The organism is Acinetobacter calcoaceticus, from assembly GCF_016508255.1.
Classification (GTDB): domain Bacteria; phylum Pseudomonadota; class Gammaproteobacteria; order Pseudomonadales; family Moraxellaceae; genus Acinetobacter; species Acinetobacter calcoaceticus_E.
The window spans coordinates 115,343-230,685 of record NZ_JADVKT010000005.1 but is presented as its reverse complement, the minus strand read 5'-3'; the positions used below and the strand labels follow the sequence as shown (position 1 = coordinate 230,685).

The following is a 115,343-nucleotide window of genomic DNA, read 5'->3' as shown; positions in this document are numbered from 1 at the left end:
CTAATAACATTTGTATTTCTCCCCAATTAAAAGCATCTCTAAATATTGTTATGCGTGAATTATTTTCTTAAATTCATCTGTCATATCAGATCTAAATTGAAAAAATGAAAATCAGATCTTTTTCGAAAAGCGTAAGCTGCGCAGACATTGTTCACGCCCAAATCATAATTTCGGGTAAACTAGCCCCATTAAAATTGTTTATCTGTACGGAGTAAAACCAAATGAGTGCTCAGTTATTTGTTGTAGCCACCCCAATCGGGCACTTAGATGATATGACTTTCCGCGCAATTGATATTTTAAAATCAGTTTCTATTGTTGCTGCCGAAGATACTCGCCAATCTGCCCAGCTGTTTAAACACTATAATATATCGACTCAACTTACTGCATGTCATGACCATAATGAAAGCAATAAAATTGAGCAATTAGTTCAAAAATTACTTGCTGGTGATAGCGTTGCTTTAATTAGTGATGCAGGTACACCGCTCATTAGTGATCCGGGGTTTAAATTAGTCCGTGCTGCTCAAGAACATGGCATTAAAGTCGTTCCTGTACCTGGTGCATGCGCTGCGATTGCTGCTTTAAGTGCTGTAGGTTTGCCGAGTGACCGTTTTAGCTTTGAAGGTTTTCTTCCATCTAGAGCTTCACAACGTATTTCTCAATTAGAAAAGCTTAAAAACGAAACCCAGACCTTAATTTTCTATGAAGCACCCCATCGTATTTTAGAGTCGGTTAAAGATATGGCTCAGGTATTTGGTGAAGATCGTCCTGTAGGGTTTGCACGTGAAATTACTAAAACTTTTGAAACCATCAAAAAAATGACGTTAAAAGATTTGATCAGCTTCATTGAAAATGACCACAACCAAGAGAAAGGTGAAATTGTAGTCGTTGTGGGAGGTGCGGCTGCAAAAACAGATCTGGAACAAGAAAAACTAGATGAACTTTTAAAGCGTTTACTTCAAGACTTATCTGTTAAAGCAGCGTCTCAACTTGCTGCCGATTTAACAGGAATTAAGAAAAAAGTAGCATATCAGCGTGCGCTTGAGTTAACACAAGCCTAATAACTGTTAGGAAAGCAAATGACTGCCAACAATTCAAGCAGTCATTTTGCATAATAAAATATAAGAATAAGAGTATTAATATGGCTGAACAAATTGGCAAACTTGGCCCCCATGAAGGGCAAGAACTAGAATTGCTACTTTCTGGCGAAAAACCTATCGCTTTATTTTATGATCTATTACCAGTCGAGTTTTTAAAGCATCTCGAACAAGGTACTTTATCTATGCTGAGTAAAGATATTCAAACCTCTTTACCTTTACCTTTTTCAATTATGCTGATCTACAAAGCTTCATCTTTAGAAAATTTAAATGAACTTATGATATGTATCGAAACTTTATTCACAGAAACTAATTTTGAAAAATGTATAGAACTTGAACGAAGAATTGGACAACTTTTAGGTTACTCGGCACAAGATATAGAGTTTTATATTCAGCATATTTCAAATCGTCATTTAAAAAGAAAGATGTAAAAACTATCTCAATATATGTTTTGCTGACTGAACAATTGTCTCTGTCAGTGCATCTAACTGTTTAGACTGCCTTTTCCAATGGTGCCAATATAACGGAATATCGAGCTCAGCTTCAGGTATCACGTCTACTAAAGTTCCATTGGTTAATAAAGATTGCACCTGAAGCTCGGGCACCATGCCATATCCCAAACCCAATTGGATTGCTTTCACAAAGGCGTCTGTAGCAGGGATAAAACTGTAAGGATAGCTCTGCAAAGGCAACCCATAATATTTCAGTAATACCTCTGAATGCATAAGGTCTTTATGGTTAAAAATTACAGCCGGTGCATTTCTTAAAGTCTCTCGGTTTACGCCCTGTTTAAACCAGTCAGCAGCAAATTCAGCAGAAGCTAACATTTTATAACGCATTTTTCCGAGTGGTTGAGCTAAACAGCCTGACATGACCTGCTCTTCTGCCGAGATACATGCGTTGACTTGTCCTGTTTCTAATAAAGTGTGCGTATGAGATTGATCATCAATTTTTAGTTCTAAGACTATTTTTTCTTTAAAAAACGTTTGCTGAATGGTAGGTAAAAGCCAAGTTGCTAAAGAATCTGCATTTGAAGCTAAAGCAATTTTATAAAAATCTGATTCAGATGACTTACCCATCAAACCCTGTAATAAGTTTTGCTCCATTAACCTTGTATGACGTAAATGTTGCAATAACGTTTGCCCAGCTTGCGTAAGTACAGATGGGCGTCCACGTATAATTAAAATTTGTCCTAAATACTTTTCTAAAGCCTGCACGCGTAAGGATACGGCCGAAGGAGTAATATATAAATGCTCCCCTGCTGCATCAAAACTACCTACTTCTGCGACGGCAAGAAAGGCTTCACATTGTTTGCTATCTAACATATCAAACCTAAATATTTTTTAGCCAAACCTAAATATTCTTAATTTTACTTATTTTTTAATAAAAAGTCAGATAATTCCCACATCTGATTTTTTCACCTTATTGTTATGTTCTCTCTTAGTATATTTTTAAAAGGTTTCGGTATTGGTAGCGGTCTTATTGTAGCGATTGGCGCTCAAAATGCTTTTGTTCTAAAGCAAGGACTTAAACAGCAATATGTGTTTTGGCTATGTTTAATTTGTGCGCTGTCAGACTCGATTTTAATTGCCTTTGGTGTGTTAGGTTTTGCTGAAATCATGACAGCATCGCCGATCTTAATTACTGTCGCTAAATATTTAGGGGCAACTTTCTTATTAGTCTACGGTGCGAAAGCATTTTATGCGGCATTTAAGATCACCCAAGGCATGGAGCTTGATAGCAGTCAAAAACAGACTTTAACCCAAGCCCTAGTGACCAGTCTTGCCTTTACTTGGCTTAATCCACATGTCTATTTAGATACCATTGTTTTGATTGGTTCAGTTGCAACCCAGCTAGAAGACAAAATTAGTTTTGCTTTGGGTAGCATTGTAGCCTCTTGGATTTTCTTTTTTAGTTTAGGTTATGGCGCAAGATTATTAAAACCATTATTTACCAATCCTAAAGCATGGAAAGTTTTAGACTTTATTATCGGTATTGTGATGTGGAGTATCGCCATATCACTACTCATCTAGTGCATTTAAACCGTAAAAAGTACCATGTTTGAATGGTACTTTTTATGCGCTCAAAATTATGCCTGAGAACTCAACACCAACCTTGACTGTTTTCTTTCTTGTAAGGATTGCTTAATCACAGCATAGCCAGAAGATACGCCTAAGTAAGCTATGACAAAAGCCACAAATAAATCGGGAAATACACTGCCTGTTCCAAACACCCCAACCGCCGCTAAAATTACAGCAATATTAGCAATAGAGTCGTTTCTGCTACACAACCAAACAGAGCGCATATTGGCATCGCCATCACGAAACGAATAAAGCATAAGCGCGACAGAAACATTCGCAATAAGAGCGATCACACCAATTGTTCCCATCACCATAGGCTCAGGTGCAACACCATGGAAAAATGTCCAAACAACTTTCGCAATAACAAAAACCCCAAAAGCAGCCATTGTAATTCCTTTCACTAATGCTGCCGTTGCGCGCCAGTATAAGCTCATCGAAAACACAACTAGCGATAAGGCATAATTCGCAGCATCTCCGGCAAAATCTAATGCATCCGCCCATAGTGAAACAGATTGAGCTTTGTAACCACCCAAAATTTCTACCACAAACATCAAAGCATTAATCACAAGTGCTATCCATAAGGCTTTTCTAAACCGTGGACTTACTTTCTTTGACGGAGAACATGTTGAAGCACAACCACATCCAGCCATTTTATTTCCTCGAAAATTCTTTTATAGTCATTAAAAACCCTTGAGTAGCTCCAGAGTCAAGCCTTATGAATCTTTCTATTGGTCAATTATCAAAAAAAGCGGATGTGCCAATTGATACGATCCGTTATTACGAAAAAGTAGGCGTACTTGATCATATCCAACGTTCTGAAAATAATTATCGTGTTTATACTGAGCAAACACTGGGTGACCTATTGTTCATTAAGCATTGCCGCGAATTAGATATTTCACTCAGTGATATTAAAACGTTAAAAGAAATGAAAGCTCAGCCTAAACAGGCATGTACAAAAATTGATAATTTAGTAGATAAATACTTAAATGAAGTATCTGAAAAGATTGAACGACTGTTGCTTTTAAAAGAATCTTTAATTGATTTAAAACAGCACTGCTCTACCAATCGAACAGTGGATGAATGTGGGATTTTAAAAGAACTACAAAGCTCGTCTTAAACATATTTTGATGAATTCATAGAAATAAAAAAGCACCACTCATGTGATGCTTTTTAAAATTAATGGTCGCTATGTTCATCTGGGGGAACTTCGGTAATTCTCCCACCCCGAGCTAAAAATGCAGCGATTTCATCTTCCAACGCTTGGCGCTGTTTCTGTTTAGCAGTTACAGTGAGCGTTTCTGCCTCAGCAAGATCAGTATCACTCATACTGCCTGCTTCTTCATCAGCTGCACCGCTTTCGGCTGCTTTCGCTTCATCTTCATCTACAGCAGAATCTTCTGCATCTTCATAATCATTGATATCTGACATTTCACACTCCCCACAATGATTTTTATTGCATCATCGCTATGGTTCCAAGACCTCAGAAATTTAGCAATCTCTTTGCATTTAGCAAAGAGCCAATTTGGTCAATTCCGTATCTTTTATGACCAAATTGGTAATGATATATAAATGATTGTTCAAAAAATATCTACTGGCATTTAATTCGCTCAATAGAGTATAGGTCCAGTAAATATTTTAATGCCTATAGCGGGTACTTTGTAAAGCCCCTAAACCATTTGCTTGTTGCATAAATCGCTCTTTTAAAACAGGAGTCTGTTCAACCTGCTTAAGCCCCATATTGCGCGCCCAAACTATTGGAAATAACTCACTACTTTCAAGCCAACCAATTGCCGACATGCTATGCATCATTGCATCATTCTGACCTTTACGGCGATGCTCATAACGCATTAAAGTTTGTTCATGAGCCCATGCACCACGGTTTAAATCGTGAAGCAGTACATCACACAGTACTGCTGCATCAAGACAACCAATATTAACCCCTTGACCAGCAAGTGGATGAATCACGTGAGCTGCATCACCGATTAAAGCCAAGCCTGCTTTTACATATTGTTTTGCAGCGCGTGCTTTCAGCGGAAATTGTGCTCTAGAGCGAACTTCTAACACTTCGCCTAACATATGCTGGCTTTCTCTTGTCAGAAGTTGAATAAACTCAGCATCACTTAAAGCAGAGTACTCATCAGCATAATCATCTGGTAGCGTCCAGACAATTGACTGCCAATATCCATTTTCAGTTTCTTCAAGACTTGCCATAGGTAAATATGCCAAAGGTCCTGTAGGTAAGAAAATTTGACGAGCAACATAATGATGGGGTTTTGCTGTTCTAATTGCACAGCTAATGGCTGCTTGTTTGTAATCAAGTACATCTAGGTCAATAAAGGCCTGTTCACGTACAAATGAATTTGCACCATCCGCACCAATAAGCAGTTTAGTTTTGAGCGTAGTACCATCTGCCAATTGAATATGCCAACATCCAACACCCTGCTCAATACGAGTAACACGCACTTGAGTACGGTAATCGGTAAGCTGCTGCAACATTTTTTGCTGAATAGCAACATTCAGTACACTTGGTTCCACCATAGAACCCAAGGCTTGCTCTGGCATCGGTCTTTGCTGCGACTCTTGGCCAAAATTAATTTCACCATAGCCATTCAGATTCCAGACCTGCATGCCTGTATAAGGCATTTGACGCGCAAGATCATCCCAAACATTTACCGTTTTAAGCAAATGAATCGTCGCTTGGCTGAGCGCTAAAACACGTGGATTCATTACACTTAATGTTTTCTCAACATCAAGTACAGGAGCCGCATCAAGCACTGTGGGTTGTACGCCACCTTGCGCAAGTAATAAAGCAGTTAAACCACCCACCAATCCACCACCAACAATGACGACATCCAACACTTCACTCATGCTTTTAACCCCATTGCATAGTTAGCCACCAATGGTTTTACACCCGGAATGACATCAAACGCAATTAATCCCGTATTACGAATTAATTTTAATAATGGATTTTGGTTACTAAAACCACGAACTACAGTGTCACAGAACTTAATTACGCGCTGCTGATCTGATAATCGAGCTTGTTCATAGGCAAGTAAGTTATTAGGGTTACCCAAATCATCAGAAGTAGTTAACTGGTTCACTAAATAGCGCACTAAAACATCCGCATCACGTAGACATAAATTAAAACCCTGTCCCGCAACCGGATGAATTGTATGCGCCGCATTACCCATTAAAATAACGCGGCCAACAGCTTGTTTATGTGCAAGCACTTGCGAAAGTGGATAGCTAAAACGTTTACCCGTTTTTTCAAATTTACCCGCTCGGTCACCGTAAGTTTGTTGCAAGGCACTTAAGAAATGCTGGTCATTTTCTTCGCCTAGCCATTCATTTTCGGTGCCTTTTTTCACAGGCCATACGACTGAACGGCGGTACTCACCCGGTAAAGGCAATAAAGCTAAAGGACCTAATGCACTGAAACGCTCAAAACCTACCTGTTCATGCGGTTTTGATGTCTGAACCGTAGTCACAATTGCAACCTGATCATAATCATGAACATCAACACCCACGCCAATTGCCTGACGACAAAAAGAATCGCGGCCATCAGCTGCAATTAATAACTTTGACTCAAGTTTTAAAGTTTCCTCACCACGCTGAGCTTCAATATGTACTTGTTCGGCATCTTGAGTTAAAGCAGTCACTTGTACGCCATCAATCAGCTCAATCAAAGGTTGCTGGCGCACTTGAGTTAACAAAACACGCCCAAGCCAAGCATTTTCAATTACCTGCCCAAAGCTTTCGACTTTTTCTTGTTCTGCAATTAAACGTGCTTTACCAAAACTGCCTTGCTCAGTAATGTGAACTTGTAAAATTGGAGTCGCATGTTGCTGTAATGCATCCCACAACCCTAACTTCTGATAAATCTGTACGCTACGACGTGATAAAGCCGTATTACGTGCATCAAAACTCGAATGATAAGGAGCAACATTTTGATCATCATAGTTTGGGTATTTCACAGCTTCTAATAGCTTTACCGCAATATTAGCCTTCGCCAGCATGAGTGAAAGGCTCAAACCAACCATCCCTCCACCTACAATAATCACTTGTTGTTGCATCGAGTTTTGCTCCTTTGGCGAATACGTTTAATTATGCTTTAGCTTGCGCCATTAAATGTTCAATATCTGCAATATCTTTAACCACATGAGCAGTTAAAACTCGTGGGCCTTTCGAGGTTGCGACCACATCATCTTCAATACGAATACCAATACCACGCCATTTTTTATCTACAGTCGCATCATCTGGCGCAATGTATAACCCTGGTTCCACTGTAACAACCATACCTTCTTCGTATTGACGCCAGTCTTCACCTTTTTTGTAAGACCCGACATCATGTACATCCATACCTAGCCAATGGCCTGTGCCATGCATATAAAACTGACGGTATGCTTCATTTTTGATGAGTTCGTCAACATTACCTTTGAGCAAACCTAAATTAACTAAGCCTTCAGTTAAAATTTTGACTGCAACTTCATGAGGTTCACGGTAAGAGTTACCAATACGAACTGCATCAATGGCAGCGTATTGGGAAGCCAATACAACTTCATATAATGCTTTTTGCTCAGTACTAAATTTACCATTCACCGGAAAGGTACGAGTAATATCCGAAGCATAGAATTCATATTCACATGCAGCATCAATTAAGACTAAATCACCATCTTTGAGTGGTTGGTTATTTTCAACATAGTGCAAAACACAAGCATTAGCTCCACCGCCTACAATACTGTTATAAGACGGAACACAGCCATTTTTACCAAAAATATAATTGAGTTCAGCTTCAAGAGCATATTCCATCATGTCTGGGTGTACCGTTTGCATCGCACGTGTATGGGCTTCGGCACTAATGTTTGCAGCAGTTTGCATCAGCTCAAGTTCTTGTGGTGACTTAACTAAACGCATTTCATCTACAATACGGTCAAGCTGCAAAAGTTGAGCTGGAGCGCTCTCATGTCGGTGCTCGTCATCTGCTTTTTTAATCCATTGGCTCACTCGTGCGTCAAACGCAGCATTGTGTCCAATCCGATAATAAAGACGCTCTTTATTTAATAACTTCTCAATAATTTCTTCATCAAGCAAATCAATTACATATGCTTCATCAGCATCATAGTCTTCAACTGCACCATCAACTCCGGCACGGAAACCATTCCATATTTCCATCTCGCGATTACGTTCACGGCAAAAAAGACTATAGCTATAATCATCGTCCTCGAAGGTTTCAATGACAGCAACTGCCTCAGGCTCACCAAAGCCCGTCAAATAGAAAAAACTACTATCGGCACGAAATTTATAATCCGCATCACGATTACGGTACATTTCCTCACGCGTTGCAATAATTGCAATGCTGTTTGGACCCATTTTTTCTGCCAAACGGTCTCTACGATGTCGAAAATCAGCTTGAGGCAATTTCATAATGATCTACTTGATTTAGAATTTTAAAGTCAAAAAATAAAATACAACCAATAACACATCGCCTCAATTAGCTTGGGCGATGTGGAGTAAACATTTCTACAATAGTTTGTTCTGTGTCTACAGCGGCAGATTTAATTTTTGCATGAAAGTTTTTCAATAAAGAACTGTCAGCTACAGTGATTTTTTTTCTACCAATAGACAAGCTTACAGGTATTAAGCGTACAAATTCATACAATTCTTCGTAACTGCTTTCACCTTCTTCATCATTATCAGAGTCTTCAAATTCGACCGCTGCAATATCTTGAAGGTTCTCAATCAACTCACGTTCATCATCACGAATATGACCCGATGCCAATCCAAAACCTAATACAACACCCGCACACCAATCTGATAATGCTTGTACACGCTCTTGAAGCGTATGTTCATCATCAGGAAGCATAGGTAAATAATCTAATTCATCATCAGATATAGCGTGAACGACATCTTCTGCTTCATCAGTTAAAAGTGCTAAAGCATCGTCACTTAACTCTGGCACATTAAGGGTTGTTAAAATTTGTGACCATTCTTCACGCGTTGGCGCTTCTGTCACACAAACAATACCTGTTAATAGACCATGTAACTCACTAGGGCTTGAAATTTCTTCAATTCCTTCAAAATTACCGTTCCAATCTGTCCAGCCTGAAATATCGTCTTGCATTCGTTTATCCAATCTCTATACTTTGTATATATTACCTTTGATTGCAATTCTGTGCGACCTCGTTATGTTAGAACAATTACAGCGGCTACAAGCGCATATTAGCGTATTAAAAACACGCTTACATCATTTAGAGAGTGAACATGCGACACTCTCAGAAGCTAAAGAACTGGCTGAAACAGAGCATCACGCACAAGTTGTGCAAAAAAATAGTATTATCACTAAAAAACAAGAGGAAATTGAGTCCGTAACTGAGCAATTATCTCAGTTAAAAGGTCAATTTCAACAATTGAATCAGGATGCTAACACACTTGCCGAACGTTATAGCCGATTAGAAAAAAGCACGACTGATTTAAAAAATCGTTTTCAAGAAATTCTTGCTGAACGAAATGAATTACGTGTTACAAAAGAAAAGTTACAGGCTCACCAGCGTCAAACCCAACAAGAGTTACATGATTTACAACAAGATCGTGATCGTTTGTTACAAAAAAATGAGCTTGCTAAATCAAAAGTTGAGGCCATTATTCAGCGTTTAGGAATTTTAGGTACAGCCCAAGATCAGCATGCCCAAGAAATTCAGCAGCTTGCCCATCCTAATGCTGAAACTGGCGAGGAGACCCAATCATGAGTGAACAAGTCATGGTAGAGCTTAGGCTGATTGAGCAGACCTTTAGACTCGCGACTACTTTAGATAAAAAAGATGAACTTGAACGAGCCGCAGACCTTCTCAATGAGAAATTTAATGAGATGCGTCGTAGTGCCCCACGTGTTGAGCACAATAAACTGGTCATTATGGTTGCTCTACAATTGACTCAAGAAGTACTGAGCCTTAATAAATCTTTGCAAGAATACACTCACTGTGAACGTTTACTGCAAACAATATTGGATGATGTTGAACAGATAGTTTAATAAACCATCGATACAAAAATGCCTTGCTCTATGAATAATAGATGCAAGGCATTTTTTATTAAGGCTATCTACTACGATTGAATATTATTTTATGCTTGCGAATGTACAAAGCTTCATCAAACGCAAACTAAGTTTACAGTTCCTGAGGTTTAGATGATTGCCAACAGGGTCAGATCGGTTATACTTAAACTGTCTCTGGGGTGTTCGCCAGCGGGTCTATTCCCCTGCCGATACTTAAACTTATGGATGTGTTCTGTATATTTAGAGTGTATGCCTATCTTCGTGTAGGAAACCCAGCAAGTATACGTCGCGTCCACCTTGAACTCATCGGGTTCAGGGTAACGACACATGCAGCGGCATCTTCGGAGCATTTAGTTTTAATACTTAAGAATAATTCAAAATATTTATTTTAATTTAGCTTTCATACAGACCTGTCAGTCTAAAATTTTCTTTTTAAAAAATTAAATTGTAGCTTACGTCATTAATTTATCTGCCCTTCTCTAATATTACTTTCCATTTCTATGAAGACACTCTTCATACCAACCTGTTTGAAAATCTTCTATTGCTTTTCTTTTAAAGAAACTAGTTCTAAAGACTTTGGCAGAGTAAGCCGAATCAATTAAATCTTGATACAGTTGTTTGGCTTTAGGATCTTCGAGGCCATCCGCTATTTGTTGCAAGTCTTGAGATGGAACTTTTTGTTGACGCGCCTCCATAACAGTATAAGCAACTTTTTTCACCACATTACAAATTTCGGGATCACTTACGTTTTCGTCAGCATGGCAACCTAAAGCCAAAAAACTAAGAAGAAATAATCTAGACTTCATGACTCTACCTTATTTTTATAGTTTAAAACTAATAACAGAATTCAATTATTAAAAAAAGAAATAGAGAGTTTATTACTATTTCTTTTAAAAGATCACACTGGATTAATCACGTAAAAATAAATAATAAGACTGCCTAAAACAGTTGAAGCAATCGTTAAGTATGTACCGACCGTATTAAAACTCTGTAAGAATTTCAAGATTTCCATATCTAGAACCCCCAAACTATCACCTATAAAGACAAAAAGGAATTTATCACAACCCAATAACACCAATCAATTCACACTTATCTGATTTTTTGAGAAAAAAAACAACATTAGCTTATTGATTACATCTAATCGCAAAAGCATCTTTGTAGTAATCAGTTGCACTCTTTAAATCTAACAATAATTTTTCTTCCGTATAAGGTTTGGGTGAAATTTTTATTAATGCAGGCATATATTGGGTCTTATAAACCTCAGGGTAATCATGGCACAAGATTTTGACTTTAACCTCTTGTGGGGTATTCGGATTATCCAATTGATCTAAAAACTCTCCAATTTTACGATCAGAATCTTCAAATTGAGCTTTATAGTCAACTTCAGCAGCTTTGGGTTCTGTTTGTTTTGTGCACCCAACAAGTAATAATAAGGCACTTATTGTGAGGGTTAAATTTTTTAACTTCATAGGCTTAACAATTTCACATTCATCTTTTTAATTATTCTTATCTCATTAAATGTAAATAAATACTGGTAATACGTAAAGAAATAGAAATTTTTATCGCTAGAGAAGATATCTTGCATCAAATAAGTTTAAAGTTATTTTCTAATTATTTTTCTATTTCCGTAAAGCTATAGAAAAATAGGTATAATTTTGCACGACTAATCTCAAATCTTTGTTAGATTTACACATGAATGAACTTAGTTTTATTAGAAAAGATTTAAGATCTAAAAGACGCTCTTTAACCACATTGGAGCAAAAACAAGCTCAGCTTAATGTTCTCCATCATCTTAATCGCCTTGCTATTTTTCATTCATCAAAAAAGATTGGTTTATATTTACATGCCTTTGGAGAAGTTCATACAGACCTTCTCATAAAGTTATGTTTTCAAAAAAATAAACAAGTTTACTTACCTATGATTTGTTCTATGAATCAACGACTAGTTTGGGTAAAAATATCTAGGAACCAATATTTAAATCGTCGTTTTTCTCATCATCCATTGGGAATGAAAGAACCTATGGCAACTCGAGGAAGACATGTGTCAGAGCTTGATTTACTGCTTATGCCACTTTTAGCTTGTGATCACTACGGGACACGTATTGGCATGGGGGGTGGTTATTATGATCGTACATTGGCAAGTGCTAAGCATAAGCCTTATCGTTTAGGATTAGCACATCAGTTTCAATTCATTAAAGATTCTTTAAAACGTCAAAGTTGGGATCAACCATTAGATGGCTTGCTGACACCACAAAACTTTTATTATTTTAAAAGATGATTTTTATATAAAAATTTAAACAACTGTTTGATTTGAAATTCATCTTACTTGCTTTTTTAACCTCCTAAAACGAAAAAAGTAACCACCCTAGGGATGATTACTTTTTCGTGACAGACCGCTTTACCAAGTTATATTAACACGTCTATTTGGTGCTAAACACTGAATAAGTTGTGAACTATTGTTACCGCTACACTGCTTATATAAATCGGTTTGGCTATTTGCCTCTATTTTTATACGATTTGCTTCAATGCCTTGTTGTACCAATAACTCAGCAACTGTATTGGCACGTTGTGAAGACAATTTCTGGTTATAGCTAAATTTACCTAACGGATCTGTAAAGCCTGAAACAATTACAGGAGTCGTTGTCTCGGTTTTCTTAATCTGCTCGGCAATTTTCGCAACGCTATCAATACCCTCTTGAATCGCGCTCGCATCAAACCGATCAAAGGCAAATAATACACTCGCTGTACGCTCTGCAATGACATTACTATGTACAGGTGGTGCCTGATTATTCTCACCCAAAGCAGCTAAGCCTTCACACTCCTCACCCTTCCAAGATAAACGTTTCGCCAAATATTTTCCATTAAAATCAATACGTAACTGGCAGCGTTTATATTGGTTTGTGTTAGGAATACGGACATCTAATACATAGTTCCAAACTTTTACTGCAAACACCCCTTCACTAAATTGAGGATTTCCTAATAAAGCTCGAATTTGGTCTTTATTCAGCCCTAAATCTAAGCGAGCAACATCTTGGTATTCATAACGTTTTACTTGTTTCAAATAACTTTTTTCAATAGCAGGAAAATGGATCTCCTGTTGCTGAGCAGGTTCATTCGCATAAGTTGTTACCACAAAACCAGCAAAAGCAGCTACGACTAAGCTTTGGATTGTTTTATTCATTTCTATAATCTCTTTAATCTGTCGAGCAAGGAGAGCATCGCTACTCTCCTAACCAGTTTCTTAGTTAATAACACCACTAATACCAATACGAACGCTTGGCTCACCTTGAGAAGCAGCTGCCACACCACCCGTAATTGACCAACGGCCATTGTCAGATGTTTTTCGTAAGGTCACACCGACAGCATTTTCACCACCATGATATGCAGCCCCAACAGCATAGGTGTATTTACCGGCAACAAATGGCGCATTTTCTAAAGCCATCGCAGCGGCAATACCGGCATTGGCCCTTTTCTCAACATCATCAATACGTTGGTTTGTCGCATAAAATGCTTGCTCAAGCTTGTTGTTTACATTATCAATTTTGGTATTTAATGTTTGATCAGCTTGATTCAATGCACCTATCGCATCACCAACATTGTTGTAGGACTTATCACCCACGTTATATGTAGGGTTTGAGAAGCTTTGGGTAATATTGTTATAACCAGCTCCACCACCTAGCGAGTTTACAAGCGCTTGGTTTGTAACATTAAGCTGAGAACCATTTACTGCATCTTTTGAAGTCGCAGTCACTGCGCCCTCTTTAACGCCAGTCACTGTACGCTCACCTGCTGTTCCAGCAACATTAACTTGTGTACCACCAGTGTCTTTACCAACAGTAATCGCAGCATTTTTATCCGCTTGCTGAACTAAACCAGTTTTACCATTATTAATGTTATTTTGAAGGTTCGAGATATCACCCGTATTTTTGTCAACCTGTTGTTGAACACTCCACAACTGGCCTCCATTCACTGCATCTTTAGAACCTGCTGCTACAGTACCATTTGCTACATTCTTAAGTGCTGTACCATTTGCACCACCAGCTAAAGTGACAGAATCTTTATTGACTGTACCGTCTGCATTTTTGTCATACTGAACTGCACTATTAGCCAAAGCACCAACATTGTTATTAATGTTCGTGATTGCACTATCAAGTTGTCCCTTGTTCACTGCATCTGTCGTGTTAACACCAGCAGCTACATTGGTAATGACCTTATTACCTGCACTGATTCCAGAAGTCGTAATACTCGGACCACCAACAATAGTTAAGCCTGTTGCTCCTAACTGAACGTTATCTCCAACTTTTACACCGGTCGTATCAATTACTGTAGTACCCGTTGTAACGCTATCAACCTTCAAGTTTTTGTTCAGCGCAACCTTAATGTTACCGTCATTATCCGTATTGCTCGTCTGAGCAACGGTTAAGTTATCGTCGCCTGTAAAGTTGACTTTGCCATTTGGCTTGATGTTTTTAGCAGTCGCTGTATCACCATTGGCTGAAACAGTCCAGCCTGCATTTGCTGCTGTGCCTGCATCAGTGACTGCTTTATCAAGTGCTGTTAAGGCATCGCCTACATTGTTTGCACTTGTACCTGCAACATTATAAGTCGGGTTAGAAATCGAACCATCTGGATTAGCTTTAGCACCACCACCAAAAATAGTAGCTGTAGAATCACCATTCTTAGTCACACGATTATCGAGGGTATTTAACTGGCTACCATTTACTGCATCTGTTGATGTCGAAGAAATAGTGCCTGCTGCGACATTGGTAATCTTCTGGTTAGCAGCATCAATGCCAGACTTGGTTACACTTGGGCCACCAGTAATGGTTAAACCATTGGTATCTAGCTTGCTGTCGCCTGTCGTTACACTGTCAATATTAAGATCACGGTTTAAACCATACTGGATCTTGTTACCAGTCTTGCTTACTTTCAGGTTCGCTTCACCTGCAACCGTACCAATATCAACGGTATCACCAGCTTTCACTGCACCTGCATTGGCACCATTGCTTTGTAGTGTCCAACCTTTGTCCAATGCAGTGATCGCAGCACCCACGTTATTTACGTTGTTGCCATTTACAGTATAAATTGGTGAACTAACTGCGCCTGTAACTGGATTATAAACTGCGCCACCACCTAAGTTGTTCGCTGTACTGGTACCTAAAGCATCTGTCTTGGTGTTGGCTGCTGTAGTTACTGCACCCAATTGGCTTACATTAACAGCATCAGTCGGATTGGTTCCTGCTGCAACATTGGTAATCTTCTGGTTGCCCGCATCAATACCAGACTTGGTTACACTTGGACCACCAGTAATGGTTAATCCGCTGTTATCAACCTTAGTATTGCCAACCGTTAAGCTACCCGCATTGGTTAAACCAATATTGTCATTCACATTGTATTTATAAGTATTGGTTGTCGGGTCATAGGTTGCAGTCGTATTGGCACCATCTGCAAAGTTAACCGCTTCACCCAACTTCACGTTCTTAGCCGTACCACCATTCACACTAAAGTTCAGGCCTTTATCTGCCGTCGCTTGGGCTGCTGCTGCATTGGTGACTGCCGTGTTTGCAGTATTTTGCGCAGTGGTTACATTCTGATTGGTCGCATTTAACTGGCTACCATTCACTGCATCTGTTGATGTAGCAGAAATAGTGCCTGCTGCAACGTTAGTAATCTTCTGGTTAGCCGCATCAATGCCTGACTTGGTTACACTTGGGCCACCAGTAATGGTTAATCCACTGTTATCAACCTTGGTGTTGCCAACCGTTAAGCTACCTGCATTGGTTAAACCAATATTGTCATTGACACTGTACTTATAAGTATTGGTTGTCGGGTCATACGTTGCAGTGGTATTGGTACCATCTGCAAAGTTAACTGTTTCACCTAACTTCACGTTGTCAGCTGTACCACCATTAACACTAAAGTTTAGGCCTTTGTCTGCTGTTGCTTGGGCTGCTGCTGCATTGGTCACTGCCGTGTTTGCAGTATTCTGAGCAGTGGTTACATTCTGATTGGTGGTATTTAACTGGCTACCATTCACTGCATCTGTTGATGTAGATGAAATGGTTCCTGCTGCAACGTTAGTCACTTTCTGGTTGCCTGCATTAATACCAGCAGACGTTACACTTGGGCCACCAGTAATGGTTAATCCACTGTTATCAACTTTAGTGTTGCCGACCGTTAAACTACCTGCATTGGTTAAACCAATGTTGTCATTCACATTATATTTATAAGTATTGGTTGTCGGGTCATACGTTGCATTCGTATTGGTACCATCTGCAAAGTTAACCTTTTCACCCAATTTCACGTTGTCTGCTGTGCCACCATTGACACTAAAGTTTAGTCCTTTGTCTGCCGTCGCTTGCGCAGCAGCGGCATTGGTCACTGCTGTGTTTGCAGTGTTCTGAGCAGTCGTTACATTCTGGTTGGTGGTATTTAACTGGCTACCATTTACTGCATCTGTTGATGTAGATGAAACGGTCCCTGCTGCGACATTGATGATTTTATTTCCACCATTATCTAGCCCAGTATTTGTTAATTTTACTGGACCATTCGCTCCACCATTAACTGTAATACCTGTACTATTCAGCACCGTATTACCAGTTGTTACGCTATTTAATGAAATATCATCAGCTAAATCAAAAGTAACATCCGTATTGCTATTTAATTCGTCCGCTACTTTGGCAACAGTATTTTTCCCATTGATAAAGCTAACTTTATCATTTGTATTATCGCCAATAGTCGCTTTATTGGTCGTTCCTTGACGTATCGCAAATGTATTCGCGTTTACAGTATAAGTCGTTATACCGTTACTATCTGTTCCCTGAGCAACTGTCGTACCTGTTCCAGCCAAAACTTTAGAAGTTGCTTTTTTTAACTGTGCGACATTGGTTGCATCTGTATCATTCGTTCCAGCCGCAACGCTAGTAATCTGACGAGTTCGTGTAGTTCCATTGCCAACTGAAACAGCGGCATCTGTTGCCTTCCAAGTACTATTGGTACTTGTCGTACTCGTTTCAGTTAAAGGATCATATCCGAGTGAACCAGAAGCTCTATCAGCAACCGAACCACTACCTAAAGCAACCGAGTTATTCTGTAACGTTGCCTGTGCTCCGGCACCAATTGCTACAGATGTTTGAGAAGAAGCTGCGCTATTTGAACCAATAGAAACACTTTGGTCTCCAGCCGTAGCAACTGAACCAACCGCTACTGCCAGATTGGATGCAGTTGATTGCATCCCCACAACCACAGCATTCGTGCCAGTCGCAGCAGTATTAGAGCCTATTGATATCGAATTTGCCCCAGATGCACTGGCACCTTTTTGAGTTGCTGTTGCGCCTGATTGTACATAAGCAGTATTTTTTAAGTCTTTTCCTGCACCAATGGCAATTGAATCGCCCCCTGTAGCAGCAGAATTAATACCTACAGCAACATCACCTGTTTTACCTGTATAAGCCAATGCACCAATAGATAAACTACCTTGCCCCTCTGCATCTGCTTTTGTACCTACTGCCACCGAAGCTAGTGCCCCAGCTGTCGCTACAGGACCTAAAGCTGTCCCCAAATCATTAGCAGTTGACTTTGACCCTACTGCAACCGCAGCTTCACCTGTTTGTACACTGGTATAACGATTTCCTACTGCAGATGCACCACCATTTGTTTGTTCAAAGTTGACTAAGTAATCACCTGTCAAATTTTTATATGCAGTTGCAGTAGCGGTATTATTATATAAAGCATTATCTCCGGCAGCTGGCGTATAGTTAAAAGCCGGAGCATTCGTACTAGCGACTTTATCCATATCGTCAGCGCCAATAGCGACAGACGAGTTACCTTTCGCTATCGTCTGACCACCTAATGCGACAGCTTGAGCTCCACTTGCCGTGGCTTGAGCACCAATCGCGATAGACTCATTATAAGTTCCTGTCGCATTTGCTGGATTTACTGTAGAAGCTTGGCTTCCTATTGCAATATCTCTATCTGAATCTGTTACAGCTCCACAACCCAGCGCTAATGAACGGTCTCCCCCAACATAAGCTTGGCCAGTAGTCGTTCCTGGTGTAGTTCCAGTACATGCTGACATTGCTGTTGAGTTAACAGTACCATTTGGCCCAAGAGCACCACCATTAACGCCAACTGCACCAAAAGTGATGGAAGGAACAAGTACGGTTAGTATCCCCCATGTAAGTGGTTTGATCCGAAAAAGGAGTGGTGCAGGGAGAGATGAGGGATCGATAATTAAATTATTGTTTGAAACTTCAGTCGAAGATACCAAAGCATCATCTGTTCTTTGGTTACGAGTTTTTGAATGGCCCTTTGCAATTTCAGAAACGGCAACCCAGATTCCTAATGAAGCATTCCAAATGACTTTGTATATCTGATTCATATGCTTACTCGCATTTTTACACAAAATAGACAATGCTTACCTTAAGTTACATAAAGTTTCAAAAAACAAAAGGTATAGCAATTTTCGCGGACTATATTAGAGAAAAAATGAGATGTTAATCACAAAAAATATACTTAATGCGATGAAATACAAAGAAAAACAAACAATATATAAACACATAAATAGAAAAAAAATATTATAAATTTCTTGTAAAAATAAAAGTTGCAAGCATTGAAAGGTTTTCTTATGTTAATTATTTAAATCACACATAACTGATAAATAAAATATATAGTTTAAAAGTATTAAATTTTTCCATGAAAATAAAAAAATTATTTATCGCATTAGTATTTTTTTTAATCGAAAATTTTTATACCGATATGGCCTTATTACACAGCATTCATATATTTATTGTTTCGTCATCGTTTAGAACATCAAAGTCGATGCTAAGCATTAGGCAGCTTAATAGCTTCACAGCACTTTCATTTTTTAAAAGATGATTTTTATATAAAAAATTAATAGCTTTAAATATATCCTTTTTATTTTCAGTCTCCTAAAACAAAAAAAGTAACCACCCTAGGGATGATTACTTTTCTTGCGCAGACCGTTTTACCAATTGATATTAACACGTCTATTTGGTGCTAAACATTGAATAATTTGTGAACTATTGTTACCACTACACTGCTTATATAAGTCAGTCTGGCTATTCGCCTGTATTTGTATTCGGTTTGCTTCAATACCTTGTTGTACCAATAGCTTGGCAACCGTATTAGCACGTTGAGAAGACAATTTCTGGTTATAGCTAAATTTACCTAAAGGATCTGTAAAGCCCGAAACTATAATAGGAGTTGTTGCCCCACTTTTCTTGATTTGTTCAGCAACTTTAGTAACGCTATCAGTTCCTTGTTCAATCGCTTTAGCATCAAACTGATCAAAAGCAAATAATACACTGGCCGTACGCTCACCTATTAAGTTGCTATGCGCTGGTACCTGATTATTTTCACCCCAAGCAACCAAACCCTCACACGCCTCACCCTTCCAAGATAAACGTTCTGCTAAATAGTGCTTATCAAAATCAACACGCAACTGGCAACGTTGATATTGGTTTGTGTTAGGAATACGGACATCTAATACATAGTTCCATAGTTTTACTGCAAAAAGTCCTTCACTAAATTGTGGGTTTCCCAACAAAGCTCGAATTTGATCTTTATTTAGTCCTGTATCTAAACGAGCAACATCTTGGTATTCATAACGTTTTACTTGTTTCAAATAACTTTTTTCAATAGCAGGAAAATGGATTTCCTGTTGCTGAGCAGGTTCATTCGCATAAGTTGTTACCACAAAACCAGCAAAAGCAGCTACGACTAAGCTTTGGATTGTTTTATTCATTTCTATAATCTCTTTAATCTGTCGAGCAAGGAGAGCATCGCTACTCTCCTAACTAGTTTCTTAGTTAATAACACCACTAATACCAATACGAACGCTTGGCTCACCTTGAGAAGCAGCTGCCACACCACCCGTAATTGACCAACGGCCATTGTCAGATGTTTTTCGTAAGGTCACACCGACAGCATTTTCACCACCATGATATGCAGCCCCAACAGCATAGGTGTATTTACCGGCAACAAATGGCGCATTTTCTAAAGCCATCGCAGCGGCAATACCTGCATTAGCTTTTTTCTCAACGTCATCAATACGCTTGTTGGTGTCATAGAACACTTGCTGTAACTGATCGCCCAGATTGGTAATTTTGTTGCCCAATTCTTGGTTCGACTGATTTAACGTACCAATGGCATCATTAATATTGTCTTTACCCGTTCCACCGATATCTTTAGTCGTGATTGAACCATCACTATTAATAGATGTATTTCCACCAATACTGTTTTTAATACTGTTTGAAATATTGTGAATCTGACCACCATTTACGGCTTGGTTCGAACCAGCTTTAATCTCACCATCTTTGACACCTTGAACAACACGGTCACCCTCTTTACCAGCCATATTTACGCTAGTACCGCCAGTATCTTTACCAACCGTGATTTCACCATTTGGTTTTTGCTGTTGAACTAAACCAGCTTTACCATTAGAAATGTTGTCAATGTTGTTCTGAATGTTCTTAATATCATTCGAGTTCTTATCGACTTGATTTTGAACATTCCATAATTGGCCACCATTTACGGCGTCTTTAGAGCCTTCAGCAACTTTACCATCAGCTACATTTTTCAGATTGGTACCTTTATCTCCACCACCTAAAGTGACTGAGTTCTTATCGACATTGCCATTTTTATCTTTGTCATACTGAACAGCATGATCAGAAAGTTTGCCAATATCTTTACCAATTTGATCTTTAACATCATTAATTTGCTTGTCTAACTGACCTTTATTCACCGCGTCTTTTGCATTTACACCATCAGCAACATTGGTAATTTGCTTACCGCCAGCATCAATACCATTAATTGTGACACTTGGGCCACCTTTAATGATTAGACCTTGCTGATTCAAGACATGACCACCAACGTTTACACTGTCGAACTTCACATCTTTTAGCATCTCAATTTTGACGCCATCTTCTGTAGTACGAGTAATGATGTTTTCACCACTGGTTTTATCTTCAGCAGTTTCTGGATTAGCACCGCCTACAATATTAATGGTGTCGCCAAGCTTACGGTGTACGGCTTTCCCCTGAGTTGCTTTTTGATCATTCGCACCAAAATTCAGTCCTTTTTGAGTCAAGTCATTTACACCATTGGTGACTTTGTCATCTACAGACTTGATTGCGTCATTAATGTTGTTTTTACCCGTTCCACCAATGTTATTTGTAGTCAAACTACCATCTGGGTTTACCACTGTATTTCCACCAATACTGTTTTTGATGCTCGTCGAGATGTTATGAACCTGACTGCCATTTACAGCATCTTTAGAATTTTGTGCAATCACGCCGTTCGCAACATCAGTAATTTTCTTACCGCCAGCATTAATGCCATCTTTAGTAATGCTTGGACCATCTTTAATAGTCAAACCATTATGGTTAAGTACGCTATCGCCCGCAGTTACACTGTCTAATGTCAAATCTTTTTTGGTCGATACTTCGTAGTTAGTACTGCCATCTTTATTAACAGTTTCTTTTACTACAATGTTGTCACCTTCAGTTACGGTAGTTTTTGCTTTAGTTGCAGTATTTTTTACTTCACTAATTGCATCATTGATGTTGTTTTTACCTGTTCCACCAATGTTATTGGTAGTTAGGCTACCGTCTGGGTTTACAACGGTATTTCCACCAATACTGTTTTTAATACTGTTCGAAATATTGTGAATCTGGCTGCCATTTACCGCTTCTTTTGAAGTCGATGAAATGTTCCCTGCTTTCACATTATCTAAAATCGTACCGTCTTTACCTTTTAAGGTAACTTTATCTTTAGTCTTGGCATCATCGTATTTCACTGCAGCATCATCAGTTGCATTCTGCTTGGCAGCAAGATCATCTAACTGACCCTTGTTTACTGCATCTTTGGCATTTACACCCTCTGCAACATTGGTAATTTGTTTGCCACCAGCGTTAATACCTTCTTTGGTAATGCTTGGACCTTCTTTAATAGTTAAACCATTATTGTTCAAAGTGGTATTGCCAGTTGTCACACTGTCAAACTTCGAGTCTTTTAACAGCTCAATCTGAATACCATCTTGAGTAGTACGGGTAATGACATTTTCACCACTTGTTTTTGAAGCTGGTGTCGAAACATCCGCACCACCTACAATGTTGAGCTTCTCGCCAAGCTTACGGTGTACATCTGCACCACTATTGCCAGCAAAGTTCAAACCTTTGTTTTCAAGCTCAGTCTTGGTGTTATCGATTTTGCTATTCAGTTCAGTTTTCGTATTACCAATCGTGTTGTTTAATTCAGTCTTGGTATCGTTAATCTGGGTCGTTAACTGATCTTTGGTCGTGTCTAACTTAGTGTTGGTATCAGTGATTTTGCCATTTAAGCTATCTTTGATTTTGGTTAGCTGATCAACATTCACTGCATCTTTAGCATTTACACCATCAGCCACATTGGTAATTTGTTTACCACCAGCATTAATACCTTCTTTAGTAATGCTTGGGCCTTCTTTAATAGTCAAACCATTACTGTTTAAAGTCGTGTTGCCAGTTGTCACACTGTCAAACTTCGAGTCTTTTAACAGTTCAATCTGAATACCATCTTGAGTAGTACGAGTAATGACATTTTCACCGCTTGTTTTTGCAGCTGGTGTCGAAGCATCCGCTCCACCTACAATGTTGAGCTTCTCGCCAAGTTTACGATGTACATCTGCACCACTGTTACCAGCAAAGTTCAAGCCTTTGTTTTCAACATCATTAACGCTATTTGTGACTTTGTCATCTACAGACTTAATTGCGTCATTGATGTTGTTTTTACCTGTTCCACCAATGTTATTGGTAGTTAGGCTACCGTCTGGGTTTACAACGGTATTTCCACCAATACTGTTTTTAATACTGTTCGAAATATTGTGAATCTGGCTGCCATTTACCGCTTCTTTTGAAGTCGATGAAATGTTCCCTGCTTTCACATTATCTAAAATCGTACCGTCTTTACCTTTTAAGGTAACTTTATCTTTAGTCTTGGCATCATCGTATTTCACTGCAGCATCATCAGTTGCATTCTGCTTGGCAGCAAGATCATCTAACTGACCCTTGTTTACTGCATCTTTGGCATTTACACCCTCTGCAACATTGGTAATTTGTTTGCCACCAGCGTTAATACCTTCTTTGGTAATGCTTGGACCTTCTTTAATAGTTAAACCATTATTGTTCAAAGTGGTATTGCCAGTTGTCACACTGTCAAACTTCGAGTCTTTTAACAGCTCAATCTGAATACCATCTTGAGTAGTACGGGTAATGACATTTTCACCACTTGTTTTTGAAGCTGGTGTCGAAACATCCGCACCACCTACAATGTTGAGCTTCTCGCCAAGCTTACGGTGTACATCTGCACCACTATTGCCAGCAAAGTTCAAACCTTTGTTTTCAAGCTCAGTCTTGGTGTTATCGATTTTGCTATTCAGTTCAGTTTTCGTATTACCAATCGTGTTGTTTAATTCAGTCTTGGTATCGTTAATCTGAGTCGTTAACTGATCTTTGGTATTGTTTAACTTAGTGTTGGTATCAGTAATCTGATTACCAAGATCATTCTTAGCATCATTTAAATTCTTGTTGGTATCTGCAATTTGATTACCCAAATCTTTTTTCGCATCATTTAACTGATTATTCGTATCAGTAATTTTGCCATTCAAGTTATCTTTTACTTTGGTTAACTGATCAACATTCACTGCATCTTTAGCATTTACACCATCACTTACATTGGTAATTTGTTTACCGCCTGCATTAATGCCATCTTTGGTAATGCTTGGACCTTCTTTAATAGTTAAACCATTATTGTTTAAAGTCGTATTACCAGTAGTCACACTGTCAAACTTCGAGTCTTTTAACAGTTCAATCTGAATACCATCTTGAGTGGTACGGGTAATGACATTTTCACCGCTTGTTTTCGTAGCCGGTGTTGAAGCAGCTGCACCGCCTACAATATTGAGCTTCTCGCCAAGTTTACGATGTACGTCTGCACCACTATTGCCAGCAAAGTTCAAACCTTTGTTTTCAAGCTCAGTCTTGGTGTTGTCAATTTTGCTATTCAGTTCAGTTTTCGTATTACCAATCGTGTTGTTTAACTCAGACTTAGTATCATTAATCTGGGTCGTTAACTGATCTTTGGTATTGTTTAACTTAGTGTTGGTATCACTAATCTGGTTACCAAGATCATTCTTAGCATCATTTAAATTCTTGTTGGTATCTGCAATTTGATTACCCAAATCTTTTTTTGCATCATTTAACTGATTATTCGTATCAGTAATTTTGCCATTCAAGTTATCTTTTACTTTGGTTAACTGATCAACATTCACTGCATCTTTAGCATTTACACCATCAGCCACATTGGTAATTTGTTTACCGCCTGCATTAATGCCATCTTTGGTAATGCTTGGACCTTCTTTAATAGTTAAACCATTATTATTCAAAATCGTGTTGCCAGTAGTCACACTGTCAAACTTCGAATCTTTTAACAGTTCAATCTGGATACCATCTTGAGTGGTGCGGGTAATAACATTTTCACCGCTTGTTTTCGCAGCTGGTGTTGAAGCATCCGCACCACCTACAATGTTGAGCTTCTCGCCAAGCTTACGGTGTACATCTGCACCACTGTTGCCAGCAAAGTTCAAACCTTTGTTTTCAAGCTCAGTCTTGGTGTTATCGATTTTGCTATTCAGTTCAGTTTTCGTATTACCAATCGTGTTGTTTAACTCAGACTTAGTGTCATTAATCTGAGTCGTTAACTGATCTTTGGTATTGTTTAACTTCGTGTTGGTATCACTAATCTGATTACCCAAGTCAGTTTTTGTATCATCTAACTTTTGATTTAAATTGGTAATATTCTGAGCATTTTTACTAATATTGCTCGTGTTTTGGTTCACACGTCCATCAACATTTTTAAGCTGGCGTACTGTTACCGCATCCGAGTCAGCCGAACCATCTTCGACATTGGTAATACGACGTTCTTTTTCAGCCGATCCAACAGAAATAACACCATTAGATTTAGAAGCATCACGATTGGTCAGGAAAGAATTTCCTGTCGCTTCAGTCGCTACAGCATCTTGACCTAAAGCAACACTATTTTTAGCTTCTACTTTACTGCGTGCGCCTAAAGCTACACCACCTTCTACTAATGATTGGGCACCTTGACCAATTGCAACTGCATTTTCTTGGTCAGCAATTGCACCACCACCAATGGCTGCAGCATTTTTACCAATTGCTTTTGCACCGCCACCTACAGCAGCAGCATTTTCGTTTGTAGCCTCAGCCCCTTTACCAATTGCAGCAGAGTTATCGCCTGTTGCTTGGGCACCACTACCAATTGCAGCAGCACTGTTTCCAGTTGCTTTTGCTCCTTCACCTGGTTTGTTGCCAGAGCCAATTGCTGTTGAATTTGTACCCGATGCGAATGAGTTAATACCCATTGCCGATGCGCCATCACCTGTTGCTTGAGCAACCGCACCAAATGCAGCAGCACCTTTACCTGAAGCATTTGACATGACACCAAAAGCAGATGAAGCATCACCCGTAGCTTTAGAAGTCATACCGAAAGCCGATGAAAATGCACCAGTACCTACTGCTTGAGTACCGACAGCAGTTGAGCCGTGATTCGCTTCAGTTGTTGGATACTTACCTGCTTTAAGTACACCACCCGTAATTTCTGTATAGGTTTTGCTCAACTCGGCATCTTGGGCGATTTTATCTACATCATCCCCACCAATAGCAACAGAAGAATTTCCTCTTGCAATTACGTCGGCACCAATCGCAATCGACTGATCTCCAATTGCTTTCGTCTGATCACCAATCGCAATAGACTGATTGCTATAGCCAGGCGGTGTTCCTGCCGCACCTTTTGTCGATGCATTACGCCCAATAGCAACATCACCACTGCCAACCGTTTGACTGCTACTTCCCATTGAAATTGCACCAACTCCCATCGCCTGTGCATATCCACCAATCGCCATCGCATCACGACCAGTAGCAGAAGTATTCACCCCAACAGCAATCGCATTATGTCCAGTCGCACCATCATTTTCAAAGTTACCCCCTTGCTGACCATTGTCATTAATACTGACATAGTGGGTACGAGCAGCTTTTAACTGACGTATCGTCGCGGCATCAGAATCTGCTGCACCGTCTGCAACGTTTTGAATACGACGCTCGCTTCCCACATCACCAATTGATAAAACACCAGTTGGAGCTGATTGTTTAGTTAAGAAACTTTCACCCGTAGCTTGAATTGCTTTTGAATCTTTACCTACAGCAATACTATTTTCTGCCTCTGAACGGGCACCTTTACCAATTGCGACACCACCATCGAAAGTAGCCTCAGCTTGGTCCCCAATCACAACTGCATTATCTTTTTGAGCTTTTGCACCTGTACCAATTGCAACAGATTTTTTACCTTTCGACTCAGAGAACGCCCCAATCGCTAAAGCATTTTCTTCAGTAGCAATTGCGCCGCCACCAAATGCAATCGAGTCTTTACCAGTTGCCTTTGTTGCCATTTTAGGTTGATAAGCAGCACCTGCTTGGCCTGCAACTGGATCTGCATTTTCAATATCTGGCGAACCAATCGCAATTGCACGGTAACCTTCTGCAGTCGCCGAATGCCCAATTGCTAAAGAACCTTTACCTGTAGCGGCTGCAACATTACCAATTGCTTGGGAAAAATCGGCGGTCGCTGCAGATTGGCGTCCAACGGCAAGAGCAGTATTCCCAGAAGATAAAGCACCTGTACCAATTGCAACACCTGAAATACCTTGAGTTGTCGCATAAGAACCAATTGCTGTTCCTAAACTTTTCTCAACTACGGCGCCAGTACCTACACTAATTGCCCCACCTTGTTTCATTGCACCCGCATAAGCACCAGTAGAATTATTATATGGATTATTACGGTTTGCGATGTTAGAGCCAGTTCTGTCTTGAGTTTGGGCTCCACAACCAATAGCAATATCTTTTTCATTGGCAGTGCTCGCATTCCCTTCACGACATGAAGTTGTACCTGAAATGGATGTTCCTTGGCCTACTCCTCCTTCGGTATTTGTCCCTGCGAAAGCATTTGGAGCAAAACTAATTACGCCTACTAAAACTACCGCTGATGCATTTAAAGTTTTTGATTTAGTCTTGGTTTTACCTTTTGCAATTTCAGATGTTGCAACCCATGCTCCAATCGAAACATTCCAAATGACTTTATAAACCTTATTCATAAAACTTCTCAGACAAATACCAAAATCAAAGACCCATAAAAATGTAGAAATACATTTTTATAATTTTCAGGTCCCAAAAAAGAGGCGGCATCCTAAATGAATAAATTTAAAGGGTAAATATAAAACCGAAGAACCCATCAAAAAATATGAGACTTTAATCACAAAATATAATTTTATGGTTAAGTACAACATATTGAATTTAATAAATAAAAAATTAAAAATGAATATAATGTTTAGTTTTTGTTAACAAAGAGTAAGTTTGCATTAAAATAGAATAATAACTCTAATTAAATAAATGTTTTTTATAAAATAAATAATATTAATTATTTTTTAAAATACAGATGTATTTTATTAAAACAGAATATTAAATCTAAAATTAATATTCTATTTTAATGTATATTTTTCATAAAACAAAATATTAAAATACACTCGTACATTATAAATAATATTGAAATTATTCTATCTATAATAAAACCATAAAATAAATTAAATTTTAAATCTACTTCATAAAAGTATTTATTTCTAAATAAAACTAAACAAATCTTTTGTATCGTCAGATGCGTATTTCATTTGTAAAAGAAAACTATTATTAAGTTAAAATGCTTAGCTCTTCTACAAAATTTTATTCTTCTTAAGAATTAATCTATTGATTCATAAAACTTTTAAAGAAAAGTTGACTAAATTAGTCATTTTTTCCACATTTTCTATAAAGAGGCCCTTGTAATTTTTGAAATACACATCACTATAAAAAACATGGCAACCTCGTTGTCACTCATTAGGAGTGCCCATGTCTGAACTTATTATGAATGAAAAAACTGACTTAGAGCCTCAGGTTCCAAGTGTATTACCACTTTTAGCGTTGCGTGATGTAGTGGTTTATCCACACATGCAAATTGCGTTATTCGTGGGTCGTGAAAAATCGATTAATGCAGTTGAGGTGGCTCGTAACAGTGACAATTTAGTATTTGTAGTTGCGCAAAAAGATTCGCTTACAGAAGATATTGATCACGATAACCTTTATCAGTACGGAACTGTCGCTAAGATTGTTCAGGTCGTAAATCATGAGAATGATGAAAACTGCATCAAAGTACTTATTGAAGGGTTACAGCGCTCTAAGCTTGAAAAAATTATCGATGAAGATAGCCATTTGACAGCTGAACATAGCTTAAGTCCAATGACAATTAACGTAGATAAAGCTACCCAAGAAACTCGTTTACAAGAGTTACGTACTTTATTTGCTCAATATGCTGAAGCAAAATTACGTAATGCTCGTGAACTGGTTGCAGCGGCTAACAAGATTGAAGACTTGCTACAGCTTATGTTCTTCGTTGCGACACGTGTGCCTCTAAATATTGAAATTAAACAGAAGTTTTTAGAGCACGATGAGTTTGAAGCTCATTTACAAGAGCTTATGAGTTATTTGGTGAATCAATCTGCCGAACAGCAAATTGAACAAACTTTGCATGACAGCGTAAAACGCCAAATGGAAAAAAACCAACGTGAATACTTTCTAAATGAAAAAATGAAAGTGATTCAACGTGAGCTTTCCGACATGAATGGCGGTGCTGAAGATGACGTTGCTGAAATAGAAAAACGTCTTGCTGAAGCAGATTTACCAGAACATGTACGTAAAAAAGCTGAAGCTGAGTTCCGTAAACTCAAAGCAATGCAGCCTGCATCTAGTGAAGCTGCCGTTGTACGAAACTATCTAGAAGTCATTTTAGATACACCATGGAACAAAGCGAGCAAAGTGAGTATTAACCTTGCGAAAGCTCAAGAGATTCTTGATACAGATCATTACGGCTTAGATGACGTTAAAGATCGTATTGTTGAATACTTAGCTGTTCAGTCTCGTGTTAAAAAACTCAAAGGTCCGATTCTTTGTTTGGTTGGCCCTCCTGGTGTAGGTAAAACTTCACTTGGTGAGTCAGTCGCGAAAGCAACAGGTCGTGAATTCGTTCGTATGGCACTTGGTGGCGTACGTGACGAAGCTGAGATTCGTGGTCACCGTCGTACTTATATTGGTGCGATGCCAGGTAAAATCGTGCAATCTTTAACAAAAGTTGGCGTGAAGAACCCGTTGTTCTTACTCGACGAAATTGACAAGATGGCGCAAGACTACCGTGGTGATCCAGCTTCTGCATTACTTGAAGTATTAGATCCATCACAAAACAGTAAGTTCAATGATCACTATTTAGATCTTGATCTTGACCTTTCTGAAGTGATGTTCATCTGTACTGCAAACAGCATGAATATTCCTGAAGCGTTGCTTGACCGTATGGAAGTTATTCGTCTACCGGGTTATACCGAAGATGAAAAAGTTAACATTGCTGAACGTTACCTTGTTCCAAAAGCAATTAAGAATAATGGCCTACGTGCAAAAGAGTTAACCATTCATGAAGAAGCGATTCGTGATATTGTTCAACGCTATACACGTGAAGCTGGTGTACGTAGTTTAGAACGTGAAGTGTCTAAAATTGCGCGTAAAGTGGTAAAAGAAGCAGTAAGTAAAAAGTCTAAAAACTTACAGCTCGATGTTACCTCTGCCAATCTTCCTGAATACTTAGGTCCACACAAATTTGACTTTGGTATTGCAGAAGACGAAGCACAAGTCGGACGCGTAAATGGTTTAGCTTGGACTTCTGTTGGTGGCGAGTTACTTACCATTGAAGTTGCAGCAGTGAAAGGTAAAGGTAAATTCATTACCACCGGTTCACTCGGTGATGTCATGAAAGAGTCTATTACCACAGCAATGACTTTAGTACGCACACGTGCTGATGAGTTGGGTATTGAAGCTTCTCGTTTCGAAGAAACTGATGTACACGTTCACTTACCAGAAGGTGCAACACCAAAAGATGGTCCATCTGCTGGTTTAGCATTAACAACTGCACTTGTATCAGCATTTACAGGTATCGCGATTCGTCCAGATATCGCAATGACTGGTGAAACAAGTCTTGGTGGTCGTGCAATGCGCATTGGTGGCTTAAAAGAGAAACTTCTTGCAGCACACCGTGGTGGAATTAAACTTGTATTTATTCCACAAGATAATGTTCGTGATTTGGCAGAAATTCCAGCGAATGTTAAAGAAGGTTTAGAAATCAAAGCCGTAAAAAGTATTGATGAAATTTTACCTTTAGCATTAATTTCAATGCCAAAGCCTTTACCTAAAACACCGATTGTAAAACCGGTGGAAGGTTCAAAAGCAGCACGTCATTAATCTAAATATGAAAAAAAAGAGAGCTTCGGCTCTCTTTTTTTTGTTACACAATTTGATTGAAAAATATCCAACCATCCTCATAATAGGTATTAAGAGTATTTAATCAAGTTAAGTTCTCTTCGTTATCTATTATTTTATAGATAGGCTTGTTTTTATTCTCTATGATCATCTGAACTCCAGACAGATGATCATTTGATCGCAGTCCAATATTGTTTTTTGGACTGCGTTTTTTATGCCATTTTTTAGATCATCACGGAGCTTCAATTCCTCAGGTATAATGCACAAGCAGTTTTGAATGAATAGATAATATGAAAATTCGTATTCTGACCATTGGTCAAAAAATGCCTGCTTGGGTACTTACTGGCTTTGAAGATTATTTCAAACGTATCCAGCCTTTTGTGCAAACCCAAGTCATTGAACTACCCATGGCGAAACGTGGTAAGAATGATTCAGAAGCCGATATTTTAAAATATTGCCAAATCGAAGGTGAAAGTATTTTAAATGCTTTAAAACCTAATGAAACGTTAATTGCCCTAGAGGTCGGTGGTCGAGAACTCAGTACCGAAAAGCTGGCTGATACCATGAAACAATGGATGCTTGAAGGCAATGATGTAGTTCTCGCGATTGGTGGACCAGATGGTCTATCAGATCAAGTACGCAAAGCTGCTGCATGGCATTGGTCACTCTCAAAACTCACTATGCCTCATCCTCTGGTGCGTGTTTTATTAATCGAGCAATTGTATCGGGCAATGAGTATTAACCATAATCATCCCTATCACCGTGCATAAAAACAACAACCGTTTCATTTTAGGAACAATCCGTTGAAATCAGGATACTTTTAAGATGTCCTGATTTTGGCATAATGACTATTATTCTGCTTTTCAACTCAGGTGTAATGCAATGGAACTACAAACCCTTCCCGGACTGTTTATTTCACATGGTTCACCCATGCTTGCACTTGACCCAGAACAAGTAGGTCCTGCTCTACACCGTTTAGGTGCAAATCTTCCGCCCCCAAGGGCAATCATTGTGATGTCTGCACACTGGGAGAGTAAAGCACTTGAAGTGAGTATTTCGACACGTCCCGAAACATGGCATGACTTCCGTGGTTTTCCTAAAGAGCTATATGAAATTCGCTATAGCGCACCTGGCCAACCAGAACTCGCCGAAGAAATCTTAAAATTACTGGCAGATGCTCATTTTGTTGCACATGCGAATAGTACACGCCCTCGTGACCATGGCGTATGGATGCCGCTAGTGCATATGTACCCTGATGCAGATATTCCTGTGGTCGAGATTTCTTTGCCAACAAATTTAAGTGCACAAGAAATTTATCGTATAGGACAAACGCTCGCACCTTTACGTGACAAACAAGTTCTACTCATTGGTTCAGGTAGTATTACCCATAATCTTGCAGAGTTATCTTGGCAAGGAGACAACTCTAAAGTACCTGAATGGGCTTCAACTTTTAGAAATGCTGTTGTGAATAAACTCACACATCAAGATTATGATGGCGTGCTGGAATGGCAATCATTGCCGTATGTAAAACGTAATCACCCTACTCTTGAACATTTTGCACCTTTATTTTTTGCTATGGGCACAGGCAACCGTTTTACGATTGTTCACAGCAGCTTCACAATGGGTTCACTAGGTATGGATATCTATCGTTTTGATTAATTATTAGCAAATACCCCGTTTTTCGGGGTATACCATTATTTTTATTAAAAATTAGAATAATTTACAAACTTATACATTTTAAAAACCGAAACAATCAAATGTTTACATTTTCTTTTTTTAAGAATGTTTTAAGCTTACTGCTGTTGTTTTTTACTTGAAGTTTTTAAATGAAAATTAAATATTTAATTCTTGCGTTATTACCTTTTTCTTTGATGGCGTGTCAAACAGTTACGAATACTCCTGCTCCAATTGTATCTGAGCAACAACAAAACCTTGCAGCCACTTTAGGTGAATATGCATGGACATATCAAAATGTAAAAGCATCTAAACCACTTGTACTTAACTTTAATGCAGACGGCAAATTAGCAATTAACACTGGTTGTAATGGTCAAGGTGGAACTTGGAAAGTTGAAGGTAACCAACTTATTACCTCTCCTCTTGCATCAACAATGATGGCTTGCCAAGATGATTTAACGAAACAAGAACAATTGTCTAACAGCATCTTTAGCGAAGCGAAATTACCAATCGAAATTAGCAACAATAATGGTCAGGTGATTTTAAGCGTGACAGACAAAACTGGTCAAAAGCATATTTTCCAAGGTCAAAAAGCAGTGAATACTCAAGCTTTAACAGACTACTCTTGGTCATACCAGCCTGAAAATACAAAAAAACCTATCGTTCTTAACTTTACCAATGACCGTTTATCTATCGCAACGGGTTGTAACCGCCAAGGAACAACGTGGAAAGTTGAAAACAATACCATCGTAACAGCTGACGTAATGTCAACGATGATGGCGTGTGAACCTGCTTTAATGAAACAGGAACAATTTTCTAGCAGCCTATTCCAAAAGCGTGCAATCCCATTTGAGCTTAATACAGCTAATGCAGATCAACCGACATTAACGGTAACTGATGCTCAAGGTCAAAAATATACCTTTACTGGTAAAATGACACCTGAAGCAAAATATCAATCTGAAGGAAAAACTGTTTTCCTAGAAGTTGCTCCACAAACTAAATCATGTACAGGTGTTGCACCTCAAACATGTATGCAAGTTCGTGAAATTAAATATGACGACAAAGGTGTTAAAACTTATGTCGACAAAAACTGGTCATTATATTATGGACAAATCGAAGGTTTTGAACATAATCCAGACCAACGCGTAATTTTGCGCGTAAAACGTTTTGAAGTAAAAAACCCAGCAGCAGACCAGTCTAGCCAAGCAGATGTATTAGATATGGTTGTAGAGCAAGAGTTAGTTAAAAAACCTAAAAAATAAGTTTTTAGACTAAAAAAAATCCGATGCTTATGCATCGGATTTTTTTATTTCTATTTAAAAAATACCTTGCGCGAGCATTGCATCCGCAACTTTAACAAAACCCGCAATATTGGCACCATCAACATAATTAACAGTACCATCTGCTTTTGTACCGTATCTTACGCAATTGGCATGAATGTCTTTCATAATTGCATGTAAGCGTTCATCAACCTCAGCATGGGTCCAGCTCAAACGAATTGCGTTTTGAGACATTTCTAAACCAGAAGTTGCTACCCCACCCGCATTTGATGCTTTTCCTGGTGCATACAAAATTTTAGCTTCGATAAAGTGTTCAACAGCTTCAAGTGTAGATGGCATATTGGCACCTTCGGCCACACAAATGACACCATTTGCAATGAGTATTTTTGCATCATCACCTGTCAGTTCATTTTGCGTTGCACAAGGTAAAGCAATATCAACCTGAATATGCCACGGCGTTTTACCTTCAAAATATTCAAAGCCATGTTTAGAAGCAAATTCTGAAATACGGCCACGTTTAATATTTTTCAGCTCCATGACTTCAGCAAGCAATTCATCTGTAAAGCCATTCTTCACATACACTGTACCGTTCGAATCGGACAAAGTAACAACTTTTGCCCCTAAAAACATGGCTTTTTCAGCAGCATATTGTGCAACATTACCAGAACCAGACACCGAAACAGTTTTACCTGCAAAAGACTGTCCACGTGCTTTTAACATTTCTTCTGCAAAATAAACCGTACCATAGCCTGTTGCTTCAGGGCGCATTAAACTGCCACCAAATGAAATTCCTTTACCAGTAAAGACACAAGCGGTATCATTACTCAGCTTTTTCATCATGCCTGCCATATAACCGACTTCACGCGCACCTACGCCAATATCACCTGCTGGAATATCAGTATTGGGGCCTAAATGACGGTACAACTCAATCATTAATGCCTGACAGAATCGCATAATCTCAGCATCAGATTTACCCTTAGGATCGAAATCTGAACCACCTTTACCACCGCCCATAGGCAAGGTTGTAAGGGAATTTTTAAAAGTCTGCTCAAAACCTAAAAACTTTAAAATTGATAGATTGACCGAGGGATGGAAACGCATTCCACCTTTGAATGGACCAATTGCTGAATTATATTGAACACGAAAAGCTCGGTTAACATGTGTCTGCCCGTGATCATCTGCCCATGAAACACGAAATTGAATAACTCGCTCTGGTTCAACAAGACGCTCTAACAATCCCTGCTCTGCATATTCCGGATTTTTTTCTATGAATGGCCATAAACTGGTCATTACTTCTTCAACAGCTTGTAGAAATTCGGGTTGATGCGGATCACGCGCTTGCACGTAATTCAGGAATTCATTCAGATTGTTATATTTCAATGCACGGTCCTCAGCATAGTAATGAATTAAATTGGTGCAATGCATTATTAAATGCATCATTTAGCAGCAAAATATTAAATCCCTTTCCATCAATTTTAACAATAGTTATTTTAAATTATTTTATTTACCTTAATTATCAAAAACTTAATTTTAGAAAAACTAATTGAAAATAAGAAATAGTCATTTAACTTTTCATTTTTATTGATCTATTATTGTGCAATATTAGCTACATTTTAGGTCAATTCAAAAGCCCACAAATTCACTAAAATGCATTGACCTTACTTCGCTTTTTCTTCATTATCGCAACGTTTTAACCAAGCTATTGCCCCATTATGAATTCATCTATTTCTCTCATACGCGAGATTGATGCGTTATTGCCGCAAACACAATGTGGCTTATGTGGACATCGTGACGGATGTCTGCCTTACGCAAAGTCGATTGCTGAAGGTGAAGAAGCAAATAAATGTGTTCCAGGTGGACAGCCTGTGGCGGATGCACTGGCAACTCTACTCAATCGTTCATCATTAACTGCCGAAAGCAGTATATGGCCCGTACAGGCCGATGGGCGACCACAACGTATGAAAGCAATCATTCGTGAAGATGAGTGTATTGGCTGCACCAAATGTATTAGTGCATGTCCTGTAGATGCCATTATAGGTAGTGGTAAACTCATGCATACTATCTTGACCGATTTATGCACGGGTTGTGAATTATGTATTCCACCTTGTCCAGTAGACTGTATTGATTTAGTTGAAGACACACAAGCTTTACCAAATGAACAACAGCGTACCGCAGAACAAAATGATTTAAGACAACGCTATTACGCACATATCCAGCGTGAAGAAAAGCGTCGTACTCACCGAAAAGGTCCGGTGGTACGCGCCGAAATTGATACGCAACTGTTTGCTCAATTTTCTCAGGCACTTGATGAATTACCTTCTATTGAACTCATCGAAAAACCTAAAGAAGCTGTGTTAACTGATGCAAAAACTACAATTGAGTTAGCCAAAATCCGCACTCAAATTAAGAAACTAGAAAAACAGCTCAGTGTGCGTGAAGATGCTAAAAAGCGTCTTCAACTCGAAGAACTACAACAGCAACTCATACAACTACAGGAGGTCTGAATGGCTGTCAAAAATATGACGAAAAAGCAGATTCAAATTTTCTTTGAACGCCTTCGCGAACAGCGGCCGTCACCTCAAACCGAATTAAAATACTCCTCTTCTTTTGAGTTACTTATTGCAGTTATGTTGTCAGCTCAAGCCACCGACGTGAGTGTAAATAAGGCAACTGATAAACTGTACCCTGTGGCAAACACCGCCGAGAAAATTTATAACTTGGGTGTAGATGGTTTAAAGGAATACATTAAAACAATTGGTCTTTACAACGCCAAAGCCGAAAATGTGATTAAGACCTGTAAGATTTTAATGGAGCAATTTAACGGCGAAGTGCCAAGCAACAGAAAGGACTTGGAAGCTTTGCCCGGTGTTGGGCGTAAAACCGCAAATGTTGTTTTAAATACAGCTTTTGGGCAACCTACTATGGCCGTCGATACCCATATTTTCCGAGTAGGAAATCGAACTGGCTTAGCCGTGGGTAAAAATGTACTTGAAGTTGAACACCGTTTAATTAAGGTCATTCCTAAAGAATTTATTTTAGATTCACATCACTGGCTCATATTACATGGCCGTTATTGTTGTATCGCTCGTAAACCGAAATGTGCTGAATGTGTCGTTGCAGATGTTTGCAACTGGCCCGACCGTTTTGAATTTGGTGCGCAAAAACAAATTGCTATTAAAAATATTGAAGCTTAAAAATATGGTTGGGTATAAAAAATACCCAATCAAACTTACTTTAGACGCTTATTCTGATTACGCTCTTCTTTTGCTTGTTTTTGTACCTGCCTAAGCATTTTAAAGCTCTGATAACCCAAAAATATGACGAGTGCCAGACTTAGCAATACCACTAAAATCAATATGATTTTCATATTGTTCTCCTGCACTGAATGAAAGAAAAGAGCCCTCATGATGAGAGCTCCTTGTCACAAATAATATTTTAATTATTTGTCTAAGATGTTGAACAAATCTTTTTGTACATCTTCAATTGTACGTAAACCATTAAGCTTGTCATAAGTCGGCGCATTCTCACCAGATGCAGCACGGCTTTGATAGAAACCAACCAATTGTTCAGTCTCTGTATGATAAGACGCTAAACGTTTACGAATCGTTTCTTCTTGGTCATCTGGACGTTGAACAAGATCTTCACCTGTTTCATCATCTTTACCTTCCACTTTAGGTGGGTTGTAAACTGTATGATAAACACGGCCAGAAGCTGGATGCTGACGACGACCAGAAAGACGTTGTACGATTTCTTCATCTGGAACATCAATTTCAATCACGTGATCAATGCTAATCCCTTCTTTTTCCAAAGCTTCTGCTTGTGGAATAGTACGTGGGAAACCATCAAAAATACAGCCATTTGCACAGTCAGGTTGCGCAATACGTTCTTTTACTAAACCGATAATAAGTTCATCTGAAACCAAACCACCAGATTCCATTACACTTTTAGCTTTTAGACCTAATTCAGTACCTTCACGAATTGCAGCACGGAGCATATCACCGGTTGAAATTTGTGGGACATTGTAGCGCTTACAGATCAACTGAGCCTGAGTCCCTTTGCCTGCCCCAGGTGGTCCGAGTAAGATAATGCGCATAAAAAACATCCTCATTTAAAACAATGAATGTGAAGCCTGGCAGAAAAAGTCTCATTAATCTTCAATAGATTCTGCCCGACGTCGAATTATAAGAAAGCCACAAACAAATGTATTGTACCAGCAATAAATCCGGTTACCCCACCTAATACAATAAGAATCCATTCATCCTCCTGAAATGCAGGACGCAATAAATTCTGAAACTCTTTTGGTGTCAGTTCGCGAATACGCTCTTTAAACATTTGAAAAATCTTCTGTGCCCGGCTTGCGTTTAGTGCAGGGTCACATACGGGTCCCATCGTAATTTCAATTGAACGATCAATCAAGTCCGTCTTTAATCTTGCATACTCTCTTGGCCCTAAAGAAAGCTGTAAAGATGTACGAACTAACGGTGTTTCCATAATTTCATTAATATGACGCTTCACAATGCGGCGGGTTTTATCTTTTCGCGGCCCGTACATCATTTCGGTCATAATCGATTTTAACGTAATTAAATCTTCTGTTACTACACTTGAAAAGACATCAGAGACTTCCTCTTGACGCTTCATGAAAGCGCCTTGGAAATTATATGTCCCAATTCGAAGAACCGGTACAATCCAAGGGAACTTACGATCTTTTGTTAATCTAAAAATCTGTGGGTAACGAATATAATGTGGTTCAATCGGATTAAATACCATCCAGATTGCAATCCAGTTGGTTAAAAAGCCCCAAATTGAAGCCCAAAACGGTACAGTCCAGTGCCAAGGTACGACAAACCAAACAACCATTTGGAAAATACCAAAGAACATTCCAATTAAAGCACTAATATGCCAAATAAAGTTGATTTCTTTCTGCCCAACTTTTAAGAACATACGCACCATTAAACGACGATCGCCTTCCATCTGGCTAACCACCATTTCACGCATATTAACCAGTGACTCGACGTTCATGGTCAGCTCAGTCACTAATTCTCTTAATACACCTGGTAATTGTTTATGTGCCTGAGCATAAATACGGCGTTTAATTGAATAAGGTAAGTTTTCCCAAAGCACAGCATTACGATCAATCATGACTTCATCAATCAGATGTTCAAGTTCAAATCCAACTTGTTCACCAATAATACGTGCCATATCCTCAGGATCCATTGCTTCTAAAAATTCACGCAATGAACCTAATTTAGATAAAGTATTGTCGGTAATAATGCCCGAGATACGCCCTGCTTTACGTGGCACAATACCTTGCCAACCTACTGGCAGTGGACCTAAGTGGAAACCCCAAAATTTGATTGGGTAAAACACCATTTTTAAAGCCATCCACACATGTGCCCATGTGACAAAGGCTGTAACTGGAATAATACTTAAAACGGCCCAAAAATCAGGTCTGTGTAAAAAGGTCTGCCACAATCCACTGACGTACTCTAACATGTAAGACTCTCGTATTTATTTGTGCTCTGCTTATGGCGAGTTAACGATAAACTACTTTGTTTTATAAACCAAAACTTAGAGAATAAGAAAATTGAATTTGTGGTTTAGTATCAGCTGCAACATTTCCATTATGATCAGTTAACTTTTCAGTCGCGCCAATACCCACACTAAAAGTACTAATTCTTTCTGAATTCAACAATACATAGGCTAAATCGACACCTGCACCTAGACGAGATTTATAATCACCATCTACCTCTTTACTATCAAGATGCCCAGCGTAAAAACCGACATAGTAACCATTTTTATCTGTACCAGTAAGATAATAAGGATAGCGAAATCCGACTTGCCCACCTGCTGTTTTACTACCATTCAAAAATGCGCCAGCTTTTACATAAGCAATGCCGTAAGGGTTCACCCACTCACCGTTAAGATGTAATAATTTTTGAGTAAAACCAGCACCCAGATTCCACGTAGATGCAGTATGTCCTGCTAATTTTGCTTCTGGAAGAAACGAGTAGTCTTGAGCATTCGCCCAACTACTTACTGTCAAAACTGCAAGTAAGGGATAAATTTTTCTCATTATTTTCTCCATTTTCCCTAATCGTATGGTGAGAACAACCCTATTCTATTGAATGAGAGACTTTAACAGAATTATTTTGCTTCTTATATACAAGTATCTACAATTTTGTTGTCTACAAAGTCAAAAAGTATCTTATTAAAAGGCACTGAAACTTTGAAAATTATGCAATATTTTAAGCGCTCTTGCGTTAGAATAAGCAGCTATTTTTCTACCCTATGTCATTAAGTCGATCCTTATGAAGCAGCACTTTCCTTTAAAAGATATCCAGCAAGAAAAGCGCATTTATCGAGGACGAATCTTTTTTGCCATAGGTCTGGTTAGCATTTGCTTATTAGTACTGATTAGCCGATATGCTTACCTACAAATTTTTCACTACGACGAATTCTCTACTGCATCTGACAAAAACCGGATTCGCTTGCAACCACTTCCTCCTGCTCGTGGCTATATCTATGATCGAAATGGTGTGTTACTGGCAGATAACTACCCTGTTTTTACAGCGACTTTAAGTAAAACAGATGTGGAAGATGTCGATCATATTGTTGAGCAGCTACAGCCTATTTTAGATCTAACACAAGAAGATATTGACCGTTTTAAAAGTCGTATAAAAACTGCAAGAAAAACTGAACGTGTCGCAATTAAACTTAATTTAACTGAAGCCAATATTGCCAAATTCAGTGAAGCTAAATATAAATTTCCAGGCGTAAGAATCGAAACGCAAATGACCCGTTATTACCCACATGGTGAGTTATTTGCTCATGTTATTGGTTATGTAGGACGTATTAACGATAAAGAATTAAAAAGTATTGATAAAGATTTATATGCTGGAACCAACCTGATTGGAAAGATTGGAGTTGAGAAAAGCTATGAAGATTTACTCCATGGAACACCAGGTTATGAATCTGTTGAAGCAGATGCCCACAGTAATATATTGCGTCATTTAGGCCGCAAAGACCCTACTCGCGGAAATGACCTCTATTTATCTTTAGATTATGGTTTACAAGTTGTTGCTTCTCAACAGCTCGCGGGTCGTCGTGGTGCCATTGCAGCTATCGACCCTCGTACTGGAGAAATTCTGGCGTTGGTCTCTAGTCCAAGTTTCAACCCTAATTTATTTGTGACGGGTATTAACCATAAAGATTATAGTTCTTTACGTGATAATTTAGACCAACCTCTTTATAACCGTGCTGTACAAGGTGCATATCCACCTGGCTCTACCATTAAACCAATGGAAGCGATGGGCGGCTTACACTACGGTATTGTCAACTGGTCAACAGCAATTTCTGATCCAGGTTATTTTCACTTACCGGGTGATTCTCATAAATTCCGCGACTGGAAAAAAACTGGTCATGGCATCGTAAACATGCATAAAGCCATCATTATGTCATGTGATACCTATTTTTATATTCTTGCCCATCAAATGGGTATTGACCAAATGAACCAATGGATGCGTCAATTTGGGTTCGGTCAAAAAACAGGTGTCGATTTACCAAGTGAAAGTGAAGGTCTTTATCCAAATCCTGAATGGAAAATGCGTACTCGCAAAACCAAATGGATGAAAGGTGAGACTATTTCCGTGAGTATTGGTCAAGGTGCGTTTACAGCCACCCCTTTACAACTTGCAATGGCGACTGCAATTACAGCCAATCATGGCTCTCATGTCACCCCTCACGTTTTACGTTCAACTCATGGTGCAAAACCATTTACCGTTCGTAATGCACCAGATGGCAAAATCAATTTCAACGGAACGGATGAAGACTGGATTCAAATGCGCGATGCCATGGTTGATGTAATTCAATCAGGTACTGGCCGAGGCATTCGTACACCTCTATATCAAATTGCAGGAAAGACAGGAACTGCACAGGTGAAGAGTATTGCACAGGGTAAACGTTACAACGAGTCAGCCCTGAGCGAACGCCAACTTGACCATGGTTTATTCGTTGGATTTGCACCTGCAGACAAACCAGAAATTGCGATTGCCGTGATTTGGGAAAATGGTCGTCATGGTGGTTCTGCAGCCCAACTTGCAAGACCTATTTTTGATTATTGGTTGTTAACTCGTAAGAAAAATCCAATCCAACCAGCAAACCATCAAGTGAATGGTGGACTGATGACTGCTGGAATTAAACCAGGTGAACTCTCAAACGGCAGTGAAAATCCAAGTTCTGCTCCAGTAGCAGCAGCTTCAACCCCAGCTGCACCAATTCCTTCTGCAACGAATGAGATTGATGATTAATGAAAAATCAATTACGCATTATTGGTGGCGAATGGAAAAGAAGAGTACTTCCCTTTGCTAGTATTGATGGCTTACGCCCAACTCCAGACAGAGTCCGCGAAACTCTATTTAACTGGCTCATGTGGGATATTCAAAATACCCACGTCCTTGATATATGTACAGGTTCTGGTGCGTTAGGTTTTGAAGCTCTATCACGTGGTGCAGCTTCTGTTTATATGATTGAGCCAGACAAAACTCAAGCACGTTTTTTAAAAGATAATATTCAACTATTAAAAGCTCAGAACTGTCATTTAGTAAATGCGACAGCCCAACAAACGCTGCCCCGCTTAAAAGAGCAATTTGATGTTGTCTTTTTAGACCCTCCCTATAGTCTCAATTTATGGCAAGAGCTTGCCGAACTAGCAGACCCTCTCATTAAAACCAATGGTTATATTTATGTTGAAGCAGACCGTGATTTGTCTCAACTTCAACTTCCTACCAGTTGGCAACAAATCAAAACAACCAAAGCTGGTACAGTTCACTCAGGCCTTTATCAAAAAATTGCCAAATAAAAAAGGTAGCTTAAAGCTACCTTTTACTTTCAAAGTTATGACTAACTTAATCCAATAACAGCAACAATCGCAGCACAAGCACCTACAATTTTTTTGCCATATGGCACATATCGTGTAAGCGCAGCACCCAATGCTAATCCACCGCAATAAATTAAAGACATAGCTGTGACCATGCCTATTACCAATGACACGATATGTCCTGCATGTGCTAATTCAACACCATGCGCCATGCCATGAAAGCTTGCAAGCAAAGCAGCAGCGATAGGTAAAATCCGATTTGATTTTGTCCATAGTGCAATTGCTGTAACAACTAAAGAAGCAATAATCCCATATTCAGCAACATTTGCAGGTACCAAACCTTGAGCACCTATTAAAAAACCTACAATTAGGGTGACACTCAAAGTAACCACACCCGCAATTTTCCATTGTTTCGCTGCTGACCAGAGTAAAACACCGAAAGCCAAGGCCATCACTAAATGATCTAAACCCGTAAATGGATGAATAAAACCCGCCATAAAACCCGAATGTTCATGGTCATGTCCCGGGTGTGCCATGACAAGTGTAGGTAACAATGCAAGGAGCCCTATGCCCCATTTTTTAATGAAGTCCATAATCTCTCCTTAAGCTTTGAATAGCCCTTGTTTCTCGATAAATTGAATAATTTCTTCAAGCCCATCTTGCGTTTTCATATTTGAAAATAAGAATGGCTTTTCTCCGCGCATGCGTTTCGCATCTTGATCCATAACATCAAGATTTGCACCCACCATTGGTGCAAGGTCAGTTTTATTAATAATGAGTAAATCTGACTTGGTAATACCCGGTCCGCCTTTACGAGGAATCTTTTCACCACCAGCGACATCAATCACATATAAAGTTAAATCAGAAAGCTCTGGACTGAATGTTGCTGCTAAATTATCGCCACCGCTTTCAATAATAATAAGTTCTAGTCCTTCAAACTTTTCACACAAATCATCAATTGCAGCCAAATTAATCGAAGCATCTTCACGAATTGCTGTATGTGGACAGCCACCTGTTTCCACCCCTACAATTCGGTCTGGTGACATCGCTTCGTTACGTGTTAAAAAGTTTGAATCTTCTTTGGTATAAATATCGTTCGTTACCACAGCCATGTTGTATTTATTACGCAAGGCTAAACATAAATTAAGTGTAAGCGCAGTTTTACCCGAACCTACTGGTCCGCCAATTCCAACTCGTAATGGACTACGTTCTGTCATGATTTTTATCCTTTTTTCCTAAACTTAAGATCTGAATAACCGTGAATATTGTGTTTCGTGTTTCATGCTCAACATGGCATAACGAGGTAAAGCACTACTTAATTGTTCATCAGCAAGTTGCAAAGCGTTCTCCACCGCCTGTGGTACTAGCCCATGCAAATGCCATAAAATTCTTTGTCCAGCCATTTGCCCTAAAGGTACAGTTTTTACTGCTGCTAAGATCTGATTTTCTAAAACCGTAAATGTATAGGCTGTAAGCACATCAACGTCTTTAAGCTCTAATCGTCCACAGAGCTGTGCATAGACAGGCACAAAACCAAATTGTTTTTTAACCTCAACAGGGTTTTTTAAAACATCTCTAATCCACGCATTTAAAGAAAATGCCAGCTGCTGAGATTCAGCTAAAAGCTCTTTGCTTTCTCGACTTGCTCTATATAAATTTGCCCAAACTAAAAACTCATCTGAATCATCATAATACTGCATCAAACGCTTTAATACGGGTAGCTCAAACCTCACCAACAACATCTCAAGCACTTCTTCGAAATAAGCAATTGCTGACGTTTCATCGTGTATTAAGCCAATATCAATGGCTGTTTCGACACCTTGTGAATAACAATATGCTCCAACTGGCAAAGCTGTAGAAGACAGTGTCAGTAGTTGCAATAATTGCGCTGCATTATGCGTGGACATGGTGCAAAGCTTTAATTGGGCTTAAGCGATGGTCATGACTATGCTGCGCATAAGCACCGCTTTCGGGTTCAAACGGATGATCAGTTTCTGAGACTTTAAGCCCTAGCCCCTCTACCATTTCTGCAAGTACATGATCAGGCTCAAAATATAAAGCTGTAGGAGTCAACATTAATGGCACATGTCGGTTACCTAAGTGATAGGCGGCTTTAAGCAAATCAAAGTCGGTGGTCGCAACAACCTGCATTAAACGTTCAGGTTTAGCATCAACTCGTAATATTTCGCCCTGTTGCGTTGCAATATATGAGCCACTACGCAAAACACCAGTACGTGGCAAATCAGCGCCAATATCTATACCGCTAGATAAAGTTGCCCGAAATCGTGATTTTTGGCGTGTATCAAAAGTTAGTTCAACCGTTTCAAATGATTGATCAGGAGAAATATGTTCAAGACGTTGGGTATAGATTTTCATTTAGTTTCTCTCTCCTTATTTATTTCTTTCATATCTAAATTAATGAGGTAAATCACCTCTATAAAACTCATTAAAACAAGAAATAACGCTGTGCCATCGGCAATACTTCAGCAGGTTCACATGTTAATAACTCACCATCTGCCCTCACCTCATAAGTCTCAGGGTGAACCTGCATGACAGGACAATATGTGTTGTGTTTCATATCAGCTTTGCTAATGGCGCGGGTGTTTTTACACGGACTAATTAACTTTTTAAGGTTTAATTTTTCAGCGACATTTTCATCAATCGCTGCTTGAGATAAAAAGGTAATGCATGTGTTGTGCACGCCACGTGGAGAGGCACCAAACATTGGGCGGTAATGTACGGGTTGAGGCGTCGGAATTGAGGCATTAATGTCACCCATCGGTGCCGCTGCAATCATGCCACCTTTAATAATCATGGAAGGTTTTACCCCAAAAAAAGCAGGCTTCCATAACACTAAATCAGCAAGCTTCCCAACTTCAACTGAACCAATTTCATGACTTAAACCGTGTGTAATTGCTGGGTTAATCGTATATTTGGCAATGTAGCGTTTAACCCGATTATTATCATGAAACTCGTTATCACCTTCTAAAGGACCACGTTGAATTTTCATTTTGTGGGCAGTTTGCCAAGTCCGTAAAATCACTTCACCCACACGGCCCATAGCCTGAGAGTCAGAGGACATCATGGCAATGGCACCTAAATCTTGCAAAATATCTTCAGCAGCAATGGTTTCACGGCGAATACGACTTTCTGCAAAAGCAATATCTTCAGCAATTGCTGGGTCTAAATGATGGCAAACCATGAGCATATCTAAATGCTCATCAATGGTATTAATGGTATAAGGCCGCGTTGGATTGGTAGAAGACGGCAATACGTTACTTTGTCCAATTGCTTTTAAAATGTCGGGGGCATGTCCACCACCTGCACCTTCGGTATGGTAAGTATGGATAGTTCGATTTTTAAATGCGGCTAAAGTTTCTTCTAAAAAACCGCTTTCATTTAACGTATCTGTATGAATAGCAACCTGCACATCATACTCATCAGCAACGCTTAAGCAGTTATCAATGGCAGCAGGTGTTGAACCCCAGTCTTCATGCAGTTTTAACCCGATTACCCCAGACTTAATCTGTTCACGAATTGGATCTGGCAAACTCAAATTACCTTTACCTAACAGACCAATATTCATAGGCAAATCATCAATGGCCTGCAACATGGTAGCAATATGCCAAGGTCCCGGAGTCACTGTAGTTGCAGAGGTTCCAGCGGCAGGTCCTGTACCACCACCAACCATAGTGGTTGTACCAGACATAAGTGCGGTTTCAACTTGTTGAGGGCAAATCCAATGAATATGGGTATCAATACCACCCGCTGTTAAAATTTGTCCTTCACCAGCAATAACTTCTGTTGCAGCACCCAAAGGAATCGTAATATCCGGTTGAATATCGGGGTTTCCAGCTTTTCCTATTTTCCAGATCCGACCATTTTTTAAGCCTACATCAGCTTTTACAATGCCCCACCAATCGACAATGAGAGCATTGGTAATAACTGTGTCTGCGACCTCATCTGCCAGAAGCTGAGACTGCCCCATACCATCACGGATGACTTTTCCACCACCAAATTTAACTTCTTCGCCATATGTCGTTAAGTCTTGCTCAACCTCAATAAAGAGCTCGGTATCTGCCAATCGAACACGATCACCTACCGTAGGACCAAACATTTCAGCATACGCACGACGTGACATTTTCATAATTTTTACTCGTATCTCTCATTATCGTTGTTATGTTTAATCCAACTTACCCATGACACGGCCTGCAAAGCCATACACTTCTCGTTTACCAGCCAAACTGACAAGTTCTACTTCACGACTTTGTCCCGGTTCAAAACGAATTGCAGTGCCAGCAGCAATATTTAATCGATAGCCTTTAGCCATTTCACGGTCAAACTGCAATGCATCGTTTGCCTCATAAAAATGAAAATGTGAACCTACTTGAATAGGCCGATCACCAATATTGGCAACGATAACTTTTAAAGTTTGTCGTCCAACATTGAGTTCAATATCCGCATCCGGAGTAATGATTTCACCAGGGATCATAAATGCTCCTTTATACGATTGGCTGATGAACAGTAACTAACTTAGAACCATCTGGAAAAGTCGCTTCAACCTGAACCTCTGCAATCATTTCCGGCACGCCATCCATCACCTCTTCACGCTTTAATAAAGTTGTGCCGTAATGCATTAAATCACTGACCGTCATGCCATCTCGTGCACCTTCAAGCAATGCAGCAGAAATAAAGGCAATCGCTTCTGGATAATTTAGCTTTAAGCCACGAGCCTTACGCCGCTCGGCAACTAATCCTGCGGTAAAAATAAGTAATTTATCTTTTTCTGTTGGATTGAGTTCCATATCTCTTCCCCAAATTGCATCTATATTTATTAAGCAAAATGCATGCTCAAAAGCAGCATACGTGTTTTAATTGTTTTTTAAATACGCAATTTAACGTAATTTAAGTTTTCCATATTCTTGGGAATTCTTCATCTAAATCAAACCAATAACGGCGTAATTTAGCTCGAATCGCTGCAAAAGCATCATGACAACGTCGAACATCATTTCCTAAGAACCGAGCACAGACCACATCCTCCAATAAGGTTAATGTCACAGGTGCTTCCATACGCATCATTAACTCCCGCATGAGTTCCAACTGTTGTTCCAAATAAAGTGAGGAACGATATTTTTCTGGAGCCACCGCCCACAAACTTCCCATAACAGCTTGATTATTCATACCTAAACATGATTTAAGCCAGCGATCTTGTCCTTCAAAATGTAGAGTATCTGCAACAAGTAATTTATTTTCACGCCACAATTTAAACTGGTTGTGATAGCTTCCCTGAACAAATTGCTCAGCACGTGCTTGTCGGCCTAATACCAACATATCCCACCCAATAAAACTTGCAGCATCATCAAGATGGATATGAGTTTCCGAATATGCAAAAGCCCCATCAAACAGCATCGTTTCTTGCGGAACCCACTCTAAAATAGACTGATCCCTCACATTAAGATGAATATGTTGAAACGCTTGTTTTCCATTAGTTTTATACCATTTCCCCGCTCCTGGAGTAGTCACTACCGCATGGGCTTGATCTTCCGTTTCAATCTGAAAAGTAAGATGATCTCCACCAGCAATTCCTGCTGGAGGATGCACAATAATGGCATGGCAAACACTGGTCTTTTCAGGCCAGAGCATTTTTTGCACCCGAACAGGGCCATAATGCTTTCTATGATCCATTATGGTGCGTGAATTTTTAAAACAAAACCCAAGTTCTAATCGCGCATACCAAAATGGTGCTGAAAGGTTAGTTGAAAATGGTTGTACCTGATTCATTCTGGATCATTGGTTCAAAATAAAGGCTTAAATTAATAAGCAAAATACGCACCAAATATGAAAAATAAGTAAATGACAAAAATAGATACAATTTTTCTATTTCAATGAGTTAAAAAATCATCAATGTCTAACATAAAACCACAGCAACTTATGGAATTGTTTATACAATAGCGCCCATCGTTGCTTCCATACCTGCTCTCCATGAAACTCTTTTTCGTGTTAACGCCACTTGTCTTTTTAACGGGGTGTATTTTTGGCCAATCTAGCGAGGTCAAACGTGCAGAAAAAATTCTCCATAATTTTGAATGTAAAAATGTTGAGACAAGCGAGATGGCAACAAGCTCAATTAACTCTTACTACCAGCAATCTTTAGCAGTAAGTAAAGAAAAAGCAACTTCATATGTAGAAAGTTATAAGAATGGTGAAGAGTTATTCGACATGCCTTTAGATGAGGTTTTAAAGCAGCAGTACCAACTTTATAAATCAGCTTGTGACTCATTAGGCGGTGTTTCTTCTCAGTCGTAACTTATAGGGTATTTATTAAATCTTTTTAGTGAATACCTACTTTTATTTTCTTTTTAAGAATATTCAAAATTTACTCACTTTACCTTTTGTTAAAATTAAATTACATACTTAAACTTTTATTAAGCTCTCATATTTCATAGCCTGTTTATTGGTTTTTTATTTATTTTCCGAGGTTTAGATCATCATGAAAAAAACATTATTATCAGTTGCACTTGTAAGTGTCCTTCTTGTTGCTTGTAGCAAAAACGAAAATAAAGCAGATACGACGACACACGCTTCTGCTCCTGCCCAAACTACAGAAACGACTAACAATGCTGTAGATACTGCACACACCGCAGAAAACTCATTAGATTGGGATGGTACATATAAAGGTACACTTCCGTGTGCAGACTGTGAAGGTATTAAAACTGAATTAGAACTTAAAGATGGTAAAAAATATGAATTAACAGAGACCTACGTTGGTAAGGGTGATAAAAAGCCATTTAAAACACATGGCACATTTACTTTTGACAAAGACAATACTTCAGTCATTACCTTAGATGACAAAGGTCAAAACCGTAAATTCTTTATTGGTGAAAATACGGCAACAGCTTTAGATATGGAAGGCAAGAAAATTGAAGGCTCTTTAGCTGAACATTATGTTTTGAAAAAATAATTTTATTTAATTATAAAAAAACCCGCTCATGTGAGCGGGTTTTTTATGAATCAATTCTTAGTGAGCTGCGAATTGGTTCATTGTGTTTTTAGCATCGTCATGTGCTTTAAGAGCGTTATCACCAGAGAAGATTTCTTTGTGATCATCACCGATGTCAGAACCAGCCATTGCTTGGTGTTTAACACAAGCGATACCACCGCGGATTTCTTTACGTTGTACGCCAGCAACATAAGCCAACATACCTTCAGAACCGAAGTAACCTTGTGCAAGCTCATGTGTAGAAAGAGCAGCAGTGTGGTAAGTCGGAAGTGTGATCAAGTGATGGAACACACCCGCTTCACGAGAAGCATCAGCTTGGAATGTACGGATTTTATCATCAGCATCAGCAGCTAAATCAGTATTATCATATTCAGCGCTCATTAATTTAGCACGGTCATATGCAGAAACGTCTTTACCTTCAGCAACCCAACGATCGTAAGCTTGTTGACGGAAGTTTAAAGTCCAGTTGAATGATGGGCTGTTGTTATAAACAAGCTTAGCATTTGGAACAACTTCTTTAACACGGTTAACCATGTGTGCGATTTCTTCTACGTTTGGAGTCGCAGTTTCGATCCAAAGAAGGTCAGCACCATTTTGAAGGCTAGATACACAGTCAAGTACAACACGGTCAATTTGAGTGTCAGCACGGAACTGATATAAACCAGAAGCCAAACGCTTAGGACGGTGTAATTTACCATTACGTTTAATCAAGATTTCGTCTTCTTGAGCATCAGCAATGTCAATTTCAACAGTGTCTAAGAAACCGATGTATTGAGAAGCAATGTCACCTGGCTCTTTAACCACTGGGATTTTTTGAGTCAAGTCAGCGCCTTCAGAGTCAGTACGCGCAACGATGATACCGTCATCAAGACCCATTTCTAAGAATGCATAACGTAATGCATGGATTTTAGAGATGAAATCTTCATGTGGAACAGTTACTTTACCAGCTTGGTGACCACATTGTTTAGCATCAGATACTTGGTTTTCGATTTGAAGCGCACAAGCACCAGCTTCGATCATTTTACGGGCAAGTAAGTAAGTCGCTTCTTCGTTACCAAAACCAGCATCGATGTCAGCAATAATTGGCACGATGTGAGTTTGGAAACCGTCGATTTGAGCAGTGATTTCAGCAGCTTTAGCAGTATCACCCGCTTCGTTTGCTTTTTTAAGCGCACGGAATAAATCGTTTAATTCTTTTGCATCAGCTTGACGTAAGAAAGTGTAGATTTCTTCGATCAATGCAGGTACTGAAGTTTTTTCGTGCATAGATTGGTCAGGAAGTGGACCAAACTCAGAACGAAGAGCAGCAACCATCCAACCAGAAAGGTAGATATAGCGACGTTCAGTCGTACCGAAGTATTTTTTGTTCGCAATCATTTTTTGTTGTGCGATAAAACCGTGCCAGCAACCTAATGATTGAGTATATTTGCTAGAGTCAGCATCATAAGCAGCCATATCACGACGCATAATCGCAGCTGTATATTTAGCAATATCTAAACCAGTTTTGAATTGGTTTTGCATTTGCATACGTGCAGCATCTTCTGGGCTAATATCGCGCCAAGTGCTACCGAATTTTGCTTTTAGTTCGCGGATTGCATCAATCGCTGTTTGATATGTAGTCATGATATTGTCCTGTATTCATTTTAGGATTTCATCGATTGAAGCCTAGAGTCATGTACTTAAATTTCTTATGACACCAGCTGCTTCGTCATGAACACAGCTTAGACTTAGCCAATCAATTAATCCAATATCCTTTATTAATCTTCAGTATTTATTTAAAAAATGTACTGATAACTCGATATTATAGATAAAACTAAAAATACTAATACCTTGTTTATAAAACTAAAATTACACTAAAGAAGTATAGGATTTTATTCTAAAAACTTAGTAAGTCTTATTTTTATACGATTTTTGAAGTTTTTCCACTCATTTTTAATATTAAAAGTCAATTGTAAATTAGGCTATTTTTGCCAATGAAAAAAGTCAATTTCCATGCTAGAAAGTACTAAGTTATATATAAATATATTCTATTTGTCATCTTCATACTTAAAAATGCAGTAAAGACAACAAATTCGAGCCTTTGAAGTGCTTTTCACCCCTACTTAATTCCTACAAAAAATGTCGTTTTTCTCATCATTTTTTCACACAATAGTTATTAGATATGGCATAATTTGAAACAATTTCAGGGTTTTATTTTCGGTATTTTTTTTATGAATCTGGAGCGAGTAGATCTTAATCTATTAATATATCTTGATGTACTTCTTCGTGAAAAAAATGTTACACGCGCAGCCGAACAACTTGGTGTAACTCAGCCTGCAATGAGTAATATTTTACGTCGCTTACGTAATTTATTTAATGACCCTCTTCTTATCCGTTCTTCTGAAGGGATGACGCCGACAGAACGCGCTCTAGAATTACAACCTCGTATTCGTGATGCGCTTGCTGATCTCTCCATGATTTTGGAACCCCGTACCGAATTCCGCCCTTATACAAGTAATCGCGTTTTCCGCATTATGACATCTGACTATGCCGAGGCAACTTTAGTTCCCCGTCTTGTCAAAGCTCTGCGCTCTGAAGCTCCAAATGTTGTTCTTGATTTTCTTACACCAAGTGATGTGTCTTATCGAGACATGGAACAAGGTAAAGTTGATCTCGCAATTAATAGATTTAATGAAATACCACAAAGCTTCCATCAGGTTTTAGTTTGGCGTGATAGCTTCAGCTGTATTCTTAACGACAAACACCCTGCTGTAACCCATTTAAATTTAAAAAGCTATTTAGATGCACAGCATATCTGGGTTTCTAAAACAGGTATGGGTGTAGGTTTTGGTGTAAACCCCGATAAGCAAGGTGGTTTAGGTTGGATTGATCAGGCATTAGAACGTATTGGTCAGCGTCGTAAAATTTCTGTCTTTACTCGCCACTACCAAATGCCAGCATTACTCGCTCAAAACGTAGACCTGATTGCCACACTACCAACACGGATGGCGCGCCTACAAACACAAAATCCTAAATTGGTTATAAAGGATCCTCCTTTTTATATTCCAGAGTTCGAGCTTAAAATGGCTTGGTGTCCATTGTTACATCACCACCCTGCTCATCGCTGGCTGCGCCAACTTATCTTATTTGTTGCTCGTCAAATGATTGAAGAGGAAAATCGTGAATTTTTAACCAACAATTCACAATTTTCTCACTATTAAATAAATTTTAATTTAATTGTCGATTTCAGACATTATCTTCAAGCGCTGAGCAATCAATCTGATTACCTCAGCGCTTTTTTGTGTTAAAACATAGTCATAATAATGATGAACCTCGGGTGATTTGTGAGTCTCTTTCAAAATATCATTATCATCGTACTGCTCATCATCGGAGCAGGCTTTTTATCTTTAACTGAAATTGCACTCGCTGGTGCCAGAAAAGTTAAGCTAAAAATTCTAGCTGAAGCTGGTGAAGAACGCGCGCAACAAGTACTAGATTTACAAGAACAATCTGCTGACTTTTTTGCAGCCTCTCAAATTGGCCTAAATGCCGTTGCGATTTTAGGCGGTATTTTGGGTGAAGCTGCTTTTCGTCCTTATTTTGTCAATTTAGTTGACCGTTTCTACGCAGGCCCTTGGACGCAAACGATTGGTTTTGCCCTCTCCTTTACTTTAGTGACATCACTCTTTATTTTATTTGCCGATCTTATGCCAAAACGCTTGGCGATGATTGCCCCTGAAAAAATTGCAATAAGTGTTATTAATCCAATTCAGGTTTTCATTAAGATTTGTAAACCTTTAGCTTGGGGAATTAACGCAATTGCAAACCTGCTATTCCGTTTATTTAAAGTGAATACAACGCGAGAAGACAACATTACTTTTGATGATATTTCAGCCGTAATGGATGCGGGTGCTCAAGCAGGCGTACTGCAAAAACAAGAACATCACTTTATCGAGAATGTTTTTGAATTAGAAGAACGCAATGTACCATCCAGCATGACAACACGTGAAAACGTTGTTTATTTCACTTTAAATGAACATGAAGATAGCATTCGTCAAAAACTAGCCGAATATCCTTACTCAAAGTTTTTAGTATGTAATGAAAATATCGATCAAGTCATTGGTTACGTCGATGCCAAAGACTTTCTTGTTCGTATTTTAAACAACCAATCTCCAACCCAATTGAATGAAACCACCATTCGTACTGTTCTAATGATTCCCGATACCTTAACCCTATCGGAATTACTTGATCGCTTCCGCTCTACAAAAGAAAAGTTTGCGGTTGTTATAAATGAATATGCGCTTGTCGTGGGCGTTATTACTTTAAGCGATATTATGATTACGGTTATGGGCGACTGGGTAACTCCAATTGAGGAAGATCAGCAAATCATTAAACGTGATAATAACTCGTGGTTAATTGATGGCAGCACACCCATTGACGACCTAAGACACGCACTTGAAATTGATGAAATGCCCGATGAAGAAAATTATGAAACATTAGCGGGCTTTATGATGTATCGCCTACGCAAAATTCCACGCCCAGCAGATTTTGTGGAATTCGGTGGATACAAGTTTGAAGTAGTCGATGTCGATCATTTTAAAATTGACCAACTTCTTGTAACACGAATTTTAGAACAAACTGAAGTACATTCATCAATTGATGAAAACTGATTTATATTGACTTTAATACCCCACAATTTTATGTGGGGTATTTTTAATCTAAATAAATTTTTCAAATATATGTAATAATTATTTTAGATTCATCAATTCAATTTGATCTTTTAATCTAAAAGCAATATTATTTAGCTAACCCTTAAATTAAATCTTAAATACTGAAAAATATTAGAATAATCAATCTACCTCAATTAACACATAGTGATTAACACCCATTTACATTGTTATTAACCTTATGTAATTTAGCTCAAAGTAAGTCTTTAAATGGTTCTTCTTCTCATTTCAATCATCAAATTAGGTATAATTAAAAAAAATATCATATAATTTTTATTTTTATAAAACCTTTATACCCAATCACAATGAATCACATTTATTATATGCTTACTATAACCCTAATATATATGTTCAGTATTTCGCCTAAATATACCTCTCTAAATGAATATATATTAACCAAATAAACTAAATATATTATTTGTCTTTTTAATAAAAATTAATAAGAATAACCAAAGTCAGAGTTTTGAATAAACCTGTTCAGTAAAACTATAGGCAAAGGATTGATTGTATGCTGACATTACTTGGTGTTGGCATGATTTTGTGCTTCATGTACTTAATCATGTCCAAACGTTTAAGCCCTATTATTGCTTTAATTCTCATCCCATTTATTTTTTCTCTTATTGCTTGGGGCCTAGGTCACTACTTTGAAAGTTTAAGTCATATTGAACTTAAAGGTCTCAGTGAGATGATGCTAGAGGGCATCAAAAAATTAGCGCCAACTGGCGTAATGCTTTTATTCGCAATTTTATATTTTGCCTTAATGATCGATGCAGGTCTTTTCGATCCACCAGTTAAATGGATTTTAAAAAAGGTTAAAGGTGATCCTTTAAAAATCACGCTAGGAACCGTGTTCTTAACCACAATGGTTTCTTTAGATGGCGATGGTTCAACAACTTATATGATTTGTGTGGCTGCAATGTTGCCACTTTATCAACGCTTAGGAATGAATACACTCATCATGACTGCTCTTATGCTGTTATGTAGTGGTGTAATGAACTTAACGCCATGGGGTGGTCCTACAGCTCGTGCTGCAAGTGCCCTGCAAATTGACCCAAGCCACATTTTCGTACCAATGATTCTTCCTATGGTCATTAGTATTGGTTGGTTATTCTTCTTGGCGTATTTATATGGCCGTTATGAGCAAAAACGCTTAGGCGTTATTGAGCTTGAAAGTCACCATGGTGACAATATTACCGTGTCGAAAGATCCTGAAGCGACTCGCCCACATTTACGTAAAGTAAATATGGTGCTTACAATCATTCTTATGATTGCTTTGATCAAAGGCATTTTGCCTATGTCTGTGTTGTTCATGATAGCGTTCTGTATCGCAATGCTCATTAACTACCCTGATGTTGATATGCAGAAAAAGCGTATTGCAATGCACGCAGATAGTGTACTAGCTGTTGTAGGCTTGATTTTCGCAGCGGGTATTTTCACAGGTATTTTATCTGGCACAGGGATGGTTGAGGCGATGTCTAAAGAGTTCGTCGCAATGATTCCTCCAAGTATGGGTCCATATCTTGCACCAATCACAGCTTTAGTGAGTATGCCTTTGACATTCTTTATGTCAAATGATGCGTTCTTCTATGGTGTTTTACCTATTCTTGCTGAAGCTGCTTCACATTATGGCATTAGCGCTGAAGCGATTGCTCGTGCATCGATTGTAGGTCAACCTGTACACTTGTTATCACCTCTTGTTCCTTCAACATACTTACTATGTGGTCTTGCTAAAGTCGATTTTGCAGACCACCAAAAGTTCACTTTTAAGTGGGCATTTATTACTTGTATGGTGTTGATGGGTACAGCTTTAGTGATTGGTGTTTTCCCACTTTTTAGTATGATCTAACTACATTCTGCTATAAAAAAATAAAAGCCCCAATCGGGGCTTTTATTTTTTTATTTATTCACATACTCAATCATGGCGTCTAAGAACGCATGAAAGTGCAAGGTAATATCTTCTTCTAAAATTTTATAGGCATTATCAAATTGCACCATTGGAAAGCCTTCTTTCCAAAATGGGAAAATATTATGCAAATCATGTGTAACTATTGCATCTTCCCGAACAATTGCTTGTGAAATTTGTGCCAGAACTTGTGCTGTTTCTGCACCATCAATAGCAAGATAATCAATACCACGCGCTTTTAAAATACGAATTCGATCTTTTTTATAGCGAATTTTTTTAGCTTGACCTGCATTTAAACCTAGTGCAAGAGTAACTGCCTCTACAAACTTCTCTTCAAAATTTGTATTTAGTTCGACCAAAGCCTGTTTATGTGCTTCCTGACGTCCTGCTTTCCCCCCGTTACGGATGATCTCATTTGCTTCCGTATCTAGCTTATCTTTTTTCATCGACTGTAAAATGTCTAAAATTTCGATATCGCTTAAAGATTCAGGAGATTGCTCAAACATAGGAGTCCTTATACATACAACTAAAGGCATATTCTCTCATAAAAGCGATACTAAAGCAGAGTAAAATTTTAAATAGCCTATTTATCTTGACTATTTTTATAGTCCTAACTTCAGAGACTACACTTATAAAATCCGATAATTCTTTGGTTATAACTTTAATTATTTGCCAAAATAATTTTACCCTGATAATATTATTTTACCCCGATAAAAACATGTGGCTAAAATGAATACTAAAATCACCTATACTGCTTTCACTGGAAGTACACTTATTGCGAGTGATTCCCTTGTTGAACTTGCAAAAAAAATAAAAGATCTCCCTAAAACAGTGGAAAATATTCTAATTTTTAATGATCAAACAGGTCAACAAATTGATCTTGATCTTTCTGGTTCGGAACAAGAATTTCAACAGCGTTATGATGAACCGGAAGAAATTAAAAAAGTTGGACGACCTAAACTTGGAGTAATTTCGCGTGAAATCACTTTACAGAAAAAACATTGGGATTGGTTAGATCAACAAAGTGCGAGTGCATCAGCAGTGATTCGCAAGTTAATTGATAAAGAGTTAAATAACCCAAATTCTGAAGGCAATATTATGCTCACCAAACAAGCCATCGATCGTTTTATGTCTGCGATGTTAGGTAATATGCCAAATTACGAGGAAGCAACCCGCGCCTTATATCAAGGTGATCAAGATATATTTTTAAAGATGATTCAGAGCTACCCTAAAGATTTGAGAGAATATTTAACTTTAAAAACTCAAAGTATTTTCTAAACTCAATAAAAACCCGCTTACGCGGGTTTTTAGAACTCATTTCAATCTATTAAAGACGAACCAATTCCACGATTTTTTCTACCGCTTCTTCTAACGTTTCAGCAGTTATCTCTGTATCTGTGCCATCCACAGAAGTTGTGATAATTACAACACCCGTCTCACGCAATAGAACCAATTGCTCAGCTGTTAAGCTTGCTTTCACAATTGCAACTACACCTTGTTGGATCAATAAACTTTCTAAGGCTTGAGCTTTTTCAATTAATTGTGCAGAAACACCAATAACAGCAGGTTTTTGACCTAAACGAGCAGCACGGTCTTCGGCAGTAACTGGATTGCTATGAGCCGTCCATTCTACCGCAGACTCAACCATACCCGCACCAACCGTTACATTGCTTAAACGATCAATGAAAATAAATGAACCTGTGTATCGTGAATCTTGATATTGATCAAATACGACTGGCGCATCAAACTCAACAACAACGTCTGCAATTGCATTTAACTCAAGCTCTTCTACCTGAGTATGCTCAAGTGTATTTACGTTCACACGATAGTGAATATTGGTCACTTTGGCTGGAACAGTTTGAGTACCAATCTTAACGTTGTACAACTTGCCCTTCACCAGTGGATGTTCATTCATCCATACCACTGAAGCACGAACACTGCGTGAAATTAATGGCTGTTCACCTGCACGTACTAATACATTGCCGCGGCTAATATCAATTTCATCGTTCAATGTTAATGTAACGGCTTGCCCCGCAACTGCATGCTCAAGGTTACCATCAAAAGTGACGATTTCTTTAACTGTTGAGCGCTTACCTGATGGTAATGCAACAATTTCATCACCGACTTTAATTTCACCCAAAGCAACAGTACCAGCAAAACCACGAAAGTCGAGGTTCGGACGGTTTACATATTGAACTGGAAAACGGAATTCATGTTTGTTCGATTCGCGACTAATTTCCACAGACTCAAGAATACTCATCAAGGTTTGACCCTTATACCAAGGAGTATGAGCTGATGGATTTACAACGTTATCGCCATTTAAAGCAGAAATTGGAACAAACAAAATATTAGCTGGGCGACGATCACCTAACTGGCTAATGAAAGCATCATATTCAATCTGAATTTCAGTAAAGCGTTCAGGTGAATATTCAACCAAGTCCATTTTATTAATGGCAACAACAATATTCTTAATACCAAGTAAGCTTGCAATAAAAGTATGACGACGTGTTTGTGTTTGCACACCATAACGCGCATCGATCAAGATAATTGCAAGATCAGCAGTTGACGCACCTGTTGCCATGTTACGGGTATATTGTTCATGCCCAGGTGTATCAGCAATAATAAATTTACGCTTTTCTGTCGAAAAATAGCGGTAAGCCACATCAATGGTAATACCTTGCTCACGCTCAGCTTGCAAGCCATCTACAAGTAATGCCAAATCTGGTGCATCACCCGTAGTTCCTACTTTTTTACTATCACGCGTTACAGCTTGCAATTGATCTTCGTAAATCAATTTTGAGTCGTAGAGTAAACGTCCAATTAAAGTACTTTTACCATCATCTACGTTACCGCAAGTCAAAAAGCGTAGAAGGTCTTTTTGTTCATGTTGCTTCAAATAGGCCAAGATATCTTGACTGATTAATTCTGATTGATGAGACATTGCTCAAACTCCACAAATTTAGAAATTGTCTTAGAAATAGCCTTCTTGCTTTTTCTTTTCCATTGAGCCCGCTTCATCATGGTCAATCATACGACCTTGACGCTCAGAACTAGTGGCTAAAAGCATCTCTTGGATAATTTCAGGTAACGTATCTGCTTCAGACTCAACTGCACCAGTTAATGGATAACAGCCAAGCGTACGGAAACGTACAGACTTCATCTGTGGAACTTCACCCTCTTTTAAACGCATACGTTCATCATCAACCATGATTAATGTACCGCTACGCTCTACAACTGGACGAACATCAGAGAAATAAAGAGGAACAATTTGAATATTTTCTAAATAGATATATTGCCAGATATCCAACTCAGTCCAGTTAGATAAAGGGAATACACGAATACTTTCACCTTTGTTCACTTTACCATTGTAAAGATTCCAAAGTTCAGGACGCTGGTTTTTCGGATCCCAACGATGTTTACTATCACGGAATGAATAAACACGTTCTTTTGCACGTGATTTTTCTTCATCACGGCGTGCGCCACCAAAAGCAGCATCAAATTGATATTTATCCAAAGCTTGTTTCAAAGCTTGGGTTTTCATAATATCTGTGTATTTTGAACTGCCATGATCGAATGGATTAATTCCAGCTTCACGACCTTCTTTATTTTGATGAACAATTAAATCGAAGCCATGCGTTTTTGCCATGTTATCGCGAAATGAAATCATCTCTTTAAATTTCCACCCAGTATCTACATGTAATAATGGGAATGGAAGTTTAGCTGGATAAAATGCTTTTAACGCCAGATGAAGCATTACTGCAGAGTCTTTACCTATTGAGTAAAGCATCACCGGATTTTCAAATTCAGCAGCAACTTCACGAATAATATGAATGCTTTCAGCTTCAAGTTGCTTGAGATGTGTGAGTCTTGATTCAGTCATGAACACGTCCTTCTCTATCCATTTTGCCCATAAAATCTAGAAGTAGTGTTAAACCACCACCTAGAAGACCATGTGGAGGAACGAGTGCCATAACAACTCCAATTTTTCGTGATAGATAATCCAACCACAAGCCTTTATATGGCTTATAGCATTAGTTATGCATTATAGTGATTTAAAACCGATTTCTTTTGCTTGTTTTTTCATATTGATATTCGATTTCATCATATACAGGTAATATGCTGATTCACTTGCATAACTTGGCAATCGTAACTTGTGTAGCCAACTTAAGCAAATCATCATCTACTCTTTAGATTTCTCTAAAAACCATAAAAAAAGAGAAGCCTTAATAGCTTCTCTTTTCTAAAGCATGGTCTAATCTTAGAAACCAAACATTTTACGTTCTAGTGGAATTTCAATCCCAATAGATGCACCTGAATCATTACCTACCAAATCGGAGTCACTAACCCAACCATTAATTTTTAATGGAAGATCAGGTTTAATGTAATGCGTCCAAGTTAAATCAAGGGCTTTGATTTTATCTTCTTTAGGGAAAGCTTTATTAATTGCTAAATTAGATTCATTCACTTTAACGACCATTGCACGACCACTTAAGCGGTTCATCGGGTCAAAGCGAATATCACCACCTACTGAGTACATTTGACCATCACCACCAATTGGATGTCCTAGAGGGAAACCATGTTGATAATAACCGTCTGTATATTGATGGTGAGTATATGAAACTTTACTTACCTCGCCATTAGTACGCGTATCAGCCCATTCAGCATAGAGTTGATAAGGCATATTTTTAACTATAGAAGAATAATCAGCACCAGCTAAATACATTTTCTTTGATGGCAAGTAACCCGCTTCATCTTCACCAATATATTGTCCATAAACGCTGACTGGAATATCAAATAAAGGTTGTAGATGTAAACGAGCATCAAAACCTGCTAACTGATTAGATGGGTTATCTACACCAATACAGTCAGTATTTGTACAACCATTATCTTTACCAATAAATGCATTCCAATAAGCTTTAAAGCTATCTGGCTGGCCTTTACCACCAATCTGGAGTGTCCGTGAAGCACCAATTTCTAATGCTGGAACTGGACGCGCAGTTAGACGCATACCCATTAATTTAGCATGAGGAACAGCTTTGTAATCATCTAATTGACCTCCAAATAATTGGTATTGCCAAGGCCCAATCCAAGATAACCATTTATTTTCAAAAGCATCTTGTACAGCACGCTGCATGGTTACACCATACACTGGACGACTTGCATCACCACGAATTAAACTACCATCATGCCCTGGGCCCCACCATGTCGGGATTTGACCTGCAACAACCCATTGGTTCCAGAGTTTACCTGCTACATAAGAGCCTTCTACATTGGCATCATGTCCACTGTCAATTTGAGGATCTTTTTCTGCGTTTACTCGGATTTTTGCATCCCAGTTTTCACCACCTGCATTAAATTCTACAGAACCTTGATACTGTGATTTTTGGTTATCTCCAAATGCTTGCGGAATATTCTTGATATCTGTCCCAGCAAAAGCACCTACTTTAACTGTGTCGTTATCTGCTTTTAATGCGTTAAGAACTGAATTAATAACTTTTTGTTGAGCCGGATGAGTTACTTTAGCCTGAGAAAGTGCGCGTTGAATTTCATCGCCACTTAAAGGCCAAGTAGAAGTGCTAATGTTAATAACACCTTGTTGATTCAACCAATTTAAATCTGTACGTAAATCATCATTATTAAGCACCAAACCCTGGGCAAAAACAGCTGATGAGGCAGTTGCCAATATTGCAATCGAAAGTGTTTTTCTTAGAAACATGCCAGCCAATTCTCAAAGTTATTTATGAGCAACACCTTAAATTTTTTATCACAACTTTGCAATTGTTAAACTGTGCAATTACATTTTTTAACGCTATTTTAAGATTAGTGTAAATAGGTAAGTTTTTGAGATATATAGGTAATAAAAAAGGCAGTATTTATACTGCCTTTTTTGTCTTTAGAGAAGATTAACCTTCTTTACGACGCATGTGCGGGAATAAAATTACATCGCGAATACTTGGTGCATCAGCAAACAACATAACCAAACGGTCAATACCAATACCCTCACCAGCTGTAGGTGGTAAACCATATTCCAGTGCTTCAACGAACTCTGCATCGTAATGCATTGCTTCATCATCACCAGCATCTTTCTCTGCAACCTGAGCTTGGAAACGTTCAGCCTGATCAATTGGATCGTTTAACTCGCTAAAACCATTTGCCAATTCACGACCACCAATGAAGAACTCAAAGCGATCGGTAATGTGCGGATTATCATCATTACGGCGAGCAAGTGGAGAAGTTTCTGCTGGGTATTCAGTAATAAATGTTGGCTGACGAAGTTTAGTCTCAACAGTTTCTTCAAATACGATCGTTTGAAGCTTACCCAAACCAAAACCAGGCTTAACTTGTTCTTTTAATTCTTCACGAATAAATTGAGCAAGGAACTCACGGTCGCCAACGTTTTCAGGCGTAAATTGCGGGTTATTTTCTAAAATCGCATCAAACATAGAGATTTTCTTGAATGGACCTTTAAAACTAAATACTTCACCTTGGTAAGGCACATCAGTTGTACCTAAAATATCAAGGGCTAGCTTTTCAAGCATGTTTTCAGTTAATTCCATCAAGTCTTTATAATCAGCGTAAGCTTGATAAAACTCGATCATCGTAAATTCAGGGTTGTGACGCGTTGATACCCCTTCATTACGGAAGTTACGGTTAATTTCAAACACACGTTCAAAACCACCAACAACTAAACGCTTTAAATAAAGCTCAGGTGCGATACGCAAGAATAAAGGCATATCCAAAGCATTGTGATGTGTTTCGAATGGGCGTGCAGATGCACCACCTGGAATCACATGCATCATTGGCGTTTCAACTTCCATGAAACGTTCATTGTTTAAAAATGCACGAATACCTGCAACAACTTTAGCGCGGATTTCAAAAGTTTTACGTGTTTCTTCATTCACAATTAAGTCAAGGTAACGTTTACGGTACTTAACTTCTGTGTCATTTAAACCATGGAATTTATCAGGTAACGGGCGAAGCGATTTCGTTAAAAGCTCAAAACCTTCTAGGTGAACATATAAGTCACCTTTTCCTGAGCGTCCGATATAACCTTCAGCAGCAATAATGTCACCAAGGTCTAAACCTTTAATGGTCTCAAGAATATCTTTTGGTAAACCTTTACGGTCAACATATAACTGAATACGACCTGTCATATCTTGAATAACCATGAAAGAACCACGGTTTAACATGACACGACCAGCAATTTTCACATAGACATGCTCAGCGCTTTCAATTTGCTCTTTCGACTGATCTTTAAATTGTTCTTGTAGATCAGCAGCGTAGTGTTCACGCTTAAACGTATTCGGCCAAGGACTCTTTCCAGTTTCCTTCGCAACATCTTGGATTTGCTTTAATTTGGCATGACGCTGTGCAATTAAATCGTTTTCGGAAATAGTTGGTTCAGAAGTCGATTGAGCGTTTTGTTGCGTCATCTCTGCCTCGATTAAGTAAAAATTAAGGGCTATATCTTAACAGATTGCGGGAGTTTTTCGAATGATTTCAATCAAACAAAAATGAAAAAGACAATTTTATAGAACCGAACACTACTTTTTAAAGGCAAAATGACTTAGACCAATCGCTAAGATCATTTTTTAAAGCATTTAGTAAAATATAAAAAAATCCAAATAACCTCGATATTCAAAAGGCCCTATTTGCCTTTTATTTTATCAATGAGATTGTGTAGTAAATAATGAAAATTCTATTTTTGCATGGCTTGGATTCTACTCGTGAATCGACAAAGTTCCATGCCATTTTACATCCTGAAAAATTTTGTATTGACGTCGATTATCGTAACTTAAGTTATGCATCTGTTGAGTACTTTTACCATCAGGCAATTCAGACGATCAAACCAGATTTATTGGTGGGCCATAACATTGGAGGCTATTGGGCACTAAAAACTGCTGCTCAACATAAATTAGCTGTGATTGTGGCGAATCCAAGTCTTACACCTAATTTTCGGGCAGACTATCCTCAACTTTCTGAAGAAGAGCTCACTCTCTCTAACCCTAAAATGGCGTATTTAGAATTAGGAGATGAGCAACTTGATATGTACCATGTTCAAGAAAAACTTGCTCCTTATATGAATATTGAGACTTTTGAAGGCGGGCATCATCGCCTAGCCTATCCTTCGCGAATTAATGATCTCATTATGAAAATTTATAAAAAATATTTGGCTTAAGTTTATATCGTTTGATTTTAGAAAAACCCGTTTATAGGTGAGTAAACGAAGTACTATTTTACTTCTGCCATTTTTTTAACTACATCAAAGCCTTGAACAAAGCCACTTTTCAACATGCCCATATATTCAGGCAAGGTGGCCAACTCAACTTTTAAAGTAGTTATATTATCTTTTTGAGTTAGAAAATATTTTTCTAAGGAACCACTCCAACCTTTAACCTCTTCACTTTCTAAATCTTCTTTACCCTCCTTAATCATTCCCAAATGTTTAAAAATCAATATTTCCGGTTTTTGCATTTGTTCAATGGTAGAAACCATCCCATTTCCTTCACCGTCCAGAAAATAAGTTTTACCACCTATTTGCCAGTCAGTACGCATAGAGGAATCTGGCGCAAAGAATTTCGTCCAAGCATTATATGTTTCACTATTCCAAAGGATGTCCCATACTTTTTCTATAGGCGCCTCAATTTCCACTTCATATACTAAATTTTCCATATTTCACTTCCCTGATTTATACCGTCTTAATGACAGAAAATTTTAATTTTCAGTTTTAATAATGACATTCTGTAGCATCGTAGTTTGTTGTTATTTAGCTTTCGTATGAGATGAATCTTTTAAATGATGAGGTACTCTTTATTTCAGCATATTTTCATCAATAAAATTAAGTCTAAAATTAACGATAAGAATGCATTAGTTATTATTAGTTTATGGCCAAGTTTTGCCTAAATAACCACTTATTTGTCCTAACCTGCCATTCATCTTTGCTTACGAATGATTAAACTCCGTTATTTACTTTACTTTGAATGTAGAACTGCGTAAAAATTTGATATCCGATCAAAGGCACATTGGTTATTATTGACCGGATCGTAGTTACATTATTAATAGATGGAATAGTTTTACTGAAAGGCAGCTTTGAGCAAACTTATCAGTGCGGAGAGTCTCATGAAAAAATATCAATGTATCGTTTGTGGATGGATTTATGACGAAGCGGAAGGTTGGCCACAAGACGGCATTGCAGCTGGAACAAAATGGGAAGATATTCCAGATGACTGGACTTGCCCTGATTGCGGCGTTTCAAAAGCTGACTTCGAAATGATCGAAATCTAAGAACTTAAAGTAAAAGGCCATGATCGACATGGTCTTTTTTACGAATATTCCCAATCACCGTATTAAATAAATAATTCTAACTCTGGAGAAAAAAATGCATCCTATCGTCATTATCGGATCAGGCATGGCGGGTTATACCTTAGCACGTGAGTTTCGTAAGCTTAGCCCAGAGCAAGAACTTGTAATGATTTGTGCGGATGATGCAGTGAATTATGCAAAGCCAACATTGTCAAATGCATTTGCAGGTAAAAAAGCACCTGAACAAATTCCTTTAGGCGATGCTACAAAAATGGGAACTCAACTCAATATGCGTATTGAGCCTTTTACTTTTGTAAAAGAGATTTTAGCTGAACACCATGAGCTTGTTCTTAAAAAGGATGGTGTAACGTCTAAGCAACCCTACTCAAAACTAATTTTAGCCGTGGGTGCTAACCCAATTCGCCTTGCAATTGCAGGTGATGGTAGCGATGACATTCATGTCGTGAACTCACTGATCGATTACCGCGCTTTTCGTGAAAATCTAGCTCAGCGTAAAGACAAACGTGTTGTTATTTTGGGTGCTGGTTTAATTGGTTGTGAATTTGCCAACGACTTACTTCATAGTGAATATGACATCACAGTCATTGATTTGGCTCCTCAACCATTGGGGCGTTTACTTCCAGCACATATTGCGTCTGCTTTCCAGCACAGTCTTGAGGAAGCTGGAGTAAAATTTGCCCTAGGAACCACCGTTGAAAAAGTGAGTAAAATTAATAATGGCGAAGATTATGCGATAACACTCGCAAACGGACAAACTTTGGTTGCTGACATTGTTCTTTCTGCGATTGGATTACAGCCAAATATTTCGCTTGCTCAAAGTGCTGATATTCAAACGAGCCGTGGTGTTATTACCAATGGCTTACTGGAAACAAATCAAGCAGACATTTATGCAATTGGGGATTGCGCAGAGGTAAACGGTACTTTACTTCCCTATGTAATGCCGATTATGCAACAAGCTCGTGCCCTCGCAAAAACACTTAGTGGACAACAAACTGCCGTTCACTACCCTGCTATGCCTGTTGCAGTAAAAACTCCGGCAGCCCCACTTACAGTTTTGCCAGCTCCAGTTGATGTAGAAATAAACTGGGAAACAGAAGAGTTCGACGATGGTATGCTTGCTAAAGCAATTGACAATGAAGGAACATTACGTGGTTTCGTATTATTAGGTGCAAGCGCAGGTAAACAACGTTTAACTTTGACAAAGCTTGTTCCAGATCTTATTCCAGCCCAAGCATAAGGTTTGTATCAGGAATGCTCACTTAGAGAGTATTCCTTTAAGGAATGAATAACATGAATAGCGCCTTACAGTTTAACATTTCACCTTACACATCTTTCATGCAAGAAACCAAAGTCAACTTAGGCAATGGAATTGAATTACATGTAGAAATAGGTGGAAAGCCAGAACATCCAACCATTTTGCTGATTATGGGCTTAGGTGCTCAAATGCTATTTTGGCCGGACTTTTTCTGTAAATCGCTCATTGATCAAGGTTTTCGTGTTATTCGTTTTGATAACCGTGATATTGGCCTTTCTTCAAAAGTACGTCATGAAGGTAAACGGTTAAATACCATGAAACTGATGGGTCGCTTTGCATTGGGGTTAACTAATCAGGGCGCACCTTATACTCTGCATGATATGGCAGATGATGTATCCATGCTGATTGATCGTTTAGGCGTGACCAAAGCACATGTGATTGGTGCATCAATGGGTGGGATGATTGCTCAAATTCTTGCAGCAAAATATCCAGAAAAGGTTGAGAAATTAGGGCTTATGTTTACAAGCAATAATCAGCCCTTTTTACCACCACCATTTCCAAAACAACTTTTGAGTTTAATTGGCAAACCAGAGACGCGTGATGAAGAAGGGATTGTTAATCATAGCTTAAAAGTATTTCAACTAATTGGTTCACCTGGTTATATCAACCAGATTGAAGCAATACAAACTGCACGTAAGCTTTATCAACGTAGCTACTATCCTGCTGGTGTACTTCAGCAGTTTTTAGCAATATTATGTACAGGCTCCTTACTACAACTAGACCGTGACATTAAGCAACCTGCTTTAGTCTTACATGGCTCTCGCGATCGCTTACTTCCACCTAGCCACGGTAAGGCTGTAGCAAAAGCAATTTCCGGTGCTAAGTTTGAATTAATTGATGGAATGGGGCATGATATCCCTGCACATTTTATTCCACAGCTTAGCGGTTTATTTGCGCATCATTTTAAATCATCAGACTAGGACACTATGGCTGCATTACCCTCACTAAGACAGCTATCATATTTAGTTACGTTGTCGGAAACTTTGCATTTTACTGAAGCAGCACGCCGCTCTTTTGTCACTCAATCGACGTTATCAGGCGGCATCATGGAGCTTGAACGGTTATTAGGTGGCGTTCTGGTAGAACGTGATCGTCAGAATGTGCGTTTAACACCTTTAGGTGAACAAGTCGTTGCTCGTGCCCGTGTACTACTAGCAGATGCTCAAGATTTAATGCGTTTGAGCCGTGAAATGAGTGAACCGTTAACAGGTGATTTGCATTTGGGTGTTATTCCAACCATTGCACCTTTTATCCTGACACGGTTACTTGATGAAGTGCATCAGCAGTTACCAAAGATTCAACTGCATTTGCATGAAGCACAAAGTGAAAAAATTGTAGAGCGTCTAGAACACGGTAATCTAGACATGATCGTTCTTGCTCTACCATTTGACACTAGAGGTCTGAAAGTCGCTGAGATTGCGAAAGAAAATTTGTACCTTGTATGTAGTAAACAAGATGCGAATGCGCTTCAAGCAAACTCTCTAGATGATCTTGATTTATCAAGATTAATATTGCTTGAGGAAGGCCACTGTTTACGTGACCACGTTTTGAGTGCGTGCCCTATCGGTGAGCGTAAGAACGACAACCGTTTAAAAGCAAGCTCTTTACCAACGTTAGTTGAAATGGTTTCTTCTGATTTAGGCTTTACGCTTTTACCAGAAATTGCAATTGAAAATAGTATGATCAAGTTTAATGATCAGATTACTGCAAAACCGATTGAAGATGCACCGAGCCGTACTTTAGCACTGGTGACTCGTAAAAGTACGCCATTGCAAAGTGAGTTCGATGTATTACTGCAAATTATGCAGAAAATCACGACAAGATTACATGAATAAAAAAAGGAGTCTTCGGACTCCTTTTTACTTTATAGGGGTGTTAAAGATGCCCACTTAAACACCCAAGCAGATTGCATATTTAAACTATTATGATTTATGCAAGAACCACTTAGAAAAACCAACTAAATTACTTTAAATTTCAGCTAATTAAAAAAGCCGACAAAATGTCGGCTTAGATTTAATCTTGAGAGTTCATTATTTAATGATTTCCAATAATGCCCTTTGAGCATTATGCAATTTTTCACCCTCTGCTGGTTCAGCACGAATCCAAGTACCATCACCTTGTAACAACCAAGCCTGCTGATTATCTTGTAAATAGTTCACCAGACCTTGCTGGTAAATACGTTTTTTCAATGCAGGGTCTTCAACAGGGAAACATGCCTCAACACGATTAAATAAATTACGGTCCATCCAATCTGCGCTTGAACAGTAAATACGTGCATCACCATTATTACTAAAGTAATAAACACGAGTATGCTCAAGGAAACGCCCTACAATTGAACGCACTCGAATATTCTCTGATAAGTTAGGCAAACCCGGGCGTAAACAGCAAATCGAACGAATAATCAGGTCAATCTGAACACCAGCCTGAGAAGCTTCGTATAATTTATTAATCAATTGAACTTCAGTTAAGGCATTCACTTTAACAATAATTTGGGCTTTACGCCCTGCCTTAGCATTTGCAATTTCGTCATCAATAAAGTTAATGAGCTGAGCATGTAGAGTAAATGGCGCATGTAATAGCTTTTTCAATTTCGCCATTTTACCCATACCCGTTAATTCTTGGAATATACGATGTACATCTTCACATAGATCTTTATCGGTCGTCATAAGACCATAATCTGTGTAAATTCGAGCATTCATGGCATGGTAGTTACCTGTTCCTAAATGAACGTAACGTACCAATTTGTTGTTTTCACGGCGTACCACCATAATCATTTTGGCATGAGTTTTATAACCTACAATACCGTAAACAACCACAGCCCCCGCTTCTTGCAAAACGTTCGCTACTTCAATATTTGACTCTTCATCAAACCGAGCACGCAATTCAATAACAGCCGTTACTTCTTTTCCATTACGTGCCGCTTCTGCCAAAATCTGTACAATTTCTGAGTCAGCACCACTACGATATAAAGTCTGCTTGATTGCCAAGACTTGTGGATCACGAGCAGCTTCACGCAGTAATTGAATTACAGGTGCAAAAGATTCAAACGGATGATGGAGTAAAATATCTTGTTTCTGCATGGCCGAGAAAATACTCTCAGTCTTTTTAAACACTTTAGGTACAACTGGTGTATGTGAATCATAACGCAAATGAGGGCGTTTAAAATTTGAAACCAAACGAGCTAAGTTTACTGGGCCATCAACTTTATATAGCTGTTCATCGGTTAAATCGAATTCTTCTAATAAATACTCATAAATATGCTGTGGACAGTTATGAGTCACTTCTAGGCGAACCGCTCGACCAAAACGACGAGAACTTAATTCACCCTTTAAAGCTTTAGCTAAATCTTCAACATCTTCATTTAATGCCAAATCTGCATTACGGGTAACACGGAATTGATAACATCCAGTTGCTGTCATTCCAGGGAACAAATCTGACACGTGTTCATGGATAATTGCAGATAGCATGACATGGTGTTCTTTACCACCTGTTAATTCATCTGGTAATCGGACCACACGAGGTAATGAACGTGGTGCTGGCACTACAGCTAAATCAATTTGACGACCAAAAGCATCTTTACCTTCTAGTGTCACAATGAAGTTTAAACTCTTATTCACCAGACGTGGGAACGGATGGGCCGGGTCTAAGCTAATTGGCGTTAATACAGGTGCAACTTGCTCCTGAAAATACTTTTTAATCCATGCCGACTGTGCTGGTGTCAACTCACCGCGACGAAGAAAACAAATATCCTCTTCGCGCAGTTTAGGTAAGATTTCTTCATTTAAAATGCGATATTGACGTTCAATCGCAGCATGAGCAGTTTCAGAGATTTGTTGTAAAACCTGTCTAGGCGTTAGGCCATCTGGGCTACGGCTTTCATTACCTAAAGAAAATTGTTCCATAACTCCCGCAACACGAATTTCAAAAAACTCGTCTAAATTACGTGAGAAAATGAGCAAGAAATTCATACGTTCAAGTAATGGATGTAAAGGGTCTACTGCTTGTTCCAATACACGCAAATGAAAGTCAAGAATAGACAATTCACGATTTATATAACGGTCATTATAACTATATTCTGTTGGGGTCGTTGCTGTAATCGCTGTATTCATGTCTAACTCTATCTCTTTCCAACCAAAATCTCTATCAATCAGTATGCTTCAAAATTATGTCAATTTGATAAAAACTAAAAAAATAACACATCTTTAACACAGCATTATTCAGGAATTGGGGTGCTATTCATATAACGTAAAATAACGCGTTTTCTATATTGTAGTTTACGATCATCATGATGATCTTGATAATATTTCGGATCAGGCAATAACGCTGCTAAAAAGGCAGCTTGTTCTCGCGTTAGGCTTTTGGCACTTTTACCATAATAATATTGAGCAGCGGCTTCAACACCATACAGATTTTTGCCAAATTCAACCGAGTTCATATATACCTCAAGAATTCGGTGTTTTGACCACATCCGCTCCATCATCCATGTGGCTAGAGTTTCTTGGCCCTTACGAATGAAAGAACGTTTATTATATAAAAATAAATTTTTTGCTAATTGCTGAGAGACTGTAGAACCGCCAGCAACCACTTCTCCCTCTTCATTATTGCGCTCGAGTGCAAAACGAATACCATTCCAGTCAAACCCATGATGATGAATAAATTTTGCGTCTTCACCCGCTAAAATAGCATGCTTGAAATTGTCGCTAATATCATCATAGTCACGCCATTCATGAATAATTGGTTTAGAAGTATCAGACCAATAATCAATCCGCATAAACATGGTGGTATCCACTTCATGTGTACGCCACCAGACCAAACTTGAAAAAATCCAAAGCTGAATAAGGAGAATCGCCCCAATAAAAATTAACAACACGCGAACAATAAAAGCTTTCATGTTCGTCCTGATCTCCTGTATTCAACTTTTTTCATGTTAAGCTGTAAAGCATGTTCATATATAACAAAAGCATAGCATGACTCAATATCAGCCTCCGCACATTAATCGTAAACTCAATGTACAAACTTGGTGGCTGACCGCCTTACTAATCTCGATTAATGTCGCTTTGTTTATCTGGCAAATTGTATCCGGTGTCGATATTAGTGACCCCGCTATAAAAGATGCCCTTCATTGGGGAGCAGATTTTACACCACTTACTTTTTCTGGGCAGCCAGAACGTTTATTTACCAGCATGTTTTTCCATTTTGGTATCATTCACCTTATGCTCAACATGTGGGCCTTATATGTTTTTGGTAATGTAGCTGAAGCATTATTTGGCCGACTATATTTTATAGGCCTATATTTGCTTGCTGGCCTATTTGGCAGCCTTTTAAGTAGCTATATCAACATTCAACATGGGCATGAACTACTACAACATTTCGATCAGAGCTTACTTCCCCATGTAAGTGCAGGCGCTTCAGGCGCCGTGATGGGACTAGGTGCAGCGTTAACTGTTCTTTCATTATTTCCACCATTGCCTCATCAAGCCTACCTACTAGACAAGAAAGCATTATTAATGATTATGGCGATTAACCTTATTTTCGGTTTTGTCGCCACAGGAATTAATAATGCTGCCCATGTCGGCGGGATGATTATTGGCGCATTTCTCGCCCTGATTTGGTATTTAAGTTATCGTACTAAACTTAGTACGACCTTAAAATTTTTAGGTGTTTTGGGAGCCTTTTTGATAACTACCGGATTCTATATCTACTGTAATCAACTCAATTCACCACTATTTCCACTTTGGCATGAAATTTTGATTCAAAACCCTGAGATGCTTCCCTAATTTAAATCTGGTTCAGTTCTCTTAAACTTTGCAAAGGCGGTAAGTTGCAAAGATAACCGAGTCGATATCGACCAATAAGGGCACAAATCAACATCATTGAAAGAGGCAAAATTAGCCATATTTCTAAATGCCACTGTAAGGCCATATTCATTTTATAACTTGCAATCGCACTAATTACTTCAGCAAAACAGCAGGCAATAATGCCTGCTAAAAGCCCTAAAAACCCAATCTCAAAACTGAGCATTTGCTTCATTTTATTTTTTGATAAACCAAATGAACGTAGTAAAGCAACTTCACGGCGGCGCTCATCCATTAATAGATTTAAACAAGCAATCAGTACTAATACCCCAGAAAAACCGACCAAAGCCGCGAGTACAGTCACAATTTTGACTAATACATTCATTAAGCGTTTTACTTCATCCAAAATACGGTCAACATCAATAAAGACAGTATTCGAAAACTGCTGAATAATATTGATCATTTTGGGCTGTTCTTGCTTAGGAACATAAAAACTACCCAAATAACTTCCAGCATTTTCATCTAACGTTTTAGGTGAAAAAATAAAGAAAAAGTTAGGACTAAAACTTTCCCACTCTACGCTTCGAAAATTAACAACTTTGGCCTGTAATGTGCCTTCCGGCAAACTAAAAATCAGCTTATCTCCAATTTGAATGTCTAGACTTTCAGCAGTTTTTGCCTCGACTGAAACTTGTCCAACACTATTAAACTGAGCCTGCCCCTTTGTAATTGCATTGTCATTCGGTAATTGATTCGACTGAGTTAAATTTAATTCACGACGCAAAGAATTATTTTGCTTTATGGCTTCTTCAGAAAAAGGCACATCATTTTTTGCGAGCAATCGACCACGAATATTTGGATATAAAGGCGTACCTTGCCAACCATTTTGCTTTAACTGCTGCTCAAAAGCTTTTAAATCGAAAGGTGGTAGACCATAAACAAATTGATTCGGGGTTCCTTCAGGAAGTTGTTGCTGCCAACGCTGTAATAAATCTGTTCTTAATACGCTTAACACAGTAATGAGGCTTAGGCCTAAAGCCAGTGCAGTAATTTGTAAGGCACTTTGCGAGGGCGAACGAATATAAAAAGACAAACGATTTTTCATCTTTTTTAAACTACGAAGCAAGAGCCAAACAGCTGTATACAGCAAAATACAAAGAACGATAATCGCAGCCAAAACCATAATGCTGAGCATCAAGTTTTCACTTAGAACCAAACTAAAAACAATCAAGCTGCTAATACCAGCAAAGAACATAAAAAATAAAGATTTCCGAGATTTTGCTTGCTCACGAATAACTCGAATTGGAGGCGTATTTAAAAGCTCCCAAATACTTGGCAGAATAAATCCAAGCAGTACAATTACGCTGGTAAAAATGGCAATCGGTAAAGGCCCCACTAAAAGTGGTATGACTGAAAAACTTAATTCTAATTGAGGAATTAATTGCAGCATAAGCTGAAGCAGGCCATAACCCATGATCAAACCTAATAAACTGCCCAAAACAATTGAAATCGCACTGACAATACCAAGCAGCCCTATATACGCCAATAAGATTTGGAGCTTACTTGCTCCCAAGCATCTGATCAGCGCAATATGATCTTGGTTTTGTTGTACATATCTTTGACTCGTTAAAGCAATGGCAATACCACATAATAAAATCGTTAAAATATTGGCCAATTGCAAAAAGGTATCGAGGTTTTCAAGCGGACGTAATAACCTATTGTTCGATTCACTGGCATCACGTAACCGCAAACCAGCTGTTTCATCTAATTCTTTATTCTTAGCTTGATGCTGCTGTTTAAACTGCTTAGAAAAAGTCTGAACCTGTTCAGAGTTACCTGCCATTAATAAACGATAGTCAATCCTGCTTCCAGTCTGAATCGCATGGGTTTTAGCAATATCAGCTTGATGAATGATAACCGTTGGAGAAAAGCCTGAAAAACCGAGTTCCTGATTTGAATCATGCACAATCACGCCAGTAAAACGGAAAGTGCCATCTGCGATGGAAACGATATCTCCTAATTTTACTTTCAGTAAATCGGCCGCTCTCTGACTTAGCCAGACGTCTCCAGACCGAATGCCTTTAGTATGAGGAGCAATCTCAAGCTGCCCTCTTAGTGGAAATAAAGGCTCTATCGCTTTTACATTGACCATGACAAACTGATCTTGAGTGTGTGCCATAGAACTAAACATAGTGACATTGGTTTGCTTTAAGCCAAGCTGCTGCGCCTTTTTATTCCATGCTCCCTCTATTGGTTCGTTATTTGAAAGAACTAAATCAGCACCTAACATTTGAGAGGCTTGCAGACTTACCGCATTTTTAACTTGGTCATTACTAAATTTAAGAGCGGTTGTCGCACTAATCGCAAGTGATAGAGCAATAATAAGTAGATACAGACCACCCGTGCGGAAACTTTGAAGTAAAAGTGGTTTTAGAAGATTACGCATCATTTAACCACCCTGTACCATCTTTAAGCGACCATCATCTAATTCAATATGACGCTGACAAAGGGCCGCTAAATTATGGTCGTGAGTAACCAAAATAAGAGTCGTACCTAACTCTCGGTTTAAATCAAAGAGTAGGGTTTCAATTTCCTGTGCTGTTTGTCCATCTAAATTTCCGGTAGGTTCATCCGCAAAAATAATTTGTGGCTCTGCAATGAGTGCCCGTGCAATTGCCACACGTTGCTGCTCCCCTCCCGATAAGACTTTAGGAGTTTGCTCTACCTGACGACTAAGCCCTACTCTATGTAACCAATCTAAGGCTTTTTTCTCAACCGTTTTATAATCAAAATCTTTGCGTAATCTTAAGGGCAACATGACATTTTCAAGTGCACTCAACTGAGGTAAAAGTTGAAAAGACTGAAATACAAAACCAATATGCTGCATTCGAATCTGGGCACGTTGTTCTTCAGTTAAGTGATGAACTGCTTGACCACACAACCAAATCTCTCCCTCTGATGGCTGATCTAAAGTAGCCAAAATTCCCAACAAGGTCGATTTACCTGAGCCAGAACGCCCAGTAATCGCCACCTGCTCACCTTCATAAACCTCTAAATCGATATCTTTTAAAATCGTAAACTGATTTTGGTTGATCTGAATAGTTTGTGTAACTTGATGGGCAGCAATGATGGGTTGTGGCATGATGTCAAAAGTCCTATGTATTCAGAATCAGGGTCGAAGTACAAATGTATAAATCTTTTTTGATTGGTTCTAAAAGCATCATGCTCATCTCATTGAGTATTCTGCCCATGCTTGTATCGGCGAAAACTATTTTAATTTTAGGAGATAGTATTAGTGCCGGTTACGGAATTGATCCCAAACAAGGTTGGGTACAATTACTACAAAAGCGTTTAGATCAACAGTATCCCAAACAGCACAAAGTGGTCAATGCAAGTGTTAGTGGGGAAACAACAAGTGGAGCATTAGCGAGATTACCGAAGCTTTTACAGACCTATAAGCCAAATGTGGTCGTGATTGAATTAGGAGGAAATGATGGTTTACGCGGGCAACCCCCTCAAATGATTCAAAATAATCTAACTCAGCTCATTCAATTAAGTCAGAAACAAAAAGCACAAGTTGTTATTTTGGGTATGAAAATTCCACCAAATTATGGCACGGCTTACAGTAAAGCTTTTGAAAACAACTATAAAGTTGTAAGTCAAAAATATCAGGTAAAATTACTACCATTTTTCTTAGAGGGTGTCGCAGGTCAAAAACAGCTGATGCAAAATGACTTGATTCACCCAAATACACAAGCACAATCAAAACTACTTAATCTTGCTTATCCATACATAAAAGGTGCCCTATAGGCACCTTTCATTTTTCTCATTTTTAATTTTTAGAAATCAAAAAAAGTAACTTCGCCTGTTTCTAGCGAATATTCAGCACCAACAACAATTAATTTACCTTGTGCAATCAAGCTTTCAAGTACACTTGAACCATGGCGTAATTGATTAACCGATGCAAAAACGTTTGAACGTACTGCATGGCATGATAATTTTTTCAAATCATTCTTTAAATCAGTTTGCATCAAAATTTCAACAGACGGGCGAACACGGTTCACAATCGACATTAAGTTAGATGATGGCGGTTGATCAGGATTCATTAATGTATCAATCGTAGCTTGAATTGCGCCACAATGACTATGTCCTAAAACAACAACAACCGGGCAATCATATCGTTCGGCTGCAAACTCAACACTACCGACTTGTGAAGGAGCAACAACATTTCCAGCAACACGGATTACAAATAAGTCGCCAAGACCTTGATCAAATACCATTTCTGCAGGAACACGAGAATCTGAACAGCCTAATACAATCGCAAACGGATTTTGATCCTTTGCCATTTCAGCACGTTCATGATGCGATAAGGTTTTTGCAAGGGAAGTATTTCCATTTACAAATCGTTGATTACCAGCTTTCAGACGATCTAAAACTTCTTGCGCAGTGGGCATCGTATATTTCCATTGTTTTTTTCAAGATTAAAAAACATTTTAATGTGTCAAAATTTGAATGTCACTGACAAAAAAATAAATCCTTTCTAGGAATGGAGTTTAAAATATTTATTGGGTTCTTAAGCCAATATGAGTAGATAACCCTATACTGTTTAGTGAAAAAATAGACATACTTTGGTTCTCGGATTGACTATAATTTTCTCCCTTTTAATCGTTTAGCAAATGACTCATTGGCAAAGTTTTTCAATAATTTTCCAACTCGCTTATGCTTCAAGGATGAAATCTTATGACCACACTGTCCGTATCGATCAAAACTGCATTTAAAAAAGCTGCTATAGCTTTTACCTTGGCATCTAGTTTTACCTCGGTAATAGGTATTTCCCAGACACAGGCAGCAGATACGTTTAATGTAAGTTTTCAACATATTTTGCAGCAAGAGCGAAACTGGGCAGGTCTACAAAGTAAAAGTTTAAAAGTTGGTGATGTGACATGGTCATATAGTGAAGGGGGTTCTACTACTAAACCTACTTTATTACTCATCCATGGTTTAGGGGGAAGTCGTGATAACTGGAACCGCGTCGCTCGCTATCTCACGACAAATTATCATGTCATTATTCCAGATTTACCTGGCAGCGGTGAAACTGTAGTTACACAAAATTTCGATTATTCAGTTCCTAATCTTGCTGAGAAATTACGACGTTTTGTCGAAGCTGCAAATTTAAAAGGTCCAATCCATATCGCCGGTCACTCACTCGGCGGTTCTATTGCCCTTCTCTATGCGGGTCAATATCCTTTTGAAACAAAAAGTCTGTTTTTAGTAGATAGCGGCGGAATTTTCCGTTCTGCCAATACAATTTATTTAAAAGATCCAGTTTATTTAAAACAACTACTTGTATCTAAAAAAGGTGACTTTAACTATTTGCTAAAGCAAACCATGTTTAACCCACCATTTATCCCGAAAGAGTTTCTTGAAGCCCAAGAGAAACTCATGATTAATCAAGCACCTCAAACTCAAAAACTGGTTGATCAGCTGATTGCCCTGAATAAGGTTTACACTCCTGACTCATTTGCAGTTTTAACAAAAACTATTGATGCACCAACCCTGATTTTATGGGGCAAGCAAGATAAGATTATTAATGTTGAAGTTGCAAATGAACTCAAACGACTTTTAAAAAATGCTCAATCACCTGTGATTTTGGAAAATGTTGGTCATATGCCAATATTGGAAGCAGAGCAACTGGTTGTTCAACAGTATTTGCCGTTTTTAATGAAAGTCGAAACAAACCAGTCGACAAAAACAGCTACACCTTAATTTAAACTTTGGACTTGTGAGACCTTATGTCTACCCAACCACTCATAGAAGAACTAATTGAAGCTCATCTAGATTTTTTAGATGAGGAATTTGCACAGGCAAATGTCATCCAACACGAGTTTGAGCAATTTTATCATTGGTTGGGTAGCCGACAATTACAACATCTGTGGACTTTTGAACAAATTCAACAGCTCATTCAAAAACAGGTTTTAGAAAAACCTGCTTCCGACTTTCTGATTGAACAGATTGCTGAACATATTCGTTTTGCACTTATCCATCCTGCTAATGACAGTACAACTATTGAGGATGTAATTCCTGTTTTAACAATTGACGGAATTGCACAATACGTTGCAAATAAAGAAGAACATCGTAAAAAGCTCATTAAAACGATTGTCAATAATCCAGCATTTTCAGCACTTTTGACTCAATTGATTCAGCAAACGATGCATGACTACTTAGATGAATCTATGTCAAAACGAGTACCAGGCGTCGGTCGTTTTATGAAGATGGGAAAATCTGTTTTAGAAACAGTAACCGACTCTAATTTAGACGATACGATTAATCATTATTTGCAAAAGAATATTTTAAAATTAAGTCAAATGAGTGAGCGTGTTTTAAATCAACATTTTGACAATGATAAGCTCTACCATTTTCAGGCAAATATCTGGCATAAAATTAAAACCATGCCGCTGTCTGTTTTGAAAAATTATGTAGAAGTCCAAGACCTATCAAAAACTGTGGGTTTAGGACATGAAATCTGGGACCACATTCGTCAAACGCCATACCTAAAACAACAAGTCCATGATGGTATTTACACTTGGTATGTGCGCAATCAGGAACGTAATTTTGACTTATTACTTCGCGATTTAAATATTGACGAAAGCCTTGTTAAACATGAAATCACTCAATTACTTGTGCCTGTACTACAGCAATTAATCACAACAGGACATTTAAGACGCCGTGCTCGTGCGTACTTAGAAAAGTTTTATTATTCTGAAAAAACCTTAAATATCTTAAATAACAAAGGCGCTTAAAGCGCCTTTGTTATTTCTGTTTATTAAAAAGAATATTTTAAAGAAGCATAATAAGCTCGACCTGGTTCATTATAGGTTTGGCTAATTGAATTACTGTCTCTTAAAATTTGTTTATCAAACAGATTGCTCACACCTACGCGTGTACTGATGTTGTCAGTAAACTTATAGCCCATGTTAATTCCAGCAGTACTATAGCTTTTTACAGTACTCGGTTTGATTGCAGAATTTGTTCCACCAGAGCCAATGCCAGACTCGAGTCTATTTTCAGCAAATTGACGTGATTTTTGACGACCATATTGAGTGAATACAAAATTCACATCTAGCTGATCAGTAATGTCATAATCAAAAATTGAGTTAATCGTATAGTTTGGAACCAAAGATAATGGGTTACCCGTTTGCTTATCTTTTGAATCCATCATATAAGTAAAGTTATTGGTCCAACGAATGTTACCGAAATCTAATCCCAAGCTTCCTTCAAAACCTTGAATTAATGCTTTAGGTGTATTTTCCCAACGCAAGACATTCCACTTCGTCTCTGTCACAGCACCTGTACTCGAATTAGTACTTGAACCATCTACAGTTCCAACAACATTTGTACCTGCTACAATTTTATCTTTATAGTCATTACGGAACCACGTTAAGCTCGCGTTGACAATATCTTTTTGGAACTGGATGCCTAACTCTTTGTTCACAGAAGTTTCTGGTTTCAAATCACCATTACCTTGTAATAAACAACGCGAATCAATATTGGCTGGACAACCATTGCCGTTTGTACTGAGTAAGTACCCCTCGGCATTTTGATACATGTTTGGTGCTTTATAAGCTTTTGCTACCCCACCCTTTAAAGTGAAATAATCATTGAGTTTTTGAGTAATGTTTACGCTTGGGCTCCAGTTAGAACCAGATTTACTATGATCATCGAAACGCAAACCGAACACGGCATCGGTGCTGTCTGTAAGTTTTAAGTTATCTTCGATATATGCAGAAGCAATCCGCGATTCCATTTTACTGCGATTGCCTTTAACTAATTGATCGCCATAACCTGAACCGCTGCTATCTGTACCCTGATTTGTCGAAATATTATCTTTAAATCTGTCTTCAACCCATTCAGTACCGAGCGTTAATACGTGCGGTACGTAATATTCAAAAGGAATATTGGCTTCACCATTCAACCGAAGAGTCTCTAAGCGTGAAGTAGCTTTATCATCAAGATTATTAATTTTTCCTTCTGTGCTACCGCCCAGACCTTCAGGAAGACGTTTGTTGTGAGTTTTATCATATTGAGCAACTAACTTGCTCTTACCCCAAGACCAATCCCCTTCATGCGTTAATGCATAGCTATCGCGGTACATGGTATTGGTTTCTTTCCCAATGAGTTCCGAGAGAATTGCATCGGCTTCAGCATTTGCATTTAACTGAGAATCACCAGAATAAATATTACCTTGCTTGCTAGAAGAAATATCTAATAAAACCGTTTGTTGATCTGTTGCCTGCCAAGCTAAACGTCCTGAAATATCTTTGTTTTTAACGCCTTCACGCCCAGCTGCCGTACTGCCTATTGATTTATTAATATCGACATCGTCAGCTTCTGTTTTATTGTAATTACCATATAAACGATAAGACAAAACATCTCTAATCAGTGGTCCACTTACGTTAAAACCAACACGATTTGATGCACCTTCTTTAGAATCTTCAGGCTGAGATGTATAAAACTCTACCGAACCATGAGTTTCATTAGTCACTTTTTTAGTAATGATGTTAACCACACCACCTGCGGCCCCCGATCCATAGCGAGCTGCGGCAGGTCCACGTAAAACTTCAATAGATTCGATTGCTTCTGCTGGAACCCAGTTTGAATCACCACGTGTATCACGCTCTCCTTTCCAGCCATAACGAACTGAATTACGAGAGTTAATCGGTTTACCGTCAACTAAAATAAGCGTATTTTCTGGCCCCATTCCACGAATATCGATTTGTCGATTATTACCACGCTGTCCTGTTGCACTATTGCCAGTTAAATTAACCCCAGACATACGACGTACATAATCAGAAATATCATTACGAACTGGGAGTTTTTCTAAATCTTCTTTGGTAATAACCGATACACCGAGCGATTGTTTCACTTGCTCTTCAGCAGTTACAAAAATTGTTTCCAATTTCACAGGTTCAGCAGGCTTTTCTAATGCTTGTTCAGCTGGTTCTTGCTCGTTTTGTGCAGCATAAGCCATAGACATCATACTTGCCAGTACTGAAACAGAAAGCACTGAGTGGATAATACGCTTCGACATAAGTATTCCCAATATATTGATTTATTAAACATCTCTCTTTTTCAGTTTCGTATTGCAACAAAAGTAAATAAAATTACAAATGATATTAATAATCATTATCATTATCTATAGTGCACAATAAAAAAGCCTCAAGTTGAGGCTTTTTTATTTCACTTTTCAAGCAATTTATTATTTGAAGTAAGCGCCTTCAGCTTGTGTATGGTCAGTTTGATCAACCACACGTTGAAGCTCAGGAATCTGCTCTTTCAAAGTTGTTTCCACACCTTGCTTCAAAGTAACATCAATTGCAGAACAACCTTGGCAACCACCACCAAATTTCAAGACAGCAGTTAAACCATGTTCTGCATCATCTTGTACTTCTACTAAACTACAATTTCCGCCATGGCCTGCAAGACCTGGGTTAATTTCTGCTTGAAGTATGTAAGTAATACGCTCTTCAATCGATGCATCTGGACCAACACGTGGAACTTTAGAATTTGGTGCACGGAAAGTTAACTGACCACCAAAACGATCCTTGTTGTAATCAATTACAGCATCTAAAAGATAAGGAATCGATGGCGCATCAATATATGCAGGGAAATCAGGATAGTCCTGTTTATAATCCGTAGGGATAACTTCTTCGGGCGCACTATAGGCCATGCAGCATTCTGCACGTGGCGTACCCGGATGCTCAACAAAAATTCGAACGCCAATTCCCGGAGTATTTTGCTTCGTCAATAAATCGTGCAAATACTCTTGTGCAGATGGTGTAATCAAAAGGTTTGGAATTTCTTCTGCAACAGCAGTGTTGGTGTTCTCAGTCGACATAACAATATTCCTCAAGCTGATGCCTTTATATTAACCGAAGATGAGGTGGATTTAAAAAAAATCAACTAAATTTGTCGGATTTATACACAACAGGGTTTCAACTTAGGTTTTTAATGGCATTATTGGGTTCAGTATTGATCATTTTTTAAATATTTCTTATGTTGAATTTGCCATTTAACCATACAGTTACTCTTATTATTATTACGGTCATTGTCTCTTTAATTGCTTTTAGCAATCAAAATATCATGAATCGACTTATTTTTTGGCCGCCTGCAATGCAACGTGGACAATTTGATCGTTTCATCACGCATGGCTTCATCCACGCAGATGGAGCTCATTTAATATTTAACATGATTACCCTGTTCTTTTTTGGCAGCATTATTGAAAGTTTTTATCGTCAATATTTTTATGACATGGGTTTTGTGTTGTTTTACTTAGGCGGTTTAATTTTTGCTATTTTGCCAAGCTATTTACAACATAAAAATGATGCGAATTGGGCAAGCCTTGGGGCTTCCGGTGCTGTTTCAGCCGTTTTATTTGCTTATATCCTATTTCAGCCATGGAAGCTGATTTTTGTGTTTTTTATTCCCGTACCTGCGATTATTTTTGCTGTTCTTTATGTAGCCTATAGTATTTGGGCAGGTAAACGCGGTAATACTCATATCAACCACAGTGCTCATTTATGGGGGGCTGCTTACGGAGTGATTGTCACCATACTTATTGAGCCCAAAGTCATCCCACATTTTTTAGACCAGCTCACACGACTTCCATTTTAAATCTGATTTTTATGAAAAGCCCTTTGCGGGCTTTTCTTTTTTTCTCATTTATTTATTACAATAAATTCTCAGTCTTTTTTCTGCTTTTCTTTGATCAATTCCTTGTTTTGATTGCAAAAACCATCTGATTAAACTCATGCCAATTCTTTTAATAATTCAGATGATACAATGAAGTACAAAGTAATTTTATCTAGTCTTTCCATTGCTTTATTTAGCTTATCTTTAGCGGGTTGTAATGACAATAATTCAGAAGATAGTGTAGCAACTCATCCCAAACAGCCCAATATCTTATTTATTATGGCGGATGACTTAGGCTATTCAGATTTAGGGGCTTTCGGTGGCGAAATTCATACGCCGAATATTGATAGCCTAGCTCAAGAAGGACGTCTATTAACTGACTACCATACAGCCCCAACCTGTTCGCCCACCCGCTCTCAACTCATTTCAGGAACTGACCACCATTTAGCTGGTATTGGTGCAATGGCTGAACTTACGCCAGAACATTTAAAAGGACAACCTGGCTACGAAGGCTATTTAAATGAACGCTCATTATCTATTGCACAAGTGCTTAAAGATAATGGCTATCGCACTTATATGAGTGGTAAATGGCATTTAGGGCTAACCCCTGAAACCAATGCACATGCCAAAGGTTTTGATCGTTCATTTACCTTATTGCAAGGTCTAGACCATCACTTTAAGCAAGCTCCAAGCGCGTTTAAACGAAATTCAACCTATACAGAAGATGGGCAAGTTATTCCTATTTCAGCACTGCCTGATGACTTTTTCTCTACCAACTATTTTACCGATAAATTGCTGAGCTATTTAGACTCAGGCAAAAACAGTGGTAAACCATTCTTTGCCTATGCTGCCTACACAGCGCCGCACTGGCCAATTCAAGCACCTGCTGAATATCGTGACAAATATCGTGGCGTTTACGATGCCGGTTATGATGCTATTCGTAAAGCTCGCATAACACGCCAAAAACAGCTTGGAATCATTCCAGCAAACTTTGAGGCAGCAGAACCAATTGCGACACAAAATGCACCACAAAAATATGGGAAATGGGATGAATTAACAGCTGAACAGAAAGCACTTGAAGCACGTAAAATGGAAATCTACGCAGGTATGGTAGAAAATCTTGACGCCAACGTAGGCCGAATTATTCAATACCTCAAACAAAATAATCTTTATGAAAATACTTTAATTTTCTTTGTTTCTGACAATGGTGCAGAAGGTTTTATTCGTGGTGGATATGGCAGTGAATCTGGTTTTGATAACTCTGTAGCAAATGTGGGTACACCTACTTCGTACCACTATATTGGACCACGTTGGGCTGAAGTCAGTGCAGCACCTTTTCATTTATGGAAAGATACAGCTGGTGAAGGTGCAACCACGGCCCCTGCTATTGTGAAGTTACCAAATCAGAAAAAAGCAGAAGAAACCAATCATAGCTTTGCATCTGTACTCGATGTTTTCCCAACTTTACTAGAATACGCTCATATTCCAGTACCTCAAGGCCAATACAATGGTCGTACCATTAATACACCATCAGGGGTTTCATGGAAGCCTTTACTTGAAAATAAAACCACTACGATTCGCCCTGCAAATTTTAGTTTTGCCGATGAATTACATGGCAGCAAATATGCAAAACAAGGTGAATGGAAAATTGCAGTTCAAGGACGTCCTGAGTTAGGCACTGGAACTTGGGAGTTGTATAACATTGCCACTGATCGTGGAGAAAATCACAATGTTGCTCAGCTTTACCCAGCAAAAGTACAAGAGCTGTTATCGGTTTATCAAAAATATACTGAGAAAAATGGTGTGCAGGAATATAACGCCAAATGAAATTAAAACTGGTTTTAAGCACTGCTATCAGCCTGTTGTTCATCACAGGCTGTAGCAAATCTGAACAGACTTCTGACACTACAGTAGTTTTACCAAAGCAAGCCACTGCATCGGCAGCTCTGGGATCTATTACACAATGTAAAACCTATGGTGGACTGCCTCAAGGTTGGCTTAAACAACCTACGGCAGGAATGGTTTTAATTCCTGCCGGACATTTTAATTTTGGTTCTGAAAAGGCTTATCCAGATGAGCTTAATTTTGGAAAGAAACAACGAGAACTAAAAGGTTTCTGGATTGATCAAACTGAAGTTACGGTTGCTCAATTTGCCAGCTTTATAAAAGCAACAGGCTATATTACCGATGCCGAAAAACAAAAGCAGGCTGCTGTTTTCTCACCAGACCGGCATCACCCACAGCAATGGTGGCAGCTAAAATCTGGATATACATGGAAAACTCCAAACGGTAAAAATGGTGCTACTCCTTACTCTAATGAACCTGTGCGCTATGTGACCAAGAATGATGCTGAACATTATGCAGTCTGGCTAGGGCGTGATTTACCCACAGAACTAGAATGGGAATATGCAGCTAAAGCGAATTCAAAAACTGATACCCCCTTACATCAAGCCCCGACCGATGGACATCAACATCCGCAAGCAAATTACTGGCAAGGTGAATTTCCTTTTCAAAACTTAAATCAGGACCATTTCACAGGCATTGCCCCCGTTGGATGTTTTGCACCAAATAATTTTAAGTTATTTGATATGATCGGCAATGTATGGGAATGGACATCATCTCCATATCAAGGTGCTCATGACCAGCATATGGGAAATTATTCTGATTTAAGACAACAACAAATTGCTAGCACACAATATGTAATTAAAGGTGGATCTTTTCTTTGTGCAGAGAACTATTGTTCACGTTATCGAAACAGTAGTCGCTATCCACAAGACTTTGATTTGGCAGCAACCCACGTTGGCTTTCGAACAATTTTACGTACGCCTTAATAGATTAAAGCTATTTTGTAGTATTGATATTTCTTAACCAAAAATAGATCGAAAAACGATCTAATCTTTTTTATAGTAAATACTAAAAGGGAGAATGATAAAAAGTGAGAACAATATGAAAGCATTACTTCTTTGCGCGGCGGCAATCTATACAATATCATTGTCAGCTTGTGCAGTTTATACACCTGCCGGCAGTGTTGTAGTTGATCCAGATTCACCTTATCACAACCATCCTGGTGATTTTTGTCCACCAGGCCAAGCCAAAAAAGGCCGTTGTTAGAGATACCTTCTTTCAAGAAATAAGATTCAATCAAGTGATAAAGTGAATACGAAAATAGAGGGTTCCAACCAAAAATAGATGGGATGAAACTAGAAAATTATGGTGTAAAAAAATCACCATATCCCCAAGATTTTTAAAAGACAATCTTATGTTGTCTTCTATCTAGTTTCACCCCAATTCTTTCTTATTCAGTCTGACTCTTCTTATCTTTTAATAAAAAAGTCTAATTTTTAATCATTTCTGTATCTGTATTATTGATACATTTTGAACATTCTACCTTCAGGTTAAAACTGATGTATTTGCTTCATACAAAATAATCATTTATGTAACATAAGTCTATAAAAATGTTCTAAAAATGTGAAAAAAATTAAGACCATAATGAGATGAATTTATCACAATAAATCACTATTTAATGTTTCATCACATAAATAATCAATATTATTTTGTCAGTTATTGCCACTCGTTTCCTTTCACTGGCATAGATAATGTATACATCTGTATATTAACCCTGTCGTATAACGAGATATTTTATGTCCAGCACAAGTCAAGCCGAAGGTCTGCAATTTCCAGTACACGCCTCAACAAAAAAACAAAGCACATCTCTTACAGGCCAAGAGATTTTGTCAGAGGCCTTATCTGTTGTAGATAATAAAATCGCGCAACAAGTGCTGAATGAAAAAAATTGGCGAAAAAACTACCCTATATATTTTAAAGCACTTGTTAAACAAGGGATCTCTAATAGTAGCAACCCAATTACTATTGCTAAGCAAGGTTTGCATAAAGCTCACCATATTTTTGATTATTATCGTGATAGTAAACACTATCTTTTAAAAGATGCGGTTCATATTGCTTCCTCTACGCCACTTCATACAGTAAAACTTAAAGGTGAAAGTGAAGCAGCCCCAGAATGGTATGTTCCTTACAAAGGGCAAAAACTCAGTGGGCAAAGCTTATTAGACCAAATTCAACGCTGGGAAGAGGCTGGTATTATTGAACCAAGTCATGCAAAAGCTTTACGTGAAGCTACTGCCCACCCAGAATGGTTTGATTTATCTGACCGTACCATGGTGTTGTTTGGTGCAGCTTCAGAAGCAGGCCCTCTTCCTTGGTTAGCCAAATGGAAAGCGAATATTATTGCTGTCGACTTACCAAACCCACGTGTTTGGGGCAAGATTTTAAATACGATTCAAAAAGGAAACGCAACCCTCATTGCGCCAAGTGTTGAACAAATTGATTCATCAGCAAAAGTTTCTGAATTAAGGGATAAATTGGGTGCAAATTTATTGACTCAATTACCAGAAATTGCACAGTGGTTAGTTCAATTTCCGCAAAAGTTAGATTTAGCCGCAATCGCATATTTAGATGGTGAAAAGCATGTTCGTGTTTCCATGGCAATGGATAGCATCATGCAATTTGTGAGCGAACATAAGTCTGATACGAGCCTTATGTTTATGTGTACTCCAACTGATGTTTATGCGGTTCCTAAAGAAGTAGCCAAAGCTGCTCAACAAAAATTTAAATCACGCACAAAAATACAGAAAATGGCAGTGAAAGGTCTTTCTACACTTTCGTTAAAACGTTTTTTTCAAGCGCCCTATCAAGACTTAATTGCGTGTGAAAATGGAAAAACATATGGTATTGCCGACTGTCTAGTCGTTGAGCAAGGTCCAAACTATGCCTTGGCAAAACGTATTCAACAATGGCGTGCTATTTTGGCCCGCCATCAGGGACAACATGTAAGTATTAATATTGCTCCATCTACAACCACTCACTCTGTGACTAAAAATCCATTGTTGAAAGCAGCTTTTAATGGTGCAGAGCTATTTGATGTAGAAGCATTTAGCCCTGAAACGACCAATGCCATTATGGCGGCAATCTGGATTCATGACTTAAGAAATGAGTCTTCAGTAGCAAATCCTGAAACTGAGCTGGACCATCCGCTTGAACTCATGATGGAAGGTGCCAACCACGGCGGATTGTGGCGTGTTGCTTATTTGGCAAGAACTGCGCTGCCTTTTGCTGCAATCTATGGTTTCGCAACCGAAAAACTACCTTTTGGAAAATCATCTAAAAAATAATTTGATTAAAGCCCAATTCTAGAATTGGGCTTTTTTGTGTATTTAGCTATTTATTTTGAAAGTGTGATAGATATTTTTGCATTTCATTAGGTGGCACCATACCGCCTCCTGTCGCCCATATCACATGGGTTGCCTGTTGTAATTTCTCTGCTGTTAGTTGATGTAAAGCCAAATAATCAGGACTCATCTGAACATAGTAAGGTCCCATCATTCCTGCCACCGCAGAAGGCTCAAGCTGAATATTTTCAGTTTGATTTAAAAGCGCAATCAGCTCATATAAACGCTCATCTTTAATTGTGTAGTAGCCATCAATTAACTGTTGCATAGCACGTCCAACAAAACCTGAAGCACGGCCTACTGCAAGCCCATCTGCGGCAGTTACGTTATCGAGGCCAATATCATTCACTGAAATCTGATCATGCAAGCCTGTATGGACACCAAGTAACATACATGGCGAATGGGTTGGCTCTGCAAAAATACAATGTACATGCTCACCAAAAGCCAGCTTTAGTCCAAAACTCACACCACCAGGGCCACCACCAACGCCACACGGCAAATAAACAAATAATGGGTGTTCAGCGTCAACTACAATCTGCTTTTGCTTAAATTGCTGTTTTAGGCGTATTCCTGCAACTGCATAGCCTAAAAATAACGTTTTTGAGTTTTCATCATCAATAAAAAAGCAATGTGGGTCTTGCTCTGCTGCTTTTCTTCCCTCTTCAACAGCTACGCCATAATCACTTGCATATTCCACAACATTGACGCCCAATGAACGTAGTTTGTCTTTTTTCCACTGTCTCGCATCGGCAGACATGTGAACAGTGACTCTAAAACCCAGTTTGGCGCTCATGATGCCAATAGAAAGCCCAAGGTTGCCTGTAGAACCTACTGCAATCTGATACTTAGAAAAGAATGCCCTAAATGAATCTTGATCTAACTTACTGTAATCGTCTTCCAACTTGAGAAGCCCTGCCTCAATTGCCAACTTTTCGGCGTGAGCCAAGACTTCATAAATTCCGCCACGTGCTTTAATTGAACCTGAAATAGGTAAATGACTATCTTTTTTTAGCCAGAATGCTCCATTCAACTGTACTTGTTCCGCTGAAGATAATGCTTGCTGCATGTTCGCAATTTCAACAATATCTGATTCAATTTTGCCATGTTGTGCTTGAGTTTCAGGAAACACCTTTGCTAAATAAGGTGCAAAGCGATCTAATCTGGCTTCGGCTTCGCTTACGTCCTCTACTGTGAGACCAACTTTTTCTAAAGCTTCTTTTAAGGGATAGCAATGAGGTGTAAACCAGAATGTCTCTTGATAGGCCTGCAATGTCTCAATAAGTGGAAATTGTTGTTTTAGCTGATCTATTTGAACCGCATCCATAATCTATCCTGATATCAAAGTTTTAAGCCCAGCCTCTAAAGCTGTTTAATGCTCTATAACGACTTGTTAATTTATAATTGAATGTACATGAAAATAGACTGAACTTTAAAAAGAAACAAATAAAAAAAGCCACTGTTTACAGTGGCTTTAATTTTTTAAATGCGTTTATACAAACTGTAAGAATAACCAGTACAAACCACCTGACAAACAGATTGTTGCAGGTAGTGTAAATACCCATGCAGATAAAATTGTTTTGATTGTATTGAAGTTTAAGCCTGATCTATTCGCGACCATAGTACCCGCAACAGCACTATTTAAAACGTGTGTTGTTGAAACAGGCATACCTAAACCGTCAGCAGCTGCAATTGTGCTCATTGCTACAAGTTCAGCAGACATCCCCTGACCATAAGTCATATGATGCTTACCAATACGCTCACCTACAGTCACAACAATACGTTTCCAGCCAACCATGGTGCCAAGACCAAGTGCCAAAGCAACTGCAACTTTCACCCAGTTTGGAATGTACTGTAAGAATGAATCTAAGCTACTACGATAATCTTTCACAAGCTTTTGCTGAGCCTGATCCATTTTTGGTAGAGCATCTGCTTTGTCCAAACGTTTAAACGTTGTTGTACTTAAATACATGTCATTACGAATTTCACTAATCGCAGCTTCTGGAATGTCTTTTAAGTTGCTATAGCTAGAAACACGCGCACCCAGATGATCAGTCATACTTGCCAATGCAGGTACAACTTCAGGTGTTTGTTGCTTAGTTTGAATGTATTTAGTCAAAACTGTACGCGCTTTTTCATCAGTCAGTTCTTGCTGATTATGGTTTAATAAAACAGCAGTTTGAGACGAAAGCTGGTGGAATGATTGAACCTGTTGTGTATCAAGGTTTTTATTTATTGAATAAGCTAACGGTACCAAACCAACCAAAATCAGCATGATGAGACCCATACCCTTTTGACCGTCATTAGAACCATGTGCAAAACTTACACCTGTGCAGGTAAAGATTAAAATTGCACGAATGATTGCTGGTGGTGGTTTATTACCTTCTGGTGGCTGGAATAATTCTAATTGGCGTTTAAAAATAGTTTTAACCAACAAGAATACAATCGCTGCAAAAGCAAAACCAATTAAAGGTGAAAACAATAATGCCTTACCGACTTTAATCACCTGATCCATATCGACACCACTGGTCGTTACGCCAGTCGATGCACTCAACAGATGGTTCATAATGCCCACACCTAAGATTGAACCAATCAAGGTATGAGAACTAGAAGCAGGAATACCCAAGAACCAAGTACCTAAGTTCCAGAGAATCGCAGCAATAAGAAGCGCAAAAACCATTGCGAAACCTGCACCGCTACCCATGTTCATAATGAGTTCAACAGGCAACAATGCAATAATGCCGTAAGCGACTGCGCCGCTTGCAACCATTACCCCAAGAAAATTACAAAAACCTGCCCACATAACTGCAACTGGTGCAGGTAAAGCATTGGTGTAAATCACTGTTGCTACTGCATTTGCAGTATCATGAAATCCATTTACAAACTCAAAGCCTAAAGCAATAAAGAGTGCAGTAGATAAAAGGATAACCGAATAAAGACTCAAAGGTGGTACATGTGCTAAATCAGCACTCACCTGAAATCCAATATAAATAAGTGTTGCAACAATAATCGTCAGAAACACCGGCATAAAAAACTTGGGTGTCGGGACATGTACATTCGTCGATTTGACTTGCAGGTTTGCCGCAAGTTTTGAATCCGAAACAGGGGGTAGATTAGAATTCATGCAGACGGTAAGAGGATAAAAAAATCCTCTGTATTCTTAAATTAAATTATGACAATTATATGACAAAGCAGCCCCTGATGAAGTCAATTTTTCATATTTTGACCTCATTTGATGCACCTTTCCTCTACTCAATTTATTTTTTTATTAAAATACAATAATTTAAATCAATTTATATATTCCCTATTTGTGACTATTTTTAAAGCAAAAATATCAAAAAAATCACCCAAATGACCATTTTTTAAACATCCTAATTGTCATAAAACGAAATATTGGAGATGAAATATTTCAATATCATGATCATTTCATGAATATTTGATGAAAAAACAGTCTCCATTTGTTCGAAAACACTTTTTTTTTACGACTAATTTACGGTGAATGGTGGGTCGTCATAGATCATCAATTGTGCTGCTATTCTGTTACAATAGCGCCGCATTTTTAAATTCATATAAAAGATCGGGGTTTTCTATGTCTACGCTTGCCACCCTAAAAGCGCTTCTTGCTAAACGCATTCTGATTATTGATGGTGCAATGGGAACGATGATCCAGCGCCATAAATTGGAAGAAGCCGACTACCGTGGTGAGCGTTTTGCCGATTGGGCACATGACTTAAAAGGTAACAATGACCTTTTAGTGCTTACTCAGCCAGACATCATTCAAGGTATTCATGAAGCTTATCTTGATGCAGGGGCGGACATTATCGAAACCAACAGCTTTAACGGCACGCGTGTTTCAATGTCTGATTATCACATGGAAGATCTTGTTCCAGAGATTAACCGTCAAGCTGCGCGTTTAGCTAAAGCAGCCTGTGAAAAATATTCAACTCCAGATAAACCTCGCTTTGTAGCGGGTGTACTCGGCCCAACATCGCGTACCTGTTCGATTTCACCCAATGTAAATGACCCTGCCTTTCGTAACATTACCTTTGATGCGCTAAAAGAAAATTATATTGAGGCAACTCATGCGCTGATTGAAGGTGGTGCAGATATCCTTCTGATTGAAACCGTTTTTGATACATTAAACTGTAAAGCTGCAATTTTTGCGGTGAAAGAAGTCTTTAAGCAAATTGGTCATGAACTACCGCTCATGATTTCAGGGACCATTACCGATGCATCAGGTCGTACCTTAACAGGTCAAACTGCCGAAGCATTCTGGAACTCTGTACGTCATGGTGACTTACTTTCAATTGGTTTCAACTGTGCCCTTGGTGCAGATGCCATGCGTCCTCACGTTAAAACCGTGTCTGATGTTGCTGATACTTTCATTTCTGCCCATCCAAATGCAGGCTTACCAAATGCGTTTGGCGAATATGACGAAACTCCAGAGCAAACCGCGGCCTTCTTAAAAGAATTTGCGGAAAGTGGCTTAATTAACATTACTGGCGGTTGCTGTGGTACGACACCAGATCATATTCGCGCTATTGCCAATGCTGTAAAAGACATTGCACCACGTCAAATTCCTGAAACTAAGCCTGCTTGCCGCTTAAGTGGTTTAGAACCATTTAATATTTATGATGACTCATTGTTTGTTAACGTGGGTGAACGTACCAACGTTACTGGTTCAAAAAAATTCCTACGCTTAATTCGTGAAGAAAACTTTGCCGAAGCTTTAGAAGTTGCACAGCAACAAGTGGAAGCTGGTGCTCAGATTATTGACATTAACATGGACGAAGGGATGCTCGATTCGCAAAATGCGATGGTACATTTCTTAAACCTTGTGGCATCTGAGCCAGATATTTCACGTGTGCCAATCATGATTGACTCATCAAAATGGGAAATCATTGAAGCTGGCTTAAAATGTGTACAAGGTAAACCTGTTGTTAACTCAATTTCCTTAAAAGAAGGTTATGACGAGTTTGTCGAAAAAGCTCGCCTGTGCCGTCAATATGGTGCAGCGGTTATTGTGATGGCCTTTGATGAAACAGGTCAGGCAGATACTGCTGCACGTAAGCGTGAAATCTGTAAACGTTCTTATGATGTTTTGGTCAATGATGTGGGCTTCCCTGCTGAAGATATTATTTTTGACCCGAACGTTTTTGCAGTTGCAACGGGGATTGAAGAACACAATAACTATGGCGTCGATTTTATTGAAGCCACAGGTTGGATTAAACAGAACCTACCACATGCCATGATTTCTGGTGGTGTATCGAACGTTTCATTTTCGTTCCGTGGAAATGAGCCTGTTCGTGAAGCGATTCACTCTGTGTTCTTGTACCATGCCATCAAACAAGGCATGACCATGGGGATTGTAAATGCCGGTCAAATGGCGATTTATGACGATATTCCCAAAGAACTCAAAGATGCAGTTGAAGATGTTGTTTTAAACCAGAACCAAGGTGAATCTGGGCAACTTGCTACTGAAAAACTGCTTGAAGTGGCTGAAAAATTCCGTGGTCATAGTGGTGCTCAACGTGAAGCCGAAAATCTTGAATGGCGTAATGAACCTGTAGAAAAACGTCTTGAATATGCGTTAGTCAAAGGTATTACCACATACATCGATGAAGATACCGAAGAAGCCCGCCTAAAAGCGAAACGTCCATTAGATGTGATTGAAGGCGCTTTGATGGATGGTATGAATGTTGTAGGTGACTTATTCGGTTCAGGCAAAATGTTCTTACCGCAGGTCGTGAAGTCTGCACGTGTTATGAAACAAGCTGTAGCATGGCTGAACCCGTACATTGAAGCTGAAAAAACAGGTAGCCAATCTAAAGGTAAAGTCTTGATGGCAACTGTTAAAGGCGACGTACACGATATTGGTAAAAATATTGTAGGTGTAGTACTCGGCTGTAATGGCTACGACATTGTTGACCTTGGTGTGATGGTTCCTTGCGAGAAAATCTTACAAACTGCAATTGATGAAAAATGTGACATCATCGGATTGTCAGGTCTGATTACCCCATCTTTAGATGAAATGGTATTTGTTGCGAAAGAAATGCAACGTAAAGGCTTTAACATTCCTTTATTGATTGGTGGTGCGACGACTTCTAAAGCTCACACTGCAGTAAAAATCGACCCTCAATATCAAAATGATGCAGTGATTTATGTTGCCGATGCCTCACGTGCTGTAGGTGTTGCAACGACCCTACTTTCAAAAGAAATGCGTGGCAAATTCATTGAAGAGCACCGTGCTGAATATGTCAAAATTCGTGAGCGCTTAGCCAACAAACAACCAAAAGCTGCCAAGCTGACTTATGCAGAGTCTGTTCAAAATGGCTTTAAAATTGATGAAAGCTATGTTCCTGCAAAACCTAATCTTTTGGGAACAAAGGTCTTAACTAATTACCCGCTTGCAACACTTGTGGAATATTTTGACTGGACACCATTCTTCATTTCTTGGAGCTTGGCAGGTAAGTTCCCGAAAATTTTACAAGATGAAGTGGTTGGCGAAGCTGCAACAGATTTGTACAACCAAGCTCAAGCAATGTTGAAAGATATTATCGACAACAACCTTTTTGATGCACGTGCTGTATTTGGTATGTTCCCTGCTCAGCGCACTGACGCCGACACCGTCAGCGTATTTGATGAAGCTCGTCAAAATGTTACGCACACATTTGAACATTTACGTCAGCAATCAGACAAAGTCACAGGTAAACCAAACTTGTCTTTGGCAGATTACATTCGTACTGACCGTGAGCAACAGGACTACTTAGGTGGATTCACTGTATCGATTTTTGGTGCAGAAGAATTAGCGAATGAATACAAAGCCAAAGGCGATGACTACTCTGCAATTTTAGTTCAGTCGTTGGCAGACCGTTTTGCAGAAGCCTTTGCCGAACACTTACATGAACGCATTCGTAAAGAGTTCTGGGGTTATAAAGCTGATGAACAGCTCAGCAATGAAGAACTGATTAAAGAGAAATATGTCGGTATTCGCCCTGCGCCGGGTTACCCAGCGTGTCCAGAGCACTCTGAAAAAGCGGTGTTGTTTGACTGGTTAGGTTCTACAGATAAAATCGGCACCAAACTGACTGAGCACTTTGCAATGATGCCACCATCTTCGGTAAGTGGTTTCTATTATTCGCACCCTCAAAGTGAATACTTTAACGTCGGTAAAATCTCTCAAGACCAACTTGAAGATTATGCAAAACGTAAAGGTTGGACACTGGACGAAGCGAAGCGTTGGTTAGGACCGAATTTAGATGATTCGGTAATATAACTACAATCAGACTCGGATTAGCTGATTTAATCCGAGTCTACATTTAACTCTTGGCTGAATAAGCGACTGATTTCAAACTTTTTCAGAGCATCAAGATTTTTATAAAATATTAAAAAATCTCTAGTATAAGATAACCTTCCATTTTGAATATTTAAATTTTTTATCTGATCATTATTTTTCAACAAACTAATTAATGGAATACTTAATCCTATTTTTATATATTCAATATTCTCTCTAACTTCAGTCCCATACATAAAATTATTATATTCACTCTCACTAACCACACCAATCTGATGAAGAACATTTACAAAATTAGAAAATGTAAAACTAATAAAATCAGTTTCATTTTTTATTTTTATTATTGCAATATTTACGAGCTCTTTATAACTTTTCAATGAAAGATTAATATAAGACTTTCTACCATTTTCATTTTTACCTGAAATTTCACCAAATCCTTCACCAATATAGAAAAAATGATAGATATAAGAGTCATTTCGCTTAAGATAGTTAAAATATCCAACCATAGAATTAATTTGTGCTTTTAAGGACAAAGAGTGAGAATCTACAATAAAATTCTTATAAAAATCTCTGACTTTAGATCTATTGAATCGTAAAAGATTACCCATACGTAGCTGTAGGTAGTAATCCATATCTTTAATGAAAAAGAAGTAAACTTTATCAACCAAATCTAAATCTAACCAATCATTAGAATCTAATTTACTTTGTAATATCTCGAAAACTTCATTAAAAGAACTATAACAACTATGAATATTATTCTCCAACAACATCCTTAAGAAAAAACTTTCCTCATTATCTTCATTAACTATTAAAAAATCTTCTATATCCTTAACTTTTACAAATCCTAATTCTTCCAAATCCTCTAATAAACCACCAATAGAAGTGTCAAAAGAATTTTCTTCCGATAATCCTTTTAATAAAATAGGGTTTTTGACTTCATCTTCAAAAACATAATTTCTTAGCAGTTTCATTTTATTATACATTCTAGAATTTTTACCGCTGAAATATTGATCATTTAAAAAGTGAATTCTTGGACTAAGTTTATCTAAATTATAATTTTGTTCACTAAAAACATCATTCAGCCGATTTACTCTTCCAATCAAGTTATTAAGCTCTTTTAGTTTCATTTTATAAGTATTTGCAATAAATAAAGTATCAATTGGAAAATTAACCCCCTCCAATACCACTGAATTAGCAACTAAATAGACTATATTTTTATCTGTTTTAAATTTATACTCTAAAAAATCCTTAATAAAATCTGGCAATCGCCCATGTAAATAAATTAACCCTTTTCTTAAGTAATCTACACAATAAAACTCTTCATGCACATTTTCAGCAATAAGATTTGCAAGCTCATTCAACTCTGACTTAAACCTCAATGATTCACTTAAAAATCTAGAAAACTCTTCAACCTTCCTAGGTGATCTAAGATAGATAAAATTCTTAACTTCAGAGTTTTTTAAGATATAATCTTGAATATTATCATTCTCAGAAACCTTATATAATTCATCAAAATATCTATTATATTTATATGAACTACCATTATCTAAATACTCATAAAGATCAGGATCTTTAATATTAAATTTTATTTTTCTTTCAAATATTAATTGACTCTCCTCTACTTTCAAATTATCTGAATCATTAATTAATGGTGATAAATAATAATGTTTAGAATCTTTAAACCGACGTCTATTCCTTCTAATCAATCTAGTTAATAATATTGCTCTACTATCACTCTCAAAAATATTGTGAGCTTCATCAATTATCAAACAATCAAAGTAAAATGAATTAAATTTAGAAAAAATTCTTAGAGCTCTTTCTTGGGTTAAAACAAAAATATTACTAGTTCCACCATCAAACATATCATCATGAAAAATAATTTTCCTATCTAAAAAAACACTTCTAAGATCACTTAAATTCTGTGAAATAAGTGACTTACTTGGTACTATTAGTGCAATGTTTTTATCTGAATACTTTTTTATAATATCTTTTACTAATGAGCTTTTTCCATATGATGTTGGAGCAATATATGAATTATCTAAATTTTCACTCATTAAAATATCAAATCTGCTACTCCTTTGATGATGCATTTCAACAATATTTCCATTTTTATATTCATCAATTTGTACATCTTTAATGACTGTTTCAAGTGAAGGTGAAGGCAATAATTGATTTTTAAAGATAAATCTAGAAATTGGATATAGCCCCAAATTAACACTTAAATCATATAAAGGCTGATAATAATTATTGACTTTTGATAATTTCAACAAAATAAAGTATGAAAAACTCAAATATGAGAATTTATTTTTATTTCCCTCATATTCCTCGATAAGAACCACCACAACTGATAATATAAAATTTATTTCATCTTGCTCCAATACCATATCTAGAACAAGTTTTTCTACAATTGATCTAAAACCATCAATACTACTCAGACGTTTAATTTCTGAAATATCGCTCATTTAAATTAAAGCCCTATATATTTTTTAAAATTCGTTACATCTAAATTTGTTATAGATATAATTTCAATACGCTTACCACAAAGACCATTCAACTTATGCTTATTTTTAATTAGTTCATTTGACCACTTCTCATCCCAATTGCCATCTAAATAAATCGTTGAACATGGAATAATATTAAAATCATTAACGGATGAAAAAATATTATTCTCAAAATTTCTTTGTATTTGCTTGATCTTATCTCTTACACTTTTTTTTGTTCTAACACTAACTTGATTAGCATGACTAAAAGCATTTATCCATGGATTTCCTAAACCTTTAGCACTCGTACCTGATAAATATTTTTCCAAATCAGTATATGATTCCTTTATTTTTGAAATATGTGATATTGATTTTGTATCAAATCTACCAGACTTACTCTCCATTAAATATATTTCATTGTTTTTAGTGTAAACACCATCAAACCCTTTTTTTACACTATTCTCTTCAAGATTAAAAAAAAGGCAATCTTGTTTGTATTTCATACTATTTAAATATAAATGCAAAAAAAATTCTGCTATAGAACCGTGAATTTTTTTTTCATCTTTACCTTTTAAAAAGCTGACCATTCTTTTCTTTACTTCATCACAACTACTATCAGATTTTCCCTCACATATTTTCACAATACTTTTATCTATTTTTTCTAGAAATTTTTGATCAAAATTTTCAATATGTAAAATACTTAACTCAATGTTATGCGCTAGAATTTCTTTCTTAAATATTTTCATACATTGATTCTCATACTAATAATTAAAAATGTATAAAAAATTGAATTAAATTTCAACAATTTGTTTTAAGCATTCACTTTCTGTCTAAATCTCTACATTTCTTTTTTCTCAATTTCACCCACATTACACAATTATCAATAAAATACAACCACTTAAATAATTTATCTCATCGGTAGTATGCTGCCCACCATCACACTCAATGACGAAGTTCGCTGCAGAGCAATAAAAATCCCCGATAAAATTAAGAATTGGCTTTTTTCCATAAAACTGTAATCCTAGAATTTGCTTACGACGTAATATTTGCCATAGCTACTGTTCTGTATCGGTCATATTGTTACGTAAATCACGCGATGGAAGTTTTAAGTGCTTGTTATAAGGTTATATCACTACTCTCTTATTTTTAAATATTCTTTTAAGAGTCTTAGCATACTATCTGCCAGAGCATAACAATGCACGAAACATTATCATGAACACAACTCAACTCTTTCTCGGCGTAATCTTTAGCTCAATTGGACTCGGCTATTTTCTCTATGGAAAAAAGCAAAAAATGACTGTGCCTTTTACTGTGGGTTTAGTTTTAATGATTTTCCCTTATTTTATTGAAAGTAATGTCTTACTTAGTGGCATTGGTACTCTACTATCCGTTATTCCCTATTTTTTACGTTTTTAAAGTCATTTGTTAAAGGATTTGAATTGCCTCAATTCTTAAGTGATGCATCATCTCTCGAATAAATACAAAGTAGATAAAAATATAAAGCTGATCTGGAGCCACTTGGTTTGTGTAATAGCTCAAACGCTCAATAAAATCATTAAACCCATGCTCAAGCTCAATACGGCTGATTTGCTTTTTAGCACTAAAGAATGACTCGCTCAGTTGTGTCATCGCCGCATCAGACGTAACCGCTACACTACTTATATTTAAATTTCTTAGCGGCTGAGACTCTATGATTTCTTCAATAAAATAAATCATCTTTTCGATAGCCAGCTCATCAATAACGCCATAGCTAATACTTTTTGCATTAACAAAACCCAAGCCCTTTTCAAGTTGAATGTGCTGCTTGTCTAAGTCAAATGACAAGCCATTAAGACCAAGCGAAAATTTTAAAACCGAGTCGGGATGATTCATAAAAATAACTTACCGTTGAGTTTTATTAATAGGATTAGTGCCAGCTTGTTCAATGCTTAGCGTTAACAGTGCTAATCATCATTAACACTATATATAATAAAAAACTCTTTAAAAAGACGAAAAATCAATCTTATATTCATCCAAGCCTACGATTAAAAACTAGAGTATAAGCATGAAAAAATTAGTAATTTTAACTTTTACGATCTATAGCTTTACGCAAATTGCAAATGCAGCAACATTAAATGTAAAACCATATGGAACGACTCAAGACGGGCAAAAAGTTGATCTATACACCATGAGCAATAACAAAGGAGTCTCCGTATCTTTTATTAGTTTTGGTGGTGTAATTACACAGATTTTGACTCCCGATGCACAAGGTAAACAAAATAATATCGTTTTGGGCTTCGATGATCTAAAAGGCTATGAAGTCACTGATACTAAAGAAGGTATTCATTTTGGTGGATTGATTGGTCGTTATGCAAACCGCATTGGCAATGCTAAATTTAGCTTAGATGGAAAAACATATAACCTCGAAAAAAATAATGGACCGAATTCATTACATAGCGGTAACCCCGGTTTTGATAAACGTATTTGGCAAGTTAAGCCCCTAATTTCTAAAGGTGAAACTGTTAAAGCGTCTCTTAAGTTAACTAGTCCAAATGGAGATCAAGGCTTTCCCGGAAAATTAGATGTGGAAGTGATCTATAGTCTTTCAGATCAAAATGAATTTCAAATTGAATATAAAGCCAAAACTGATCAACCGACATTCATCAATCTCACTAACCATAGTTATTTCAACTTATCAGGCGCTGGTAATAACCCTTATGGTGTGCTTGATCATGTTGTACAACTCAATGCAGACCGTATATTGGTAACCGATCAAAATTCTTTACCCACAGGTGAGATTGCTTCAGTTGCGGGTACACCTTTTGATTTTCGGACGCCAAAGGCTATTGTGAAAGACATTCGAACAAATAATAAGCAATTGGCGTATGGATATGGCTATGACCAAACTTGGGTGATTAATCAGAAGTCTCAAGGTAAACTCAATCTTGCTGCTCATGTGGTTGATCCAAAATCTAAACGAACAATGCAGGTTTTAACCACTGAACCAAGCGTCCAAATGTATACGGCGAATCATTTATTAGGAAATGTTGTTGGTGCAAATGGTGTGCTCTATCGACAAGCAGATGCGGTAGCGTTAGAAACACAGCATTTTCCAGACAGTCCGAATCAACCATCCTTCCCTTCTACACGTTTAAACCCAAATCAAACTTATAACAGTGTCACCGTATTTAAATTTGGTATTCAAAAATAGTTTTTTAATTGGAGCTATATTTAGCTAAAAAAAGACTCTCAGCTGCATATGACTGAGAGTCTTTTCATTTATTTAACTTTTGTGTTTGGTAAAAATGCAGTTGCAAAACCAAGTAATGGCAACAATGAACATAAACCAAATACCCATTCAATGCCGTTAATATCGGCTAAATGCCCTAAACCTGCTGCGGCAATACCACTTACCCCAAACATAAGACCAAACATTAAACCTGCAATCATACCGACACGACCCGGCACAGCTTCTTGTGCGTAAACAACCATGGCTGCAAAGGCAGATGACAATATCAAACCTGCAATGATCGAAAAAACTGTTGTCCAAAACAAGTTTGCATACGGCATCATTAATGCAAACGGCGCCATACCAACAAATGAAACCCAAATAACAGCTTTGCGGCCAATTTTGTCACCAATTGGACCACCTGCAAATGTACCTAAAGCAACAGCTGCTAAAAAGGCAAATAAATGCAACTGAGCGGTCTGGATGCCAATATGGAACTTTTGAATAAGATAAAAAGTAAAATAGTTACTAATGCTGGCAATGTAGGTAAATTTAGCAAACATCAACACACTAATCGTGCCCAAGGCAATAATCAGCTTGCGACCATGCAATTTACTCTGTGCTTGGTTTGCACGTGTAGCTACCTGACTTTTAGCATGGCTCACCGTCCAGCGGCTTACACCAAATAAAACCCAAATGGCTAAAAGTGCAAATATCACTAAGCCTGCTACTGCATGCTGTCCAAATGGAACAATCAGTAATGCTGCCAATAACGGGCCAATGGCAGTACCTGTGTTTCCACCCACCTGAAAAGTCGACTGAGCTGTCCCAAAGCGCCCGCCCGAAGCCATTCTTGCCACCCGCGAAGCTTCAGGGTGAAAAGTTGCAGACCCTACTCCAATAAGCGCAGATGCACATAACAACACAGTAAAGCTTGGTGAAAATGCCAACAAGATAATACCGCAGAATGTGACCATCATTCCGAGTGGTAGGAGATACGGTTTTGGATGTTTATCGGTATAAAGTCCAATCCAAGGCTGTAGCAGCGAACCTGTAATTTGATAGACAAATGAGATCAGGCCGACTTGGGCAAAACTCAGAGAAAAGTTTGCTTTTAGCATTGGATAAATAGCGGGTAACACGGCCTGAATTAAATCATTCAGTAAATGTGCGACCGCCACGGCGCCTACAATTTTAATAATCATTCCTTGAGGCTGATCATTTGCAACGGTATTAGCAATACCATCTTTCAATTGTATTGAAGACGTCATACCTGAAAAACTCCAATGTTCTAAGTAAGATCCTTATTGTAAATTGTCGCTTATAAAGTTATCTTCCAACAATCATTGTATAAGTGACAATTTTCAGGATAGTTTATGTCCGATTCTCTTATTCAGTCTGATTTGTCTGAACTTGTGATTGGGCTATCTTCTGAGCATTCTTACCGAGAAATCACCCCTACTCATACACATACACGTGCGCAGTTTTTGTATGCATCCACAGGAAATATTCAGGTGTTTACACCCAACAATGTCTGGATTGTGCCGCCCATGTGTGCCTTATGGATTCCTGCTCATGTTGAGCACAGTGTGATTTCACTGAGTCACGTGAAGTTAAATACGGCGTTGGTTGAAGTAAATGCAGCCGCTCTAATGGGTCAGCATTGCTTTATTATTCGTGTAAGCAACCTGTTGCATGAGCTTTTGATTCGTTTAAATGAAATTGAACGAGAAGACACACCAAATACGGCGACGTCTCAAGAGCTTTCCCGTTCTTTACAAATTTTGATTTTTGAAGAAATCCATCGGGCCAATTTATTGCCTATTCAGATTCCATGGCCGAAAGACAAACGACTATTAAAAATTTGCCAAGAGTTATTACATACTCCTGACCATTCAAAAGACTTAACAGATTGGGCTGATGAGATTGGTGCGAGTTCTAGAACCCTAATGCGTATGTTCCAAAAAGAAACTGGACTGTCTTATCGGGCATGGGTCCAGCAAATGCATGTTGCACTTGCCTTAAGTAAAATCGCGAATGGTGAATCCATTGCTCGAATTTCTGAATCACTGGGGTATAACAACCCCAGCGCGTTCAGTGCGATGTTTAAGCGACATCTAGGAAAAACACCTCAGCAGTTTAGAAGTTCTGCGATGTCGCTATAAGTCTTTTTTTTTGCAGGTAGGTCATGCTTTTCGAGCAAATCATCAAAATCGTGATAGACATGAAGCTCACGATCTTTACCAGTTCTCGCATGATCTAATCGTTGTTCAGGATCCACTAAAACAAGAGTATGACCATCATCAATCAGACGATCTACACCTTCTAAGAACATACGTTTACCCACATCGTGGATAAGTGAAATTTGGGTTAAATCAATGACGATTGTGCTTTGGTCAGTTGTCTCATCTTGTAAAATACGCAACAACATTTCAGCTTCAGTAAATTTCAATACACCGCGAAGTACATATACACTTAATGAAGCATCTTTTCCTGTGCGGTAATGACTTTGTACAATCGTTTGTGCAGAAGGTGTACCTTCCATGAGGTGTAATCCCATGTCACGAGATAACCGTTCTAAAATATCGATGCCTCGAATACTATGACCATGCTCATCTAAACGAGGAGAAAAAGCAGCAATACTGACCTGACCCGGTAGCACACCTAAAATCCCGCCTGCTACACCACTCTTAGCAGGAATACCTACAGTCGACAACCAGTCACCCGCGGCATCATACATCCCGCAGCTCATCATGACACTGAGCACTTGTCTAACGACAGATCGGTTTAACAAACGCTTTCCAGTTTTAGGATCGACGCCACCATTGGCAAGTACACTGCCCATACGTACCAAGTCTTTAACTGTAACCATGATCGCACATTGGCGAATATAACCATTCACAATATCTACTGGATCGGTTTCTAAAATTCCGACAGTTCGCAACATATAACCGATCGAAAGATTACGATATGCTGTTTTTACTTCCGAATCATAAACAGACTCATCAAAACTTAATTCACGTCCTGCAAGCTCGCTCATAAATCGGCGTAGAATTTCTGCACTATGTAAACCATGTTTACCTGGAATTAAAGAATGTGTGGTAATTGCACCAGAGTTGATCATCGGATTTTTCGGACGGCCGTCTTTACCCAATGAAATTTCATTGAAAGCTTCCCCAGAAGGTTCCACCCCGACTTTATCGAGTACCGCATCAATGCCAAGCTGTTGCATCACATAGGCATATACAAAAGGTTTTGAAATCGACTGAATGGTGAATTCAGTATCATCATCTCCGATCGAATAAATTTCACCATCTACCGTAGACATTGCCAAAGCCAATCGGTCTGGATTTGCATTTGCTAACTCTGGAATATAGTCAGCTAGATGCCCGCTATTATCTACCTCACAGGCTTCTATCACATTTGCCAAATAATCTGGGAGAGGGGTTTTCATGGTCAGTAACCTTAAATGAGGAGATTTACACTTTCGAGCAATTTTTCAGCACAATCCGCTGATAATATTAAAATTATAATTTTTGAGTGAATTAAAAATCACGATATAAGTATTGTAATTCCGATGGCTTATTTATTTCAACCTCATTATACGTTTTTCAAAACTTTAAACAGAAGATTAGATTATTCTTTCTACAAATAGAACACCATTTAAATGATCGACTTCATGTTGAACAATACGAGCAGGAAAACCATGGTAAATAGTCTCTACAACTTCACCTTCTAAAGTTAAATATCTCACCTTAACTGTTTCTGCACGTTCAACTTGTCCGCGTTCATCTGGCACACTTAAACAACCTTCTTCACCTAAACACAATTCGTTTGAGAACTCTAAAATCTCTGGATTTACCATCACTACGGCATCCATTTCAGGTGCATCGGGATAACGCGGGTTTGGTCTGGAAGCCACAATAATGACTCGTTTAGAGATATAAACTTGCGGTGCGGCAATACCAACACCATTACGTTCAAGCATAGTCGCATGCATCGCTGTCGCGAGTTGTAAGAGCCAATCACTGTTTAACTCATTTGCTGAAACAGGCGCAGCAATCAGTTTTAAAATGTCTTCACCCTGCTTGGCAACTGGCAAAATAACGCTCATCCCTTGGCCTCTAATGAAATTAGGTTATTACTGATTTTATTGTCTCGCTGAACAGCCCAAAAGAAAAGACATTCCTACATCTGTTTTTGTTTCATCTAAAGCATTTTTAGTTTTAAAGCTTTTTTATCTGAGTGATTAAAACCTATGCCTCTCCATAGAACAAATTTCCTCCATTTACTTTTACTTCACTTTTCCATTAATATCCAAACTTCAATTACAACAATTAAGTAAAAAAATGGATCAGGACTTAACTTTGCAGGATGCGAGCTATCTGAATAAAGAAGATAAACGAACGCTTGCCCTTTCTTCACTGGGTGGTGCTTTAGAGTTTTATGATTTTGTGATTTATGTATTTTACGCCAAAATCATTTCCGACCTCTTCTTCCCGAGTACACTCAGCCCATTTTGGGCTATGCTCAATACTTACGGTATTTTTGCAGCAGGTTACTTTTTTAGGCCACTAGGCGGAGTTGTAATGGCCCACTTTGGTGATTTGGTCGGGCGTAAAAAACTGTTTTCGCTTTCTATTTTATTGATGGCTCTGCCTACGCTATTTATCGGGATTTTGCCCACCTTTGAAAATATTGGCTATTTTGCGCCGCTACTTTTATTGCTTATGCGTGTGGTGCAAGGTATTGCGATTGGGGGTGAAATTCCAGCAGCGTGGACCTTTGTATCTGAACATGTACCTGAAAGAAAAATTGGACTGGCAAATGGTTTATTGACTGCGGGACTATCTTTAGGAATTTTACTAGGCGCTTTGATGTCTTTATGGATTTCACTTAATTTTAGTGAAGGACAAATCCATGACTGGGCTTGGCGTATACCTTTCATTGCAGGCGGTATTTTTGGCCTAGTTGCACTTTATTTACGAACTTATTTAAAAGAAACGCCTGTGTTTAAAGCCATGCAAGCTCGTAAAGAAATCTCAAAAGAAATGCCAGTGAAACAAGTGTTAACAACACATAAAACAGCCGTTGTTATTGGCATGTTATTTACATGGTTTTTAACAGGTTGTGTGGTGGTGGTGATTTTAGCCATGCCAAATTTATTAATTGGTTCATTTGGTTTTGAACGCGCCCAAACTTTTGAAATGCAAAGTGCAGCCATTATTATGCAAATGGTCGGTTGTATTTTGGCAGGCTATTTTGCTGACCGTTTTGGCTGTGGCAAAGTCATGATGGTGGGTGCGCTTGCCGTGGCTCTCACAGCAGCAGTTTTTTATAACAGTTTGGGGCACGCGGCACATTCAACCATTTTTGGTTTATATATGTTGTTGGGTCTATGCTCAGGCACAGTGGGTATGGTGTCGAGCAGTATGGTCAAAATGTTCCCCGCACCTGTTCGCTTCTCTGGCATTTCATTTTCTTATAATTTGTCTTATGCCATTGTTGGTGGTATGACATTGCCTTTAGTTCATTGGCTCAGTCAGTACAGTAATATTGGTGCGATGTATTATATTTTTGCGCTGACCATTTTGGCTTTTGTGACCGCCTTTGTATTTTGGAATAAGTTTGAAAAAAACAGATATTAAAAGCTTTAACCTATGAAATAAAAAACCACGCCGATTGCGTGGTTTTTTTAATACTGTTCAGTTTAGAAAGTAAATCCAATATTAAAGTTAATACGATATAACCATTTGTCGCTGTTTGGCGAAGTAGCAGAGGTATAACCTGTTGAGTTGGTCGCCCCACCAATAATATTAGAGTTTTTACCCCACGTATAATCTGCCCAAACCATAAATGGTGAAGCAATAAACATCATCCCTGTAGTGTTCATTTGAGAAGCTGCCCAATCGTCACGTTTTTTATCAAGGTAACTATAATCATTATAAAACTTAACAGCTTTTAGCTTACCCATATTGGTCACAGGCAACGTATAGGCAAGGTTTAAACTGGCAATGGTTCCTTCAGAAGCAATGAAATAGGCCGGCGTAAAGCCATTATTCCCCATTAAAGTCATGTCATTATTTACACCATCTGGGTTTTTAGCATCGTACTGATAGTGAATGACAGAACTTTGTAAATTAAAGCGATTATAGTTGTTTTCGGTATGCAAGCCGACTGCGTAATATTTGCCGTCTTTATCAGTCACTTTGTTATGCAACTGTGCGATTGCACCAGATACACCAAACTCTTGCTTACCAAAATCAGTTTCTAACTTACGAACAATGCGGGTATTAACCTGATTGCGTTTTTCATTTTGATAGGCTTTTTGAGATGGAAACGCATTTCCTGCCAAGTCATCATAAGTTGCACTTTCAGGTGAATAACGCAGATTAGTCTCTAGCATTTGCGGATAATAACCGAGTTTTACATCCCAATCTTTGTCGTGATAATTCCAGTTAAGCCCTGGTGCAATGTTGTTGCCATAGCCTAGAAAGAATGGAATGTGATAAGTCCAGCCATTTTGTGGATATGGATAAATGGTAAAAGGTTTATAGACCAAGCCTGCTTCAATGCTGTTATTGGCGTCAAGGTTATAGCCAACATAGGCTTTTTCAATAGATGTTTTCTGTTGATCTTGAAATAGATAGCTGGCATTGATGTATGCATCATCGAACTTACCTTTTAGATCTACCCTAAAAATATCAAAATAGAGTTTACCAAAACCGCGGTTTGGCCCTTGCCAATCTTCATAGCGTTGATTTAAACGTACCACTCCACCTAACTTTAATGACTCTGTTCCATCATCACTTTTCCATTCAAGCAATGAATCTTTTGCAAATGCATTGACGCTTACCCCCAGCGTAAGCGGTGCAATGAATGCCATGATCAATGAAGTCTTTTTCATCTCTACATCCTTGATTGAGTTCCAGCGTCCTGCTGGAACTTTATTTGTTTTACCTGTAAAACTTAGTTTTTATTGTTTTTTAGATAAAAAAATTTATCTAAAAAAAGGATGGTTTAGTAGCTCCCATCGCATATGTACTAAACCATCCAAACTGGTTAATACAGTTTCTTTTGCGGTGGACCCGCAAACTTTAATGGTCCAATCGAGTTCATATCGAGCTCAATTACTGTTGGCCCTTCAAAAGCGACAGCTTCTTGAATAACCGTTTTAAACTCTTCTGCACTACCGACTTTCCAGCTCTTCACACCCATTGATTCGCCAAGAAGCTTGTAGTCTGGTGTATGCAATTCATTAAAATACTGACGACCACCAAAGTAGTTATTTTGAATGCCGCGCATTACGCCATAACCACCGTCATTCATAATCATTAGGACCATATTGGTGTTTTCTTGCACCATAGTTGCAATCTCACCAATGCCAAGCATTAAGCCGCCATCACCGACCAAACCAATTACTTTTTTGTCAGGGTTAGCAACTGAAGCACCGATTGCAGTTGCAAGGCCTAAACCAATTGCACCCGCAAGTGAGTGGATGTTTTGATTTGGCGCTTGTACAGGGAATAAACGACTGCCCCATGTACTACCCGACATGGTGATGTCACGTACAAAAATGCCGTCTTGCGGTAAAGCTGCACGTAAGTGGTCACAAATTAATGCGTACTGATCGATTTGTTTACGAAGTGCATCAATTGCAGCTTGTTTTGCAGCAACTACAGCAGCATCGTAATCGGCATCAACTTTTGAAGTCCCTTGAAGCTGTTCTAACACACGTGTTAAGACATCTTTGGCATCACCACAAATGAAGTTTCGGATTTTGTAATTACGTTGCTGAGCCATTGGGTTTGCATCTACCTGAATAATATTTTCAGGGAACTCAACCGAATAGGTTTTAGTTTCATTACTACGTAAACGAGAACCCACCACAACCATCAAGTCGGCATCTTTTAATAACTGCTCAACACCTGCCGAGTTATGGAAAGCACCTAAACTACGTGGATGATCATCTGCCAAAATACCGCGGCCGTGCGTAGATGACACCACTGGAATACCTAAATCTGCAATTGCTTTAACTTCAGCAACGCTATTTAAAGTTCCACCGCCAATCCAGAAAATCGGACGTTTTGCTTTTTTGATTTCACTGACAAGAAAATCAATTTCAGCTTGCTCTGCCTGTGGCAACTCAAGTGCTTTGACAGGTCCAAGGTTAAGTGGCAAATCGATTTCTGCTGCTTGCACATCAATTGGTAACTCAACACTGACCGGTCCCATTGGAACTGTAGTTGCGACACGAATAGCTTCACGAATCACACCAACTGCATTGTCTGGGCTGGTAATACGAAACGCCGCTTTGCTTGATGCGCGCAAGAATGTAAGTTGGTCTTTAGTTTCATGGATGAAGCTTGCATCACGATCGAGATATTCACGCTCAACTTGACCCGTTAAATGCAATACAGGGCTACCCGCGTTCATTGCTTCAATGAGTGACCCCACCGCATTACCTGCACCAGCACCCGTACTGGTCAACGCTACACCTAGGCCTTTAAAGCGTGAGTGTGCATCTGCCATGGTGACTGCGCCAGCCTCACCGCGTGCTGCGACAAAACGCATTTTTTCACGGCGCCCTACTGCATCGGCAATAGGTAAATTGTGGATGGAAATAACACCATAAATACTATCAACTTGGTGCGCTTCTAAAACTCTTGCGATTGCTTCGCCTACATTTACACGTTCAGTCATATCTGTTCCTCAAAATTTGTTTTCAGTCCTTGAATTTATTAATCGCACCAAGGGTTAGGCTGTTCATTCAGCCCCATATAAATACTCTTTTGTTGCATGTACGATAAAATGCCTAGACGGCCTTTTTCGCGCCCAATCCCACTGTCTTTAAAGCCACCAAACGGTGCACTAATCGAGAACTTCTTGTAGGTGTTAATCCATACCGTTCCCACTTCTAACGCACGTGCAATGCGCCAAGCTTTACGGTAGCTTTCAGTCCAAATGCCTGCGGCAAGACCAAAACAACTGTCATTGGCTTGGGCAATTAAATCTTGCTCGTTGTCATATTTCATAACGACTAAAACAGGGCCAAAAATTTCTTCCTGACAAGTTTGAGCACTGTTACTTAAACCCGTAATAATGGTAGGTAAGTAATAACTTCCTTTGGCATAGTCACCACTCGTAAGCGCTTCACCACCAATCAGAACTTGACCACCTTCGCTTTTGGCAAGCTGTACATAGCGGTCAACTGACTGCAAATGCTTGTCATTGACCAGTGGCCCTAAATGCACACCAGCTTGTTCTGGGTGGCCCACACGTAAGCCTTTGGTTATTTCAACCAAACGCGTTAAAAACTGATCGTACAAACTGCTATGAATAAACAAGCGAGAACCTGCGATACATGCTTGGCCTGCCGAGCTAAAAATACCGTACGCTACGCCTTTAGCAGCCAGTTCGACATCTGCATCCGGTAAAACAATTGTTGGTGATTTTCCACCTAGCTCAAGCGAAGTGGTAATCAGTTTATCTGCTGCAATATGAGCCAAGTGACGACCTGTGGTTGTTCCACCCGTAAAAGAGATTTTACGAACCAACGGATGTTGAGCAATTGCATCACCAATGATAGAACCTCGCCCAACTAACACACTCAGCAAACCTTTTGGTAAACCTGCTTCTTCAAAAATTTTGGCAAGTTCTAAAGCAATTAACGAAGTTGCTTCTGCTGGTTTTAATACCACGGCATTACCTGCCGCTAAAGCTGGAGCAAGCTTTTGAACTTCACTCGCAATTGGAGAGTTCCAAGGTGTAATTGCTGCCACAACGCCTACAGGCTCATGCACGCTCATGGTCATAAAGTCTGGAGCGCGTTGAGTAGTAAGCTCATCATTCAGTGTTTCACATGCAGCCGCAACATAACGTGCTGTCGCCGCAGCGCTCATCACTAAACCACGAGTTTCGGTTAAAGGCTTACCATTATCGCGTGTTTGTAATTTTGCTAATTCGTCTACACGTGCTTCAATAATGTCTGCAACTTTGTAGAGAATACGTGCGCGCTCATGCGGCAAGCTATTTCTCCAGCTTGGTTGACGCCAAGCCTGATCCGCTTTTTCAATTGCTTCATTTACATCATCAAGTGTTGCCGTTGAAAGCTCTGCGTTTACCGACTGATCTGCCGGAAACAGGCTTTGAATGACTGCACCTCGGCCTAATCGCCATTCACCCGCAATATAAATTTCCTTTGCCATGATCAAATCCTTCTTAAATCTGTATTGCTTCTACACTGTTGCGACAAGCACGAATTACGCTAAGCGCAGCCAAAGTTGATGTTTTCGGGTTACTTGGTAACGGCACGCCCACCAGTTCAATGGTCATTTGCCCAAAACCACCCTCTGCCACAATGGTGTGTTTGTTTTTGTTGATGGTTGGATCAACGGTTAACTCAACCATGGTTTCGTCCATTCCAAGTCCTGCAAGTGCAATGGTTGCAGCAACATTGGCATTGGCCGGAAATTTCATGGCAGCTTCACGCGCAGTTCCTGTGAAAAAGACCGTAGCTTCAGAAACATGATCTAGATCGACCAATTGCTCTGCATAACTGCCCTTCCAGCTTTTTGGACTTTTACAGCCTTTGTAAGTGACTTTTTGCAAGCCACCTTCTTTGGCCGCAGAAATACCGTCAATGCCTGCAATAGCACCTGCAAGTAAATGCAGATGGGCATTATTTTGTTCAGCAGTTTCTTTCAACTGAATCAAAAACTCGCTATCTGCTAAGGTTCCAACTGAAATCAGACCAATCGTCCAACCTTTAGCCAACACCTTTTGAGCATGTTCTTTCACTGCTGCTTGACCTGCCACCTCAATGACATAGTCTGGCTCACCATCACATTGCTCAATATCTGAAATCACCTGAATCTCTGAAGACACTTGTGATTGAACTTTTTCAATACTGCGAGATGGCACTACAATCCATTTGAGTTGCAGATCTTGAGGCAAATGAGCATGTACTTCTGCTGCCATTGCGCCAAAACCAATCATCATCAACTTTTTCATGACAGCACCTTATATTTATAAATGTTTATTGAAGCCACCCGAGACATCTATGGTGGAACCTGTGGTGTACGATGCTAATGGCGATGCCAAGAAAACCAAAGCACGAGCAGGCTCTTCAGGACGACCTAGACGCTGCATCGGAATACCGCGGTTTTTTGCAATATTTCCTGTCCATTCTTCCCATGACAGATTTAAATCTGAACGGGTTTCATAACGGCGTTTCCACTGCGCAGATTCGACCATTCCGAGTAAAATCGAGTTCACACGAACACCATACTGAGTAAACTCATGAGCCAAAGAATGAGTGAGATTCAACAACGCCGCTCGTGCTGATGAAGTGGCAATCATGTGTGGCTCTGGTTGTAACGCTAGTAAAGAGTTCACATTGGTAATCGATGCATTTGCAGAGTGTTTTAAATCTTCAAGAAAAGCCCGTACCGGATGTAAAACACTGAAATACTTCAGCTCAATTTCTTTCATCCAGTCTTCATCTTGCGTATTTTCAAAGTTTGAAACACGGCCTTGTCCAGCATTGTTAATGAGCATGTCCACATTGCCCAAATTGAGTTTGACGTCTTTGGCAAATTGCTGAACTTCTTCTTTTTTCAACACATTACATGCTTTGGTAAAAATATTGGCATGCGGATATTTTTCTAAAATATAGTGCTTAGAAGCATTTAAACGCTCTTCATCGCGACCACACCAAGCTACTTTTGCACCCTCTGCAACCAGTATTTCAACAGCAGCCAGCCCAATCCCAGATGAGCCACCGGTAACAACTGCAACTTTTCCTTCAACTTGGAAGCTCATAATCCTTAATCTCTCTTACGATTGTTCCTGAATCGTCAACATAATTTGGTTAAATGCTTGCGGTTGGTCAACATAACTTAAATGTCCTGCATCTTGGATGATGTAGTGCTGTTCCAACTGCAATTCCTGAGCAAGCTCTTGTATACCTAACGCAGGAGTGATTTGATCTTGCTGCCCTGCAATGACTGTGCATGGGACTTTTAAATCGGTTAAATAATTACGTATTTCGTCATAGGCAAGTAAGTACGATGCATGTGTGAAACCTTTTAGAGTCAACTGTTGCATCACCTCTGAAACTAAAGCCAAGGCTTGTGGTTCTTGTCTATAAATCAAATGAGGTCCACGGCTTTCAGCCATGCCTTTAGCACCTAACTCTTTCAACATTTTTGGTCTTTTTTCAAAAACCTGAATTTGTGTTTGTTCATCGTGGCGTTGATAGCCTTGAGCTAAATTAGCGACAACTAAATGTTCCACTCGCTCTGGGTAAAGTGCAGCAAATGCACTCGCCTGTAAGGCACCTAATGAGTGACCCACGACAATAGCTTTTTCAATTTTTAAAACATCAAACAATGCTGCCAAACGCTTTGCATAATCGGTAGCATTCGGCTGATCAGTTAAAAGTTCATCTGATTTGCCATAGCCCGGTGCATCCCAGGCAATGACATGAAAATGATGAGACAGCACTTCAAGTTGGTTCACCCAAGAAGCAGAACCCGAACTAATGCCATGCAACAGCACAAGGTATTCGCCCTGACCAGCTTCCCGATATGCTTGTTGCTGACCTAAAACGGTCACCGTCTTTACCGGAAATTCTGCTAACTTTTCAATGAGTGTCATCATTTTTATTCCTTTCCCTTCATTCACTTCATCAAACAATTAACGTTTGATTTGAGATAATGGGTGCTCTGGTGGATAGTTAGGAATTGTTGGCTTCCCTGTTCCCAACATCACACACATCAAGGCATCTTCTTGACCCGGGTTAAATAGACCACGGTAAATTCCCGGTGGAATTGAAATCAGGTCACGCTCTTTTAAACGGGTCTCAAATTTTTCGCCGTTGTGCTCAATGAACAAATCAATTTCACCGCGGAGCATAAAGAAAACTTCTTCAACATCATGGTGAATGTGCAAAGGGCCTTCACACTGCGGTGGTAAAACCATGGTCGAAAATGTAAAGTTTTCTGCTGGTACAGTGTTGCCATCATTTGCAACACCTGTTGCGCCCGTACCCATGTAACGCATTTGTGCACGGCGATATTTCGGGTCGTAATCTGCTTGGAATTTCAAAGCATCAAAGTCATATTTACGAGTTTCAAAGCGAGCAATACGTGTATTTAACCAATCTTCTAAAGAAGCATTTTCTGGTTGTGCCCACGATTCGAATTGTTGTGTAGTCATTTTTTGAACTCCTATACAGTGAATTAATAACGTTTTAAAAGAGGAACCAAGAACAAAGACCCAATGACAGCGACAGCAGCCAAGAAGGTAATTCCTAAATTAAAACTATGGGTTTGCATCACGATGTAGCCAATCAGTACGGGTGCAATTGCACTTGCAAAATTACCCAGACCATTAAATATTCCGCCTGCCGTTGCACCTACATTTGAGGTCGTTACTTTTGCAAGAAGAGCAAATACAGCGGCCACTCCAAAACCCCAAGCCATCGCACTTAAAGACATGGCAGCAATAATCAGTAACGGCTGGGTCATAATGACCATCACATACATGAAAATGCCTGCGAGTAATAAGCCACTAAATACTTGAATTGCGCGGCGACCTAACTTGTCAGATAAAAACGCGCCGATGATTTCACCAACTAACATGGCAATGAATGGAAAGCTTGAATACATCCCAAATTCTTTGAGGTTGAAGCCTTTGTCTTGCATTAAGTAAGAAGGAACCCAGCTATTTAAGCCCCATAAATAAGTCATCAATGCAATGTTGAAGAGACAAACTAGCCAAAATGCTCTATTGCTCAAAAGTATCTTGGTATTGGCAACATGGCCTTTGAAATTGGTACGTTTGCTCTCACCATCAATTTCGACTGTTTTCT

99 protein-coding genes, 1 other RNA gene and 1 pseudogene (2 of these 101 running past the window's edge) are annotated in these 115,343 nt (G+C 38.6%); 41 read left to right on the top strand and 60 right to left on the bottom strand.

Going from position 1 to position 115,343, the window contains the following annotated elements; translation table 11 throughout:
• Positions 1 to 10 carry the 5' portion of a YraN family protein gene (locus I5515_RS12090; protein WP_199967201.1) on the bottom strand. Its footprint begins 392 nt before the window's first position, so only the first 10 of its 402 coding nucleotides appear in the window; its start codon is at positions 8 to 10; its stop codon lies beyond the left edge, outside the window.
• Positions 11 to 221: 211 nt separating this feature from the next.
• On the opposite strand from I5515_RS12090, the gene rsmI reads away from it, so the two are divergent.
• Positions 222 to 1,058 (top strand): 16S rRNA (cytidine(1402)-2'-O)-methyltransferase, encoded by an 837-nt coding sequence (rsmI, locus tag I5515_RS12085; protein ID WP_199967191.1) that lies wholly within the window; start codon positions 222 to 224, stop codon positions 1,056 to 1,058.
• Positions 1,059 to 1,138: 80 nt separating this feature from the next.
• On the top strand, positions 1,139 to 1,525 hold the full coding sequence (locus I5515_RS12080) for a hemin receptor (RefSeq protein ID WP_199967189.1): 387 nt from the start codon (positions 1,139 to 1,141) through the stop codon (positions 1,523 to 1,525).
• A gap of 3 nt (positions 1,526 to 1,528) precedes the next feature.
• Here the strand turns inward: I5515_RS12080 and I5515_RS12075 are convergent, their stop codons facing one another.
• Complete coding sequence (locus tag I5515_RS12075) at positions 1,529 to 2,419, bottom strand: LysR family transcriptional regulator ArgP (protein ID WP_199967187.1); 891 nt, start codon at positions 2,417 to 2,419, stop codon at positions 1,529 to 1,531.
• Between the two features lie 105 nt (positions 2,420 to 2,524).
• On the opposite strand from I5515_RS12075, the gene I5515_RS12070 reads away from it, so the two are divergent.
• Complete coding sequence (locus I5515_RS12070) at positions 2,525 to 3,127, top strand: LysE/ArgO family amino acid transporter (protein WP_199967185.1); 603 nt, start codon at positions 2,525 to 2,527, stop codon at positions 3,125 to 3,127.
• Positions 3,128 to 3,183: 56 nt separating this feature from the next.
• Here I5515_RS12070 and I5515_RS12065 read toward each other — a convergent pair whose 3' ends face one another.
• Positions 3,184 to 3,825 carry a cation transporter gene (locus I5515_RS12065; protein WP_199967183.1) on the bottom strand — a complete coding sequence of 214 codons (642 nt, stop codon included), beginning with the start codon at positions 3,823 to 3,825 and terminating at the stop codon, positions 3,184 to 3,186.
• A gap of 65 nt (positions 3,826 to 3,890) precedes the next feature.
• Here I5515_RS12065 and I5515_RS12060 point away from each other — a divergent pair, with 65 nt between their 5' ends.
• Positions 3,891 to 4,292 (top strand): MerR family transcriptional regulator, encoded by a 402-nt coding sequence (locus I5515_RS12060; protein ID WP_199967181.1) that lies wholly within the window; start codon positions 3,891 to 3,893, stop codon positions 4,290 to 4,292.
• Between the two features lie 59 nt (positions 4,293 to 4,351).
• On the opposite strand, the gene I5515_RS12055 is transcribed toward I5515_RS12060, so the two are convergent.
• The 5 genes from I5515_RS12055 to I5515_RS12035 all read right to left on the bottom strand — a co-directional run bounded on the left by I5515_RS12055 (position 4,352) and on the right by I5515_RS12035 (position 9,296).
• Positions 4,352 to 4,603, bottom strand: coding sequence for a hypothetical protein (locus I5515_RS12055; RefSeq protein ID WP_003652849.1), 252 nt, complete (start codon positions 4,601 to 4,603; stop codon positions 4,352 to 4,354).
• Between the two features lie 207 nt (positions 4,604 to 4,810).
• Positions 4,811 to 6,043 carry an FAD-dependent monooxygenase gene (locus I5515_RS12050; RefSeq protein ID WP_199967179.1) on the bottom strand — a complete coding sequence of 411 codons (1,233 nt, stop codon included), beginning with the start codon at positions 6,041 to 6,043 and terminating at the stop codon, positions 4,811 to 4,813.
• The gene (gene ubiH, locus I5515_RS12045; protein WP_199967177.1) at positions 6,040 to 7,248 is read right to left on the bottom strand and encodes a 2-octaprenyl-6-methoxyphenyl hydroxylase; all 1,209 of its coding nucleotides are present in this window, start codon (positions 7,246 to 7,248) and stop codon (positions 6,040 to 6,042) included. The genes I5515_RS12050 and ubiH overlap by 4 nt, the downstream gene beginning before the upstream one ends.
• Before the next feature lie 31 nt (positions 7,249 to 7,279).
• Positions 7,280 to 8,599 (bottom strand): Xaa-Pro aminopeptidase, encoded by a 1,320-nt coding sequence (gene pepP / locus I5515_RS12040; RefSeq protein ID WP_199967175.1) that lies wholly within the window; start codon positions 8,597 to 8,599, stop codon positions 7,280 to 7,282.
• Positions 8,600 to 8,666: 67 nt separating this feature from the next.
• The gene (locus I5515_RS12035) at positions 8,667 to 9,296 is read right to left on the bottom strand and encodes a UPF0149 family protein (RefSeq protein ID WP_199967173.1); all 630 of its coding nucleotides are present in this window, start codon (positions 9,294 to 9,296) and stop codon (positions 8,667 to 8,669) included.
• 64 nt (positions 9,297 to 9,360) lie between these two features.
• On the opposite strand from I5515_RS12035, the gene I5515_RS12030 reads away from it, so the two are divergent.
• From I5515_RS12030 to ssrS, 3 genes are all read left to right on the top strand, one after another.
• Positions 9,361 to 9,921 (top strand): hypothetical protein, encoded by a 561-nt coding sequence (locus I5515_RS12030; protein ID WP_199967171.1) that lies wholly within the window; start codon positions 9,361 to 9,363, stop codon positions 9,919 to 9,921.
• On the top strand, positions 9,918 to 10,202 hold the full coding sequence (locus I5515_RS12025) for a cell division protein ZapA (protein WP_199967169.1): 285 nt from the start codon (positions 9,918 to 9,920) through the stop codon (positions 10,200 to 10,202). Before I5515_RS12030 ends, I5515_RS12025 begins: the two co-directional genes overlap by 4 nt.
• A gap of 189 nt (positions 10,203 to 10,391) precedes the next feature.
• Positions 10,392 to 10,575, top strand: a non-coding RNA gene (gene ssrS, locus I5515_RS12020) — 6S RNA.
• A 133-nt stretch (positions 10,576 to 10,708) separates the two neighbouring features.
• Here the strand turns inward: ssrS and I5515_RS12015 are convergent.
• The 3 genes from I5515_RS12015 to I5515_RS12005 all read right to left on the bottom strand — a co-directional run bounded on the left by I5515_RS12015 (position 10,709) and on the right by I5515_RS12005 (position 11,692).
• Entirely contained in the window at positions 10,709 to 11,029 is a 321-nt protein-coding gene (locus I5515_RS12015) for a hypothetical protein (RefSeq protein WP_199967167.1), read from the bottom strand.
• A gap of 92 nt (positions 11,030 to 11,121) precedes the next feature.
• Positions 11,122 to 11,235 (bottom strand): hypothetical protein, encoded by a 114-nt coding sequence (locus I5515_RS12010; RefSeq protein WP_199967165.1) that lies wholly within the window; start codon positions 11,233 to 11,235, stop codon positions 11,122 to 11,124.
• A gap of 112 nt (positions 11,236 to 11,347) precedes the next feature.
• Positions 11,348 to 11,692 carry a hypothetical protein gene (locus tag I5515_RS12005; RefSeq protein WP_199967163.1) on the bottom strand — a complete coding sequence of 115 codons (345 nt, stop codon included), beginning with the start codon at positions 11,690 to 11,692 and terminating at the stop codon, positions 11,348 to 11,350.
• A 223-nt stretch (positions 11,693 to 11,915) separates the two neighbouring features.
• Between I5515_RS12005 and I5515_RS12000 the strand changes: the two genes are divergently transcribed.
• A complete protein-coding gene (locus I5515_RS12000) occupies positions 11,916 to 12,500 on the top strand; it encodes a 5-formyltetrahydrofolate cyclo-ligase (protein WP_199967160.1) in 585 nt (194 codons plus the stop codon).
• Between the two features lie 120 nt (positions 12,501 to 12,620).
• Here I5515_RS12000 and tpgA (I5515_RS11995) read toward each other — a convergent pair whose 3' ends face one another.
• The 4 genes from tpgA (I5515_RS11995) to ata all read right to left on the bottom strand — a co-directional run bounded on the left by tpgA (I5515_RS11995) (position 12,621) and on the right by ata (position 27,446).
• Positions 12,621 to 13,403, bottom strand: a complete 783-nt coding sequence (gene tpgA / locus I5515_RS11995) for a trimeric autotransporter adhesin/peptidogylcan-associated protein TpgA (protein WP_199967158.1) — start codon at positions 13,401 to 13,403, stop codon at positions 12,621 to 12,623.
• Between the two features lie 60 nt (positions 13,404 to 13,463).
• Positions 13,464 to 18,602, bottom strand: coding sequence for an ESPR-type extended signal peptide-containing protein (locus tag I5515_RS11990; RefSeq protein WP_199967156.1), 5,139 nt, complete (start codon positions 18,600 to 18,602; stop codon positions 13,464 to 13,466).
• Between the two features lie 606 nt (positions 18,603 to 19,208).
• Positions 19,209 to 19,988: a trimeric autotransporter adhesin/peptidogylcan-associated protein TpgA gene (tpgA, locus tag I5515_RS11985; RefSeq protein ID WP_199967145.1), complete on the bottom strand. Its 780-nt coding sequence runs from the start codon at positions 19,986 to 19,988 to the stop codon at positions 19,209 to 19,211.
• A gap of 60 nt (positions 19,989 to 20,048) precedes the next feature.
• On the bottom strand, positions 20,049 to 27,446 hold the full coding sequence (ata, locus tag I5515_RS11980) for a trimeric autotransporter adhesin Ata (RefSeq protein ID WP_199967143.1): 7,398 nt from the start codon (positions 27,444 to 27,446) through the stop codon (positions 20,049 to 20,051).
• A 787-nt stretch (positions 27,447 to 28,233) separates the two neighbouring features.
• On the opposite strand from ata, the gene lon reads away from it, so the two are divergent.
• The 4 genes from lon to I5515_RS11960 all read left to right on the top strand — a co-directional run bounded on the left by lon (position 28,234) and on the right by I5515_RS11960 (position 33,617).
• Positions 28,234 to 30,663 (top strand): endopeptidase La, encoded by a 2,430-nt coding sequence (gene lon / locus I5515_RS11975; RefSeq protein ID WP_199967141.1) that lies wholly within the window; start codon positions 28,234 to 28,236, stop codon positions 30,661 to 30,663.
• 308 nt (positions 30,664 to 30,971) lie between these two features.
• Positions 30,972 to 31,451: a 23S rRNA (pseudouridine(1915)-N(3))-methyltransferase RlmH gene (gene rlmH, locus I5515_RS11970; RefSeq protein WP_004703042.1), complete on the top strand. Its 480-nt coding sequence runs from the start codon at positions 30,972 to 30,974 to the stop codon at positions 31,449 to 31,451.
• A gap of 112 nt (positions 31,452 to 31,563) precedes the next feature.
• Entirely contained in the window at positions 31,564 to 32,340 is a 777-nt protein-coding gene (locus I5515_RS11965; RefSeq protein ID WP_199967139.1) for a DODA-type extradiol aromatic ring-opening family dioxygenase, read from the top strand.
• 167 nt (positions 32,341 to 32,507) lie between these two features.
• Entirely contained in the window at positions 32,508 to 33,617 is a 1,110-nt protein-coding gene (locus tag I5515_RS11960; RefSeq protein ID WP_199967137.1) for an META and DUF4377 domain-containing protein, read from the top strand.
• 54 nt (positions 33,618 to 33,671) lie between these two features.
• On the opposite strand, the gene gdhA is transcribed toward I5515_RS11960, so the two are convergent.
• Positions 33,672 to 35,075: an NADP-specific glutamate dehydrogenase gene (gene gdhA, locus I5515_RS11955; protein WP_199967135.1), complete on the bottom strand. Its 1,404-nt coding sequence runs from the start codon at positions 35,073 to 35,075 to the stop codon at positions 33,672 to 33,674.
• A gap of 272 nt (positions 35,076 to 35,347) precedes the next feature.
• Between gdhA and I5515_RS11950 the strand changes: the two genes are divergently transcribed.
• Both I5515_RS11950 and nth read left to right on the top strand, forming a co-directional pair.
• Positions 35,348 to 36,139, top strand: coding sequence for an RnfABCDGE type electron transport complex subunit B (locus I5515_RS11950; protein WP_199967133.1), 792 nt, complete (start codon positions 35,348 to 35,350; stop codon positions 36,137 to 36,139).
• Positions 36,140 to 36,829 (top strand): endonuclease III, encoded by a 690-nt coding sequence (gene nth / locus I5515_RS11945; protein ID WP_005048343.1) that lies wholly within the window; start codon positions 36,140 to 36,142, stop codon positions 36,827 to 36,829. It abuts the gene before it with no gap.
• 35 nt (positions 36,830 to 36,864) lie between these two features.
• Here the strand turns inward: nth and I5515_RS17665 are convergent, their stop codons facing one another.
• The 4 genes from I5515_RS17665 to I5515_RS11925 all read right to left on the bottom strand — a co-directional run bounded on the left by I5515_RS17665 (position 36,865) and on the right by I5515_RS11925 (position 39,708).
• Positions 36,865 to 37,002 (bottom strand): hypothetical protein, encoded by a 138-nt coding sequence (locus I5515_RS17665; RefSeq protein WP_199967303.1) that lies wholly within the window; start codon positions 37,000 to 37,002, stop codon positions 36,865 to 36,867.
• Between the two features lie 72 nt (positions 37,003 to 37,074).
• Entirely contained in the window at positions 37,075 to 37,728 is a 654-nt protein-coding gene (adk, locus tag I5515_RS11935; protein ID WP_199967124.1) for an adenylate kinase, read from the bottom strand.
• An 86-nt stretch (positions 37,729 to 37,814) separates the two neighbouring features.
• Positions 37,815 to 39,128: a hypothetical protein gene (locus I5515_RS11930; protein WP_174744048.1), complete on the bottom strand. Its 1,314-nt coding sequence runs from the start codon at positions 39,126 to 39,128 to the stop codon at positions 37,815 to 37,817.
• Positions 39,129 to 39,189: 61 nt separating this feature from the next.
• Positions 39,190 to 39,708 (bottom strand): hypothetical protein, encoded by a 519-nt coding sequence (locus I5515_RS11925; RefSeq protein ID WP_199967122.1) that lies wholly within the window; start codon positions 39,706 to 39,708, stop codon positions 39,190 to 39,192.
• A 235-nt stretch (positions 39,709 to 39,943) separates the two neighbouring features.
• On the opposite strand from I5515_RS11925, the gene mrdA reads away from it, so the two are divergent.
• Positions 39,944 to 41,941 carry a penicillin-binding protein 2 gene (mrdA, locus tag I5515_RS11920; protein ID WP_199967120.1) on the top strand — a complete coding sequence of 666 codons (1,998 nt, stop codon included), beginning with the start codon at positions 39,944 to 39,946 and terminating at the stop codon, positions 41,939 to 41,941.
• On the top strand, positions 41,941 to 42,492 hold the full coding sequence (gene rsmD / locus I5515_RS11915; RefSeq protein WP_199967118.1) for a 16S rRNA (guanine(966)-N(2))-methyltransferase RsmD: 552 nt from the start codon (positions 41,941 to 41,943) through the stop codon (positions 42,490 to 42,492). The genes mrdA and rsmD overlap by 1 nt, the downstream gene beginning before the upstream one ends.
• 41 nt (positions 42,493 to 42,533) lie before the next feature.
• Here rsmD and I5515_RS11910 read toward each other — a convergent pair whose 3' ends face one another.
• The 8 genes from I5515_RS11910 to I5515_RS11875 all read right to left on the bottom strand — a co-directional run bounded on the left by I5515_RS11910 (position 42,534) and on the right by I5515_RS11875 (position 48,291).
• On the bottom strand, positions 42,534 to 43,103 hold the full coding sequence (locus I5515_RS11910) for a HupE/UreJ family protein (RefSeq protein WP_199967108.1): 570 nt from the start codon (positions 43,101 to 43,103) through the stop codon (positions 42,534 to 42,536).
• 9 nt (positions 43,104 to 43,112) lie between these two features.
• Positions 43,113 to 43,727 carry an urease accessory protein UreG gene (gene ureG / locus I5515_RS11905; protein WP_002117800.1) on the bottom strand — a complete coding sequence of 205 codons (615 nt, stop codon included), beginning with the start codon at positions 43,725 to 43,727 and terminating at the stop codon, positions 43,113 to 43,115.
• A gap of 24 nt (positions 43,728 to 43,751) precedes the next feature.
• Positions 43,752 to 44,417: an urease accessory protein UreF gene (locus I5515_RS11900; RefSeq protein WP_199967106.1), complete on the bottom strand. Its 666-nt coding sequence runs from the start codon at positions 44,415 to 44,417 to the stop codon at positions 43,752 to 43,754.
• Positions 44,404 to 44,886, bottom strand: a complete 483-nt coding sequence (gene ureE, locus I5515_RS11895) for an urease accessory protein UreE (protein ID WP_199967104.1) — start codon at positions 44,884 to 44,886, stop codon at positions 44,404 to 44,406. Before ureE ends, I5515_RS11900 begins: the two co-directional genes overlap by 14 nt.
• A gap of 70 nt (positions 44,887 to 44,956) precedes the next feature.
• A complete protein-coding gene (ureC, locus tag I5515_RS11890) occupies positions 44,957 to 46,657 on the bottom strand; it encodes an urease subunit alpha (RefSeq protein WP_199967102.1) in 1,701 nt (566 codons plus the stop codon).
• Positions 46,658 to 46,693: 36 nt separating this feature from the next.
• The gene (locus tag I5515_RS11885; protein WP_199967099.1) at positions 46,694 to 47,002 is read right to left on the bottom strand and encodes an urease subunit beta; all 309 of its coding nucleotides are present in this window, start codon (positions 47,000 to 47,002) and stop codon (positions 46,694 to 46,696) included.
• Positions 47,003 to 47,012: 10 nt separating this feature from the next.
• Positions 47,013 to 47,315, bottom strand: a complete 303-nt coding sequence (gene ureA, locus I5515_RS11880) for an urease subunit gamma (RefSeq protein WP_151963421.1) — start codon at positions 47,313 to 47,315, stop codon at positions 47,013 to 47,015.
• Positions 47,316 to 47,415: 100 nt separating this feature from the next.
• Complete coding sequence (locus I5515_RS11875; RefSeq protein ID WP_199967087.1) at positions 47,416 to 48,291, bottom strand: urease accessory protein UreD; 876 nt, start codon at positions 48,289 to 48,291, stop codon at positions 47,416 to 47,418.
• Positions 48,292 to 48,492: 201 nt separating this feature from the next.
• Here I5515_RS11875 and I5515_RS11870 point away from each other — a divergent pair, with 201 nt between their 5' ends.
• Both I5515_RS11870 and I5515_RS11865 read left to right on the top strand, forming a co-directional pair.
• On the top strand, positions 48,493 to 48,816 hold the full coding sequence (locus I5515_RS11870; RefSeq protein ID WP_199967085.1) for a hypothetical protein: 324 nt from the start codon (positions 48,493 to 48,495) through the stop codon (positions 48,814 to 48,816).
• 184 nt (positions 48,817 to 49,000) lie between these two features.
• On the top strand, positions 49,001 to 49,471 hold the full coding sequence (locus I5515_RS11865; RefSeq protein ID WP_199967083.1) for a copper resistance protein NlpE: 471 nt from the start codon (positions 49,001 to 49,003) through the stop codon (positions 49,469 to 49,471).
• 57 nt (positions 49,472 to 49,528) lie between these two features.
• Here I5515_RS11865 and I5515_RS11860 read toward each other — a convergent pair whose 3' ends face one another.
• The gene (locus tag I5515_RS11860) at positions 49,529 to 51,133 is read right to left on the bottom strand and encodes an isocitrate lyase (protein ID WP_199967081.1); all 1,605 of its coding nucleotides are present in this window, start codon (positions 51,131 to 51,133) and stop codon (positions 49,529 to 49,531) included.
• Positions 51,134 to 51,720: 587 nt separating this feature from the next.
• On the opposite strand from I5515_RS11860, the gene I5515_RS11855 reads away from it, so the two are divergent.
• The 3 genes from I5515_RS11855 (at position 51,721) to I5515_RS11845 (ending at position 56,062) form a co-directional block, all read left to right on the top strand.
• Positions 51,721 to 52,710: a LysR family transcriptional regulator gene (locus tag I5515_RS11855; protein ID WP_003653025.1), complete on the top strand. Its 990-nt coding sequence runs from the start codon at positions 51,721 to 51,723 to the stop codon at positions 52,708 to 52,710.
• 123 nt (positions 52,711 to 52,833) lie between these two features.
• A complete protein-coding gene (locus I5515_RS11850; RefSeq protein WP_199967079.1) occupies positions 52,834 to 54,159 on the top strand; it encodes a hemolysin family protein in 1,326 nt (441 codons plus the stop codon).
• Positions 54,160 to 54,724: 565 nt separating this feature from the next.
• On the top strand, positions 54,725 to 56,062 hold the full coding sequence (locus tag I5515_RS11845) for a CitMHS family transporter (protein WP_199967070.1): 1,338 nt from the start codon (positions 54,725 to 54,727) through the stop codon (positions 56,060 to 56,062).
• A gap of 50 nt (positions 56,063 to 56,112) precedes the next feature.
• Here the strand turns inward: I5515_RS11845 and I5515_RS11840 are convergent, their stop codons facing one another.
• A complete protein-coding gene (locus I5515_RS11840; protein ID WP_199967068.1) occupies positions 56,113 to 56,625 on the bottom strand; it encodes a hypothetical protein in 513 nt (170 codons plus the stop codon).
• A 214-nt stretch (positions 56,626 to 56,839) separates the two neighbouring features.
• Between I5515_RS11840 and I5515_RS11835 the strand changes: the two genes are divergently transcribed.
• Complete coding sequence (locus I5515_RS11835) at positions 56,840 to 57,397, top strand: DUF2239 family protein (RefSeq protein ID WP_199967066.1); 558 nt, start codon at positions 56,840 to 56,842, stop codon at positions 57,395 to 57,397.
• 49 nt (positions 57,398 to 57,446) lie between these two features.
• Here I5515_RS11835 and cysN read toward each other — a convergent pair whose 3' ends face one another.
• The 5 genes from cysN to lysS form a co-directional block, all read right to left on the bottom strand.
• Positions 57,447 to 59,060: a sulfate adenylyltransferase subunit CysN gene (gene cysN / locus I5515_RS11830; RefSeq protein ID WP_199967063.1), complete on the bottom strand. Its 1,614-nt coding sequence runs from the start codon at positions 59,058 to 59,060 to the stop codon at positions 57,447 to 57,449.
• A 30-nt stretch (positions 59,061 to 59,090) separates the two neighbouring features.
• The gene (gene cysD / locus I5515_RS11825) at positions 59,091 to 59,999 is read right to left on the bottom strand and encodes a sulfate adenylyltransferase subunit CysD (RefSeq protein ID WP_199967055.1); all 909 of its coding nucleotides are present in this window, start codon (positions 59,997 to 59,999) and stop codon (positions 59,091 to 59,093) included.
• On the bottom strand, positions 59,992 to 60,123 hold the full coding sequence (locus tag I5515_RS11820; RefSeq protein WP_199967047.1) for a hypothetical protein: 132 nt from the start codon (positions 60,121 to 60,123) through the stop codon (positions 59,992 to 59,994). The genes cysD and I5515_RS11820 overlap by 8 nt, the downstream gene beginning before the upstream one ends.
• A gap of 254 nt (positions 60,124 to 60,377) precedes the next feature.
• Positions 60,378 to 61,835, bottom strand: coding sequence for a capsule assembly Wzi family protein (locus tag I5515_RS11815; RefSeq protein ID WP_199967044.1), 1,458 nt, complete (start codon positions 61,833 to 61,835; stop codon positions 60,378 to 60,380).
• 187 nt (positions 61,836 to 62,022) lie between these two features.
• Positions 62,023 to 63,552, bottom strand: a complete 1,530-nt coding sequence (gene lysS / locus I5515_RS11810; RefSeq protein ID WP_199967042.1) for a lysine--tRNA ligase — start codon at positions 63,550 to 63,552, stop codon at positions 62,023 to 62,025.
• 257 nt (positions 63,553 to 63,809) lie between these two features.
• Between lysS and I5515_RS11805 the strand changes: the two genes are divergently transcribed.
• Positions 63,810 to 64,298 (top strand): YqiA/YcfP family alpha/beta fold hydrolase, encoded by a 489-nt coding sequence (locus I5515_RS11805; protein ID WP_199967040.1) that lies wholly within the window; start codon positions 63,810 to 63,812, stop codon positions 64,296 to 64,298.
• 53 nt (positions 64,299 to 64,351) lie between these two features.
• Here I5515_RS11805 and I5515_RS11800 read toward each other — a convergent pair whose 3' ends face one another.
• Complete coding sequence (locus I5515_RS11800; protein WP_199967038.1) at positions 64,352 to 64,792, bottom strand: SRPBCC family protein; 441 nt, start codon at positions 64,790 to 64,792, stop codon at positions 64,352 to 64,354.
• A gap of 447 nt (positions 64,793 to 65,239) precedes the next feature.
• Between I5515_RS11800 and rubA the strand changes: the two genes are divergently transcribed.
• The 4 genes from rubA to oxyR all read left to right on the top strand — a co-directional run bounded on the left by rubA (position 65,240) and on the right by oxyR (position 68,593).
• The gene (gene rubA, locus I5515_RS11795) at positions 65,240 to 65,404 is read left to right on the top strand and encodes a rubredoxin RubA (RefSeq protein ID WP_000760495.1); all 165 of its coding nucleotides are present in this window, start codon (positions 65,240 to 65,242) and stop codon (positions 65,402 to 65,404) included.
• A gap of 94 nt (positions 65,405 to 65,498) precedes the next feature.
• Positions 65,499 to 66,680: a rubredoxin reductase RubB gene (gene rubB / locus I5515_RS11790; protein ID WP_199967036.1), complete on the top strand. Its 1,182-nt coding sequence runs from the start codon at positions 65,499 to 65,501 to the stop codon at positions 66,678 to 66,680.
• Positions 66,681 to 66,733: 53 nt separating this feature from the next.
• Entirely contained in the window at positions 66,734 to 67,678 is a 945-nt protein-coding gene (gene estB / locus I5515_RS11785; protein WP_199967033.1) for an esterase EstB, read from the top strand.
• A gap of 6 nt (positions 67,679 to 67,684) precedes the next feature.
• The gene (gene oxyR / locus I5515_RS11780) at positions 67,685 to 68,593 is read left to right on the top strand and encodes a LysR family transcriptional regulator OxyR (protein WP_199967031.1); all 909 of its coding nucleotides are present in this window, start codon (positions 67,685 to 67,687) and stop codon (positions 68,591 to 68,593) included.
• Between the two features lie 195 nt (positions 68,594 to 68,788).
• Here oxyR and ppk1 read toward each other — a convergent pair whose 3' ends face one another.
• A complete protein-coding gene (ppk1, locus tag I5515_RS11775) occupies positions 68,789 to 70,867 on the bottom strand; it encodes a polyphosphate kinase 1 (protein WP_199967029.1) in 2,079 nt (692 codons plus the stop codon).
• Positions 70,868 to 70,971: 104 nt separating this feature from the next.
• Positions 70,972 to 71,649 (bottom strand): monofunctional biosynthetic peptidoglycan transglycosylase, encoded by a 678-nt coding sequence (gene mtgA, locus I5515_RS11770; protein ID WP_199967027.1) that lies wholly within the window; start codon positions 71,647 to 71,649, stop codon positions 70,972 to 70,974.
• A 76-nt stretch (positions 71,650 to 71,725) separates the two neighbouring features.
• Between mtgA and I5515_RS11765 the strand changes: the two genes are divergently transcribed.
• A complete protein-coding gene (locus I5515_RS11765; RefSeq protein ID WP_199967025.1) occupies positions 71,726 to 72,535 on the top strand; it encodes a rhomboid family intramembrane serine protease in 810 nt (269 codons plus the stop codon).
• Position 72,536: 1 nt separating this feature from the next.
• Here the strand turns inward: I5515_RS11765 and I5515_RS11760 are convergent, their stop codons facing one another.
• Positions 72,537 to 74,999: an ABC transporter permease gene (locus tag I5515_RS11760; RefSeq protein ID WP_199967301.1), complete on the bottom strand. Its 2,463-nt coding sequence runs from the start codon at positions 74,997 to 74,999 to the stop codon at positions 72,537 to 72,539.
• 3 nt (positions 75,000 to 75,002) lie between these two features.
• Positions 75,003 to 75,695 (bottom strand): ABC transporter ATP-binding protein, encoded by a 693-nt coding sequence (locus I5515_RS11755; RefSeq protein WP_199967023.1) that lies wholly within the window; start codon positions 75,693 to 75,695, stop codon positions 75,003 to 75,005.
• 44 nt (positions 75,696 to 75,739) lie between these two features.
• On the opposite strand from I5515_RS11755, the gene I5515_RS11750 reads away from it, so the two are divergent.
• The gene (locus tag I5515_RS11750) at positions 75,740 to 76,363 is read left to right on the top strand and encodes an arylesterase (protein WP_199967020.1); all 624 of its coding nucleotides are present in this window, start codon (positions 75,740 to 75,742) and stop codon (positions 76,361 to 76,363) included.
• Positions 76,364 to 76,392: 29 nt separating this feature from the next.
• Here the strand turns inward: I5515_RS11750 and I5515_RS11745 are convergent, their stop codons facing one another.
• A complete protein-coding gene (locus I5515_RS11745; protein ID WP_016138926.1) occupies positions 76,393 to 77,007 on the bottom strand; it encodes a carbonic anhydrase in 615 nt (204 codons plus the stop codon).
• A 286-nt stretch (positions 77,008 to 77,293) separates the two neighbouring features.
• Here I5515_RS11745 and I5515_RS11740 point away from each other — a divergent pair, with 286 nt between their 5' ends.
• A complete protein-coding gene (locus tag I5515_RS11740) occupies positions 77,294 to 78,319 on the top strand; it encodes an alpha/beta fold hydrolase (protein WP_199967018.1) in 1,026 nt (341 codons plus the stop codon).
• Positions 78,320 to 78,345: 26 nt separating this feature from the next.
• Positions 78,346 to 79,353, top strand: coding sequence for a hypothetical protein (locus I5515_RS11735; protein WP_199967016.1), 1,008 nt, complete (start codon positions 78,346 to 78,348; stop codon positions 79,351 to 79,353).
• 23 nt (positions 79,354 to 79,376) lie between these two features.
• Here the strand turns inward: I5515_RS11735 and I5515_RS11730 are convergent, their stop codons facing one another.
• Together I5515_RS11730 and nfuA are read right to left on the bottom strand one after the other, a co-directional pair.
• Positions 79,377 to 81,641 (bottom strand): TonB-dependent siderophore receptor, encoded by a 2,265-nt coding sequence (locus I5515_RS11730; protein ID WP_199967014.1) that lies wholly within the window; start codon positions 81,639 to 81,641, stop codon positions 79,377 to 79,379.
• Between the two features lie 168 nt (positions 81,642 to 81,809).
• The gene (gene nfuA, locus I5515_RS11725) at positions 81,810 to 82,448 is read right to left on the bottom strand and encodes a Fe-S biogenesis protein NfuA (RefSeq protein ID WP_199967012.1); all 639 of its coding nucleotides are present in this window, start codon (positions 82,446 to 82,448) and stop codon (positions 81,810 to 81,812) included.
• A gap of 158 nt (positions 82,449 to 82,606) precedes the next feature.
• On the opposite strand from nfuA, the gene I5515_RS11720 reads away from it, so the two are divergent.
• From I5515_RS11720 to I5515_RS11700, 5 genes are all read left to right on the top strand, one after another.
• Entirely contained in the window at positions 82,607 to 83,224 is a 618-nt protein-coding gene (locus tag I5515_RS11720) for a rhomboid family intramembrane serine protease (RefSeq protein WP_199967003.1), read from the top strand.
• A gap of 168 nt (positions 83,225 to 83,392) precedes the next feature.
• Positions 83,393 to 85,069, top strand: a complete 1,677-nt coding sequence (locus tag I5515_RS11715) for an arylsulfatase (RefSeq protein WP_199966993.1) — start codon at positions 83,393 to 83,395, stop codon at positions 85,067 to 85,069.
• A complete protein-coding gene (locus I5515_RS11710) occupies positions 85,066 to 86,073 on the top strand; it encodes an SUMF1/EgtB/PvdO family nonheme iron enzyme (RefSeq protein ID WP_199966991.1) in 1,008 nt (335 codons plus the stop codon). Before I5515_RS11715 ends, I5515_RS11710 begins: the two co-directional genes overlap by 4 nt.
• A 115-nt stretch (positions 86,074 to 86,188) precedes the next feature.
• The gene (locus tag I5515_RS11705; RefSeq protein ID WP_199966989.1) at positions 86,189 to 86,353 is read left to right on the top strand and encodes a hypothetical protein; all 165 of its coding nucleotides are present in this window, start codon (positions 86,189 to 86,191) and stop codon (positions 86,351 to 86,353) included.
• Positions 86,354 to 86,883: 530 nt separating this feature from the next.
• On the top strand, positions 86,884 to 88,431 hold the full coding sequence (locus I5515_RS11700) for a hypothetical protein (RefSeq protein WP_199966987.1): 1,548 nt from the start codon (positions 86,884 to 86,886) through the stop codon (positions 88,429 to 88,431).
• Positions 88,432 to 88,477: 46 nt separating this feature from the next.
• Here I5515_RS11700 and I5515_RS11695 read toward each other — a convergent pair whose 3' ends face one another.
• Both I5515_RS11695 and I5515_RS11690 read right to left on the bottom strand, forming a co-directional pair.
• A complete protein-coding gene (locus I5515_RS11695) occupies positions 88,478 to 89,812 on the bottom strand; it encodes a D-serine ammonia-lyase (protein WP_199966985.1) in 1,335 nt (444 codons plus the stop codon).
• A gap of 165 nt (positions 89,813 to 89,977) precedes the next feature.
• Positions 89,978 to 91,609 carry an inorganic phosphate transporter gene (locus tag I5515_RS11690; protein ID WP_199966983.1) on the bottom strand — a complete coding sequence of 544 codons (1,632 nt, stop codon included), beginning with the start codon at positions 91,607 to 91,609 and terminating at the stop codon, positions 89,978 to 89,980.
• Positions 91,610 to 92,074: 465 nt separating this feature from the next.
• Here I5515_RS11690 and metH point away from each other — a divergent pair, with 465 nt between their 5' ends.
• Complete coding sequence (gene metH, locus I5515_RS11685) at positions 92,075 to 95,761, top strand: methionine synthase (RefSeq protein ID WP_199966980.1); 3,687 nt, start codon at positions 92,075 to 92,077, stop codon at positions 95,759 to 95,761.
• Positions 95,762 to 95,787: 26 nt separating this feature from the next.
• Here metH and I5515_RS11680 read toward each other — a convergent pair whose 3' ends face one another.
• The 3 genes and pseudogenes from I5515_RS11680 to I5515_RS17560 all read right to left on the bottom strand — a co-directional run.
• Positions 95,788 to 98,241 carry a DEAD/DEAH box helicase family protein gene (locus I5515_RS11680; protein WP_199966971.1) on the bottom strand — a complete coding sequence of 818 codons (2,454 nt, stop codon included), beginning with the start codon at positions 98,239 to 98,241 and terminating at the stop codon, positions 95,788 to 95,790.
• Between the two features lie 5 nt (positions 98,242 to 98,246).
• A complete protein-coding gene (locus I5515_RS11675) occupies positions 98,247 to 99,005 on the bottom strand; it encodes a hypothetical protein (RefSeq protein WP_199966962.1) in 759 nt (252 codons plus the stop codon).
• A 165-nt stretch (positions 99,006 to 99,170) separates the two neighbouring features.
• Positions 99,171 to 99,335 (bottom strand): annotated as a pseudogene (locus I5515_RS17560) (endonuclease domain-containing protein); the annotation flags it as partial.
• A gap of 136 nt (positions 99,336 to 99,471) precedes the next feature.
• On the opposite strand from I5515_RS17560, the gene I5515_RS11665 reads away from it, so the two are divergent.
• Positions 99,472 to 99,675, top strand: coding sequence for an amino acid transport protein (locus tag I5515_RS11665; protein WP_077163530.1), 204 nt, complete (start codon positions 99,472 to 99,474; stop codon positions 99,673 to 99,675).
• Positions 99,676 to 99,684: 9 nt separating this feature from the next.
• Here I5515_RS11665 and I5515_RS11660 read toward each other — a convergent pair whose 3' ends face one another.
• A complete protein-coding gene (locus I5515_RS11660) occupies positions 99,685 to 100,131 on the bottom strand; it encodes a hypothetical protein (protein WP_199966961.1) in 447 nt (148 codons plus the stop codon).
• Positions 100,132 to 100,303: 172 nt separating this feature from the next.
• Between I5515_RS11660 and I5515_RS11655 the strand changes: the two genes are divergently transcribed.
• Entirely contained in the window at positions 100,304 to 101,449 is a 1,146-nt protein-coding gene (locus I5515_RS11655) for an aldose epimerase family protein (RefSeq protein ID WP_199966959.1), read from the top strand.
• A gap of 68 nt (positions 101,450 to 101,517) precedes the next feature.
• Here I5515_RS11655 and I5515_RS11650 read toward each other — a convergent pair whose 3' ends face one another.
• Entirely contained in the window at positions 101,518 to 102,738 is a 1,221-nt protein-coding gene (locus tag I5515_RS11650; RefSeq protein ID WP_199966957.1) for an MFS transporter, read from the bottom strand.
• Positions 102,739 to 102,843: 105 nt separating this feature from the next.
• Between I5515_RS11650 and I5515_RS11645 the strand changes: the two genes are divergently transcribed.
• Positions 102,844 to 103,632 (top strand): AraC family transcriptional regulator, encoded by a 789-nt coding sequence (locus I5515_RS11645; RefSeq protein WP_199966955.1) that lies wholly within the window; start codon positions 102,844 to 102,846, stop codon positions 103,630 to 103,632.
• Here the strand turns inward: I5515_RS11645 and I5515_RS11640 are convergent.
• Together I5515_RS11640 and def are read right to left on the bottom strand one after the other, a co-directional pair.
• Positions 103,599 to 104,921 (bottom strand): glutaminase, encoded by a 1,323-nt coding sequence (locus I5515_RS11640; protein ID WP_199966952.1) that lies wholly within the window; start codon positions 104,919 to 104,921, stop codon positions 103,599 to 103,601. The genes I5515_RS11645 and I5515_RS11640 overlap by 34 nt on opposite strands.
• A 177-nt stretch (positions 104,922 to 105,098) precedes the next feature.
• Entirely contained in the window at positions 105,099 to 105,581 is a 483-nt protein-coding gene (def, locus tag I5515_RS11635; protein WP_199966950.1) for a peptide deformylase, read from the bottom strand.
• 235 nt (positions 105,582 to 105,816) lie between these two features.
• On the opposite strand from def, the gene I5515_RS11630 reads away from it, so the two are divergent.
• Positions 105,817 to 107,115: an MFS transporter gene (locus tag I5515_RS11630; protein ID WP_199966948.1), complete on the top strand. Its 1,299-nt coding sequence runs from the start codon at positions 105,817 to 105,819 to the stop codon at positions 107,113 to 107,115.
• 62 nt (positions 107,116 to 107,177) lie between these two features.
• On the opposite strand, the gene I5515_RS11625 is transcribed toward I5515_RS11630, so the two are convergent.
• The 8 genes from I5515_RS11625 to I5515_RS11590 all read right to left on the bottom strand — a co-directional run.
• Positions 107,178 to 108,374 carry a hypothetical protein gene (locus tag I5515_RS11625; RefSeq protein ID WP_199966946.1) on the bottom strand — a complete coding sequence of 399 codons (1,197 nt, stop codon included), beginning with the start codon at positions 108,372 to 108,374 and terminating at the stop codon, positions 107,178 to 107,180.
• A gap of 155 nt (positions 108,375 to 108,529) precedes the next feature.
• Positions 108,530 to 110,170 (bottom strand): thiamine pyrophosphate-binding protein, encoded by a 1,641-nt coding sequence (locus tag I5515_RS11620; protein ID WP_199966944.1) that lies wholly within the window; start codon positions 110,168 to 110,170, stop codon positions 108,530 to 108,532.
• Between the two features lie 38 nt (positions 110,171 to 110,208).
• Positions 110,209 to 111,675 carry an aldehyde dehydrogenase gene (locus tag I5515_RS11615; RefSeq protein ID WP_199966942.1) on the bottom strand — a complete coding sequence of 489 codons (1,467 nt, stop codon included), beginning with the start codon at positions 111,673 to 111,675 and terminating at the stop codon, positions 110,209 to 110,211.
• 13 nt (positions 111,676 to 111,688) lie between these two features.
• Positions 111,689 to 112,480, bottom strand: a complete 792-nt coding sequence (locus I5515_RS11610; RefSeq protein ID WP_199966939.1) for an aspartate dehydrogenase — start codon at positions 112,478 to 112,480, stop codon at positions 111,689 to 111,691.
• A gap of 15 nt (positions 112,481 to 112,495) precedes the next feature.
• Positions 112,496 to 113,290 (bottom strand): SDR family oxidoreductase, encoded by a 795-nt coding sequence (locus I5515_RS11605; protein ID WP_199966937.1) that lies wholly within the window; start codon positions 113,288 to 113,290, stop codon positions 112,496 to 112,498.
• A 15-nt stretch (positions 113,291 to 113,305) separates the two neighbouring features.
• Positions 113,306 to 114,130: an alpha/beta fold hydrolase gene (locus tag I5515_RS11600; protein ID WP_199966935.1), complete on the bottom strand. Its 825-nt coding sequence runs from the start codon at positions 114,128 to 114,130 to the stop codon at positions 113,306 to 113,308.
• A gap of 36 nt (positions 114,131 to 114,166) precedes the next feature.
• On the bottom strand, positions 114,167 to 114,688 hold the full coding sequence (locus I5515_RS11595; protein WP_004641730.1) for a cupin domain-containing protein: 522 nt from the start codon (positions 114,686 to 114,688) through the stop codon (positions 114,167 to 114,169).
• 23 nt (positions 114,689 to 114,711) lie between these two features.
• Positions 114,712 to 115,343: the 3' portion of an MFS transporter gene (locus I5515_RS11590; protein ID WP_199966932.1), read on the bottom strand. 592 nt of this gene lie beyond the right edge of the window; the window shows 632 of its 1,224 coding nt (coding positions 593-1,224); its start codon lies beyond the right edge, outside the window — the gene reads right to left on this strand; the stop codon is at positions 114,712 to 114,714.

Coding starts and splice junctions, on each gene's coding strand:
- rsmI (WP_199967191.1), top strand. CDS start 222: ATGAGTGCTCAGTTATTTGTTGTAGCCACCCCAATCGGGCACTTAGAT.
- I5515_RS12080 (WP_199967189.1), top strand. CDS start 1,139: ATGGCTGAACAAATTGGCAAACTTGGCCCCCATGAAGGGCAAGAACTA.
- I5515_RS12075 (WP_199967187.1), bottom strand. CDS start 2,419: ATGTTAGATAGCAAACAATGTGAAGCCTTTCTTGCCGTCGCAGAAGTA.
- I5515_RS12070 (WP_199967185.1), top strand. CDS start 2,525: ATGTTCTCTCTTAGTATATTTTTAAAAGGTTTCGGTATTGGTAGCGGT.
- I5515_RS12065 (WP_199967183.1), bottom strand. CDS start 3,825: ATGGCTGGATGTGGTTGTGCTTCAACATGTTCTCCGTCAAAGAAAGTA.
- I5515_RS12060 (WP_199967181.1), top strand. CDS start 3,891: ATGAATCTTTCTATTGGTCAATTATCAAAAAAAGCGGATGTGCCAATT.
- I5515_RS12055 (WP_003652849.1), bottom strand. CDS start 4,603: ATGTCAGATATCAATGATTATGAAGATGCAGAAGATTCTGCTGTAGAT.
- I5515_RS12050 (WP_199967179.1), bottom strand. CDS start 6,043: ATGAGTGAAGTGTTGGATGTCGTCATTGTTGGTGGTGGATTGGTGGGT.
- ubiH (WP_199967177.1), bottom strand. CDS start 7,248: ATGCAACAACAAGTGATTATTGTAGGTGGAGGGATGGTTGGTTTGAGC.
- pepP (WP_199967175.1), bottom strand. CDS start 8,599: ATGAAATTGCCTCAAGCTGATTTTCGACATCGTAGAGACCGTTTGGCA.
- I5515_RS12035 (WP_199967173.1), bottom strand. CDS start 9,296: ATGCAAGACGATATTTCAGGCTGGACAGATTGGAACGGTAATTTTGAA.
- I5515_RS12030 (WP_199967171.1), top strand. CDS start 9,361: ATGTTAGAACAATTACAGCGGCTACAAGCGCATATTAGCGTATTAAAA.
- I5515_RS12025 (WP_199967169.1), top strand. CDS start 9,918: ATGAGTGAACAAGTCATGGTAGAGCTTAGGCTGATTGAGCAGACCTTT.
- I5515_RS12015 (WP_199967167.1), bottom strand. CDS start 11,029: ATGAAGTCTAGATTATTTCTTCTTAGTTTTTTGGCTTTAGGTTGCCAT.
- I5515_RS12010 (WP_199967165.1), bottom strand. CDS start 11,235: ATGGAAATCTTGAAATTCTTACAGAGTTTTAATACGGTCGGTACATAC.
- I5515_RS12005 (WP_199967163.1), bottom strand. CDS start 11,692: ATGAAGTTAAAAAATTTAACCCTCACAATAAGTGCCTTATTATTACTT.
- I5515_RS12000 (WP_199967160.1), top strand. CDS start 11,916: ATGAATGAACTTAGTTTTATTAGAAAAGATTTAAGATCTAAAAGACGC.
- tpgA (WP_199967158.1), bottom strand. CDS start 13,403: ATGAATAAAACAATCCAAAGCTTAGTCGTAGCTGCTTTTGCTGGTTTT.
- I5515_RS11990 (WP_199967156.1), bottom strand. CDS start 18,602: ATGAATCAGATATACAAAGTCATTTGGAATGCTTCATTAGGAATCTGG.
- tpgA (WP_199967145.1), bottom strand. CDS start 19,988: ATGAATAAAACAATCCAAAGCTTAGTCGTAGCTGCTTTTGCTGGTTTT.
- ata (WP_199967143.1), bottom strand. CDS start 27,446: ATGAATAAGGTTTATAAAGTCATTTGGAATGTTTCGATTGGAGCATGG.
- lon (WP_199967141.1), top strand. CDS start 28,234: ATGTCTGAACTTATTATGAATGAAAAAACTGACTTAGAGCCTCAGGTT.
- rlmH (WP_004703042.1), top strand. CDS start 30,972: ATGAAAATTCGTATTCTGACCATTGGTCAAAAAATGCCTGCTTGGGTA.
- I5515_RS11965 (WP_199967139.1), top strand. CDS start 31,564: ATGGAACTACAAACCCTTCCCGGACTGTTTATTTCACATGGTTCACCC.
- I5515_RS11960 (WP_199967137.1), top strand. CDS start 32,508: ATGAAAATTAAATATTTAATTCTTGCGTTATTACCTTTTTCTTTGATG.
- gdhA (WP_199967135.1), bottom strand. CDS start 35,075: ATGATGCATTTAATAATGCATTGCACCAATTTAATTCATTACTATGCT.
- I5515_RS11950 (WP_199967133.1), top strand. CDS start 35,348: ATGAATTCATCTATTTCTCTCATACGCGAGATTGATGCGTTATTGCCG.
- nth (WP_005048343.1), top strand. CDS start 36,140: ATGGCTGTCAAAAATATGACGAAAAAGCAGATTCAAATTTTCTTTGAA.
- I5515_RS17665 (WP_199967303.1), bottom strand. CDS start 37,002: ATGAAAATCATATTGATTTTAGTGGTATTGCTAAGTCTGGCACTCGTC.
- adk (WP_199967124.1), bottom strand. CDS start 37,728: ATGCGCATTATCTTACTCGGACCACCTGGGGCAGGCAAAGGGACTCAG.
- I5515_RS11930 (WP_174744048.1), bottom strand. CDS start 39,128: ATGTTAGAGTACGTCAGTGGATTGTGGCAGACCTTTTTACACAGACCT.
- I5515_RS11925 (WP_199967122.1), bottom strand. CDS start 39,708: ATGAGAAAAATTTATCCCTTACTTGCAGTTTTGACAGTAAGTAGTTGG.
- mrdA (WP_199967120.1), top strand. CDS start 39,944: ATGAAGCAGCACTTTCCTTTAAAAGATATCCAGCAAGAAAAGCGCATT.
- rsmD (WP_199967118.1), top strand. CDS start 41,941: ATGAAAAATCAATTACGCATTATTGGTGGCGAATGGAAAAGAAGAGTA.
- I5515_RS11910 (WP_199967108.1), bottom strand. CDS start 43,103: ATGGACTTCATTAAAAAATGGGGCATAGGGCTCCTTGCATTGTTACCT.
- ureG (WP_002117800.1), bottom strand. CDS start 43,727: ATGACAGAACGTAGTCCATTACGAGTTGGAATTGGCGGACCAGTAGGT.
- I5515_RS11900 (WP_199967106.1), bottom strand. CDS start 44,417: ATGTCCACGCATAATGCAGCGCAATTATTGCAACTACTGACACTGTCT.
- ureE (WP_199967104.1), bottom strand. CDS start 44,886: ATGAAAATCTATACCCAACGTCTTGAACATATTTCTCCTGATCAATCA.
- ureC (WP_199967102.1), bottom strand. CDS start 46,657: ATGAAAATGTCACGTCGTGCGTATGCTGAAATGTTTGGTCCTACGGTA.
- I5515_RS11885 (WP_199967099.1), bottom strand. CDS start 47,002: ATGATCCCTGGTGAAATCATTACTCCGGATGCGGATATTGAACTCAAT.
- ureA (WP_151963421.1), bottom strand. CDS start 47,315: ATGGAACTCAATCCAACAGAAAAAGATAAATTACTTATTTTTACCGCA.
- I5515_RS11875 (WP_199967087.1), bottom strand. CDS start 48,291: ATGAATCAGGTACAACCATTTTCAACTAACCTTTCAGCACCATTTTGG.
- I5515_RS11870 (WP_199967085.1), top strand. CDS start 48,493: ATGAAACTCTTTTTCGTGTTAACGCCACTTGTCTTTTTAACGGGGTGT.
- I5515_RS11865 (WP_199967083.1), top strand. CDS start 49,001: ATGAAAAAAACATTATTATCAGTTGCACTTGTAAGTGTCCTTCTTGTT.
- I5515_RS11860 (WP_199967081.1), bottom strand. CDS start 51,133: ATGACTACATATCAAACAGCGATTGATGCAATCCGCGAACTAAAAGCA.
- I5515_RS11855 (WP_003653025.1), top strand. CDS start 51,721: ATGAATCTGGAGCGAGTAGATCTTAATCTATTAATATATCTTGATGTA.
- I5515_RS11845 (WP_199967070.1), top strand. CDS start 54,725: ATGCTGACATTACTTGGTGTTGGCATGATTTTGTGCTTCATGTACTTA.
- I5515_RS11840 (WP_199967068.1), bottom strand. CDS start 56,625: ATGTTTGAGCAATCTCCTGAATCTTTAAGCGATATCGAAATTTTAGAC.
- cysN (WP_199967063.1), bottom strand. CDS start 59,060: ATGTCTCATCAATCAGAATTAATCAGTCAAGATATCTTGGCCTATTTG.
- cysD (WP_199967055.1), bottom strand. CDS start 59,999: ATGACTGAATCAAGACTCACACATCTCAAGCAACTTGAAGCTGAAAGC.
- I5515_RS11815 (WP_199967044.1), bottom strand. CDS start 61,835: ATGTTTCTAAGAAAAACACTTTCGATTGCAATATTGGCAACTGCCTCA.
- lysS (WP_199967042.1), bottom strand. CDS start 63,552: ATGACGCAACAAAACGCTCAATCGACTTCTGAACCAACTATTTCCGAA.
- I5515_RS11805 (WP_199967040.1), top strand. CDS start 63,810: ATGAAAATTCTATTTTTGCATGGCTTGGATTCTACTCGTGAATCGACA.
- I5515_RS11800 (WP_199967038.1), bottom strand. CDS start 64,792: ATGGAAAATTTAGTATATGAAGTGGAAATTGAGGCGCCTATAGAAAAA.
- rubA (WP_000760495.1), top strand. CDS start 65,240: ATGAAAAAATATCAATGTATCGTTTGTGGATGGATTTATGACGAAGCG.
- rubB (WP_199967036.1), top strand. CDS start 65,499: ATGCATCCTATCGTCATTATCGGATCAGGCATGGCGGGTTATACCTTA.
- estB (WP_199967033.1), top strand. CDS start 66,734: ATGAATAGCGCCTTACAGTTTAACATTTCACCTTACACATCTTTCATG.
- oxyR (WP_199967031.1), top strand. CDS start 67,685: ATGGCTGCATTACCCTCACTAAGACAGCTATCATATTTAGTTACGTTG.
- ppk1 (WP_199967029.1), bottom strand. CDS start 70,867: ATGAATACAGCGATTACAGCAACGACCCCAACAGAATATAGTTATAAT.
- mtgA (WP_199967027.1), bottom strand. CDS start 71,649: ATGAAAGCTTTTATTGTTCGCGTGTTGTTAATTTTTATTGGGGCGATT.
- I5515_RS11765 (WP_199967025.1), top strand. CDS start 71,726: ATGACTCAATATCAGCCTCCGCACATTAATCGTAAACTCAATGTACAA.
- I5515_RS11760 (WP_199967301.1), bottom strand. CDS start 74,999: ATGCGTAATCTTCTAAAACCACTTTTACTTCAAAGTTTCCGCACGGGT.
- I5515_RS11755 (WP_199967023.1), bottom strand. CDS start 75,695: ATGCCACAACCCATCATTGCTGCCCATCAAGTTACACAAACTATTCAG.
- I5515_RS11750 (WP_199967020.1), top strand. CDS start 75,740: ATGTATAAATCTTTTTTGATTGGTTCTAAAAGCATCATGCTCATCTCA.
- I5515_RS11745 (WP_016138926.1), bottom strand. CDS start 77,007: ATGCCCACTGCGCAAGAAGTTTTAGATCGTCTGAAAGCTGGTAATCAA.
- I5515_RS11740 (WP_199967018.1), top strand. CDS start 77,294: ATGACCACACTGTCCGTATCGATCAAAACTGCATTTAAAAAAGCTGCT.
- I5515_RS11735 (WP_199967016.1), top strand. CDS start 78,346: ATGTCTACCCAACCACTCATAGAAGAACTAATTGAAGCTCATCTAGAT.
- I5515_RS11730 (WP_199967014.1), bottom strand. CDS start 81,641: ATGTCGAAGCGTATTATCCACTCAGTGCTTTCTGTTTCAGTACTGGCA.
- nfuA (WP_199967012.1), bottom strand. CDS start 82,448: ATGTCGACTGAGAACACCAACACTGCTGTTGCAGAAGAAATTCCAAAC.
- I5515_RS11720 (WP_199967003.1), top strand. CDS start 82,607: ATGTTGAATTTGCCATTTAACCATACAGTTACTCTTATTATTATTACG.
- I5515_RS11715 (WP_199966993.1), top strand. CDS start 83,393: ATGAAGTACAAAGTAATTTTATCTAGTCTTTCCATTGCTTTATTTAGC.
- I5515_RS11710 (WP_199966991.1), top strand. CDS start 85,066: ATGAAATTAAAACTGGTTTTAAGCACTGCTATCAGCCTGTTGTTCATC.
- I5515_RS11705 (WP_199966989.1), top strand. CDS start 86,189: ATGAAAGCATTACTTCTTTGCGCGGCGGCAATCTATACAATATCATTG.
- I5515_RS11700 (WP_199966987.1), top strand. CDS start 86,884: ATGTCCAGCACAAGTCAAGCCGAAGGTCTGCAATTTCCAGTACACGCC.
- I5515_RS11695 (WP_199966985.1), bottom strand. CDS start 89,812: ATGGATGCGGTTCAAATAGATCAGCTAAAACAACAATTTCCACTTATT.
- I5515_RS11690 (WP_199966983.1), bottom strand. CDS start 91,609: ATGAATTCTAATCTACCCCCTGTTTCGGATTCAAAACTTGCGGCAAAC.
- metH (WP_199966980.1), top strand. CDS start 92,075: ATGTCTACGCTTGCCACCCTAAAAGCGCTTCTTGCTAAACGCATTCTG.
- I5515_RS11680 (WP_199966971.1), bottom strand. CDS start 98,241: ATGAGCGATATTTCAGAAATTAAACGTCTGAGTAGTATTGATGGTTTT.
- I5515_RS11675 (WP_199966962.1), bottom strand. CDS start 99,005: ATGAAAATATTTAAGAAAGAAATTCTAGCGCATAACATTGAGTTAAGT.
- I5515_RS11665 (WP_077163530.1), top strand. CDS start 99,472: ATGAACACAACTCAACTCTTTCTCGGCGTAATCTTTAGCTCAATTGGA.
- I5515_RS11660 (WP_199966961.1), bottom strand. CDS start 100,131: ATGAATCATCCCGACTCGGTTTTAAAATTTTCGCTTGGTCTTAATGGC.
- I5515_RS11655 (WP_199966959.1), top strand. CDS start 100,304: ATGAAAAAATTAGTAATTTTAACTTTTACGATCTATAGCTTTACGCAA.
- I5515_RS11650 (WP_199966957.1), bottom strand. CDS start 102,738: ATGACGTCTTCAATACAATTGAAAGATGGTATTGCTAATACCGTTGCA.
- I5515_RS11645 (WP_199966955.1), top strand. CDS start 102,844: ATGTCCGATTCTCTTATTCAGTCTGATTTGTCTGAACTTGTGATTGGG.
- I5515_RS11640 (WP_199966952.1), bottom strand. CDS start 104,921: ATGAAAACCCCTCTCCCAGATTATTTGGCAAATGTGATAGAAGCCTGT.
- def (WP_199966950.1), bottom strand. CDS start 105,581: ATGAGCGTTATTTTGCCAGTTGCCAAGCAGGGTGAAGACATTTTAAAA.
- I5515_RS11630 (WP_199966948.1), top strand. CDS start 105,817: ATGGATCAGGACTTAACTTTGCAGGATGCGAGCTATCTGAATAAAGAA.
- I5515_RS11625 (WP_199966946.1), bottom strand. CDS start 108,374: ATGAAAAAGACTTCATTGATCATGGCATTCATTGCACCGCTTACGCTG.
- I5515_RS11620 (WP_199966944.1), bottom strand. CDS start 110,170: ATGACTGAACGTGTAAATGTAGGCGAAGCAATCGCAAGAGTTTTAGAA.
- I5515_RS11615 (WP_199966942.1), bottom strand. CDS start 111,675: ATGGCAAAGGAAATTTATATTGCGGGTGAATGGCGATTAGGCCGAGGT.
- I5515_RS11610 (WP_199966939.1), bottom strand. CDS start 112,480: ATGAAAAAGTTGATGATGATTGGTTTTGGCGCAATGGCAGCAGAAGTA.
- I5515_RS11605 (WP_199966937.1), bottom strand. CDS start 113,290: ATGAGCTTCCAAGTTGAAGGAAAAGTTGCAGTTGTTACCGGTGGCTCA.
- I5515_RS11600 (WP_199966935.1), bottom strand. CDS start 114,130: ATGATGACACTCATTGAAAAGTTAGCAGAATTTCCGGTAAAGACGGTG.
- I5515_RS11595 (WP_004641730.1), bottom strand. CDS start 114,688: ATGACTACACAACAATTCGAATCGTGGGCACAACCAGAAAATGCTTCT.